An 85,444-nucleotide genomic window follows, 5' to 3' on the forward strand; every position below is an offset into this window, starting at 1 on the left:
CGTTGTTCAGTTTTCAAAGATCAATTTCTTTCGCTCACTGCCGTGTTACCGAAGCAGCGAGAAGTAATATACCATGTCGAAATTTGATTTGCAAGCTTTTTTTTAATTTCTTTTTTCGACATGTTTCTGAGAGCTATTAACCTGTCTTTGAACGACAGATTAGGAATATACCATGGTTCCCGATGGATTACAACCTCTAAATGGACTTTCACGCCAACGAAAAAAAGAACAACGCTGTATGTCTACAACATTGTTCTTCTCGTCTATAGCTATTTCAATAAAAGCGCCTGCCGTTCAATACCAACTTGTAAATACGGAAGAAGTCCCATAAGCCAAAGGAAATGCGGCTCCAACCATCAGGACAGGTCCCCACCAAGTGAAGAAGGAGATTCCCATACATAGGCTAATCAGAATCAACGCAGGCAGCACAAGAATAGGTGTCGATAATTGGAGAGCTTGATGCTTCTCTGTATCCTGGATAGGAAAAAGGGTTAAAAAGGGTGTCCTGAGCTCGTCTTTACAAAATGATTTTCTCCAAAATACCAACGCGCACGCGGCAATAATCCAGACCGTAATTTTCAGAGGCCCCGGCATGATAAACATAGCCGCACTAATCAGTGCAGCAAACTGTATCGTTTGCTTCCACTGCGTGCCATTTCTAAAGAAAGATTTTACTAACAAATCAGCGATCCCGTTGCCAGCGCCTTTCCCTTTAAACAAGCGTTGCGAATTTTTGAATAAAAGGGGACGCTTTCGCTTCGGTTTTCTTTTTCGCTCGGTAACACGAATTAACATGAAAGAAACAATCCGCATCCGGGAGTCGCGCTCTCTGGCGATATCTGCGAAGAAGGCTCCTTTTTCTTGCAAACGTATTTTACTCAAGAACACAGCCAGTACGAGTAGAAGCAGATGAACCGCCCAAATGTAAAGCGCGTTCTGACTGATCGCAGCAACCAGCTTTTGATGTACAAAGAAAAGCCCTGCAAAAGCAACGATCCGTAGTATCCAATGCAGAAAACCTTGCATTCGTAAGGCTGCCAATTGACGAAGCAAGCCTAAATTAATTTTTAGCAGATAGGTACTCAACCACAAGGAAATCAGCTGAGGCACACGAAAGCCATAGACCTGAACGAGCAAAGGAAGAAACACAAACATCAAAAGAAGCGTTGTAATCCCCTGCAGCACAAGAGAATATCGATGTCCGAGTCGCATGAGATGCTGAAACCACCGCCGGTTCTGCCGAAGGAATAGCTGATCGCCTTCCTCAACAAAGTATCGAATGGTCCCCAGCCAAGTAAACACATAGAATACCGTACCAACCATAAACAAAGATATCCAACTAAACCACGAAGGCTGAGTCGCCCACCAAGAGTAGTATTGATAACCAGCCACAATAATCAGCGGAATGACAAAATAGATCGCAATAACCCAATCCACGGCCATCCGCAACGCTTTATATTGAAAAAACCAATCCGAACGAACGCGACGCGCAAAAAGCTGAAAGCTGCTGTTCAAAGTACGGTCCTCCTTTCTAGAGTAGGGAATGGAAACAATCGAATAATGGCGCGTCCGGCATGCCGCATTGTTCTTGAATGTCCTTCAAGGACCCGTTAGCCACTAATCTCCCACCTGACAAAAGCACAAACGAGGTGCATATCCGTTCTGCCGTGTCCAGCACATGGGTACTCATCAAAATACCGGCGCCCCGCTTACGCTCCTCATCCAACATCCCTATGAAATCTTTGATCGCCTTCGGATCAAGTCCAATGAACGGCTCATCCACAATGTACACGTCCGGTTTATTCAAAAAGCCCAGGATCAGCATGATTTTCTGCTGCATCCCTTTGGAGAATTTGCCTGGCAATTGATGCTTCTCGTCCAACAACCGAAACCTGTGCAAGAGATCATCCGCGCGTTCCAGGAATACGGTTCGGTCCAGTTCATAAACGGAAGCAGCAAATTCCATATGCTCCCACAACGTCAACTCATCATACAAAATAGGATGCTCAGGTATATAAGCGTAGCTTTTTCGCTCACCCATAAAAGAAATTTTCCCTTTAAAATCCTTCAACAAACCCAGGATGCTCTTCATCGTCGTGCTTTTGCCGGCTCCATTGGGACCTAACAGACCTACAAGTTCACCTTGCCGAACCTCAAAATGAATGTTTTTGATAGTATCCGGAACCTCGTCATAACCAGCCTGATCAATATGTACTTCTAATACGGCTAACCGTTCTTCTGACATTACGATCACATTCCCTTCTACCCTCATCCTATATAACGCATCTTTGCATTTCTACCGCTTTTTTTCAAGCTATCAATCCCAGATGTATATAATTCTATGATTTGGTCAAATCTAGTATCTATTACTCTATCAATTCTTCTACTAACAAAAAGGAGGTGCTGCATATGAAAACTGACATGAAAAAGAGCGTCCTGCTCAATCGCTACCATTTTCTGATGTGGGCAAAAACAGGCGACATGATGTATCTGAAATTAATCGGAAACGCCCTGTCTCATTAATCGAACTCATACCTAACAGCTGAAGCCGTCAAGGGACTTGTCCCTTCGGCTTTTTGTATTTACAGGTCTTATTCCTCTCTCCCTATCATAAGATGTTAAGTGAATCACTGAACCATCCTTACGCGAGGGGGTGTGGATCATGTCCGGGCAGAACGAGCATGGATCGGCTTATTTTGAAAAAATGCTGAATATCATTGATGTCGGTGTTCATCTCATTGACCGTGAGGGAATTACTATTTTCTATAATGATAAAATGGCGGAAACGGATGGGCTGAAGCGTGAGCAGGTTGTCGGGAAAAATTTTTTTGAGCTGTTCCCTTCTCTAACCAATGAAACAAGCACCTTCATGAAGGTTTTGCAGACCGGTATCGAAATTCGCGAGAAAATCCAAACGTACGTCAGCGTCACTGGCAAAAGAATCACCACAATCAACAGCACGTACCCGCTCCTGGAAAATGGAGACATCATCGGCGCTCTGGAAGTGGCCAAAGATATTACAAGCATCGTGCATCTCCACGATCAAATTCTGGACCTTCGGCATCAAATTTACGAGTCCCCCTCCAAAGATAAGAAGCACACAAGCTCCGCCCGCTACCATTTCAGCGATTTAATCGGCAATAATGAAAATTTCCTTCGTACGATTTCTTTTGCCAAAAAAGCATCGCGTACAAGCTCGCCGGTTCTAATATGCGGCCCAACCGGCACGGGCAAAGAATTAGTAGCCCAGAGCATCCATAATGCCGGGGCCCGCAGAAGCCGTCTTTTTATCGCGCAAAATTGCGCAGCGGTACCCAACGAGCTCATGGAAGGCATCATGTTTGGAACGGCAAGGGGCGCCTTTACCGGGGCCATTGATCGTGCCGGCTTATTTGAGCAGGCGAATGGCGGAACGCTTTTTCTGGATGAACTGAACAGCTTGGATTTAATTCTGCAGGCCAAACTGCTGCGCGTGCTGCAGGACGGGCTTGTTCGCCGGGTTGGAGGCACACAGGAGCAGCAGGTGGATGTCCGCATCATTACCGCCATGAATATGGATCCAAAAGAGGCGCTGGATAAGGGGCTTTTGCGCAGCGATCTTTTTTACAGGCTGAATGTCGTGAATCTGACGCTTCCTCCGCTCGCTGGGCGCAAAGAGGATATTCCGATTTTGACGAACCATTTTATCGATACCTTTAATGACTTGTTTGGTATGAAAATTACGGGGATAGCGCCGGCGGCCATGCAGCGTTTGCTCGACTATCACTGGCCGGGAAATATTCGCGAACTGAGCCATGCAATCGAATCGACCTACAATATGATGGAGCTGGAATGCGAAATTATTGAAGAGGAGCACCTCCCCGCTTCGATCATGGGGATACACCCACTGCGATATGAAAAGCATGAAGCAGCAATCTCAACCGGCTTAACCGATAAAGTGAAACAGCTGGAAAAAGAAGCGATTGTGAACGCGCTCACCCTCCATCAGTACAATATCACTCTCACCGCTCAAGCTCTCGGCATCAAGCGTCAAGCCCTGCAATATAAACTGAATCGCTACGGTATCGTAAGAAAACCTTAGTCTGTGAGACTCCGCAAGGAGTCTTTTTTGCGTTTTCAAGTGTCAGGAGGAAATGTTGGCATGCTTTTTGCATCTTCTATTACTGAGCAAACATCATTACTGGAGGTGCCAAGATGGAACGACGTCACTGGAAGCAAGTTGCGCTATGGAAAAACGTCACGGATGAGCAATGGAATGATTGGCTTTGGCAGCTGACACATACCATTCGTTCCTTGGATGATTTGAAAAAAGTAGTGAATCTGACCCCTGAAGAAGAAGAGGGCGTTCGCATCTCGACGCAAACGATCCCTTTGAATATTACCCCCTACTATGCATCTCTGATGAATCCTGATGATCCGAGATGCCCGATTCGTATGCAATCCGTCCCTGTTTCCGCTGAATTGCTAAAAACAAAATATGATCTGGAGGACCCTCTGCACGAGGATGAAGATTCTCCTACGCCTGGTTTAACGCATCGTTATCCGGATCGGGTGCTTTTCCTGGTTACCAATCAATGTTCCATGTACTGCCGTTACTGTACGCGCCGCCGTTTCTCCGGTCAAGTGGGTATGGGTGTTCCCAAAAAACAATTAGATGATGCCATTGCGTACATTCGGAATACGCCTGAGGTGCGCGACGTTCTCCTGTCCGGCGGGGATGGGCTGCTGATTAATGACAATATTTTGGAGTATATACTGAAAAATTTGCGGGCAATCCCCCACGTTGAAATTATCCGGATCGGTACGAGGGCACCGGTTGTTTTTCCGCAGCGGATTACGGAGCATTTGTGCACCATCATCAAAAAATATCATCCCGTCTGGCTCAATACGCATTTCAACCACCCTTTGGAAATGACGGAAGAAGCGAAAAAATCATGCGCCATGCTCGCCGATGCGGGTGTTCCGCTTGGCAATCAGTCTGTGATTCTAGCGGGCATCAACGACAGTACTTACATTATGAAAAAGCTCATGCATGACCTTGTCAAAATGCGTGTGCGCCCTTATTACATTTATCAATGTGATTTGTCCGAAGGCATCGGCCATTTCCGGGCTCCGGTGTCCAAGGGCCTCGAAATTATTGAAGCGCTGCGCGGGCATACGTCTGGTTATGCTGTGCCGACCTTTGTTGTTGACGCACCCGGAGGCGGAGGAAAAATCGCGCTCCAGCCGAACTATTTAATCTCGCAGAGCCAAGATAAAGTGATTTTGCGTAACTACGAAGGCGTCATCGTCGGGTACCCAGAGCCCAAAAATTATGTGCCTGGCCGGGCGGATGAATATTTCAACGAAATCTACGGTGTGGAGAAGCAGCCTGAAAGCACAGGGATTATCGCGCTGATGAAAGATGAAAAATTCAACTTGGTGCCAGAAAATTTGCGCCGAATTGGCAGAAGAAAAGCCTACTCGGAAGCGCCTGAGCATGCCTCTTTGAAGGACCGGCGTACCAAGCGGGATGAAATGAAGGATAAGCTGATGAAGGCGCAGCAGAAGGAGAGTAAAGCTGGCGCTGCGGAAGGCAGCCCGTCCTCGGAAGGGCCTGGCGAGGGTACGGAGTCTAGTGCGGAGAGCTGAGGGCGGAGAGCTGAGCTGAAAGCGAGTGCGGTGCGTGAGGGGCGGAGTGCGAGGGGCGAAAGGCCACGGGCAAGTACGAGAGGCAGAGAGTGAGGCCACGGGCGGAAGGGCGAGGAACTGAGGGCAGAGTGCGAGGTCACGGGCGGAAAGCCAAGGGCGGAAGGGAATTACAGGGCGCTATTCTGCGGGAAAGCGGCCATATGACGCGACGGAGGGAACTACGGGACGCTATTTTGCCATTGCCTGCTCAAATGCAAGCATTTGCGGCCAAATAAAGGCCTGTAGTTCCTCTCAGGTCCAGAATTCGGCGGATCGCGCTCGAATAGAGCCCTGGGGTTCCCCTGCATGCGCAAGAGTTGCTGCATTGCGCCAGAATAAACAAAGAAGGGGATGCCCTCGGGCTCCCCTTCAACATTTATGGCGACGGACAGGCCAGCGGAGCAGCCCACGCCTACTTTTTAAAACAGACCAGCTTCAGCTCCGTCAGCTCCTCCACGGCGTATTTCACGCCTTCGCGTCCTGTGCCGCTCTCCTTGACGCCGCCGTACGGCATGTGGTCCACGCGGAAGGTGGGAATGTCATTAATCATGACGCCCCCCACCTCTAACGCTTCGGCAGCGGCGAACGCTGTACGGATATTTTGCGTGTAGATGCCTGCTTGCAGGCCGTACCGGGAGTCGTTCACCAGTCCAATCCCCTCCTCGACGGAGACGATCTTATTGATCATCACGACAGGAGCAAACGCCTCCCGGCAGGAGATGCTGCTAGCCGCAGCAACATGAAGCAGGACCGTCGGATGCACGACATTCCCCTTCTTCTTATTGCCGGTTGCGACAACAGCGCCGGCGCGCTCAGCATCTGCGATCCATTCCAACGCCCGCAAAGCGTCACGCGGAGCGATGACAGCTGACACATCCGTCTGGGGATCAAGCGGGTCTCCTAATCGAAGCATCTCCGTCTGCTTGACGAACTTTCCGACAAATTCGTCAAACAGCCCCTCATGCACGTAAATCCGTTGAATGGAAATGCATACCTGGCCTGCATAGGAGAAAGCCCCCGTGACGGCCCGCGCGATCATGCTGTCCACATCCGTTCCTTGATCCACAATGAGCGCAGAGTTGGAGCCTAATTCTAGGATTACTTTCTTCAGACCCGCCTTACTCCGTATGGCAATCCCGACCTCCGGGCTTCCCGTGAAGGTGACCGCCTTCACTCTTGCATCCGTCACCAGGATGTCGCCGATGGCGCCCCCGCTGCCGGTTACAACGTTCAGCGCCCCTGCGGGAAGCCCCGCCTGCTGCAAGAGCTCCGCCAAAAACAACGCAGACAGCGGCGTTTGTCCTGCTGGTTTCAAAACGATCGTGTTGCCCGCAGCGAGCGCAGGACCCACCTTATGCGCAACCAAATTCATCGGAAAGTTAAAAGGTGTTATCGCCGCAATAACCCCCAACGGTTGGCGAATCGTATACGCTACGCGATCCTCCCCGCCAGGCGCTGCATCCATCGGAATCGTTTCGCCGTGAATCCGCTTCGCCTCTTCAGCAGCGAACTTGTACGTTGCGATGGTCCGCTCCACTTCAAGCCTTGCCGTCTTCAGCGGCTTCGCTGCTTCAAGGGCGATAATCCGAGAGCACTCATCCGCATTATCGCGAATCAAGACAGCGAGCCGCTCTAATATTGCGGCGCGTTCATGTGCCGGCATACGCGCCATCAAAGGTCTGGCCCGTTCAGCCGCCTCCAGTGCGTGCTGCACCTCAGCCGCTCCTGCGTAGGCAATTTCGGCAATTTGTTCGCCGCTGTATGGCGAGAATAAGGGCCGATATTCGCCGGCTTCTACCCACCGGCCCTCAATGAATAAATGCTTTTTCATGCTGTTTCCCCTTTTCTAACCGCCGCAAGCCCTGAACGCCGCCTCCAGCACATCAAGGCTCTCAGCGAGCTGTTCGTCTGTGATCACTAGCGGGCATAGGATACGAATCACATTTCCGTAAATGCCTGCGCTCATAATGATGACCCCATGCTGATGCGCCTCCTGCAAAATCCGGGCCGTCAACTCCTTATCCGGCGCTCGGCTCACAGGATTTTGAACAATCTCAATAGCACTCATGGCACCCAATGTGCGCACATCCCCGATGAAGCCGAGTTCCTGCTGCAGCCGACCAAAACGCTCCATGACGGCTGCACCGATCGTGGCAGCCCGTTCAAGCAGCCGCTCAGCCTCCAACATCTCAATGACTTGCAGCGCTGCAGCACAACCAAGCGGACTGCCGCCATACGTACCCCCGATTTCTCCGACCCCCGGGGCATCCATGATTTCTGCTCTGCCGGTCACGGCGCTGATCGGAAGACCTGCTGCAATCGATTTGGACATCGTCATGATATCCGGTATAACTCCGTGGTGCTCCATCGCAAACATTTTACCCGTACGCCCGAAACCTGTCTGAACTTCATCAGCGATAAGCAAAATCCCATATTTCTGGCATACGGCTTTGACGCCTTGAATGAAACGCGTGGAAGGGATGACAAAACCCCCTTCGCCTTGGACCGGCTCCAGAATCACGGCAGCGACGTCCTCGCCCGGAACCTCCGACAAGAAAAAATCATCAAACTTCTGCAAGATGTAAGCATCGAGCTCATCTGCAGACATGCCGTTAGGGGCACGGTAATAGTAGGGGTAAGGCATTTTATAGGTGTCGGGCGCAAAAGGGCCGAAGCCATTTTTATAAGGCTTCACTTTACTCGTGAGCGACATCGCCATGTAAGTTCTCCCGTGAAAGCCGCGCTCAAAGGAAATAATCGCTTTACGGCCCGTAAACTTGCGGGCGATTTTCACGGCATTCTCGACAGCCTCCGCTCCGCTGTTCAAAAAAAACGTTTTTTTCGCATGATCACCTGGCGTCAATTCGTTTAATTTCTCAGCAAGAGCGACATAGGGCTCATACATCATCACATGAAAGCACGGATGCAAATAATTGTCCAGCTGCGCCTTCAGAGCTTCCACCACTTGAGGCGGACAGTGGCCGACATTCAAAGAGCCGATTGCTCCAGCCAAGTCGATAAAGGTATTCCCGTCGACATCCGTAAGCAAGGCTCCTTCCCCTTTTGCCGCAAAAGTAGGCACGGTATTGAACGGCCCCCGTGGGATGCTCGCCATACGCCGCTCCAGCAGCCTCTGAGCTTCCGGTCCCGGCAGAGAGGTCTTCATGTCAATGTACTTGCTCCTTCTCTCCTTCACATCCATCCCCTATGCCTCCATTCTGTCAAAACCGCACCAGTCGATCAAGGTTAGCGCGATAATCTCAGCAGCCTTGAACACATCCTCCAGCACGATATGCTCGTTCGGGTAATGCGCCACTTCCGTAATCCCTGGGCCAAAAACAATGCAAGGCGTATCGCCCAGCTGCGTGAGCAAGCCGCCATCCGTGCCCCAAGGCGATGCTTCGATGATGGGCTCCTCCTGCTTAACCGCGCGAAACTGCTGCATAAGCACTTGCATCAAAGGATGCTCCGGGTCAACGCTGCCCGGCACCCATTGCGCCCCATACCACTCCAGTTCTGGCGGATGCTCGGCAAACCAAGGATCAACTTCCTGTAATCGCTCCAACCACCTCAGCATTTCCTCCTTGGCATCTTGCAGCATCTCCTCAGGGGCTACCCCCATGCGCCCCTCCAGTTTTACGGTATCTGGGACAGACGAAGGCCAATTCCCGCCTTGAATTACGCCCAGATTTATAGGAATCGGAATCGGGTTGTTAGCGTACAACGGATCTGTGATCCGTGAATTCCTCTCCCTCTCCAGCTCCAAGATATGCTGAATGACTTTTACGCTTTTCTCGATCGCGCTCACGCCTTCATACCTTGTTCCGCCATGCGCCGAACGCCCTTTCACTTCAATGCGGAACCACATCGAGCCTTGCTGTTTGGGAAAAATGCGGAAATTCGTAGGTTCCGGAATCAGAGCCGCATCGGCCCGGTAACCTCTTAGAATAGCCGCCAGCGTCCCGGCCCCGCCGCTTTCTTCCTCCACAACGCTTTGAAAAATAACGTCGCCTTTCAATTTCAGCCCCACACCCTGAATAGCCCCGAGGGCTAGCAATAGCGCTGTATTTCCGCCTTTCATATCCGTTGATCCACGTCCATACAGCTTGCCGTCAACCACTTCGCCGCTGTAAGGATCGTGCGTCCACTGATTCCGCTGGCCTTCCGGCACAACGTCTACGTGGCCGTTCAGCAGGATGGAACGTCCGCCTCCTGTCCCCTTCATAACCCCCACAACATTGGGACTGCCTGCAAAACGGCTCCGTGGCGAACAAAAATACGGATGATCCGCAAGCTCCTCTCCGTCCGGCTCCCATATATCCACATCCATTCTCATGCTCCGCAGCTGATCGGCAACGAGCAGTTGAACTTCCTTCTCGTTGCCTTGTGTGCTTGCAATTCGAACCATTTGCTGCAGCAGTGCGGTCCCTGCGTCACGATGAAGCGTAATCCACGCATGAATTCGCTCCGGCAGTTCAGCCTTCGGATTCGGCATCTGATTCGGCAATGGAATCCCCTCCTTCTGGTTCGCTTACCACTATGGAATATAGGTAATCTGCTCAGGAATGATCAAAGCCGCTTCGGTATGGCGAACGACGTCATCAACCGTATAAGGAGACATAATCTCCTTCAAAAGCAACCCATTTTCCGCCACTTCCATCACGGCCATTTCCGTAATTATCAGCTTCACGCAAGCCCTGGCCGTCAGCGGCAATTCGCACTGCTTCTTCACTTTGGACTCTCCCTGCCGATTGACATGGTTCATGAGCACGATGACTTTTTTTGCTTTCTGCGCAAGTTCCATCGCCCCGCCGATGCCGGCAACCCGCTTCCCTGGCACGATCCAATTCGCCAAATCGCCCCGTTCGCTAACCTCCAGCGCTCCAAGGATCGTAATATCAATGCAGCCCCTGCGGATCATGGCAAAAGCAATGGAGCTGTCACAGTAGGAGGCTCCGTCGACAATCGTGACCGGATACCCGCCCGCGTTGCAGAGGAACGCATCTTCCTCCCCCGGGTTCGGGGCTCCGCCAGCATACAAGATGCCGTTTTCCGCATGAAAAACGATCTGCACACCCTCCGGCACGTAATCCGCAACCTGGGTAGGGATGCCAATGCCTAAATTGACGGCCATGCCGTTCTTTAATTCCTGAGCGGCCCGTCTCGCTATTCGGTCACGGTTTTCTTTTCCCATACCCATTGCCAGTTCACTCCTTTGCTGAGGATGACCATGTCGACAAAAATGCCCGGGGTAACAATGCTTTCAGGGTCAAGCGCGCCAAGAGGCACAATTTCATCCACCTCGGCAATGGTAAATGTCCCAGCCATCGCCACGAGCGGATTATAATTTCTGCCGCTTTTATCATAAACAAGATTGCCGTAGGGGTCCGCCTTCAAAGCATGAACAATCGCCACATCGGCCGTCAAAGCCGGCTCCACCAAATACGTTCGCTCGTCGATCGAAACCGTCTCCCTGCCTTCTCCCATCATCGTCCCGACGCCGACGTCCACCAGAATGCCTCCGAGGCCGACGCCGCCTGCCCGGATCTTCTCCGACAGCGTACCTTGCGGGTAAAAAACGACCTCCATGGTGCCATCTTCCATCATTTGACCAGCGTTAGGATTGGAGCCGATATGGGAAGCAATCACCTTTTTCACCCGTCCGGCGGTCACTAAACGGCCAATGCCGATATGAGGAAAACCAGTATCGTTGCCGATAATCGTTAAGTCTTTGACCCCTTTGCTTAAAATGCCATCGATCAGCGTCGGTGGTGTACCGATACCGCCAAACCCGCCGTACATCAGCGTACATCCGTCGTCAATCGCATGAAGCGCTTCTTCCAAGCTTTTCACTTTGCTCAGCTCAGATTTCTCCATCTTTGCCACCTCCCGCCGACTCCCTGGACAACTCATCCGCAACTTCCCGAATCGCTTCCTCCAAAAGCTGTACGAGTTGATCAACTTCCGCTTCCGTAATGACCAGAGGCGGCGCCACAATAATAGCGTCCCCAGAACCATCCACTGCGCCGGCTGCGGGATAAACGAGCAAGCCTTTCTGAAAGGCTTTATCTATGATTCGGGAAGTGATGCCCGCTGCAGGTGGAAACATCGTTTTATCGTCTCGATCCCGCACGAACTCCAGTCCCAAAAGAAGACCTCTCCCCCTAACATCGCCAATGATCTCGATGCCATCCGCCATTTGACGGAGCTTATCTAGCAGATATGCTCCCATGCTTCGCGCTGACTGAGCCAGTTGATGCTTCAGGGCGTAGTCCAGCACCGCTAGCGAAATGGCGGCCGACAGTGGGTTGGCACTGTACGTATGGCCGGCCATTATGCTCTTGGAGCCTTGCAGAATAGGCCCCATCACATGATCTTTAACCAGCGTTGCAGCCATCGGTGTGTAACCGGCGCTCAAGCCTTTCCCCAGCGCGATCAGATCGGGCTCAACGCCTTCGTGCTGCATGCCGAACATTTCGCCCGTACGAGCAATGCCGGTCATCACTTCGTCGGCGATAAATAAGATCTCATAGCGCTCACAAATCTCTTTGATTTTTTTAAAATAACCCGCAGGCGGTACAATCGCCCCTCCGGCAGCCCCTACGATCGGCTCCGCAATGAAGGCGGCGATATGCTCGGCGCCGATTCGTTTAATCGCTGTTTCCAGATCGCTTGCGCACGCCAGCTGGCAGGAAGCTTCGTTCAATGGACACCGGTAGCAAAAAGCAGGAGCAACCACCGGGAAATCCTCTAAGAGCGGTGTAAACCGCCTTCGTCTAAGTACGTGGCCGGACATCGAAAGCGCGCCCATGGTGATGCCGTGATAGCTCATTCTGCGGGATATCACTTTGTTTTTCCCGAATCGGCCCTTCTCCTGCCAATGCTGAATGGCAATCTTCATCGCCGTCTCCGTCGCTTCGGAGCCGCTGTTCACGAAGAAGGCCCAATAGTCGCCCCCTGGCGCCAAATCGCTCAGCTTCTTCGCCAGTTTCTCTGCCGGTTCACTCGTGAACTGTGAACGGTACACAAAAGATACCTTACTCGCCTGCTCCATCATGGCATCGATTATGTCTTGCACGCCGTGCCCGATGCCGGCCGTCACGGCCCCTGATGAGGCATCCAGATACGCCTTGCCCTGCTCGTCGTAGAGGAACACCCCTTTGCCATATTGAATCGTGGGATAAGGATGATCCAGAACCGGCTTGATTAAATGCTCCCGCCCCATAAGGCACCCCCGTTAATCAGCCATCACTATCGTTGTTGATTTTATTTCAAGAACATATTTTTGACCCGAGGAGCTTTCATTAAATCTTCATAGTGAAAGGAGCTTCCGAGCGCAGAAACATCATGCCAATACAGCATCTCTTCGATCAGCTGGGCAGTGCCTTCCAGCACATATGTTCGGCAGTTCGCGCACTCGATCGCGGGTACGTTCAAAATCTGTACAGCCATCCTCCCGTCCGGCATGATCCAGTAGCAATCTTTTACCCCTTCACGGACATCTTCCGTTTCACACCACATGCACTGCATAAGCGCTCATCCTCCTTCATGAGATATGGTTTGAGTTACTGCTGCTACTGCCTAATAACGAAGCAAAATACATGCCAACTTTGGACCGAAACCCGCAACTATTGCAAGGCTAATCTAACGGATCGAAGCATATAACCATGGTAAGAAGAAGGAGGGGACTGCCAGATGCCTAATCAAATGCCAAATGATCGGCCAACATCCCGTTTGGAAGTTGAAAGCGGCAGTGATTATACGGTAAGCTTTTACCTCGATTTCATGAACAAAAGACTGCGGGTAGACGACTATCAAGGCAATGTCGATGCCATCTACGAACGAATAGCCGACACAGCCAAAAGCCATGCGCTGACCAAGGTTTTTATCAAATCGCGAGCGCAGGATTGGCAGATCTTCTTAGGAAAAGGCTGCATGCTGGAGGGCATTTACAAAGGATATTTTCATGGCATGGACGCTTACTGCATGGCGTTTTATTACGATTTGGGGCGGCGGAGCAGCGATTATTGGATGGAGGAGGATTGCATTTTGCATCAAGTGCTAGCGCTTTCTCGTAAGCCTGCAAGGCCCGTCATACCGGAACCTTTTAGCCTGCGTTTAGCCTTGCTCAAGGATGCGGAGCAGCTGTCGCAGTTGTACAGCCAGATTTTCCAGACCTACCCGACACCTATGAACGATCCGCTCTATGTTGCAAAAACGATGCAGGCGGGGACGATTTATTATCTCGTCGAATCGCAAAATGAGCTGATTAGCGCCGCTTCCGCTGAAATCAATGCGACATATGCCAATGCAGAAATGACCGATTGCGCCACTCTGCCGGCATTCCGCAACAAAGGGCTCATGAGGCTCTTGATGCATGCTTTGGAGGATGAATTGATCGCTCGCCAGATTACCTGCGCCTACTCGTTGTCCAGAGCTCTTTCCTTCGGCATGAATGCCGTTTTCCATCAAATGGGCTATGGATATTACGGCAGGCTGACGAAAAACTGCGATATCTACGATAAATATGAGGATATGAATTTATGGGCCAAAACCTTAATCAAGCCATAACCCTTTAGGTTAACTATATGCGTTTCCTTCTCAAGGAAGAAGAAATGCCGAGCTCTTCCCGATATTTCGTCACCGTGCGTCGCGAGATCTGGATGCCTTCCTGTTTCAGAAGCACGGTCAGCTTTTGGTCCGAGTATGGCTTAGCAGGGTTCTCGCCACGAATCCACTCCTTTAATCTGGCTTTGACACGCTCGGAGGACGCTGCCTCTCCGCAGTCTTTGGGCAAGCTTGACGGAAAAAAGTGCTTGAGCTCGAAGATGCCCCGAGGCGTTTGAGCATATTTGCCGGCTGTTGCGCGGCTGACTGTCGATTCATGCATGCCGAGCTTATCGGCAATGTGTTTCAAGGTCATCGGCTTGAGATTGGCCGTCCCCTTCCAAAAAAACTCGCTTTGCTCCTCGGCGATGGCCTGAGCCACACGAAAAATCGTCTTGCGGCGCTGCTCCAGGCACCTTAAGAAAAACATCGCCGATTGGAACTTTCCGGTTAAAAAGCGAGAGGCTTCGTTCGCATCTTTTCCCTCCTTCACAAGTCGCTCATAATAACCATTCATCGATAGACGGGGCAGCGCTGCCTGATGCGTGAACACGACAAGCCTCTCGCCTGACTTTTCAATAATCACCTCCGGTAGGATATAGTGAATGGCTTCCGTATGAAAGGCAGCCCCTGGCCTGGGATTCAGGCCTTTGATGACGGCCACGGCTGCCTGAATTTCTTGCGGCGAAGCTTGCAGATGCTGCGATAGTTTATGAATGTGATAATCAGCAACATCCTTCAAATGATTGCGAATGAGTATGGCGACGAGCGGAAAGCTTTCCGCCAAAGACCTTACCTGCAAAAGCAGGCACTCGCGCAAATTCCTCGCCCCCACACCGGCAGGCTCAAAACTTTGCAGAATCGTAAGGGCTTGCTCCACCAGCTCACGCTCCATTTTCAAAACATCCGAAATTTCACTGATCGAAGCGGTCAGATAGCCATTGCCATCCACATTTCCAATCATAAAAATGACAATGCGGCGCACGGCTTGCGGCACTTTTTTCATGAAGAATAACTGCTCCTTCAAATGCCTTTCCAGCGACACCTCATTCGAGGCTGCATGGTGCAGCGGATCGTAAGGAGTTTCGCCATCCCTCGTGCGGGTAGGACGAGCGGGAGTATCGACTGTCCGCTCATTAGCGGAGGTGAACTCCAATACCGGATTCTCATGCATCTCCTGCTGAACAACCTCCAGCAATTCAGGTAGCGAGAGCTGCAGAATCGATATGGCTTTGCGCAGCTGCGGCGTGAGCCGCATTTTCGCCGACTGTTGTTGAAACATTCCGTATCCTGGGCGCATGAACATCATTCCTTTAGGTTGTTGCTATAGTGTATTCACGTGAGGACGAACGTTTGCCAATCTGTCTGTAAACAGCAAAAAAGCCCATAAAGAGACCATCTTGCGGGCTTTAATCTAGTAAATTTTCATAGAATACGTATAGAAAAATATAAATTTGACGAGTCTAGTAGCTATAACTCTATTAACTTTTTTGAGGAGGAGCTATGATGTTTCTAAGAATTTTGTTTACGACTCTGACAATTCCTTTGTTAGTAAGTTTATGGCTTACTGGTAAAGCCTATTCCTATCCAAGCAGCGACGAGTTCACGGATCTACCGCAATCTTACAGTCTTGTAGCAAATACCTCATCTGCTGTTGTTCCAGAAACCACTACCACCGCTACCGTGCCGCCAACAACGCAGTATCAGGTTAACCGGGGAGATACCTTGTTCAAAATCGCTCGTGACTTTGAAGTGGATGTGAACGACCTGATGGCAGCCAACGGAATTAGTGATCCGCGCGGGCTGACCATTGGACAAACCCTGAATGTTCCTTCAAGTGGAACAGGGGCTGTCACGAAAACACAACCAAAAATCATTAAAAAAGTAATCAACACCACATTGACAGCCTATACAGCGGGTTTCGAATCGACCGGTAAAAAAGCTTCCCATCCCATGTACGGCATTACCTTCAGCGGGTTAAAAGCCAAAGAGGGACGGACGATCGCCGTCGATCCAGCCGTCATTCCATTAGGCTCCACCGTATTCATTGAGGGGATCGGCATTCGCAAAGCTGAAGATATCGGCTCGGCGATTCGCGGTTCGAGAATTGATGTGTTCATGAACGATTTGAGTCAAGCGCAGGAATTCGGCGTGAAGAAAAACGTGAAAGTTTATGTGCTGAACCGGGAGAATATCTAGTTTGCTGGAGAGGCGAGCAATAAACCCCGACGGAGCTTACTCCGTCAGGGTTTTTATGCGTCTACGAAAACGATGCAAGCTTATGAAAGACAACGTTCATCTCACGCAGTCCCTCATGCAGCGCATCGATGGATACATCGCGAATGACGCAGGTTTCGTCCAAAGCGATGGAAGCAGCAATTCCCGCGGCTTGCCCCAACGCGTAGCAAGTAGGCTGCACACGCATGGACGACATCGCTACATGCGTAGCGGATATGGAACGGCCGGCGACAAGCAGATTGTCCACCTCTTCAGGCACCATGCAGCGATATGGAATGTCGTAGCCGCTGACTTTGCGCTCGTCGGTGGTCTTTTTGCCATCGGGGCTGTGGATGTCGATCTCGTAGTTCGTCTGGGCGACCACGTCTTGGAAGCGGCAGCCCTCCACCACATCCTGCTCCGTCAGTGTGTACAACCCCTGAATCTGGTTCGTTTCCCGCACGCCAACCTGATTGGCCACGTGGGAAAGCGCATAAGTCTCAAAACCATTCCGCTGCAAGTAATGCACGATGGAAAATACCTGTCTCAGCGCCTCCGTTTCCGCGTAGTTGATGTCCTTGATGTTCGCGCCGTTGCCTTTGACCCGCGTCATGTTCACCAAGAGCTGGCCGTCCTTGTTGCGTTCCCAGTAAAGATGGCGGCCCTGCGGCAGATCGGACACTTTTTCATAATAATAGCAGCCTTCCGGCAGAATCGGAGTTACGGTCTTGCCTGTGTTCTGCATCATAAACATCAGCGTCATCGGCTGAGTCAGCCCATCCCCGTCTCTTCCCGACGTGTGAGGCACCCCGGCATCCAAAGCGACTCTGGCATCCCCGGTGCAGTCTATGAATTGCTTAGCCTCAAAAGCTTTCAGCCCTTCGCGCGTAGACGCAATTACAGCTTCCAGGCGAGTTCCGTCCTTGACCGCCCCAACGAATTCGGTATGGTAGATGACCTCTACGCCTTCCTTTTTCATTTTCTCATTTAAATAATGCCTTAGCTCAAAAGGAGAATATTGCGGGGCAATGGACGTATCATGATGCTCCGGCAAATATTCGGCCAGCACATCGGCAATCATCTCACGGTAAATGCCCGTCACGTTCCCAATCGGCATAAAAATGCTCACATTCCCCAAGGTGCCCATACCGCCAAGCTGCCCTGATTTTTCAAGCAAAATGACTTTCTTGCCTCTTCTTGCCGCCGAAATAGCTGCTGCCGTTCCCGCAGGTCCTCCTCCGATAACAACGATATCAGCGCGATCATAAGTCTCTATCTGTCTTTGAAAATCATACGTTCGTTTGTCACTCATTTTCCGCCTTCGCTCCCTTCTATTTTGGCCCTTGTTTCAAAAAGTTTCTTGTGTTCTGCCATGCCAAAATCCGCAATCTGCCGCGGCACTATGACTTCATTATAGGGAGCGCTGAACCGTCTGGCTTTGTCAAAATGCATAGAAAATGTATCAAAACGTCTTTTTTATGAATGGCGTCTAATTTGACTTGGCGGGTATCCGAAGCGAAGCTTATACATCTTGGAAAAATGGTGAACGCTCGAAAATCCGCAGCTGTCCGCAATATCCTGAAGCGGAAGATCCGTGCCACGGAGCAGGTCGGTCGCGTAATCAAGACGCAGCTTGAGCAGAAATTGGTGAGGGGACACTCCGAATTGCGAGCGAAAATGCAAGGAGAAATAAGAGCGGGACATGAGCGCCTTATGTGCCATTTCCTCCACAGTCAGCGGTTCCGACAACCGGTACTGCATGTAGGCCGGCACCCAACTAAGCGATGTAGAGCGGCTATGCTCGGAGGTATCGCGAGTTGTGTATTCTTTTAACAATTCCAGAACAATCTCTGTGGCGTGGACTTGTGCTTGAAGAAGGTCGATTGCGTTTTTGCGGCCCCAATGCGCAATTGCTTGCTGCAGAGTGTCCAACATCCATTCGTGCCTCGAAAGTTTCAATAGATAAGGAATGGAGATATCCGCAAATTTTTTCAGACTTGGCTGCAGCGAAACTGTATCCGGGTTATAGCCGTGATCAATAGGCACAATCATTTCGGGGCGAGCTTCGATTAAGGAGGGGAACAGCTCCATGTGCAATGACATCAGAGTCAGCGGCGCTTCGGATTCCATCTGATGCACAATATCCGGCTGCACGAAGATGAACTGCCCCTGATTCACCTCATAGAGAGCCCCTTCTGCCTGAAGGCTAAAAGAACCTTCCTGCACGTAAAGCAGCATGTAGTCGGTGATAATTCTGGGCGGCGTTTTCCATTGTTGAAAATGCAACAGGTCCGCATAGCGAATGTACGGCTGCAGCTCTTGATTTAAAATCGATTCGGCGGACATGCGTATTCTCCGTTCTTCAAAGTTTTCCCGATGATTCTATTGTAAAAGAATAACATAGTGTTGCCTACTTCAACCGGTCCACGATAGACTAAAGTAGAGTAAAATCGAGGATCAAGGGGGATATCGATGTTATGCTGCAAACCGTGAAAGGGCTTATCCACGAAAAAGAAGCCGGAACGATTCTCGTCCACGAGCATGTTCTCGTTGGATTTGTCGAAGATGGCAAGTTAACGCCGAACGATTATGACCGCGATGAGGTCGTGGCCTCCATCTTGCCGCTCCTGCTGCAGTTGAAGGAGGCTGGCTGCTCAACCTTCGTAGATTGTGCGCCGGAGTATTTGGGGCGTGACCCCTATGTTTTAAAAGAGCTGTCTGCCCAGTCCGGCCTGCATCTTGTGACGAACACCGGCTTTTATAAGGCGCCTTATTTGCCGCCTTTCGTTTATCAAGCCACGGAGCGCGAGCTGTCCGATCTATGGATTCGCGAGGCGCAAAACGGCATTGCAGATAGCGGTGTCTACCCTGGCTATATCAAAATCGCTTTAAACGACGGAACGTCGATCAATGAGACGCAGCAAAAAATATTGCGGGCCGCTATTCGCACCTCCTTTGAAACCGGATTAGCGATTCAATGTCATACCATCGGCGGGGATACCGCCCTGCATGCGGGCGAAATCATGAGAGAAGCAAGCTTCGACCCGGAACGCTTCATCTGGGTGCATGCCCAAACCGGCAAGGATCTGACCGTCCATCAACGGTTGGCGGATGAGGGCATGTGGATTTCGATTGATTCCATTCTGCCAGGCACCTATGACAAGCATGTAGAACTGCTGCAGCAGCTCCGGAATCATGGCATAAGCAGCGAGCAAATCCTGCTTTCTCAAGACACAGGTTGGTACACGATTGGCGAGGAGAAAGGCGGTAATCTTCGGCCTTATCACCACTTGCTGACCGATTTCATCCCCTACGCGGCTCAGCAAGGTTTGGATATGAATTGGCTTACACAGTGCGTTACCCGGAATGCTTATCAGGCGATGCGTATTCGGAACTAGAATGCTCAAAAACCAGCAGCCCTTGCCTCGGGTTTGCTGGTTTTGTGTTAAGGGAGCATGAGTCCGCTATTTGAGCAGAATCCGTGTAATTCTCCGTTCCAAGAGAACTACAAGGTCTTATTTAGACGATCTGCTCGACTTTCAGCTGATATATCACCAATTAGCGCCCTACAGTTCCCTTCCAGTGATCCAATCTCTACTTTCAGCGCGAATAGTGCCCTGTAGTTCCGCTAACCCTGAAGTTCAGTTAAACCCTGCCTAATATGCCAAGATGAGAGGAGCAAGGAGCTCAAACCAAACCTACCCCAACACCCAAACATCCAAGCTCTCGAGATGAGCTTCGCCCTTCTCGGCAAACAGCTTGATACCCACGCTAGTCGCCGCAGGGTAAATACGATTCGTGACGGTTTTCACTCCGTCATTGGCGAAGAGCTCGACCGACGAGCGGTCGAGGAACAGATGCAGCCTCACGCGGCCGTCCGCCATCGGCGCTAACGGAGCTTCACTCACGCCCGCTTCGCCAACGCCGGAATGCGTGCGATCCACGCTGAGCTTGCGCTCAGCGGCAGAATAAACCACCTTCGTATACTCGGAACCGTCCTCGGAGCAGCGAAGCAGCAAGCCGAATTCCGCTGCGCCGCCGGCTTTAGCCACATCAAAAACGCCGATTAACTCAAGCGTATCGCCATGAACCCCTGGCAGCGCCAACTCCGTATCTGCGCCTATAGTCAGACCATTAACGCGTTGATGAGCCCCGCGCAAAGCCTGCAGCTCCGCCACGGGTTCCATCCGCAGCGTACCATCCGCGTTAAGCTTCAACTCGCGCGGCAAGGTAAAGGCGCCCATCCAGCCCCGCTCCTGCTCGGGCATCTTGGCACCCCAAATGTTCATCCAGCCTTGGAGGATGCGCCGGCCCTGCCCGTCCATGAACGTCTGCGGGGCGTAGAAGTCAAACCCGTAATCCAGCCGCTCCTTATAGCCATAGCTGAATTGACCGGTTTCATAGTTCAATTTGCCGGTTAGGTACATCGTCTTCGTCGTTCCCATATTCATCGGGGAAATAATCAGCGCATGATCGTCCCCGCTCCCTAACGGGAAGAGATCCGGACATTCCCACATATCCCCCATCGTTCCGTCGCTCTCCGCAGCTACTCCGAGGTAACCCCACTCCCGTAAATTCTCAGACGTATACAATTGCACTTTACCCAAGCCGTCTTTCCCATATCCGACCACCATGTACCAAGTCCCTGCATGCCGCCACACCTTCGGGTCCCGGAACCCGATACCGCCTTCCTCCGGAGCCCCCGCAATGACCGGGTTACCAGCCTCTTTTCGGAAGTTCAATCCGTCCGTGCTAGTCGCGAGACATTGCACCTCTACGGGGGTTCGCCCGTCAACATGCCCTGTATAAATTAACGTGAGATTACCGTTATCGTCCACAGCGCTGCCCGACCAGCAGCCATGGCCGTTATTTTCTCCTGTGTCATAAACTTCCGAAGGCGCTAACGCAATCGGGAGATGTTCCCAGTTTACCAAATCTTTACTTTTGGCGTGTCCCCAGTGCATGGGTCCCCATTTGGCCTCGTACGGATAATGCTGATAAAACGCATGGTACTCATCTTTATAAAAGATAAGGCCATTGGGATCATTCATCCAGCCTGCAGGAGGCATCAAATGATAGCTGAGCCTGTAACTATCTTCCTCAAGCCCATCCACTTTTTGCTTCAAAAATGCATTCGCTTGCTCCACTCGTTCCTCGTGCGCCTTATTTCGCTCTACCGCTTCCTGATCCATGTTTTCTCCTCCTGCCACGCATGTGCCAAATGTCTAACATTTCATTTCATCTCACAAATTCTCCATTACCCCCAAGCTAACCTTTATGTGTAAAACAAAAAACCGCCCCATCCAATTAAGGTAGGGCGGCCGCAGCCTGTCGCTGCCAAGCAAGCTTTTTATTTTGCACTCTTCACCAGCATATCCGTAATCAAATCCGCTTGTCCCAGAATGGAGATTGGATCGTAGTGCAGGAATGTTTTGTAGTCCAGCATATGGACTTTGTTATTTTTCACGGCAGGAAGTGTCTTCCAGATCGGGCTCTCTAGAATCTCTTTTACCTGTGCTTCTGTTGTGCCTTCGTTCATGCAGATAAAAATGTGATCGACATTCGCATACTGAGGCAGCATCTCCATGGAAAATTCAACAAGCTGCTTGCCGCTGTCAATCGCTTCTTTCTGAACGAAATCCGGCGCTTTCATCTTCAGCATATTATAGATGACTTCTCCGCCACGGCCATAGTTATCGCCAAGGAAGGAAATCTTTTTCTCCCGAACGTTGATGATAACGGCTGTTTCGCCCTCTTTCACCGCACCTTTGATTTTCTCACGGCTTTCTTTGGCCTTCTGCTCATACTTGGCGAGCCATTGTTCCGCTTCCTTCTGTCTACCGAAGGTATCGCCAAGCAGTTTCACTTCTTCTCTCACATTTTTATAAGCATTATAAGGAATAAAGACAGTTGGAGCGATTTTGGACAGCTTATCGTTGTTCTCTTCGGCAAAACCGTTAATCACGATGAGATCCGGGTTCATGGAAGCAACCTTCTCTACGGAGGCGGGCGAACCGATATCCTCCATTTTAGCCTCCTGATCCTTCAAAAATGGGCTTCCCATCCACCACTCCTTACTTGCGCCGATCGGATTCATGCCTAACGCCGCCAATGTGCCGTGATAGTAAGCAGCAACGACACGCTTAGGCTCTGTCGGAATGGTGACATCTCCTTTCGCCGTTTTGGCGACGATCGTCTTCGCTGCTGCCGGAGCTGCGGACGCCGCCGGGGCTGTTGTTGGCGCTGCTGTCGGCGCCGCCGTACTGCCGCATGCACTCAAAATATACAACATCGCAGTCACCCCTGCGGATAACCATGGTTTCATTGCTAACATAATAGGATCGACCTCTCCCTTTGATAATGAAAATTATTCTCAGTTAGATCATATCAATCAGCCTGGGAAGCCGTCCATACACATTCATGACGAGAATTGCCTACGATTGTGATGAGAGACGCTTAACAATTTCCTGTATTTGGAGCTCCAGCGATAAAGGGTCAAAACCGTAGAAGATCCCCCGGTCGACCTCGTACACCTGGTTTTTCCTGACAGCGGTGAACTTTTTCCAGTTGGGGTGCCTTTTAAACGATTCAGCAGCTTCCAGCCAATTAGACTCGTAGTTGATCAGAAAAACATGATCAGCATCGTACTCGCTTAACTTCTCAAGAGGAACCAGACGGTTTAATATCCGCTGATCAATAATCTGCTCCTGCACGATGCGCGGAGGGCGCAGCTGCAAACCTTGGTAAATCATCGGACCGCCCATGCTTCGCAGGTCGCCATAGACATAGATTTTACCTGAAACTACTTTCATGATGATAAAAGTGTCCTGCGGGTTCAACCTACGTGCCAGCTTCCGTCCAGCTTCAGCCATTTCACTGTCAAAAGCGTGCAGCCACGCCTCAGCCTCCTGCTGTTTGCCGACCACATCCGCGATAAAACGCAGCTGCTCACGCCAGTCCATTTTCTCTAAATCCACGACAGCGACTGGGCCCAGCTTGCGTACTTTATTCACATCCTGCTTATGAATATTGCAGAAAATCAGGTCTGGCTGCAGCTCTCCCAATGCCTGCGTGCTTTGCTCGTCCAAGCCTTCAATCAGCTTAAATTCGGCTTGACTGAGCAGGCTTTGATAATGTGCCGGCATCCACGGATCCAGAACGCCAATACGCGGCACAACGCCGAGCTTCAGCAAACTCGAAGTCATGCAGGAGTTCAGCGAGACATACTTCTTAGGCTGATGCACATAAGCGCTCGGCGATACTCCAACCAGCTGCTTGAATTTTCGGCTAAAATAATACTGGCTCTGAAAGCCCACCTCCTGGGCAACCTCATGTACGTTCGATTTGGAAAGCAAGAGCAGCTCACGCGATTTCTCAATACGCAGATGGAGCAGGTAGTCGATGAAGCTCATCCCCTTCTCCTTTTTGAACAATCTCGAGAAATGCTCCGGGCTCACGCCTAACTGCTCCGCTAATTGGTCACGCGTCAAATCGTTGCGATAATGTTGATGAATAAGCACTACGGCTTGCTCAATGACGTTCCCCGTTTCTGTGGGCCGCTCTTCCCCGATATTCCGGCAAATCATATCCATAATCGTATAAAACAGCAGCTGCCTCCGAAACATCTCCTGCGTTTCTCCGCTCAGCTGTACGGCATCGAGCTCTTTGGTTAGTTTTAACACGCGATAAGGGGTTTGCAGTTGAATCGGCTCTTGGAAGACCGCCGGCATCTTTCCTTGCCGGTACGCGCCTCGCTCTGCAGGCCGTTCGGCTTTCTTCAGCACCTCAAAAGCAATCCGATCGAGATGAAGATCACGGCCGCTCGTATTTACCACATGCATGCCGCTGCCGGAAGGGGCATAGATGACCAAGCCATAATGCAGCGCCACTTTCCTGCCGTTCATGAACAGCTCTCCTGTCCCCTCCCGAACAATGAGGAGCATATCAACGTCCGTTACGTTCCATTCCTTTTGGGCGTAAGGTTCGTAGGTCAAAAGCTGCGCGTCCAACACGACGAAAAGCGGAGTCTCCTGCGGCACAGCCGCTATTCTCACAGCATCGCTTTCGAGAGCTTCTGTCTTTTCAACCTGCAGCTTCCCTTGCTCCTTCAAAACCTGCCGGACATTCTCGGCTTCTTCGTCAGAAAGCTTGCCCAAATGCTTGACCACTTTGTGCCGGTTACGGCCCGCCTCATCTTTGTAGGTGCTGACGATTTTATAGTACGTATAGGGCTTGCCATTTCTCGTGAACTGGCTTTTCTTTAGAAACATGAAGCGTCCACCGCCTTAATTTGGTGACTACGTTGGGTACTTTCTTTTATTATAAAATACATTCGACAATTCGTGTCAAATTCCACCCGTTTACAACGTTACGAGGTTTCCTCATAATTGGGAGTGGGTTACCATTCATTTCCAAGGAGTGATACGATGTCAAAGAAAATCTTAATTCTTACCGGTGATGCTGCAGAGGTTTTAGAGGTATATTATCCGAAGATTGTATAGACTTTTTTTTACGGGATTAATTATTTTATTTATTATCATTGATTTGTAGTAATTAATCCCAAACTTTTCGGGAGTAATACACTAAAATAATAATATGGGCCTAGGGGTTCCTAAATTATAATGAGAAAATCCTCCGTTGGACTTTCTCATTTCTTTTTGCAAATTATTTTTTTAGGTCATGGAGGAAAATTTAAGTGCGAACATTTGAAGCACATGTTGATGAATCGGGAAATACAGGGTTAGACTTGTTCGGAGATATTAAACAACCTTTTTTTTGGACAGGGGTAATCGTAGTTGAGGAATCAGTAAAGTACCCCTATGAATTACAGCACCTTGCTGAATCCGTTGGAGAATATGAACCACATGGAAATAAACTGGGTATTGGGAAAATTGATCAGCTAGGAGATAAACTAATTGAGATAATTAGTAGTATTGATGCTCAATTTAATTTTACTAGGACAGAAAAAAAACACATTCAAACTATGAGGTTCGTGGATGCTATTTAGATAACGTCAATAACCCGGCAGTAGGTCAACTGCATTATCAGATTACAATGATGCGCAAAATGCTGGCTACTAAAATTGATATGTTTTTTGAAGAACAAGATAAAATTGAATTTTAGGAGATTCATCTAACAGGAAATGTGGATAAATTTAAAAATTTCTTGAGGAAATTTCGTTTGAAAATCAGTAAATAAATATCCTCTTTCTGATCGACGAGGTAAATTTTAAATTCTTGATGCACTAGAATGGGGGATCAGACATCCAGCAGAATTGCTAACTGAACGCGTTTCTAGACCAGAAGGGGTACAAGACTTTAGAAATGTACAATATGAGTCCCCTAATTTAGTCTCGGTTTCTATGCTACTTTCTGGACTCCACAACATTGGAGATAAGCATGAAAGGAAAGTATCAAGAATTGTTCATGATGAACAAAGTGAGTTTGGGCAATACTTGCAACAAATGTATCAATACTTCAAAGGTGTAAAGATACAAGATCCGCTTAATTTGTACCCTATAGTAGAGAAATCTGACATGTTCCCTGATAAATTGGAGTTCTCAACTTCATCTTCTTCGCCTCACCTTCAATTAGTTGATGTATGTATGTGGCTCCTGAAACAAAAGATTGATAACAATAAAGTAATACACGGAGTAGCTGTTAGACTTTTTAAAAACATTATCATTAGATCAACAATTTTTCATTTTAGCAGTGCTTTCCTCAGAGCTGAAGTAAATCACTATATGCAGCAATTAATGTCTATGCCAATCACTGAGAAAACCCTAAACCAAACAAGAACAGTAACTATAGAATTTGATGATGAAAGGAAAAAGAAACTAAACGATAATTGGTAATAAGGTCTCCGAGAAAGGCTAGCATGTCCATTTATAAGAACCCGTATTAGAATAATGGTATGGGATCAGTTTAGGGATTATTATGAAATCAGACGAGTTTTATAAAGTAATGCCAGTCTTAACAGACATGTTTAGCATTGAATGTTGAACAAGCTCAAATAAGCTTAATCTGTCAAAATGACTGATGGGGCTTATTTGAGCTAAAGATTATTTAACTTTCATCGAGAATATTTCTTTTAGTATGTTATTCACACTTTTTATTTCTTCACGACTCTTGTCATAAAGCATGATTTGTATCTTTTCTAAATCATCTCTTTGTTCATATTTACCATTTTCAGATTCAAATAATTGTATTGGATTTATATCCAAAGCAATTGATATTTTATCAATCGTTTCTAATGTAATATTAACGTTTCCTCTTTCAATTCTTACAAGATGCGCTTGCTCAATCGGTATAAGTTCTGCCAATTGCTCTTGAGTAAGATTCTTTGCCTTGCGATAAAATTTTATTTTTTTACCTACTTGCTGAAAAAGACTGGACATTAAACCACCTCTTTAACAGAGTAGGCTTGTCCACTATAGTTATGAAGATCACCATACTACATAATACCATTTGATTTTATGTGTTATAATACATAAAATTATTGTATATACTAAAAGTGGGGTGGCAGGACATGAACACATTACTTAAACAGCATGTTATTGAAAATGTCCTTCAATATAAAATGCGTGGAAAAGTTGCTTATCTAGGACATGTAGCAGCAACTGATGCTTTACAAATAACTTATGTAAAGCCATATGATCTTTCTTCTGGCAAGGGCTATCAACGTCCTGTAGATTCAAAGAGAGCAAACGATTTTGCTCTATATTTATCTAGAGGGGATAACTCATTGTTCACACCAATTCTTCTAAATGCAGAAGCAAAGTGGGATTTTGTGCCTTATGACAAATATAGACCTTCTTATGGAAGATTGCTTTGTAAAGAAAAAGCATCTTTAATGGATGGACAGCACCGTTTAGGAGGTATAAAGAGATATATCCAAGAAACGAATTCAGAAATAAGCATTCCTTTTCTTGCATTACATTATCTAGATGAAGATGAAGAGATAAGACTATTTGATACAATTAACACAAAAGCTAAGGGAATTGGAGTTTCACTTAGTCGATATTTAAGAAGGCACTCTGATGATCTTAGCTGGGTAGCAACAGAACTAATTTTAAGAAGCGATAGCCCTTTCTATAATATTGGGACTATTACAGGAAAAAGAAATGCTGGTCGTCATGTAACCTTACAAAACTTATATAGAATTCTGGAATTGCTTACGAGAGATGTTCGCGTCTCTAGTTTGACTAAAGAAGAAAAATTGATGCTTTGCTTATTTTATTTTAATGCTCTTAAAGAGAATTTCAATCAAGAGTGGATGGATTATAAGGAATATCGTATTACACATATAGTATGTCTAAATGCGCTTGCTATTGCAGGGTCCGAAATATTTTCTAAAGTTGTCTTCGAAGACAGAAAGCAAATTGATTACAATCGCATTATAAAATATGTGAAGAAATTGAGAAAATTTGATTGGTCTTCTACAGGAATGCTTAAATATATTAAAGGTTTAAGTGGTTCAAAGGCATTAGCTTCAGATTTAATGGCGTATATGGTTCCAGAATAAATAATAAAACTTACGCGTAGCCTTTTTTTATGTATATTAAAGAAGCATCAAAAAGAAGCCTCGCTGAGAATGCATCCCGCGGGGCTTTGTAGTTTCACGTAGTTTTAAATTCGAACGCACGTACAAAAGAAAATTAAATACGGTATATACAAACTGGCTAGGAAATTATTCGTAAAATGGGTCATCCTTTTCTTCTCTAATCGCTTCATTTTCATATGATGACGCAAGTTGTCGAAGAGTACCAGCTAGTCTATGATAGCCTCGGATTTCAATATCATCGGCCTGTTGTTTATACCTTGCAGCTAGTTGTCGTTCTTCCTTACCTCCACTACTGGAATAGACACCTCGTGAGTTGAACAATTCAATTTGGAAACCCTCACGCATTTTTTTTGAGTCCTTATCATTAAGCAGCATTGCAGCAGATTCGTGTATCCAAAGACCATTTGGATCGGCAGGCGTGTATACTAATACCTTTCCAACCATGGAGTAAGCAACCTCAAGGTGTCCAGACTCAGTCGCAAGCTGTTTTACTTCTTCGGCCCATTTTACTAAAACGTCACCATGAAACAATCCTTGCTGATCCATTCCAGGTGGTGTCTTCCAAGTTTGCAGTAATCGGTATGCATTTGTAGCTATATTACTCTTCTCTTCGGAGACTTCTTCCTTACATTGTCCTTCGTACTTGGATCGGAAAACTATGCTAATTACTTGGCAATAAAAGGCGGGGTCGTTTGCCAACTGACGTTCAAGTTGTTTAGGTGAAGCTTGATTGTAACGATCAAGCACAGGAAGAAAACTCCACTCAATTTGAGCTAATTCATTTTTATCGCAGTTTTCGTCAGCCTGTAATACTTTGATAATCTCTACAATATGATAAACATCAAGCGATTGTGAACTGTCTTTGTTTTGCAAGACTGACTTCAATACACGGAAAGCTTGCGAACTATTTATGGTAACATTCTCATGTAGCAACTTATCTAAACATCTTATAGCTGAAGAAGGTCTGTTAAATTCAATTAAACGATCAATTGCCCACTCTAAATTTGTTTCCGCTTCGTAGGGGTTTACATTGGCCTTTAACCAATACTTCTCTTGATAATTACCTAGAAGTTTATTTACCCTTTCCCATGTCTCAGCGTGGAACGGGAGGTAGGCCAATAATTGACTAATTTGAGTTAATGTCCACTCTGTCATATTAAGTTGGTCTACCCAAGGCCATCCATTAGCACGAAATGCCCCCCATACATATCCAGCAACAAATTGAGAATATGCTTTATCGTCGGACTCAATCAACAGCGGAATTACTTTAGATTGAATGTCGCCTTCCATGATTAAACCAGAACTAATTCCAACGAATAAAGGTTGTTCAACTGATTTGGCAAATTCCAAAATTGAATCTACGCCACCGTACGAATATATTTCTATAATCGCAGTTTTTCGATTCTCCTCGATTTTCTTTCGTTGTTCTTCATAGTTTCCTACCTCTTCAAAAAGATTAGATTCATAATCATTGAAAAGCCTCTGATACAAATGAGTTGGTGCAATAGGTGCAACTCTTTTAGATATCATAACAAGTTTGTTTAATATATCATGGCTTAACGCCCACTGCGCTTCGGCATACTTTCTATGTTTAGTAATAAGTTGAGTAAGTTCATTCCATACCTTTAATCGATCAACCTCAGTTAAACCAAGCAATTCATCTGAATTTAGGTACTCTAATAACTGGTCAGCTGTTGGTTTAGGCAAGTCAGCAAGCCGTCCTATAAAGACTGTTAACTTAGAAATATCGCTTAAAGCTACTCTGAGTGTCAGCTCAGCGTATGTCTCAACTTGAAGCATATACTCATGAAAAGTAGTTTTGCTAGACCAATCATCAGGTATCCATTTTCGCCAAGATGGTTTGTGACTACCTGAAGATGTTTGCTGTCCACTTGGTAGTAAATCAAGCAGTAGATACCATGCAACCTTTGGAACTTCCCGTAGGAGTGTTTCAAGTGCCGTTCTTCTCACTCTCATACTTGCCGTTGTTTGTGGAAACCATGGCAAGAGTATTGTTGACAGTGAGCTAGAAGGACGATTGGACCAGGTTCCCCCAGGGTCCCGAATACTAAGCTCTCCCAAGACCACAATTACTCGTGTCAAGTATCTCTCATCCCATGCTAAAGTTTCCAAAGCCCAAAGTAATCCACTCATATAGTTCCAGCCTGTTAGTCCCTTTCCTTCTTGTAAGAACAATTTATCAAAGGGGTTGGTGGGGCTTGTAATAGAATGTTCAACGGCTTCCAGAAACTCGTCAGGGGCTGCTTCAGCTAGAAGTGGTAGTAGATCTTTAAGACTCGCCCAGAGTAACCAATTGGCATCTGCAAGAATTTCACGGACTGAATTTCTTGCTATTGATTCTGCCAAACCAGTCTTGCAAGATACTAAAGCTTCTGGATAACTTCCTAATAATGCTAGAGTCTCTGCAATCCCTTTACGAAGCAATTCAGAATTTTTCAAAGTCTTATTATAGATGGCAGAAATATGCCGAAGCTCTTCATCTAGCTCAAATTTAGGATCGATTTCAGTTAAAACCTCGATCGCAACATCTTTAAAGTGTTTTAAATGCTCTTCAAAAATCCGCGGGCCAAGTGCAAACCATCCTTCATAACGCATTACTACTTTCCAATTTCCTTCTCGAGTAATTAGGGGACTGCCCGGACGAAGTGAAATATCACGGATAACTCCGACCCAATCCCCGTAGGAGTTTCCCAGTATTTTTTCAATAGCTGCCTTATCTTCTTCACACTGCTCGGACCATGAGCCTAACATTTCTGCTATTGCTAGTTCAGCTGCCTCAGTTCCCTGAGCCCACTCAGGCATTAATGAAAGATGTTGGACGCATCTAAGCATAGAACTCAGGTTTCCATCACTTCTTTGCGCTATGTTGCGAGCTCGTTCCTCGTTATATCCTGCTTTTTCTAATGCATCTTTTATTTGATAACTTTTAGGATTAGGAATAGTAACTCTGTTAGGATGAGGTATCCCCCCAGGTCTACCACTGAATATAACAGAGTGTCTTCCTCTTTTAGCTCGTTCTAACAGCTTTGTTCCAACCTCTGTATCGTCAAGATCAAAATTAGCAACAAGAATATGTGCATTTCGAAGGGTTGTCATTACATTCCAAGCATCCGTATTTGAAATAACAAGACATTTACCAGAGATATCTAGCTTCGCATCTTCCTCTAATGACGCTATATATGCGGTAACAAAATCAGCTACTTGATCTGGGAGCAAAGTGTCGACCTTAAGTTGTGTCATATTCCCGGCAAAAAGTTCGTCTAATTTTTTACATGCCTCGCCTCTATTAAGTAAGAAAACCTCAGGTGTAAGAGGAGGGGGGTCACCGATAGTTCTGAGATCATTCCAGTGTTGCTCAGAGGTTTGTATGTATAAAGATGGAATGTTCATTTGCTCAGCAAGCCACGACTCTACAGCGGGGAAGTGGCGTAACCAATCAATAAGCTTAGTCCCATCTATAACTCGAACATCTGCCCATTCATTAGCTGCCCTTCGAGATTGAATCCAACTTGCCTGTGCCTCAAGCTTCCAAGTATGCTGCCAATCCCTTCTTCCTGAAAGTGGTGTAACAAAAACAAAAGTTGCTTGTTTTCGAACTTCTTGAGGAATAGCTGCCGTCAATTCTGTAAAGTCCAAAGTAGCCTTAGCACCGGCATGGTTACCAGTTCCTATTTCCCAATATGAAAGTCCCTCCGGAACAAACGGTTCGAAACTATATTCAGTGATCAAATACCCATCCGGCCCAGGTTGTCCAATGCTGTCCTCAAGTGGAAATCTACGCTCCTTAGGATATGGGGTTGAAACTGCAACTAAGCGCCAAATAAGTTCTACAATTTTTCCTTGTGCTATACGACTGTTCCCTCTAACCCACTCATCTAATTGGTTTTCATCAACTAGTACACCATGCATCCAATAGCCCCCTTTAATTTTTGAATGCTACTAAAAGGTCATTAAAAATAACAAAATGGCTCGTGCAAACATAGCACAGAGCCTAGCATGAATTAGTTGCTGAAATGATACAAATATACCATATTACGACAATCACCGTCTAATATAAATAACGTCTAGTTACTGATTTTCAAACGAAATTTCCTCAAGAAATTTTTAAATTTATCCACATTTCCAGTTAGTTGAATCTCCCAAAATTCAGTTTTATCTTGTTCTTCAAAAAACATATCAATTTTAGCAGCCAGCATTTTGCGCATCATTGTGATCTGATAATGCAGTTGACCTACTGCCGGGTTATTGACGTTATCTAAAATAGCATCCACGAACCTCATAGTTGGAATGTGTTTTTTTTTCTGTCCTAGTAAAATGAAATTGAGCATCAATACTATTAATTATCTCAATTAGTTTATCTCCTAGCTGATCAATTTTCCCAATACCCAGTTTATTTCCATGTAGTTCATGTTCTCCAACGGATTCAGCAAGGTGCTGTAATTCATAGGGGTACTTTATTGATTCCTCAATTACGATTACCCCTGTCCAAAAAAAGAGAGAATATTTTGCGGCGGAGCTTCAGACGTCGAAGACACGGTTAAAAACGAAAACGTTGAGGTTATTGTCGATTTACGTGGTGAGGCTACGGAGAGTGCCTATCCTACAAATGGCGTAGAATGGCTTCAGATACCGCTTGGTGACAATGCGGAAGGTCAACAAGATGAGCTATTTCAACAAGCTATAAATCACGTTGTAGAGGCTTATAAGAGCGGTAAAAAGGTTGGATTCCATTGTGGCGGTGGAAAAGGCTGTACTGGCGCTGTAGCAATTGGCACTTTGATTACTTTAGGTAAGAGCGAGAACATTGAGGATGCTGAAAGTTTGGCGAAAAGCATTCGCCCAGTTATTAATATTAGGCAACCTCAACGTGAGGCGCTTGAGAAGTTATTTAACAATTGATCTATTTGGCCCCTAGCAATATTTTTGCTAATAGGGTCTATATTATTTTTATGAATTAAAAAAATGCGTCCTTTTGTAAATTCAAACGCCCCTGTAATAAAACGATTCTGGAGGTAAAGTATGAATACCGAAGAAGTATGGAGATCATTCTACAGTCCTTTGCGCAATTTTATTATCAAACGCGTAAAAAATGACCATGATGCTGATGACATTCTACATGTCAGCTGAAAATAAAGTTTTAGACCGTGAAATAAAGTTTATAGACTGGCCGCAGCCGTTAAGCTCCCTCGGTATGATCTGATTTCCTCACGCAAGCTCGTCTATTCGCAGGATTTCATCCTTTAGATATCGATGATGAATGAAAGATAGTGAGATATATTTAGGGTGTTTAGGGTGTTTCGTTAAAAGGGCATGCGGGAATAGAGGTGGAGTTGAATCACCCAGTTCATTCCAATTACTGCACGTATTCTCCACGGTGCCCTTAGCGATTTTCACTCCCATGTCTCGACGGGTCAATAGCCCCTTCATTCCTTCGTCACATCTATCTAAGGGGTGGAGGTCGGTCTTTCTAACGGAATGGGTCGGAGCCCTTTTGTTTAACGTATCCCGATACTCCGTGCTTTCTTTGTCTCCTGCGAATACGCCAACTTGCGTGAGTTAAGGTCTATCTTAAGCTGCTAATGCAAAGATTTTTTCGGGGTTGTAAGCTTCATCACTACGAGCCATTCCTACTAAGAGTCGAGCTAGTTTTCCACATAGCTTCATGATAGACTTCATCTTTTTAAGCTTTTTCACCTGAACATTGTAGTGATGTAAGGCTTTAAATTCTTGGTTACTCATGACCATGCACATCGTAATTAAATAGAGAAAGTGACGCAGACGTGGACGACCTCGCTTACTGAGCTTCAGTTGTCCCTTCCATTTACCCGAGCTTGCTTCGGTCACATTGAGGCCTGCGTGACGAAGTAGAGCATTCCCGTGCGCATAACCTCGAAGATCTCCTGCCTCTCCTAAAATACCAGCTAGAGCAATGGCACTTATTCCAGTAATGGCAAGGATCGGATCTTACCTGAATAGGGGATACGTTCAACAACGCCTTTGGCCTCTTCTTCAATCCTCTGCAGTTGTTTGCATGCTAAGTCGTGCTCCTCAAGGAGCTGCTCTAAATGGAGTTTGTAAGCATGCGTTGCCTGCTTAGATCCAACAGTTTTCTTGGCAAGATCGATGAGTAGATGAGCTCTACGTACACCAGAATGCCTCTTCATGGATTTCTGCCATTCTTTAATGACATCTTCGGGACTTAATTTACATAGCTCAGTCGGGAGCGGAAAAAGCCGAAGGGTTAACAATGCACCCTTGCAGGTTAAGATTTTAAAGACTTGTCTCAGTTCAGGGAAGACAATGTCAACCCAGCGGTGGATCTGGTTAACGGCACTTACGAGTCGTTTAACGACCGTTTCTCGGTTAGCCATAAGCACTCGCAGCTCCTCGTACTCGGAAGAGTGGAAGCGGACAGGGGAGTAGTAGCCGTTTTTCACCATGTCGGCAATAACTAATGCATCTTTTTTGTCGCTTTTAGAGCGTGTATTGTCGCGGTTTTCTTTATTCTTTTTAACTAGATGAGGATTAACAAGTACGGCTTCAATAGCTTTGTTTTTGAGCCACCCGGCAAGGCTTAGCCAGTAATGGCCAGTCGGTTCCATACCAACGATAACTTGAGATAATTTAAATGAAGCTAGCAAGTCGCGAATCCAACGGTCGAGGGACTTGAAACCATCCTCGTCGTTACTAAACACTAAAGGATTACCAAGAGCAACACCTCGAAAGTTAACGCCCTGGCAACATGAGTCTCTTGAGCAATATCTACACCAACAACAATATGATGAAAGGTAATGTTTTCAATGAGTTGATTTTGCTTTTCTTGTGATTTAAACTTCATAGTAGAGCGTCATCCTGGATGATGGAATTAAAGGGCTTTTGACCCGTTGCGTACTTCCATCGTACAGAGGCGCTCGTTTTTTTACAAAGCTGAAATTTATCCATCTACAGGAATCTAACGGGAGTTTACGTTAATAACCCGTTGAAAGAAGAAGGTTTGTTTTTAAAGAGCATTGAATAAGAAAATGGAGCATTACAAATACATTCTATACTCGTGTGAGGTGAGCAAGCTGCCAATTGAGAGTAAAATTAAAGCCTTGCCTTGCTTAAGAAAGTAAGCTGTAATTTCAAATTCAATTTAAAGGACTCCTCTTTTCTATATTCGAAAAATAACCATGATCAAAGCAGCTAAAATTGCAATGACACTACTAGTACTGAAAGCCACCATAGGATCAAATGTCTGCCACAGGAACCCTGCTAGGACACTCGCTGGTAATGCTGCAATTCCAATCATTGCATTATAAGTGCCCATTGCTGTTCCACGCTGCCCTTCAGGTACGATATCGGCAATGTATGCTTTTTGTATACCTTCCGTAAACGCATAATAAAGTCCATATAATATGAACAATACCCAGATCCACACGACACTCTTCGCCATCCCGAAACCAAAATAAATCAATGCAAATATAATAAATCCAGAAATTAATACGGGTCGACGACCGATACGGTCCGATAACATTCCTATCGGCATGGAAAAGATGCTGCTGCTCAAATTTAATGCAAAAAAGGCTAAAGGAATGAGTGCGGGAAGCATGCCTACATCCTGTGCTCGTAGAGCCAAAAAGGCATCAGAAAAGTTCCCAACTGCAAATAAAGTAGATACTAGAGAGAAGAAAATAAAGCGGCGGTTTAAATTACGAAATCCTATCTTCGGAAGCGAAGTTTTCTTTGAATTTTTATCATGCCTTTTCTCTTTTAAGAAGAATACAATAAGAGCAACTGCAACGAGTCCTGGTATTACCGACAGCCAAAATACCAGGCGATAATTATCTGTATACATAGCAAGTACACCGAAAGCAACTAAAGGTCCAAGAGCGGCTCCGAATGCATCCATCGTGCGGCGAAACCCAAATGCTTTTCCACGTTCTTCTTTAGATGTAGAATCTGCGACCAATGCATCACGCGGCGAAGTGCGTATCCCTTTTCCAAAGCGATCGGAAAACCGAATCACAAGTACTTGAGCCCATGTACCACTAAGCGCGAAAAACGGCTTGGTAATATTGGATAAACCGTATCCAATAATCATTAAAAGCTTGTGTTTACCTATTCGATCAGTAATCCATCCAGAAAACAGTTTCAAGATGCTTGCGGTACTTTCGGCGATACCCTCAATGATGCCAATTGAGCTAAATTGAACATGCAGCACTGTTGTTAGATACAGAGGTAAAATGGGTACAATCATATTACTAGATAGATCGGTAAAAAAACTCACTAGCCCAAGAACAACAATAACCGGATTCATTCCGAATATTCCTCTTCTTTTTGATTCATATTCTGGCTCCATTTTGTCCCCCCAATGTTTTGGTCTTCATTTCCCCTTAGATCATAATCAAATTTCCAATATTAGTATAATCTTTCTTTCTCATAATCATTATAAACAGAACTAATGGCGTCCACTTTTTAAAATCAGTTTCGACATGCTAGTCTTTTCCTAAGTATGCATGTAAACAATGTAGCCCAGAGCATCGCTCTGGGCTGTTGCAACATTTCGTATTCATGATTTCATTTTAACTAGTGTATTTTCTTTTTATTTTTTCTAAAACCCACATTCCCATCATTCCTAAGGAGAAAACCAAGATGCCTAAAAATAGAATTTCTCCAATAAAGGGTACATTCATAAAGGAAACTAATACAGTTGAACCCACTAACGCAATCAGCCAATCTGCTCGACCAAACAATCCTTGAATTTTTTCTCCAACTATGATGGCAATTGCAGTTAATCCAACTATAAATGCCAGCAACATAACTAGTACAAGGAGTAATACAATGGGAATCCCAATGAGTGTTATAACCAATAACACCGAAAATGCGATGAGAATGAGACTGCTAAAAAAACCGACGTACAGCAGCTGACCTGGATTTTGTCGTGCACGATCTGAGAACGAATACATACGACCTTTACTAAGAAACACCGTCAGGACAGGAAGAATAACAAGCAATACACTTACCGCGAGCTGCAACAGCCAGGATCCGACAACCATACCTCCGCCGATCAGTAAGCTGTTTTTAGTTGCATTATCTAATGAGAAGTTAATGATTTCATCTGTAACAACTGCTCCATGCTCCTGCGTTATATTACCTCCGATTACTAAAATAAAACCCTTAATTTTTGCAGATGCTTTCAAATCCAGGTTTCCATTAATAAGAATAACCGAATCGTTTACCGTGCCTAAGATGGTCGCATTTCCCCCAACTACCACCACATCATCGACAATTTGATTTGCGGGAACGTTTGTGTCCTGATGTTCGAATAGTCCTTTGGCCATTGCGTTTGTCGGTAAAATGAAAAAAAGACCAGCAAGAAGCAGCACAAGATAAAACTTTATTTTCAAATCTAAATCCCCCTATGTTGCTTTCGTTTTTAACAACAGTTTTAAAGAAACACTAGAGCCAATGATGATGAGTAGTAAAAGAAAGGTTAGGCCTGTTAACATATAAGGATCAGATCCCAAAAAACCTCCAAATGCATAAATCAAATTAACCATGATCTTAACTCCAATGGAAGTCATTTTGAAAACAACTGTACCCATGAGTGCAAAAGCGACGACAATAAGAAGCAATGGAGTAAGAAGCGGAACTAAAAACCAATATCGACTCCTGGACGTTCCCGAGGAAGCTGATAAACTTATCGACTGTAAAACTTTGTCTTCCAACAAATCCGACACTTCGATGGCATGAAAGGCTGAAAATACTAGCTGTTTCATATCCATCAAATCACTTAATATTGCAGCACAATTCGTGCATTGATTGATGTGTTTTTCCACTTGTTCTCTTTCAATTTCACTTAATTCGTTATCTATAAATGCAGAAAGCAAGTCCTCTACATGATCTGTCACTTTACTCACCCATCTCCCGTTTCATTTCTTTGCGCAAAAGAAGTCTTCCCGCATTAATACGGGATTTTACTGTTCCAAGCGGAATTTTTAATATTTCTGCAATTTCGTCATACGTATAGCCATCCACATCGCGAAGTAATATAACTTCTCTGTGCTCTGGGCTTAGTGTTTTCAACGCTTCCTCGAGGGTCATTTGCCAATCTGTTCGATCTAAATTATTATTATTTGAAATATTGATTTCGATAAGGTCACTTGACACGGTATTCTCTTTTTTTCGCTTTTGAATCCGATCGTAGCATAGATTGGAGACAATACGAGTTAGCCAAGACGAAAAGGCATAGGCATGATCTAACTTTGACAACGCATAGAAGGCTTTAATAAATGCTTCTTGTGTAACATCCTCCGCCTCCATACGGTCTGAAAGCATACCATACGCAAAACGAAACACCTTTTCTTTATATTTCTTTACCAACAAAGCAAATGCGTCTTTATCACCGCTCTTTGCTTCGCCGATTAATTTATTTAATTCTAGATCCACACATAATCTTCCCCCCGTAATGCCCTCAATAAAAGACCTCTAAATTAATAAATCAAAAGTTCAACTTATTATTTTTAAAAAGCCGAAAAATTTCTAATAGCACAATATTTAAACTTACCCAAACACCACCAAATACGTATCCGGCTACCACATCGCTTGGATATTGAATGTCAAAATAAATACGACTGATGCCCACAAGAAACAAAACAGCTAGCACAATCAATAATGCGCTTGTTCTAATCCATGAGATGTGTACATGCCGAACAAAAAGGTACGCCGCGAATCCTAAGAACGTAATTGTAATTAATGTCTGCTCGCTTGGGAACGTATTGATAAGATTCTGAGGTCCTGTTCGATGAAACAACCTCCGCAGTCCTTCATCCCAAAGCTCACCACCCATCAACACAAACAATAGGAAGGACACTTCCAGTAAGCGGTCTTTTCCCTTTATCGTAATCCAGAGTATCGCCAGGGCGACAATTGTTAACAGCACCTCAAACGATGCTAAATACGCGAAGCGATTCATCCACACTGTCCAGTTTTCATCAAAAATGGCGTGTAAGATATATGAAGTAACCGCGTCAAAATCAGCAAACTCATTAGCTAAAAAGTCTTGAATTAAGCCTGCCATCACAATGAAGAGCGTAAGAAACACACCAAATGAAATTAAAACTAGAAACCTGACTTTTCCTAGCGAATGGAATGTTTGAACCCCTTTGTTAAGTCCTGCAATGGTCACATCGAACATTTGACTTCTATATCGCTTATACATATAAATCACGATGAAAATCACAACTGCGATAATCCCCGCAATTATTAAGTATTTGGTGATCGTGTGATGAAATTCTTCCCATTTAGGACCCAGGATTTTCCCCAGCGAAATAAATGTACCCGTCCATAAAAAAGCACCTGTACAAGCATAAAGCATATACGTTCGAAACGGCATACGGGTAACTCCCGAAAAATACCCTGTGAAATGACGGATTCCGGGGATATAGAAGGCAATGATTAGAAGTTTGTTTCCATATCGCTCAAACCACTCCGATGTTTTCTTAATCTTATCCGGCCCCAAATGAATCTTTGAGCCGTATTTTTCAAAAAAAGGGGTACCCAGCTTACAACCAATCCAATAGGATATCATCATTCCGAGGGAGGCACCAACGCCAGCCGTTAAGATACTTAAGCCCCAATTCAAATGCCCCTGAAAAATCATAAGACCTGTATAAGTCATTAGAACTTCCCCGGGCAATGGCAACGCAAGGAGTTCAAACAATAGGGCAATACCTAACACGTAGTACCCATATTGATCCATTAAATGTTGGATGAATTGAGTCATTTAAACCTCCATTACTGCTTTCGTTCTTCAAAGGACTTATTATTTTCGAAAAAGTTCAGATCACGCTTGTTAGTCTTTGCTTCCTTTAGAAAAAATACCCTTGAGTCTTATATGCCCAAGGGTAAGGTATTTAAGATTGCGGATTGGTTCGTACAACAGAGTTCTTCTTAGCAAGCCATTCGTAAAACATTGGAATCACAAGAAAGCTGTTAAAGGTTGACGTAATCATACCACCGATCACAACGATACCAAGGGTTTGAGAAATAACCGTTTCATTGCTGTGCGTTAACGCTAATGGCAATAAGGTCAGTACTGTCGTTCCTGCGGTCATAAAGATTGGACGCACTCTGGATAGGCTGCCTTGCATAATGGCTTCTTTTAGTGCCATACCATTCATTCGGTTACGTTCAATTTTATCGACCAACACAATACCGTTTGTTACGACAATACCCGTTAGCATCAGCACGCCAATCAGCGCCGCTAAGTTCCATTCGCCTCCAAACAGCAACAGCGATAGGACAACACCGCTCAATGCAAGTGGAATGCTCAATAACACCGAAAATGGTGCTCTCCAACCTTTAAAGACTGCGCTAGTTATGATCGTGATTAGTAAGATTGAGAAAGCAACTGCGATGGATATATCGGTAATCATTTGATTGACTTGTTCAGAAATACCACCAGTGGAATAAGTCACGCCATTTGGCAACGAAATACTTTTTAACTGTTGCTCAACATCGTTCGACACTTTACTAATATCTTTCGAGGTAATTTGCGCAATAACAGTAGAGAACGGCAGGCCATCCCGATCCTGAATAGAGGAAGGCGCTTGGTCAGGTGCAAAAGTTGCGATTTGGTCAATGCGAATTTTTTGACCATCTTTCCCTGTAACTGTCTCAGCAGAAAGCGCGGCAAGCAAATCGGTTGGTGTAGCATTGTCTTTAGTTACACGATACACATACATATCAGCTGGGACTAACTTATGATCTACCTGAACATTAAAGTCCTTCCCGCCGGTCATGTACTGCCCAATAATTTTCGTAACATCATTTACATTTGCTCCAGCTTGTTCAATCTTATTTTGATCAAGCGTAATTGCATACTTCGGCGTACCGTTTGTTAAATCGGTCGCCCCTTGCACACTAAGACCCTGAATATCTACGAGCTTGCTTCTCACAAGCTGCGCCGCGCTTTCCAGCGTTTTCTGATCGGATCCTGTCAGCATGATTTTCATCTGCGAATCATCGCCAGATGTATTTTGATTAGTAACTGTGTATACAACTTGCTTATTTAATGCGGGCAGCGTTTTTTGTAAATCTACAATAACAGTATCTAAATTGTTCTTATCTTTCACTGCAACCGACATATTTGCTACGTTTGGCTGCTGAATATAACCGCCACCTTCATCGAACACATCATCGGAAGTTGGAGTTCCTGATGAACCGAAATTTGCTGAATAAGAAGCAACATTTGTATTGGTCTTCAGCACATTTTCTACTTTTTGAACTTCCGCATCAACTTGTGGAATGGAACTTCCCTTTGGTAATTCAATTTGAATGGCCACTCCTCCTGATTGAGCGGACGGTAGAAAGTTCACTGGTAATGTACTTGCAAAGATAGCCGCGACAATAAAGATAATCAACGATATTGAAGCAATCCATTTTTTATGAGTAAAAGCAAATCGAAGTACCGGTTTCATCATCGGCTCAAGCGTGACAGATTTATTGACTTCATTTCTCCAGCCCATATAAGCAAATGCCGGAACAACAAGCATGGCAACAAAGAAAGATACAACAAGAGCTATAACAACGGACCATGCAAATCCGGAGAAGGATGCACTGATGATACCTCCAACCATGGCAATCGGTACATAAACAGCAACTGTTGTTGCGGTCGAAGCAAAAATAGCTGGAAGCATTTCATGAACAGCAGATACCAATGAATGAAGAGTTGATTCGTTTTGTTTCTTTTCCTGATACTTTCGATACATGTTGTCAAGAATAACAATGGAGTCATCCACAATTCTTCCCATGGCGACAATAAGACCAGAAACAGTCAAAATGTTAAGCGTAATGCCCATGGCTTTTAGAATTGCAGTTGTACCAAGCAATGAAATCGGCAACGATACAGCAATAAGCAACGTAGAGCGTACATTACGAAAAAAGAAAAATACGCATAGCATCGAGAAGACACAGCCTAGTAGCCCTTCACGAACAAGTCCAAGGAGAGATGTATTTAACTCATGTTCACGATCCAGCATCGTTGTGAGCGAAACATCACCATTTTTAATAGACGTTATTTGCTGAACACGATCTTTTACGTGCTTTGCCACGTCAGTGATATTTGCCGATGGCGTTTTTAGAACATCAAAGAGAATACTTGCTTGTCCGTTTGTACGAGATACTGTTTTTACATCTGTAAGTGAATGGGTTAAATCGGCTATGCTAGAAAGCGGAACACTTATGCCCTGTTTACTTTTTACCGGGATGTTCTTTAATTCTTGATCCGACAGGTTCCAACCATTAACCGTCAGCTGAAATGAATCTTTACCATTCGATACTTTACCGGATGACCAATTGGGTAACGCGGCAGAGAGTGATTGGTTAAGATCATCCATTGTTAAGCCACTCTTCGTCAAATCCTGGAACCTAACGTTTAGAACGTAACCATTATTGGCTGCACCCGTCACATGTACATCTGCGACGCCTGGAACTGATTTTAATTGTTTCGAGATATCTGTTGCGACCGTTGAACGAAGCTGCGTATCATCAATTTTGGAATTGTTAGATGCTAGGCTATAGCTGAGAATAGGAAAAGAGCTCGTTGTTACACGTGTTACGACCGGAGCTCCAACATCTGACGGTAAATCTACACTGGTTAGAGCTTGTTTGATTTGGCTTTCTGCCTGTTTCATGTCAAAATCCATCGGATAATACAAATTCATTAAAAGCCCGCCGTCATACGAATTCGTCTCGATATCTAATAAACCGTCAGATGAGTGAATCGCATCTTCGACGAGAGGCGTGACATTTTGTTTAATTCGATCTGCTTGGTAGCTTGAAGCGCGAACTGAAACAAGAAGTGTCGTATTATTAATGCCTGGCAGATAATCTCGCTGCATTTGGAAAGCGGATATGCCTCCCCAAGCTAGAATAAGAAACATACAAACAATAACCAGAATAGCTCTTTGCATTGAACCTTCAATTAATTTCTTCACTTGAAACATCTCCTTCTTTATTTTTGTCATTTATAGATTGAAGGATGGAAATACCACTAAAACACAATACGGCGGATCCCAATTCACACAATAGTATTTTTTCAAATACCGGTTGATTGTTTTGGATTGTCAAAATGTATATAAGAATACCTAAGCTGACTAGCGAAAGATTCAATAGTATTTTTTGCATTTTGATCTCCGCCTCTCTTTCTTAATTATTTTTAAGTGAAAAGACAGGTTACTTATTTAAAAAGTTCATTAGTTATAAATAAATTTCAATCTATACTTTTTTGACTCCTTTGCTGTTTCCCCACACTTTTTGCTCTACTTTCTCATAAATACCTATGCCATAATTCAGACACTTCTGAGCCAGAAGTGAGCGGGCAAATAGACGATGAACCAGTATCGCAGTTGTAAAGCCTATAAATGCTCCCGCGACAACATCGGACGGATAATGCACACCTGTCCAAACCCTGGATAAAGTAATAAATGAAGCAATAATTAGCCAAGCGATTCCTTCTCTACGTCGGAATAACCAAATCGAAGTCGCAATCACAAATGCTCCTGTTGCGTGGTCACTCGGAAAAGAAGCGTTCGCCGCATGCTGGACTAATTGAATGACATGATGAGTAACAAATGGACGATCCCGATAAAAGAATGTTGATAGAATCCCCCCAACACCTAAGGCAGTACATGCTGAAATTAAAGCTTGTACAACCATCCTCCGATTTTGATTTGTCCTTGTGAACCAATAGATAATCATGGCAAGGTAAAAAAGATACTCTGCGTCTTGAGCCAAGAAACGCATAAATGGATTTAAAATTGTTATGGATGCCGCCAAATTATTAATGAATTGAAAACCTTCAAGATCGATTTGAAATATGCTCAAATTGAATACCTTCTTTCTTTTGTTCTAAATACAAAATTAAAGGACTGGACTATATTAAGAAAAGTTCATCGAGTTCTTAAAATATTAATTAATATTTTCACGAAAAAAAAGCCGGTCGGATTACCCGACTGACTATAACAATTCGTGGAAAATAAAGTTTTAAACTGCAGTTAGCGTTAAGCTAACGGGAGATTACGTTAATAGCTTCAAGTAAAAGTAGGATAACGTAGAATTATCATTAATATGAAATGTACTAATAATCGTGGATTTGGAAATGAGGGGATGTCATGTAGTTTAGAGGGACAATTACCGAGCAGGCGTATAGAAGAGAATTACAAGCTTCAAGAAATCGTCTTTTCGATGATGTATCCGTGCTAAGGTTTTTGGACATTATCAGAAATATCTTTCCATCAATGAAGACAGCATACATTTTATATTGGACACCCGACAGGGGGAAAATAAACAAGCGAAGAGATTATTGATGGTGAAATTATACGTTTACTTCAACAATAGGGGATGTATACCCGATTCTCCCTCCTCACAGGGCATATCTATTGCCTATTATCTGCTAGGTTTCCATTATTGAATGGGAACTAGCATTAGTAGTTCCTATCCTCTGTTCACTTCTTATCAATCCAAGTCAATCAGATGTCCTAAAGTCCAACACTTGAAAAGTAAGTATTAAACAATGAAATTTGTTATTACATATCATTCCATATTAATCGTTTAATGCACTAAGACTAAAATGTCACTTTGTAGTTACTATGTAACTACAAAGTAAGTACTTTTTTTATACTAACTTTTGACTCATAATGGCTCTTGTGGCTGGTGCTGATCTTACTGTTTTGGTTAGCATCTGAACGAGCAAGTATAATTACGGCTTCCGACTATGTGATTGATGGCGGAGTCATAAAAAATCGTAAATGAAAAATTAATTTTTTTACAAATAAAAGGAGATGTAATGATATGGGGATTTTTGATGGTAAAGTAGCAGTTGTAACTGGAGGGACTAGCGGAATCGGTCTAGGTGCAGCACAGATGTACGTTAACGAAGGAGCTCATGTCTTCATAACAGGACGGAGACAAGCAGAACTCGATGAGGCATTGAAACTGCTCGGGAAAAATGCAACGGGCGTTCAAGGTGATATTTCCAAATCAGAAGACATCGACAAACTGTTTGATACCGTTAAACGTGAGAAAGGTAAGGTGGATTTTCTTTTAGCAAATGCAGGCTTAGGCTCACTCGTTCCGCTTCTAGAAGTTACAGAGGAACATTACTACAAAACATTTGATGTCAACGTAAAGGGAACCCTGTTCACAGTTAAGAAGGCATTACCTCTGTTCCCAAATCAAACGGGTTCTATTATGGTTGTAGGTTCTTTGGCGGCATCTCCAGCTTTCAGTGTGTACGGGGGGACAAAAGCAGCTATCAGACAAATGGTGCGTAGCTGGATTCAAGAATTAAAAGGCACGCAAATTAGAATAAACGTAATTCAACCAGGATTTATTAATACACCTGCATATGAGCAGCTGTTCGGAAAAGAGGCATTACCTTTAGTTTTAGAAGGAATGGCAGAAAAGACACCACTTGGCAGAGTAGGAACATCGGAAGATATCGCTAAAGCTGTTAAATTTCTTTCCTCCGATGACAGTGCATATATTAACGGAATTGATTTGACTATAGACGGCGGAGCCAACCAATTTTAAAAGAATCGGAAATTCGGGTAACCCGAAAAACAAGGTTAGCCTTACTATACATTTGCTCATGAAGTTTTTTCATCTTGGACAAATTCATGCCATTAAGCTGCTGTTGCAGCGGAGTATGCAGTAAATAAGTGAACTAGAACGACAGCAAGAAACATGCCTTATAAGAAGTTAAGTATCTAGCCGACTTCGTTGTAATAGCCAGCCCCGTTGTACCTGGTAGTATCATTCGGGTGGACGATGAGTTAGCTTTATTTCTAATCAAAGAGAAGCCCAATTAAGAAAAAACCTTCATATTATTTGCGGATTTTTTAACTTATTTTATATTGGGGACGAAAATTGCTTATATAGTGTATGACACTATATATAAAACTACTAAAAAACAATTGAAGCGGCGTTGTCTTTACCTTTTCTATCACAGAAAGAACCAAATCCTTATCCAAAGTGGCAAAGTATTTGAAGGAAGACAAGACATATAACTTTAGTTGAAAACAATCATGGAGCAGTTAGCCGGGGACGGCGCTGCTCCTACTGCCATTATGTTATGAACGGATAGGATAGCTCAATGAACTCTACAGAATGCCGCGGGGATTGAGTAATTTTAAAGATTACAAAACGGACGACCAATACCAATAGAGAAGGATAGACGTGAGAAAGAGATCCACAGAGTGCGTGTCAATGACAATAGAAGTAAAACATACCAAGGAACACTTGTTTAATTGTATTTGTGACGAAGCCGCATTTAGTGCGGGGCGTACACCCTTATTGTATTGTTGGATTCTTGACACGGGGACATTTTATTCTCTAAAGTCTTCGGCTAAAATCAAAAAACGCGCCTGAACCATAGTAGTTTAGCGCGTTTTTTTGGGAAGAATACGGTGTCAGGACGGAATATTCATAGCGGTCTGAATATTTTTCAGATCGAGCTGAATTTGCTCAGGAACATGGTAAGGATGGTATAGCCCCCGCTGCATCATGTAGTTCGTTATCTTTTCATGGGAGTCTATAGCTTCGTCGAGCTGTTTCATCAAAATTTGCTTGATTTCGGGGGTGGCACATTCCGTTACGGCCATGGCGTAGTTTCTGACTCCGCTCTTGGCATTCATCAAAAAATCCATTGCGATAACCTCGTCGGTTAGCGTATGAAGCCCTGTCATGTGTTCTACTATTGTGTTCATGTTTTATCTCCTATAGGGTCACTTTAGACAGCACTCCGCCGAGCTCCTGAAGCTGCTGCTGTGATAATTGCACGTCTTGCTGCAAAATTTGTATGAGCTCCGGGTCGGTTACCAGAGCTTGCATGGTTTTAGATTTGGTCATGCAAACGGTCTTGAACGCAGTTATTTCATGAACCTCCAGCATCTCATGCAAGGTGTAATTGGAATTCATTTGGAATGTCCTCCCATTTATTCATCCATATTCAAGGTTTTAAGACGACTTTGATACAATCGTCCGTTTTCGTATCGAACACTTCATAGCCGCGCTTGGCCTCGCTGAGCGGAATGACGTGCGTAACAACGTCTCCAGGGTCCACTTTCCCCGACGTAACCAACTCGTACATATACGGCATATAATGAATGACCGGAGCTTGTCCGGAACGGATATTCACGTTGCGCTGCATGATGTCGCCGAACGGGAATCCGTTATAGCGTCCGCCGTATACCCCAGTGACTTGGATGGTGCCGCCTTTGCGTACAGCCTGAGACGCAATGATAAAGGCGCTCATGGTGCCGCCTTGCAGTTTCAAACCGCTGGCTAGAAATTCGAGATCGCTCATCTTGCCGTCCATTCCTACCGCATCAATCACGACATCGGCGCCGCCTTTGGTCATTTCCTTGAGATTGTTGCCGATATTCTTATCCTGCTCGAAGTTTACGATTTCAACATGGTTCGTTCGCTTCGCATGCTGTAAGCGGTAATCCACATAGTCAACGGCGATGACCCGCTTTGCTCCCTTCAGCCAGCAGAACTTCTGGGCCAGAAGTCCGATCGGACCGCAGCCGAGCACGATGACTGTATCTCCATTCTTGACACCGGCATTATCTACGCTCCAGAACGCCGTCGTCATGGTATCAGCGATCAAGCTTAGCTTTTCATCCGGTTGCTCGCAGTTTTCAGGAATCTTGAAGTGGGTGAAATTAGCGAACGGAACTCGTAAATACTCGGCTTGCCCCCCAGGATAACCACCGGTCGTTCCGGAGTAGCCGAAATATGCGCCCATATCCCCGTGTTCGTTTGAGTTGTCGCATTGGCTTTCCAACTGATTCTTACAATAAAAGCATTCTCCGCATGCAATGTTGAAAGGGATGATCACCCGGTCGCCTTTCTTTACCTTGGTCACTCCAGGGCCTACTTCTTCTACGATCCCCATCGGTTCATGCCCAATGACATAGTTCTCCTGAAGGTTAGGGATCATGCCGTGAATCAGGTGAAGGTCCGACCCGCAAATGGCGGAACTGGTGACTCTTACAATCATATCGTCCGGTTTCTCAATCTTCGGATCTGGCACCTCTTTGACCACGACATTTTTAATCCCTTGATACGTTACCGCCTTCATGCTTTATGTCCTCCAATATGTTCATCTGGGGTCCGATCAAACATCCCTTTACGCGACGTATCACCTGGGAACAAATTCATCTGCCCGATCATCACCGTATTTTTCGCCGAAAGCTGGTCGAGTTGGTACTGTTCGTTCAGTTCGTAAGGATGGAACCATTTTTTGCGAATCATGAGCTCCGTGATTTCTTGGTGCATTGCAATCCCTTGCTTAAGATGATTGCGTAGCAGCGCTCTTACATCCGGAGAAGCCGTTTCCGTAAGGGCGATGGACAAATTTCGCACACCCTCCTTGGCACGAAGAAGGAAGTCCATTGCAAAAGTCATATCTGCCATTTCCGGCATATTTAATGAATTGATCGGGTCTAAATAATCCGTATTCATTTTTGTCCCCTTTAATGTGTAATAGGTGTAGGGCTATTCGGAACAGGCGCTTGGAAAGGAGCTCTTGCGTAGATAACTTGCAGCTCGGCGATCTGTTGTGTGGTTTGAATTACGTCTTTCTGCATTAACGCTTTTAGCTCTTGGTCAAAGACCAAGCCTTGCATAAGTTTTGACTTAGCGAGGCAGAGCGTTTTAAAGTTTAACGCTTCATGCAGTTCCATCGATTCGTGCGGCGCTAGCGTTGGCGTATTCATTAAGAAATTATCCCCTCCTTTTTTCATCAAAGTTAGAATTACCTACGCATCGGATCTTATACTAAAACGGAAATGTGGGGTCCGAATATTCCCATGTAGTCGTAAGAATATAAACAAAATCTCAACCGTATACTTATTTCTGTTTAAGTTATTAATCTTTGCTCAAGGAAGGAGGACTTACCTTGCCCAACGAAAAAAAAATTGATCTAGAAACCGAAAATGCAAGAAAACCGGCGGAAGGTGCACTTCACTCGAGCGGCAATACGCTTGAGCAGCATGCATCTAACGCGGTTTCAGAGGCGCAAACGGCTTTAAATCAGGCCATAAGCTCGATAAGTGAATCTAATGCGGCAACAAATTCACAAGCTTTGGAAACGGCTCGGCAGCAATTGACCCGAGCTGAGGAATTTTTAGATCAAGCACAAACTTCAGCAAACGCATTACGTCTGCCGGATCAGCACAGCGAATCATAAGAAGCGAAAGGGAGGCCCTTAAGGGGACTCCCTCTTTCTTTTGTTTCCTATTATTACGGGTTGGTTGTTCAAATGCCGACATTCTTCGGCACCACGCGTGGCGGCAGCAGGAGCACGGCCAGCGCAAACTGGGCGACGTCTTCGGGGCATAGCCCCACATATAGGAACGTGTCGTACTGGCTGCGCGTTCTTTTGTTTTGACGTTTCCACTCGTGTCATGGTTCCGAAGTAGATCACGCAGAACGCTCGAGTCATCAGGAATGTGAGGAAAATAGTTGCCCACGACCAAAACCAGTTCCAACGAACATACCGAATCAGATCTGTATATTGTACGAGCAGCACCTCAACTATCGTCAGTACAGTAGCGAATAATACGTAATAGCCGAATTGAATCCAGCCACTCCGATGGCTCGGATAATACGCGTTAAACACCGCGCAAGTCATCGGGTAGGCCATATATTCGTAGGTGAAGCTCGTCCGGCTAACATCGGCAAGCTCCCTTACGGGATAGGCGAGAAGTTGAAGTTCGACCACGGCATGACCAAAAAAACACGTAATATACTGTTTGAACAAAAAAGCGATCATCGCTAATCGACGTTTCTGCCGCGGGATAATGAGAATCAATAACAATGAAAGGATCCACACTGAAACGATAATGCCGTATTGCAGCAGCAAACTCATCGCTCGCTCGCCTCCTTCCTGAAAACTATGCGGTTTCTAAAGAACCAGCTCGCTAGGCCGTGGACGGATAGGAATATAATCGATAACACGATCGCCATCAAACTCCAGTGAAAACGTACATAATCCACCAAGTCGGTATATGCGGCTAGCAACCCGTCAATTAAGGTGAGCAGTGAAATCCAGGCGGCAAAGTAAAAACACTTCGTCAACTTATTCGAACGAGGTCTGAAGATATAATAAAGTCCGCTCGCAACAGGCGTCCACACCACTTTGAACGTGATATTCAAATCCGAAGCTTTGGGAAATTCACGCAACGGGTAGGCCACCAAATCAAAGTGAACGAGCAGCATCTCAACCGCCCATACCATAGCCTGACACGCAAGAAAGCACAACACAAATTCATGAGCTTTTGCTCTTGGAACAAGAAAATAGATGGTGGTTATACAAACAAACCAGACTAGCAGCAATAAACTTCGTTCGATGTTCATGGCCATAGCTTGTACAAGGAAGGAGACTCCTATGTAAGTGTACTTCTTTTTATTCATACTTTCGTGGGCGGTGATACTTAGGCAAAAAATACAACACCGTTTACTCGTTGTCCGTCATAGATTAGAACTTGCGTGGTTCCCGTAAAATTATTTTATTATCCAGGCAATTGAGCCACATTTAGTCATATAAATAGGGGAAAGCAGTTCGAAACTCTTGAGGAGGATTTATACAAATGATGTTACCGAGTGAAAAGTATTTCGGTATGTTTGAGGCGGTTTTTTTATTTTACGGAGCCATGCCTACAGGCGTTACTGTTTCTGAAACCGGGCGTATTTTCATTTGCTTTCCCAAATGGGGAGACGACGTTAAATTTACGGTGGCTGAAATCGTACACGATACATTACAGCCTTATCCTAGTTTAGACGCTAATGTGGTAAGCCCATCGAATATCACAACGTCCCTCATTAGTGTCCAAAGTGTCGTTGCTGATGGAAATGGTACGCTTTGGGTATTGGATACAGGAGCTCCTAATTTCTCAGAACCCATCAAAGGGGGGGCGAAGTTAGTTGCTGTTGATTTAAATTCAAATACTATAAAAAGGGTATATACATTTACGGAAGATGTTATCCTGCCAACCACGTATCTGAATGATGTCCGAGTTGACTTTCGTGTTGGTAAAGCAGGATATGCTTATATAACGGATTCGTCTTCTCGAGGACCAGGAGCCATTATTGTCGTTGATTTAGAAACCGGTTATGCCTGGAGACGGTTAAATGGGGCAAGTTCAACTTCGCCCGATCTCTATCTCTTACCGAAAGTTGAAGGTAAAATCCTGATGAATCGAAACCAAGACGGATCTACTTCACCCTTTAGATTGGCATCCGATGGTATAGCGATTTCCCCGGACGGCAAGATGTTGTATTTTTGTCCTCTCTCCAGTCGTCATCTGTACTCGATTTCAACGGAAGCCCTAAGAGACCGAACAATCCCGGATATGAAATTACAGTATCACGTGAAGTATTGGGGAGAAAAAGGTGCTTCAGATGGAATGATCACCGATGCAAAAGGAAACGTTTACGCTGGAGACTATGAAAACAATAGTATTCGTAAGATATTGCCGAATGGATTAATGGAAACCATCGCACATGATCCGAGAATTTTATGGCCGGATACTTTTTCAATTGGTGCAGATCAATACTTATATTTCATCGTGAACCAATTACATCGGCAGGCAAGATTTCATTATGGAAATGACCTGCGGCAGAAGCCTTATAGTTTACTCCGTATGAAAATAGACGAGCCACCTGCTCCTACCTTTTAGTAAATATTTCGCTTTACAAAGTTGACTCTAATTGCACTGAAAATGTATTTATGACTAGCTTCTGTAAGTCCCCTCCAAATGCTAAAAGGGTAGCCGTGACAGGGACGGAAACACAGACCGATCGAAAGAGGTCCGAACAGCGGATCTCTGGAATATCTTCACAATTAACTCGTCCACTTCATCAATGATTTGGCATACCTTTTCATATTCTTCTATCAGGAGTCTCAGTTCCCATTTGGCTTCCTCAGGGCAATAGTATCCCCGACTTTATGTCTGGCGAGTGATAGAAGATTTTCAGCCTTATTCCTGCCTCAGAAACCACTCGGTCTAACATGTGCTCCCCCGAATGAACAAGATCAACCAATACCGTAAAAAATATGCATTAGATCCAGTTTAACATATCCCAAATCAATGAGTAATGAGGAAGTTATGATTTAGTAAATTCAGTTAGATGGACAGCGGAGTGCTTGGAAATTGGCACGCTCCGTGCGGAGCAGGGGAAAAGCTGGAGATAACATCAAATGCTTACCTATTGCAAACCGATAGCTTCATAACAAAGATCAAACAGGCTGCCTGTGATAAACTCGGTGGCCTGTTGTGCTAAAGGGAGGTTACATTAATGATACAGTGATGGAATTTATTTATTTATTTGGATATTCAACATTAATCTATTGGACATGTGTTATTATGAATACAGGTCCGGGGAAATATTGCCCTAGACTTTTTTATTTGTATCTCTATTTTTACTTGGTCAGCTCCATTAAGATAAAGGACAGTTTTCTTCAAAATGTTATGTTGAATTTGGTGAATGCACAAATACAGTACGCTATTAAGTCACTTCTTTAAATTTATTTCTTCTGCTGGAGTAATGAGCAAGTAAATAAATGATGAATTGAATTGGGACTGAGTAGCTAAATTTCCAAATTTGCGGTTCATAAATCTTAAGCCATGTGATAAATGGTTCTGCAACGTACGAAGTAAGAAGTGCAAAAAGTATTGCTTTAAGGTAAGGATTAGTTTTAGGTTTTATTTGTATAAGAAACATTACCGAAACTGGCATTAGAGTTATATCCCATGGAAAATAAGTTGGAAGTAATGGAATAACATTAAATCTATAATGCCAAAATCCTAACTGATCCCCAAGAATGTCGAGAATAAGTGAGATAACTATGACGAAATATCCAATGTATAGAATTCGGTCAGTACTATGTTTATCACGTAAGAAAATCCAAAGTATCCAAGGAAAAATGGATAAGAATACGCCGAACCACCATAAACCTGAATAGAGAACGTATGTTTGCCAAATTTGGACTCTTTCATGAATCAATGTTTGAACTTGATTAACATTAGCGTCAATAAGTTCAATAATTTGTTTTTTTTCCATTAACTAACACTCCTTTACGGAGTTATTATTTTCAGAGTAAGGATATTGTTATACACAATGTATAATTAAACCAAAATTAAATTCTTTCTTGGGATTAAGCTAAAGGGGAACGTTTGTTCAATAAACACACCAGTGGGAGGCTGCCAGCAATCGGCAGCCTTCATTACGTTAACGGGCAGCATGAGAAACGATGCATGGTTTTTTATGTATTGAGGGAAAATACCACTAAAGGAATATAACGAAAAACAAAGGAGAATTATGATGAAAGAGGAACATCAAGTCGGATTATCATCAACTGAAATTGCATGGTTATGGTCAACTTATATCAGTGATAGTATGTCCATTTGCTTCACAAAGCATTTTCTGAAGTACGTGGAACGCGACAGGATAGATGTAAAAATGCTTCTCGAAAAAACGCATGCAGTATCCGAGAAACAAATGGAGGAAATAAGAAACATCTTCAGCAGAGAGAATTTCCCTATCCCAATGGGTTTCTCCGATCAAGATGTAAACTTATCAGCACCTTCCTTATTTTTTGATTTATTCTCGGTAAGTTATGTTTACGGAATGACTCGAATAGGTTTGGTGAACTATGGAAAAATTATTTCAAACGTGGTGCGTAAAGATATTCGACTATTTTTCTCCCATTGTCTGGAATCCACAAACGAACTGTATAACACAGCGATTGAGCTCATGTTAGAGAAAGGAATCTATGATCGCCCACCTATGATTCCATATCCAGACCATATAGAATTTATTCATAAGAAAGAATTTTTCATTTCCAAGTGGTTGGAAAAAAAGCGTCCCCTAAATGTAATAGAAATATCAGAAATGTTTTTCAATATTGAACGAAATTATTTTGGATTAATTTTACTAACAGGATTCATCCAAGTCGTCAAAGATGAAAAAATTAAGAAGCACTTAATCAATGGGAAACAATTAGCCCAAATGCAAATTGAATTTTTAAATAAGACTTTTATGAATGATGATCTCCTCGGGACTATTATGGTTAATTCCGAAATATCTACTTCCACAATTTCGCCGTTTTCCGATAAGCTGATAATGTTCCTAATTACAACGCTAAATACACAAGGTATAGCGTACATTGGACATGCTTTATCAACTTCTTCGAGGATCGATCTTGTAAAAGAGTATTCTAAAATTATCCCTGAGATACTGCAATATGGAAAAGACTCGCTTGATATCATGATTGAGAATGGATGGCTTGAAGAGGTTCCGCATACGCCTGATCGAAAGGGACTAGCAACTCAACTATAGGAACCCCATTGAGTTAACGGGACACGATAGTTAAACGGAACACGGAGCCGCTAAGCTCTACACATTATTTTTTAGATTTTAAATAACGGAGAATTTCCTTGGCGGCTAGATGGGCAACCAACTCATTCTCCGAATTGAGTTTCGCCTCTAACTCTTTACAAACTTTCTCGGAAAGTTCATTATTATCTACCGGGATTGATATTTGAAGTATGGAGTCATTCGATTTTAACTCCAAAGACTTTAATTGATACCTCGGTTTGCTAATATTATGAAGAACTGTCATCCAAAACACCCTTTCTAATTTCTAAAGCACAAGCTATATAGTTTTTCGTTGGAATTTGTGAAATTGAGTCCTTTTGGGTGTTTGAGATTCTGATTGAGGAGATTAGGTAAGTTCTCTAACATTATTATGATTTATTTGGATAATGTCATTGTTAGTATTTCTTGGTCAACCTTTCTGTACTGTGCAATCCTTCTATGGATCAAACCTGCAGGAATACTTCAGTTCCTGATCAATTTCTGCCACAATTATTTTTAAAATTCCAAGCGGAAGTCATGTTATATGTGGAAGATGGCGCAATTCTCATGATTGACAACGGATGGTTGGAAAAACCACCAGAAACAGTTGACCGTAGTAAATTCTTAAAGAAATAAGTTCTAAACCTGAGAATCGTGTTCGCTCGACGGGCACGATATTTCACAGTAAGGGAGCAGAATGCCGCGGGCTGGCAGCTGTTCCTTTTTGATTTAAGTATGGACAGGAGCTGCTGCCCCAATTCTTTATTGGAGTTGAACAAGCCGTCATCTATATCTTCAACGGGAGCTACGAGTACCACCCGAAACTGCGTAGCAATCGTTATTACGACAGCTATTTTGGAGCTTTAACATCAATTTAATCTCGATACCATCCCTCGCTCTGATCCTTTCGTTATTTCAACTAGGTTGGTATTGGATAGTTGGGTTTATCACTCTACTAGCAGGGATCGAGTTGCTTTTCGTCGAACTGCAGATCTATACGCAATATTGGTGGCGGATAGGATATATTCATGGGGTCTTCTGTTTTACTTCCCGTTGATAAAAAAGATGCTCAAGTCCTGGACCGTCCAGTTCTTACCGTTTAGGCGAGAGGAGAATCCCCTAGATTGTGACTCTACGTCTCCAGTTCTGAAACAGGTAGCCTCAGATGTAACAAACTCAGAGATACAGCTGCGTGGATAACCGTATCTCAAATGTGGACAAATTTTTAGCCTGTTTATGCTTTGATCTATATTTATTAGACCACGGGATCTTACTCTATTTCAACTTGGAGGATACTTGCACTATATGAGTAGATACGAAAAACATTTCTATACAAAGCCTGATAATAATTTTTTTGAAATGAATTCACTCCTTAGTTCGATTATAACCCCCATATTTGCATTTGTTTGGGTGAAGTTAAATCCAGAATTACCAGAACAACTTAAATGGGGTTTTATGGTATTTCCGTTACTATTCATTTCTTTTTACTGCTTAAAATACTTAAGTCAATTTTTCAGACGTAATCTGGAATATTTCCTACAGGCGGCATATTTCCTTGTTAGCTCTTTTGTTGTTTACCTTGCCTATTTTTTTAATTATTCACAATCATATTCCATTCTTCTTTCGATGGTCGTATTTTATATTGCCTTAACCTTTAATAAAATGAGCACGTTAATATACTATCTAGTGATAATCTTAGCTTTAGTGGGATTATCAATTTATTATGAAAGGGATTCCAAAAGTGGCTTGATTGTTGGCATGTGTTTATTTGTCTTCTTTGTCATTGCCATCTATAATCTATACATTCGAAACCGGGATCAGAGAGCACTTAAAGTACTGGCTCTATACGACGATGTAACGAGACTTCCCAATAGGCACTTTCTAGCTAAATTTCTCAAAACCAGCTTAGACTCTAAGCCACTAGCGCTGCTGTTTATTGATTTAGACAAATTTAAAATCATTAACGATACAATGGGACATAACTTTGGTGATTCTGTCCTGCAGAAGATTTCTAAGGAGTTAAAAGAATGTTTGCTTGAAAATGATTTTATTGCTCGGTATGGAGGCGATGAATTTATTATTGTTCTTGAGAATGCAGGGTATGACCGAGCAGAACAAACTGTACAGCAAATTATGAAACGGTTTTCCAATCCAATAAGTGTTGCAGGACAAATCATTGAGAGTACGGCCAGTATTGGAATCAGCTTATATCCAGTAGATTCTTTCGACGTCGATTCATTGATACAATATGCTGATATTGCCATGTATCATACAAAAACTCGCGGAAGAAATAATTATTCTTTCTATATGCCCGAGATGAGCAAAGTGATTTTCAGAAAGCAACAGTTGGAGAATGGGCTCAAGCGCGCGCTCCAAAATGGTGAATTTATCGTTCATTATCAACCGAAAATCGATTTAACAACCAGTGGAATTTCGGGTGCCGAAGCTTTATTACGATGGGTTCATCCCGAATTTGGGTTGGTATCCCCAAATGAATTTATTCCAATTGCAGAGGAATCCGGTATGATTATACCCATTGGAGAATGGGTTCTAGAGACGGTATGCAAACAGAGCAAGATATGGCAAAATTCCGGTTTGCCAACTATCAATATCGCTCTAAATGTCTCGCCACTGCAAGTAAAACATAATGGTTTTATCCGTTCCATTCAAGAAGCACTCAATGAAAGCGAATTGAACCCCAAATATCTTGAACTAGAAATTACCGAGAGTGTGTTAAGAGATGCTGGGGAATTAAAAATGGTATTAGATGCACTAAAGCCAATTGGTATAAAATTGGCGATTGATGATTTTGGTGTTGGATACTCTTCATTAAGTATGCTTCAGCATGTGGTGATCAATAATTTGAAAATAGATATGTCATTAATCAAAGACATACCTGAAAGTTCAAAGGCAGGAGCAATCGCAAAAACCATTATTGAAATGGGAAAAAATCTGAACTGCAATATCACTGCTGAAGGAGTAGAAACAAAGGAGCAATTCGATTTCTTGAGGAAAAATGGCTGCCATTTTGGACAAGGTTTTCTTTTTAGCCGTCCATTGGATGGAGCTGAATTTGAAAAATTACTAAGAAGTTGGAAATGACGGATTTAATCATCATCCCGTATTAAGTCGCGTATATCGCGGCTTTTTTAATATTATGACATCAAGTTCTTGCCATCCTAACGGGCAGTAGAGAGTGATAGTTCAACAAATATGAATATCAGCTGAAGCTTTGAACTCAACAGATGGGATACGCTAATTCATACCAAACACCACAGCAGCCATCAAAATGATCGGCAGCCTCATTAAGCTATCGGGCAGCGTAACAAAGATTAACCTTTTAACTAGATTACTGATAGGCGATTTGAAATAAAAGAAGCGACAGCCTTGAATCTTAAATACCCCTGGCAACCGCTGTTTAATTATGTTTCCTAGTCTTATCCCTAAATGTTATCAGATGCTTAATTTTCTCGTAGACAAAAATAGACCATCTTGGTGCTATCTTCTGAAAATCATTACCATCCTTTTCGACTTTTGGTATTGCGCCACGTAATGAATACAAAACGTAACCTTCTCTCAATTTCCTAAAAGTTATCCTTTGAATCTCCTTTCTTGTCTTGCCAGTGACATCTACGTATAAAGCATCATCTGTCATTCTTCATCACCTCAAACAACATTATCAGAGATAGGTCAAGGAATGTCACATTAAGTTTAGATTAAAAACAAATTCATACTTTTACTTCGATACATTTTTTACAGTTAAGCTAAAGGGACATGATAGTTTCATAACAAAGACCAAACAGGCTGCCTGTGATAAACTCGGTGGCCTGTGGTGCTAACGGGCAGAATAGTGATTTAATACATCTTCCAATGTACAATTTACGCATGTATATAAGCTCATATGTTGGATAAATTAAACATAAAAAGAAACCTATAAAGATCGTGCACGAATGGTAATGTAGATTAATCCTGAAATTAAGCAGGTTAAATAAATCAACATCAAATAACCACTCGATGGGTCATTTAAAGAAATCAACGAAAGACTCATTAAGGCAAGAATTACTATGGTTACAAGCGGAATGCTTACAGGGAGAAATATTGTTAGGAGGCATTAAAATGGATTTTAAACAATATTGGAATCAAATCCATGAGAAACAGGAAGAGGTAAATTCGCAGATAAGTTCTTATTGGAGTAGTTTTTCGGATATGGGTGATTGGCAATTTTGGGTAGTTACTTCCTTGTTGGTGGTACCCCTTCTATTGCTTTTCTTTATAGTAGATCGAAAAAGAATTTTTGAAATATTTTTCTTTGGATATACAGTACATATGATCTGGACGTACATCGATATTGCACTTGGAAGAACCGGTTACTTCACTCACAAATACTTTTTAACTCCTGTATTACCGAATGCATTAAATATCACCGCCTCGGTACTTCCAGTTGGTTTTTTGCTTTTGTATCAATATTGTACCAATAAGAATAAAAATTTCTATTTATACACCTTGTTGTTAAGTGCAGCTTTTGCATTTGGTTTCGCAACAATTGAAAAGTATATAGGGTTTGTTGAATTTAGAAAAGGAATGAACCAATTTCACCTATTTATTATCGACGTTGGAATAGCATATATTGCGTACTGGTTTACTAAGTTACTTCTAAAAGTAAGAGATAAGAATAATAATTGGAACCGTGAATTAAACTTTAACAATCCTTTTAAAAAGAAGGCACGATAAAAAGTGCATCAAGGTCGCCCTTACGGAACAAAACTTGAACTAACGGTGAACTATAGTTAAGGAGTTTGCTCGCTGCAACTCCTTTTTTTGTTTTTTATTAGCTGGCAGAAAAACCAATTACCATTTATTACTAAATCCATCGTCAGGAGTGACTTGTTGTAATGAACGATAGTTGAACAAATACAGCGGCAGTCTAAGACTTTATTTTTCAAGTCTTGATCTGCCGCTGTTTCATTTTTATAGTCAGTCTAATACTTATTTTTCGAAGTCTGACGATTTTCAATCCTCATAACCCCCGTTAGATCAAGTCTTTCAGTCTAGAACTTTATATTCACTGGATACTACAGAATGTTTTTATGAAGATACATGCCAATTTAGATACTTTAAAAGACGATCAGAAATTGCAATCTATCAGATTACTCGAAATAGTATTGTCGACTATTTTAGGAAAGAACAACTTCAATTGAAAACTGATCTGCCCGAATTGTCCATAGGGCAAGATGAAGAAATGAATGAAGCTGTAAAAGAGTTATCTGCATGTCTCCGCCCCATGATCCAGGGACTAACAGAAAAGTATAGGCAAGCACTTGAACTCACTGAATTAGGCGATTTCACACAAAAAGAATTAAGCGATCAGTTGGTATCTCTATCTCTGGTGCAAAGTCTAGAGTGCAGCGCGGCAGAGAGAAGATAAAAGAGCTCTTGCTTAATTGCTGTACTTTCGAGCTTGGCCGATTAGGTAATATTATTTACTACACTTCCCGTGGGACTTCAAATACAAAGTGCAGTTCATCAGATTGTTGTTAATTAAGTTTGATTTGCGTCCTTTTTTATTAACGTGCGTCTCCAAAGATGTAACACACTTTAATGATTAAGGGAGGAAGAAGAAATGAATAATCAAGTTAATGAAGATCAAGGAAAATGTTGTGAGGGAGCACCTAGCGAGGCAAACGAGTGTTGTGTAGAAGATTCTAATAAAAAAAATAATGAGCTGGGTTGTTGCAATCGTGATTTGAGTCCCGTTCTAAATAAGACTACTTCAAGCTCCTGCTGCTAGTAACTTATCTTAACGAAAGGCCGTAAATAATTTCATTTCACGGCCTCTCGATTAATTCAGAAGGTACGGAGTTAGTTAAGAAAATCCCTATTTTTAAAAGAAAGGTACTACTGCCGACCGTCTTCTTTAAAAGAATGGGGGAAAAGAACATGGCAACAGAATGGATATATCTTGAGTTTTTGGTACAATCCAAATAATCACTCATCCCATTTAAGATCATCATATGCTGTTTTCTTTTTAGTAGCATTCACTCTATAATTAGCTAATGAAATAGTATTTCCGTAATTAGTACTATCTAAAATAGCTTCTTGTTTCTTATCTATTTTTTCGTCAAACCAGTTATATAAATAAAGTGGGTCGGAAAACAATGTATCTAATGATCTTTTAACAATGTCATTATGCTTGAAATCTTTATTATTAACATTCAAAACATCCACTAGTTTGTTCTGATCGTTAGCACTGTATCTAAGTAGCCTAAATAATGCGTCCTCGTAATTTTTGCAACGATTTATCAAATCTTCTTGATTGATCTTTTTTTGATTTAATTCATCAGTCAGTTGATCATTTTTATTTTTCAATGCTTTTTCTCTTTGAAGGCTCTTCTCTAAAGCTGTTTGTAACGGTAATAAATGCTTTATCAAGTCCTCTTCTTTTTTGTATGTATCAACAATGTAATAAACATTAGCTATAGGTACATTTTGATCCAAATCAGCAACGTGATTATTTGCGAATAGTTTATTATTTTCATCGATCAATTTTCTTCCAAGAAAGTCACTTTTTCTCCAGAAATCCTCTTTAAAAAATTCATTAAATTTACCCTCTGTATATAACTCATGATTAAAACGGAACATTTCCATATAACGTATTTTCCCAGCAATACCATGTTCCTCACGGTATTTTGTAATCATGTCTTTTAGTTCCCTTATTTCAGAGTCTGAAAATACTCGAGCTTTTCTTGCCATGTAACATTACCTCTCTAACAAAACAGCACTTTTATATTTCGCTATTTGGAATAGTAGATCATGGATTTCGTTTGATGTTGTTTTTAAGCTTTGCATAATTTTGGGGTTGAACTCAGATATATCTTCAACAAGTGTTTCCTTATGTAAGTTAATCAAGAAAGCAGCTAACTCTACAACCTTATCTCGTTTAGACTTTATTATATTTAGAATCATAAATTGCACCTCTTTAGCAACTAACTCTTCAGGTTCAATCCACCATTTTGAACACAGTACATGTTCTGATGCTTCACATGCCATATTCTCATCTGTACAATAACCAATCTTCAGAGGTGATCGAAAATCTGAAAACGGTCCAGACCAAATACGTTTTTTTATATCCTCAAACTCAATTAACGATTGAGCCTCCTGTTCATCCTCAGAGAAGCTTTTTTCAAAACTTCTCATAAGTGTATCAATTTGTGAATCTATAAAGTATTCAACATGATTCACATAGTGGTATTGAGCTTGGATCGTAGAGTGCCCTCCCAAACGAGCAATTTCGATTGGAGAAACGCCTTGCATCATTAATGAAATAAAAGCAAAATGACGTGTATCATTTGGTCTTACCCTATCTGCTTTCTTAAAGTATACTTGATATTGACCATATAATATTTCATCATAAAACAATTCAATTAATTTGCTCAAATTTGAGTTTGTGAATACGTTCTTAAATATTTTTCTATAGTATCCACCAAATTTCCCACTCTTTTGTTTTTTCTTCATTTCAGCTAAATGCTCGTATGAAATGAATGTAGTGGTTGTATTATCATAATTACTAGTAGCTAGTTTATAACCATTTAAAAAATTGTACATTTCTTTTGTCAATGCGATAGTATCAGTTACGACGCTTTTACCTGCTCGTTTTTTCAATTTGGTTTTGACTTTTTTTCTAGGAAGTTTTATGTAATAGTTATTATCTGATGGATGAAGACAATCTCGGTCCATCAAACAAAACTCCGAAGGTCTCATCGGAATAATATTTGTAAGTTTCCACCAAGCATAGATTGGGAAAAAGTAATCGTTATAAATATTTTCTCCATTCTCGCTTATTTCCTTAAAATACCTTTCGAGATATGATGAAAATTTAAGAGCTTGTTTTGAAGACGGTAAACTTCTTACTTCATTCTCGAGATTTAGGTTTCGAAGAACGGGAAGCAATTTTTTATTGTAATGTTCTTCCTCCTCAGCATCAACATAACTAAGAAAGCTTAGTATAGCTTTAATAAAAATATATTTTGTTTTATCAGTTACATTTAATTTTAACAATTCCTCTTGTAGTCTTTCTGAATGTTCCTTTACAAATCCACTGGTTAATTTCAATGTCGCTAGGAGGTAAGAAAATAATGTTCTTACTGAAGCCGGTATTTGATAGGTTAAATTTTCAGCAAACCAACACTTCACCATAAGTTTGCAATCAGTTGAATTAAAATAATTATTAATAAAAATATAAGTATCAATTTCTTCGAACGAAACATATATTCGAGTATATTGATTTTCATTTAAAAATACCCAAACATCATCTTCAAATTCACCTTTTAAAAGTACATTATTTGCTCTTAAATCTTCTAAGATTTCCTGAGCCATTAACATACTACTATTTAAATCAAAAATTTCATCAATTATTTCGTAATCTTCAATATTACTCAAATCAAATTCCGCCGACATAATTTTGCCCCTAAATATTTAAGTTATGGTTTTTAAATGGTCAATTGATTCAATTTCTTTGAGAATATCTTTGTAGTCCTCAAATGCCATACCTAAAAAATTAAATACTACCTCTTTACCGAATCGTTTACACGCTTCTTTTAGTAATAGATTTCGCGAATAAAAGATGTTTGCGAGTCTCGCTTTTTCAGCAGGATACACTTGATGTTTTAATTTCTCTGAAAAGTTTTGAAGAATTTCTAGTACACTTAGTGCCAATGTTGATAAAGCATAATAGTTTGGGATTGAATACTGACAATCTAGACAACTAGTATTGGTCCCAATTTTTAAACAGTTCGGAGAAACTAAACACTGAACATGTTCTTCCTTACTGGGAAGTTCCTCGTTATATAATTTCTGAGTCAAACTTAAAATTTCATCAAAACTCATTTCAAAAAGTTTCTCCCTAATTGACTTCCTTTCTTGCTGTAGTTGATTTAAAAAGCCAGCAGTAGCTTGAATTTTGTGAATATCCCCGAATCGGTCTAAAATTGTTTTTATTTCCCTGGTACGCATATCTTTTTCTACTTTAATCATTGAACGATTAGAACGATTTACTAGCTCCATTAAATCACTATGAGAATTCTCTGACCTTCCAGTTAGTAATTCACTTAGAAGACTTGGTATATAACCAAAATAGTCTCTTGAAAATAGTTGTCTGGTAAGAAAATCAAGTTGTTCTTGTTCTAAATGGATATAATATCTTTGGGTGGTTTCTTTGTCTACATGTACTCGTAGAAATTGAGATAATTCTAAAGAAACGCCACCATCGCCATTATTTATTGCTATATAATTTAGGAAACTAAGTACTGTACGATTCATTTTCCTTGAACCAAATTTAATGTCACTATCAAAGCCCTTAAAAAAAGCATTTCTGGATCCAGTGGAAAACTTTCCATTCTTGGTGTTAAAATGAATTATCACTTTAGATCGATTGTCATTTTTATCTTTAGATTTAATTGAAGAACTATAAAACATCCTTGTTGCTAATTCACAAATTACTGCAGCTGTGGCGAAAGACTTTGCGAGATCCTTTGAATAAAAAAATTGATTAAACACTCTTTTAGTTTTGATTTTTGAAACCACATAAGATCCAGTAAACCCCGATTGAACAATTCTATCTAGAATTTTTATCGCTAATTCATCACTAAGCTCATTTTCTTCAAGCCATTCAAGACAATCTACAGAGGTACCCCTTAAGTCGATTCTCGGAAAGTTACGAACGTCACTATCTCTCCATCCATTTGTCAAATGAACTAATATGTAAAGCCAACTTGATGCATAACATTTAGATCCTCCACCTAATTTGAGATCATCAATTGCGTTTTTCTTATGAAATTCAGTTTTTCCAACATACTTGTGAATGTGTAAGTATTCATCAAAAGTATAAATTGAATTATTAACTTCTGGTTTCCCATTCTGCATTCGCTTGGGATTGATAATATCAGTTAATTTAAATATTTTAGTTCCATTTTTTTCTCGGATTTGATCATATAATTGAACTATAAAATAGTAGATAAATGCTCCATACATGTTGGGAATTTTTCCAAAGAACAAATTAATATCATTAGCATAAAAATTATAAATTTCCTTTTCCTGCGTGAAGTTAATAAGCTCCTCAGTGATTCCAACTAAAATATTGACATAAGTATCGATATCTGATCTGTTTCTTGTTTTTAAATCTACGCGAACATAATCGTCCCAGAGGTTTCCAGTATTCGTAGCCTCTTCAGAAAATGATAGCATTTTAAATTTGATTCTATGGGCATAAGTCTCATAGGGTTCTTCAAATGAGGCTAAATAAATTATTTTATCTTGATATTCTTTAATAATATTATTTACTTCCGAACGTTTATAAAGATACATGGAAAAAGGAACGTGACCATTAACTAAAGTTGGAGTATCGATTCGCTTTTCTTTATCCATCAATCTCATAAGATTATCAAATGTAATAATTCCATTCGCTTCGCGTTCACAAAACTCAAGTAATTGCTGGTTAGAGAAATAATTTTGTAATATATCATCTTGCTTTATTTTGAGTCTATGGATATCACTTTTCAAAAAATAAAATGTTCTTTTTATTTTAATTCTTTTTAATTCCTCTTCTTTTATTATTTGATTAAATAATTCTCTATACCTCTCATTGACATTTAGGATTTCCTTCGCTTCTTCCGTTGTATAATACATACTTATACTTTCTTTTTCTTCAATGACTTCATTGATTAGAAGATCTACAGCGGTTTTACTATATAAAGTTGAATTTATTCTGCATAGAGACGAAACTATAGCAGGGGCAGATATAGTCGTTATTCTCTTGTCTTTTCTAACTTTACGGATGAAAGTATCATCATTTAGAAAATCACTCAGTTTTTTATTGAAAACTTCTTTCAATTGCGAGGATGAGTAATAATTCTTAGAAATGTATTCTTGTTTCTTCTTTATTTGAAAAATATCTTCTTTTGCAAAATACTTTGTACCATACTTTTCAACAAATTTTGGTTCCAAATCTTCTTGTTGTTGAATGATGCCCCAAATATGCATACTGATGATACCGAGGCATTCCCATACTTCCATTAAAGAAAAGTAATTCTCAAATCGGTTCTCCCCTAATCGGGTTTTAAGTTGTTCGATTTCTTCCCTAAGAAAGAAATTTTCTTTTTTTCCAAATAAATTTATTTTTCCTATTTTCTCTTTTTTTTTGATTTTTCTCCAAGTAGATTCTGACAAGTTTAATATTTCCAAAACTTTTTCTTGTGTGTAATAATTATCAGTACACATTCTTGCTTTTAGATTAAGAATTTCTTCTTTATAAAAAAAAATATGTTTCGAACCATCTACTCTCTTAAACCTAACGATATTTTTTTTTTGCAATATTTGTAGATACGACCTTGAAATACAGAGTTCTTTCATTACTTCTTTTGCTGTAAAGGAATCATTTATTCCCATTGGATACATTATCTCTAAACCTCTCTATATTTTTGATTTCTCCAAGTGAATCTTGCTCTAATTTTGCAAATTCATTTATATAACCTCTGATTTTTTCTATAGTATGTTTTTCATCTACATATGAGAGAGCCGACATGATATTTCTATCGCCTCTTGCTAAAGCAATTTGTGTGACTGACAAATGCATATCTATTAAAAAGTTTGTATATATACCTCGACCAATGTGGGTAGACCATCTGTAGTTTTGTAACAATAAATAATCTTCATATCTATTATTTGAAAGAAGTTTCTCAAGAAAGTAATTCTTAGCCTTTGTAAACCGTGAGTAATAATCATCTTTTGATAAAGGTAGAAAATCTGAATTAACAAACAGTGCATATTTATTTTTATGTTTACTAACATGGCTTTCATTTCTTTTCAAATGCTGCTCGTAAACTGCCTTAACTAGGCTACTTGGTAAGATTTGTTGATTACGCGGTCTTTTTACTTGCAGCCCTTGATGTGATGCTAAATGAGGAAATAAGGTATTCTGCCGATCCTTTATCTTAACATGTAAAATTCCATCACTTTGTTGTTCAACTGAACCTTTTATTAAATTAAGGACCTCGCCAAGTCTTAATCCACCATAGATTTGCAAACATACCGCTAATGCAATGTCTGGACAACTTTCCCTTACAGCATTTATAAACTCCGGAACTAAATGCTTTCTATTTCTTCCGAAATCTTTTAATTTATTTAATGGTTCATAATCCTTTTTCGGAAACTTTGTATTTAAATGAGGGGAATTAAAAATAGGTAATCTTTTTATTTGTTTGTTCCTTCCGACAATATATTTGATTTCGTATTTCTCATCTATTAATTTTTGTTCTTGTAAAAACTCATAAAAAGTTTCTAAATAAGTTTTATCATAAGAAACTGTTGAGTATTTAAGTTTTAAGGACGTTCTATACGTAATATACGAACTGAAATGCTTTCGTTGTAATCCCTTCAATCCAAGATCTTTTAAGCTATTGAACCGATGGTTATTATTGTCTATTTCTAAATTAATATAGTTAAGAAATCTCACAACTGCATATGCAGCATTTTTTTGATGAGATTGACTGTATCCTTCGTTATCATATTTAGCAATAACATAACTAGTAAGAGGGTGCGGCAAAGTAATTTTTCTGACAGTATCCTTAACAGCTATAAAAATTGCTTTATTTTTTGAAATTCTAAGTTCTCCATTCCTCCATTCGAATTCTTCAATTGTCTTTTCTCGAACCACAAATTTATAATTGCATACCATATGAATTAATCGAAGCTCCTATTCCGTATGTTTTAAACATTAATTTAAATAATATTATCAAATTAATCCCAAAAAAAATAGATTCGGGATTTATATTAAACCCCATAATAGCGCAATTAAACTGGGTATATGGATGTTTCTTTACTTAAATTATTATTAATCCCATTATACCCAACACAACTTATTTCCGTGTACTGGAAGAAGGATATGAGGCTGTTATTGCTTCACCGACGAAAAAAGTGCTTCATACCGTCGTCCATGATTTTATCGATGGCTGGGAGACCTACACAGAGAAGCCGGGGCATTTGCTGCCGTCACACATCGCTTTTGCTGATGTAGATCCAAGCCAGTATGATGGGCTTATCATTCCTGGGGGCAGAGCGCCGGAGTACATTCGGTCCAATGAGCATGTTCCGCGCATTCTTCGCCATTTTCTTGAAGCTGACAAGCCGCTTGGCGCTATCTGCCATGCTGCGCAAGTATTCTCCGCGTTGAAAGATAACCATTACTTTGAAGGCCGTACGATGACAGCCTATACGGCCTGCCGATTGGATGTCGAGCAACTTGGAGCTACGTATGCGGCGGAAACGCTGCATGTGGATGGGAAATTAGTCTCGGGCCATGCTTGGCCAGATTTGCCCGGTTTCATGCGTGAGTTTTTGAAATTAATCGCAAAATAATTTACATAAAAGAGGGAGGATCGCAGCCGTAAAGGTTGGGGGGCTCCTGAACGATAAAAGACCAGTCCAAACACGTAGGTGTTAGACTGGTCTTTTTCGAACTACTTAGAGGAACTACGATCCTCTATTTCGCAGCAAATCGGCATCATGCCTACAGCGAGGGAACCACGATCCTCTATTTGGCCAGCTTCAACTCAAATATAGCCATTTGGCGGAGATAAGACCCTGTAGTTCCGCTCATACACCAAAAGCACCGAATTCCGCTCGAATAGCGCCCTACAGTTCCCCTACAAGGCGAATTCCAATCGCCCGCTCCCTCCCCACGAAGCAAAAGAGCTGCTACCCAAGTAACAGCCCCACATGCGCCAACTACTCAATGAGCAGCAGGCATTGATAACCACCGAACGAAATATCCTCCATATTCGCAGCCTGCGCATATCTGATTTCCGAGAGAAGCACGTTCTCGCGCAAAACATGATCAAAGCGCTCAATCGCAGCTTGGAGAGGAGCATCAACATGCAGCGTCAGAATGACGCGTTTTTCAATCGGCAAATCCAGTTTCTTGCGATAATCCTGAATGCCGCGGATGACCTCACGAACAAGACCTTCCTGTTCCAGCTCCTCCGTTAGGTTCGTATTCAACGCGACGTTGATTTGGTACCCTGTTGCAGAGGCAAATCCTGCTTTGCCTTGCTTTTCCACAAGCAGCTCATCCAGCGTAAGATGAATGGCTTCGCCGTCTATGTTGACGTCCACATAACCGCTGTCGACGGCCTGTTTAGCTTCAGAAGCAGAAAGCTGTTTCAAAGCATTTTGCAGAGGACCGACGAATTTGCCATATTTCTTACCTGCCGCTTTCAAATTCAATTTCAAATAATAATCGACGAAGGTGCTTTCACTCGTCTCCAACCGAATCTGTTTCACGTTAATTTCATCTCGGATGATGTCTACGAACCGGCTCAGATTAAATTCACGGTCCAGTGAAACGATCAGCTCCGACAAAGGTTGGCGTATTTTGATTCCGACCTCGTTGCGTGTTTTGTGCGCCAGCTCAACGATTTGCCGAGCCGTGGCCATATCGCTTTCAAGTGTCGCATCGATTGCGGCTTCGTTCACTTTCGGGTAATCAGCCAAATGAACGCTTCCTTCACCGCCAAGGTTACCGAAAATATCCTCCGCGATAAGCGGGATATAAGGGGCAACCATCTGTGCTAAGGTGACTAGAACTTCGTGCAGCGTTTGGTAGGCGGCGATTTTATCTTCGGTCATTTCACTGCCCCAGAAACGGTCGCGAGAACGGCGAATGTACCAATTGCTCAGCTCATCCACAAAAGCTTCCATCTGCTTGGCCGGGTTCATAAAATCGTAATCCTCCAGCCCCTTCACAACGTTCTGAAGGGTTGTGTTCAATCTGGAGAGTATCCACCGATCTAACTCGTTCTTTGAAGCTTCCTGCGGATGGTCTTCGGCATTGTATTGATCAATGATGGCATACAACGAGTAAAAAGCATGTGTATTATTGATCGTATCTACGACTTTAGACTTCGCTTCGGCTACAATTTGCTTCGAGAACCGCTTGCTGTTCCACGGTGCACTGTCTGCAAGCAGAGACCAGCGGAAGGCATCCGCACCGAATTCTTCAATGATTTCCCAAGGGTCAATCACATTCCCTTTGCTCTTGGACATTTTCAAACCATTCTCATCTAATACATGACCGGTTGAAATTACCCCTTTGTAAGGCAGCTTTCCATTATACAAGGTAGAGACGGCCATCAAGCTGAAAAACCAACCGCGCGTTTGGTCAATCCCCTCGCAGATCATATCGGCAGGATACTGATCCGCGAATTGTTTCTCGTCACCGAACGGATGATGATACTGGGCGAATGGCATCGAGCCGCTGTCGAACCACACATCGATCACTTCCGGCGTCCTTTCCATCGTTCCGCCGCAGGAGCAGCGCAATTTTACAGCATCTACATAGGGCTTATGGAGCTCCAGACTGTCATCGATCGGCGTGATGGATTTCTCATACAGGTCTTTTCTGCTGCCTGGCGCATATTCTGCGCCGCAATCCTGACAAAGCCAGAGGTTGAGCGGAGTGCCCCAATACCGGTTTCGACTGATATTCCAATCGACAAGCTCCTCAAGGAATTTCCCGAAACGGCCTTCGCGGATATGGGACGGGTACCAGTTGACTTGGCTGTTGTTCGCCAGGAGTTGGTCCTTCACAGCCGTTGTTTTGATAAACCAGCTTTCCATCGCATAGTAGAGAAGAGGAGTTTTGCAACGCCAGCAGAAAGGATAGCTATGTTCATAACGTTCTTTGGCAAACAATAGACCGCGTTCCGACAAGCTTTTGACAATATCCACATCGCAATCCTTCACAAAACGTCCGGCAAAGTCGACGACCTCATCCGTATACCGTCCGGCAAGATTCACCACATTTACGAAATCCAGGTTATGCTGGCGGCATGTGCGGTAGTCATCCTCCCCGTGTGCAGGCGCAATATGAACGATACCGGTACCACTTGAGTCACTGACGTAATCGGCATCGACAACGATATGCCCTCGGGTCACCGTGATATAGCCAAAAGGCGGCTCATAGGAGGTCCCGACGAATTCCGCCCCTTTGTGCGTAGATAAGATCTCATAGTCCTCTTTCAATACTTTTTCGGCAAGATTTTTGGCAATGACGTAGACCTTGCCGTTCTTTTTGGCTTTCACATAATCAATGTTCTTGTTTACTGCAAGTGCAACATTCGCTGGAAGTGTCCACGGAGTCGTCGTCCAGGCAAGGAATATTTCCGGCCCTTTCGTGCTGCGAAACTCGACGGTCGCGCTCAAATCTTTGACATCCTCATAACCTTGAGCCACCTCGTGCGAGCTGAGCGTCGTCTGGCAGTCTGGACAATAGGGGCTGACCCGGTGTCCCTTGTAGAGGAGTTCTTTTTTATGAATTTCGGATAAAATGTGCCAGACGGTCTCGATATAATCATTCGTTAAAGTCACATAGGGATGATCCATGTCTGTCCAGTAGGCGATTGCTTCTGTCAATTCGCGCCACTGCTTCTCGTATTCGAAGACGCTGACTTTGCACTTCTCAACAAATTCGGCTATGCCGTACTTCTCGATTTCCTGTTTTCCCGAGATGCCCAACTGCTTCTCCACGCCAAGCTCAACGGGAAGGCCATGTGTATCCCAGCCGGCTTTTCGCACGACACGGTAACCTGACATGGTTTTGTACCGGCCGATAAAATCCTTAATGACACGTCCGAGCACGTGGCCGATATGCGGCTTTCCGTTGGCTGTAGGCGGACCTTCATAGAAGACGAAGTTCGGTTTATCACTCCGATGATCGATCGATGCGCGGAATGTTTCGTTTTGTTGCCATTGATTCAGGATGCGCAGCTCGCGGGCCCTTGCTTTTTCTTTTACATCTACTTTTCTCATACAGATCATCCTCTCCAATTTTAAAATAAAAACAAAAAAATCCCGTCCCATAAGGGACGAGATTGTATCTCGCTATACCACCCTTGTTCCGATTGATCCCTAACTCGATCCTCGGCACCTCCGCCAACGTACCATCATACGCGCCCCATATAACGGCAGGACCCCGGGTCAGCTTACTTAAGTAGCTTCAGCTTTCCTTCTCGGAGAGGATTTTGGGCTAAGTCTTGAACGTTGGCTTTCAGCACAGGGCCAACTCTCTGGGGAACAAGGGATTAGCTTACTCGATCTCGTCAATGAATTTACTCAGAACTTTCAATTAATTCATTTCTACACCTTTTTCGGTAAATTGTCAAATGAATCAGGAAAAAAGGGCATGCATCCGAATCTTTATTTATATCCAGACTTTACCAAGAATTTCCTCTTCCCGGATGGGATAATGGCTATATCAGTTAACTTAAATGAGATGGAGGTCATCCAACGTGTCAAAGTATACGATTTACCCGATGCGTCAACCGGACGATTATGCGGCTGTAGCACCCTTGCTGAATTTGATTTGGTCAGAGCCGACAACAGCTGAACGGCTGCAGCGAGATGAGGAAAGCATTCCCCCAGGCAAGCTGCACTACAATGAGGACGGCGAACTGATGGGATGGGACCGTCCCAAATGGGTTGCGGAAGACGAACACGGGCAAGTGGTCGGTTACGCGATGGCCTGGCGAGCGCCTTGGACGGAGCCCGGAGCCTTAAGTCATACGCTTGTCGTTCACCCGAAACATCGCGGGGTTGGGATCGGAGCAGCCTTATTCAATACGCTCCATCAATGGGCTGCCGAGGTCAGGGCATCACGATTAATTGACTACATGAGAGAAACGGACGAGAGATCGCTTGCTTTTGCGGAACGCCGAGGCTACGTCAAGGAGCGCCACACGTTTGAGTCCGTGCTGAACTTGGCATCGTTTGATGGCGGCTCACTGCATGATGCGATATACCAAGCGCAGCAGACGGGGATTCGCTTCGTTACGTTAGCGGATGAGCCAGGGGATGTTAGCGAGAACAAGCTTTATGAGTTGTACAAAACCACCCATCCGGATATACCCGGCTACTCCGGCAGCTTTCCATGGTTCGAAGAATGGAAAAAGTGGACCATCACGCAATCCGGTGTACGCCCGGAGTGGATACATATCGCCAAGGACGGCGATCGTTACGTTGGCGTTGTCACCCTCCAGCAGAACGAACAAACACGGGCGATGTATCACGAGTTTACAGGCGTGCTGTCGGAATACCGGGGCCGCCGCATCGCACTTGCTTTGAAGTTGCTCGGCATACAAACGGCGACGGCATGCGGTGTTCCTTATTTAAGAACACACAACGATTCCATGAACGCCCCCATGCTGCGAATCAACCGTGATCTGCTTGGTTTCCGTGCGGAAGCCGGGAGTTATAAGATGGTGTGCGAGCTCAAGTGAGAGACCACGCTACTTCATGCTGCCACTCAAACAAAAAGCGCATTCATCCCATAAAGTGAATGCGCTTTACGTTTATATGATCACCCATGAACCCTTAACTTCTTCTTGATTTTTGCTGCGAGCAATTCAAGCAAGATAGCGAATGCCAGGATGAGATACGTGATAGCTCCGATTTCCCTCACATCATAATAAAAGGAACTGGCCATGAACATATCAAATCCGATGCCCCCCGCTCCAGCTGCTGCTCCCATCGCCAGAGCGACGGCGAAGTTGATCTCAAATCGCATAAACGTCCATGAGATCAAGTAGGAGACGGACGATGGCAGCACAGCCTGAAACACGATTTGCCACCAATTGGCGCCGCTCGCTTTCAACGCTTCAATGACCCCTTTGTCCAGTTCCTCGAACGATTCCGAGTACGCTTTAACGAGATAGCTGATGGAGTGGAAAGTCATTCCGATGACAGCCGCGACACTTCCGAGTCCAGCTGCAACAGCAAAAATTAAAACCCATAGAACGGTTGGAACCGCGCGAATAAAAGCGACTCCGGCTTTAATGACGATAGATAGTTTAGGATTGGATAAATTGCGAGCTGCCAACAAGCCGAGGAACAGGGCGATGATCGAGCCGAACAACGTCGTCAAGAATGCAAGCCCCAATGTAATGGTCAACTGTTTAATAGCCTCAAAGAAGGTAATATGTTGAAAAAGCGGTTGAAAAAACATGGTTTTAACCGTTTGAGCCGTTAAAGAGGCGGCTTCTACCAGGTTAATATCCTTATAGTCAAAAGTAACAAATGCAAAAACTGTCAATAGAGCCAGAGCAGCTAATGTCAGCCGGATCACAAAAGACTGTTTGTTAAAGGGTTTCTTGGGACTCACACTCTTGATGTCATTCCAGCTGGTGTCTTTGTTAGAGACAGCTTTCAACGATTCTTGAAGGTCCATTTTACAAAATCACCCTCCTAACATACGTAGAAACCGATTCGATGGCAAAAATCGCAAGGACGATAACGATAACGACCAGGGAGGCAGAGCTGTAATTAAGACCTTTGTAATAGAGGCTGAAAAGAAAACCTATGCCGGTCCCCGTCAAGATGCCGATTAATGTGGCCTGACGAATGTTGGTTTCCACCATGAAGAGAACCCAGCTGAGCAATTGCGGAATACTGGCAGGAATGACGGATTGAAAAATGATGGGAAAATAACCCGCCCCCGTCGACCTTAAAGCTTCGACTGAGCTGTTGCTTACTTCATCGATGGATTCCATGAATGCTCTTGTTAGAAATCCGAATGAGCCGAAAAAGAGTGCGAAATATCCGGTAAGTACATTTTGCCCGAAAGAAATTAACAAAATCATGGACCAAGCAGCCACATCAATGTTACGAAACAGCGTTGCGATTGAACGGCTTACAAAGCTGAAAAATCCGCCGACGCCTGTCGTATGGGAACCCGCAATGGCGAACAACAAGGCAAATACGGCTGCAACGGCGGTTGATGCTATAGACACTAGAATGGTCTCCGATAAACTGCTAATGATGGCGGGAAGCCGCTTCATCGCTTTGTCATTGGGATAAAAATTGGCGGCCGCCCACTCGGCTGCTTTCGGTATAGAAGTAAAACCTTTGATGACGTTATAGTCTGTAACTAGGATCGCGAGTAGCGTGATTACCAACAGAAAAGCACAGAAGAGCAGCGTGTTCATGCGCTTTTTCGCAAAAAAGTTATCCCGCATATTTACCCTCCAGCTCCTCGGCATGCTCTTCAAGCTCCGAGCCGTAAATCAGGGAAAGCTGATCGCGTTTAATCTGTTTCGGTGAACCATTGTAGACGATAGCTCCCTTGTTCACACCAAGGATTCGATCCGAATACTTCAGCGCTACATCCACCTGATGCAAGTTAACAATGACCGTGATGCCCATTTTGGTAGAGATCGTACGCAAGTAATCCATAATGACTTTCGAGGCATTCGGATCCAAGGAAGCAATCGGCTCGTCGCACAACAGCATCTTAGGATTTTGCACGAGCGCGCGGGCAATGCCAACTCTTTGCTTTTGTCCACCGCTTAACTGGTCACAACGCTTGTACACCTGATCTTCCAACCCGAGAATACTCAGAATGTCAAAAGCCTGCTTTTTCTCTTCCTTGGAATAAAGCCCCAGAACTCCCTCTAACGTTGACTTGTAGCCAAGACGTCCGTGCAGGACGTTCTCGACTACGGTCAGCCTGTTCACCAAATTGTAATGCTGGAACACCATACCCATTTGCGTTCTCAGCCGTTTTAATTCGTGCTTCTTGAAATTCATAATGTTCGCGCCATCAAAAATGATTTCTCCGCTGCTTGCGTCAATCATCCGATTAATACAGCGAAGGAGAGTTGACTTGCCTGCTCCGGAAGGTCCGATAATGGAAAGGAACTCCCCTTCCTTCACAGTGAAATTAACATCTGATAACGCTCTTGTATCCGCACCGTACTGTTTAGAGACCTGCTTGAATTCCAGTAACGTTGTCATGGTTGCTCCCTTAATCCATTAGTTGATTCGTGATAACATTAGTTGTTGGACAGCATTCTAACCGGACCGAAAAAGGCATCATCTACAGGCAGGAATTTCTCTTTGCCTGATTTTTGTTTGAATACGCCGGCATCTTTGGAGTCTTTAGGCAAGAAGATTTTCGGGTTTTTCGTTACAGCATCCGATGTTAAAGCATCTTTCAATTTTTTCACATCATCCGCGCTGACCGTGCTTGTGTTAATAGCAAGCGGGGAGTTCAATACCGGCGTAACGGATATGAGACTAAATTCTTTACCAACTTGTGTGTTAAAAGGTTCCGCTGCTCCTTGTTTCACTTTGTATACCGCTCCTGGCGTATTGGCCGTTCCTGAGCTCACTTCCACATAGTTAGCCACGCAAGTATCACAGAAAGCAGCTACGTCAGCTTTACCTGTTAACAAATTGACCGCCGCTCCTTGATGAGTGCCTCCGAAAAGAACTTCACTAAAAAACTTGTCTTTGCCACCTTGAAGCAGATCATCAACCGTTAACTTCTTATACTGGTCTTGTTTACTGAAATAGTTAACGATATTGGCAGATGGTACTTTAAATCCGGATGTAGAAGAGTTCGATACGAATGAGAACTTTTTGCCGGCAATTTTATCGATAGCAAATGCATTGCCATTTTTATAAGCACTTTCTTCACCTTTACGTACGCCTAACCAGCTATAGTAAACAGCGTCTTCCAATGTGCCCGACTCACCGCTTGGAACAACCAGAGGCTGAACCTTGTTATTTTTTGCATTGGCTTCAACGTAACCTTGCGGCCCCATATACGCTAAATCCGCACCACCGCTAGCAATAGCTTCAATCGCGATGATGTAATCCGTCGTTGTCTTGTGCTCGACTTTTTTACCCGTTGCTGCTGCAACAGCTTTTCCTATTTCTTCACGTGCATCTTTCAACTCGGCACCGGATTCATTGGGATACCAAGCAATTGTGATGGTGTCTTTTGTTTTGACAGGCGCTGCTGCACCCTTGGAATCTCCTGCTGCTTTTGTACCGCAACCTGCTGCCACGGCAACTAAAGATAAAGAAATGATGAGTGTTAATATTTTTTTCATTTGAAAAAATCCTCCTATTATTCCTATTTTATCCTAGGTTACCACACAATTGTTTTCAGAATATTCTGTCTAATTTAAGAGATTGTAAACTTGTCCTTCTTCTCTGCTGTGTAAAATCGGCCATCCCTGATCTGATACTCCCGGTCACACAGATTGTCCATGAATTCCAGGTCATGAAAAATACCAAGCATCGTAGTGCCTTGCTTCATCAACTGCTCGATCAATTGTTTCACTTTCAGTTTGGAACCGTGATCAAGGCTCGCCGTCGGCTCATCGAGCAGAAGCAATCTCGGGCGCTTAACCATCGCTCTCGCAATATTTAACCGCAGCTTCTCGCCTCCGGAAAAAGTGGCGGGATAGCTGTCCCACAGGCTGCGGTCAAGCTCGAAATGCTCCAGCATCTTGATCGTCTCCGCCTCCGCATACTGGGCGTCATCGCCCATCTCCACAATGGCATTATGGACCAGCTCCCGAGCTGTCGTACGCGGCATGACGCTAAGAAATTGCGACACATAGCCAATTTCGTGTTTGCGCAACTCGATGATTGTCCGTTCGGGAGCGGCAGCCAGATCAATGCGGCCGAAACTCTCCGAGTTGTACCAAATATGTCCCGCATGAGGCAGGTAGGTACGGTAGATGCATTTCAGAACGGTGGATTTCCCACTTCCGCTTTTCCCGGTAATCCCTATGAATTCGCCTTCTTTCAGAAACAAGCTCACATCTTCAATCGCAGAAATTTGTTTGTTTAAATTATGCAGGGTAAAAGATTTGGACAACTGTTCTATCGACAGCAAATTTCCCATGCCATCACCTCCTGTTAGATCCTGTAGTTCGTTTTCTGAATCAGCTTTCCGTCTACCAAGACGGTGGTCACAACTGGAAAATCATCCGGCTCCAATCGCTCGATGATCAGCAGATCTGCCTTTTTTCCTTCCCGGACGGAACCATATTCCGCATCAATGTTAACGGCCTGCGCCGGATGAAGGGTCACGAGTTTGAACATTTCGACCAGGTTCTGCCTGTTCGGTCCTGCCAGTTGGAACACAGCGTGAAGCATTGCTGCCGGGTAATAGTCGCTGCATAGAATATCGATGCAGCCATCATCAATAGCTTCAGCTGCAGATAAGTTGCCGCTATGCGAGCCGCCAAGAATGACATTGGGAGCGCCGGCTACGGTATGCAAACCTTTCTCTTTCGCTTTGCGGGCGATGTCGAGCGTGATTGGGAATTCGCTGATGGCGGTGCCAAAGCTTTTCACCAAATCCAATTTCTCTACCGAATCATCATCGTGCGAGGCAATGGCGATGTTGTGCGCTCTGGCCATCTCGGCGATATCCCGAATGGCGTCTACCGTCATTTTCTCTTTGGTCTGATGGTTGGCGATCAACACGGCGATATTCTCATCGGACATTGTGTCGTAACCGAGAACCGTCTTTTTGTACACTTCGAGATCCCTGTATTGCCCTTGTCCAGGCGTGTGATCCATGAAAGAGACCAAGTGGACCTTCTCTTCCTCAATGTAGCTCTTCAAGTTATCGATCTGATCCAGATTATCGATTTCGAATCTGGCATGAAAGCGATGGCGAATCAAATGCTTGCTGTTATGCGTGCTATCGATCAAATCGATGAGCTTCCGTACATTTTCAGGCTCCCGAATCGGACGGTACTTGTAATCAACGGATTTGAAAATGGACAAAGAGTGGTACATCGTCGTAATGCCATGAGAAATAAGCTCTTTCTCTGTTTCGCGCAAACCAATTTTAAAATCGATAAGTGAAGTTGGCCTAGGTGCCGTCATATGCTCAATGTAATCGGAGTGAATGTCAATCATCCCCGGAGTCACGTAACCTCCGCCAGCATCGATGACTTCTATGCCACTCACTTCCGCAATTTCACCTTTGGGGGCAATTCTAGCGATTCGCCCGTCTTGGACCAATAAATCATACCCCTCCAAAAGCTCTTCTTCCGTAATAATGATGCCGTTCGTTAGTAGATACATCATAAAGACCTCCACTCAGGGGATTCGTTATAACAGGGAATGAACCAACTGTTGTGTATACGCATGTTGTGGATCTTCCAGGATTTGGTCCGTCAGGCCCTGCTCAACGACACGGCCGTCCAGCATCACCATCGTCCGATCTGCCAGCATTCGGATCACGCCAAGATCATGCGAGACTAGCAGCATGCTAATCTTCAGCTCTCTTTGCAGGTGCTTGATTAAATCCAACACATTGGCCTGTACGGATAAATCAAGTCCGGTTGTCACTTCGTCCAGCAATAAAATCGGTGGGTTATTCGACAAAGCTTTGGCAATTTGAACGCGCTGCTGCATACCGCCGGAGAAGTTTTTCGGTGCTTCCTTCATCCGGTAAACCGGAATATGAACCTGCTCCAGCAGCTCGCTTCCCCGGGACTCCATCGCGCTGACCGAACGATTTCCTGCTGCAATCATTTTTTCCGCAATATTACCGATCGAGGAGAAGTTCATCCGCAAGCCCATAACGGGATTTTGATACACCTTGCCCATGAGATGATTGCGTATGTGTTTCTTTTGCTGGGATGATTCCTGAAAAAGGTTGTTCTCTCCATCTTTGTAAGGCTGAAGGAAAGCCTCGCCTCCGGACACTTCCTGATCGAAGTACAGACATCTCATCAGTGTCGATTTACCGCTGCCGCTTTCGCCTACAATTCCAAGAACTTCGCCGGGGTATAGATCGAAAGTGATGTCCTGGCACGAATAGACGGTACCGCAAGCCCGGCAATAATTTCTCTCCAGCTGTCTGGTCTCCGGGTTGCTGCATACTTCACAGCCTGAACCGAATTGTTTATTTAAATGATTAACACTCAAAATAGGGGTTGCAATTGCTCCCATCCTCATGTCACCTCTTCCTCTTTAGAGCGATTATGGATTCATTCGTTCTAAGCAATAACTTGTATCATTACATTGATAAAAAGTTTCATCTGTTTCGGCGTCATAGAGCTCATCCATAAAGACATCTTGAGCTCCGCATTGACGGCAGCTTTGACCTGGAAATGACTCCGGTTCGAAAGGAACATCGTCAAATGCCAAGGAAACCACTTGCGTGTACGGTGGAACGGCATAGATTTTTTTCTCGCGTCCCGCACCCAGCAAAATTAAAGCTTCGGAGTAGTTCATCTTCGGATTGTCGAACTTCGGAATCGGGCTTGGCGCCATGACATAGCGGTCATGCACCATCACCGGATGATCCGCACCTGTGGATACACTGCCGTATTTCATAATTTGCTCGAATAACATCAACCAAGCTCCGCTATAATCTTTTTCCCCGTGCAGGCGTTTGGTTTCCAATTCACTGGATTCGTACATCCGGAGAGGCTCCGGCATCGGAACTTGCAGCACGAGGATTTGCCCTGCATCCAGCGGGATTTCCGGAATACGGTGCCTGGATTGGATTAGCGTAGCATCCTGCGTTGCGTCTACCGTAGGAACACCCGTTGTTTTGTCAATCAACTTCTTGATGCTGACGGCATTCACCGATTCATCCGATCCTTGATCGATCACTTTCAGTACGTCGCTTTTCCCAATTAAGGACAACGTCAGCTGTAAACCCCCGGTTCCCCAACCACGTCCGATTGGCAGTTCACGGGAAGCGAAGGGGACCTGATAACCCGGAATCGCTATCGCTTTCAGCGTAGCCCGGCGGATCTCTCTCTTGGACCCTTCATCCAAAAACGCAAAGTTATATTGGATTCGCATCTGCCTTACACCTCCTGGCCTTTGCCCACTGGGGTTTTTCTCGTCTTACGAACATCGTTAAGCTTCGCTTGGAACGTAACATAGTGCGGCATTTTCAAGTGAGAAATGAAACCTGTTGATTCGACAGAATCGATATGGAAAAGGACAAACTCCTCGTTTTGCGTAGGGATCGACTTATCGCCTTTTTCGAGGCTTTTATCCAAAATGCTCATGGCAATGGCTTTCGTTTCATTTTGTCCGTAACAGAGACCGTATCCGAATTCAAGCTGCAGCTCTTTCCGGCCATTTTCCTTTTCGACCGTTACTGGCACGAGCATTTCTACCTCAGTTACCTTGATATCACCGATAAAATAAGCTTCATCCTCTTCACCGGACTTCGTGAGCGGACTGTCGATATATACGGGAAGCTCTCCGACGCGCAGCTCTCCGACTGTAGGATGGACCATGCCATATCCACGAATGACTGCATAGGCCAGTGAAGTAACGGCTCCCGTCTGTCCTCGTGTCAAAACTTGCAGCTTCTCACTCCGTGTTGCAGGAAACGTAAGACTAGTCCGGGTAACATCATCCGGTTCTGTTGGATCCATTGGACATTCGGCAATAAGCCCTTCTTTCCTCAAGTAATTGAGCACTTTGGGAAATCGCCCGTCATTCGTATCAGTCATCTCTTGAGCCGTGATTTGTTCCGCTTTGCGATATTCTTCCAACCATTGCGCCACAGTTTCTTCTGTCTCATCGACCAGGTCGAAGTCCAAAAGCCTATGGGAATAATCCATGGAAGCACCTAGTATTTGCCCGCCGGGAATATCCTTGAACGAAGCGGAAATCCGTCTTTCCACCCGCATCTCCTCCGAGTGCACAGTTCTAGAATAATGCTTCCGAGGCAGCGTAGAACGATAGGCACGGAGCAGGAAAACCGCTTCCTCCGGGTTACCTTCCGCTTGCTTAATCGCCAGGGCCGCAAGTTGTTCGCTGTACATGCTGCTTTCTGACATAACCTGATCAACGAGCCCTCTCATTCCGGCTTCAATCGCAGGCACATCCAGCACCTTGCCCTGCCTCAACCGTTCATATTGGATTCGTTGCAAAGATTGTTCAATTGCGCGTGTTCCACCTTTTACCGCTACATAACCCATCGTTTAGACTTCCTCCTTCATAACCTGAGTTGTCCTAGGCAATGCCAGCATACCGTGGGAAGCATCTGTAAAAATCAGATCCAGCCCAAGTGGAAACTCAACATTTCGTTCAGCGCGAATGTCCATCCACTCGTCTGCTACTTGCATCTCAGCTCTAACGGTCATCCGAATCCCGGGACCGCTCAAAAGCAGCTTCGTCCCTCCGGATAAACCTTCCGTTTCAATAATGATCGTCGCTGAGTTGTGCGGGTCCTGAAGCTCTCCGATTTTGGCCGTTTCCAACACTCGAAGCCATTCCGATGGCTCAGTATCGCTAAGGACGAAGATGAAATCCGCTTCCTCTAGCTCAACCTCTTTGGCATACGTAGATTGACTAAGCGCTTGGGCCATCTCCTTCTCCCGCTTAGACACGACCTTGAAAGTCACTTCCGTATCAAGCAGCATTCGCGCTGCTATATACGTTGCAGGCAGATAACCTTGTAGATGTTCCAGCTTTCCTGCTTCTTCCGAAAGGTCTGAAATTGTCCCCGGCCTTGACATCGAGTCAATCAACTTTCTATACGCGGTTTGGATGTCGTGCACCATATCCAGCATCATCGATCAAACTCCTTTCAATCTATATCCATCGTTTCAAAATCTACCTTCGTTCGTAAAACACTCTTATGCTGCAATTGTCGTTTTGCCGCTAATTGTTCGCCTTCCGACTGCAGTAGAGCTGTCCAAGCCTCTGTCTCCTTCAAACCGGCTCCATACGCCGCATCGATGACAGCCAGTTCGTATGCTTTCTTCGGCTCGTCACCTTTCAATAGGCCAATCCCCACTGTGCCTTCAACGCGTACTTTACATTCGGTTACCAGCACCTCGCCCAAGTAAAACAAGCTTTTTTGTGCAGTCTCCCGTACCTTCACCATAACAAGTCCATGATTCGGCTCTTCGATTAAAGCAACCGGATAGCGGCTTTCAATCTCATTAGCCAAAGCGGCAGCGAGCTGGGGCGAACCGTTAATCAGCATTTCCGTTCTTTGCTTCCGATTCATGTCTAAGCCTCCTTCTTCCCTATGCAAACCTCACATCACACACAATGGGCAGTCCAACTTCACATCACATACAATAGGCAAACCAACCTCACATCACACACAATATCTTGTTGCCAGGTTGGCAGCTGTTAAGTTTGTGTAAAAAACACTTCTAAATAACATAAGTGAACAAATCGCCACGATACATCGTTTTGCTGTATTCCAAAGTTCGGCCTGACTCGCTGTCCTTGCACTCGCATTCTAGAACCAGCAATGGAATCAAGCTGGAACAGGCCAGAAGCTCCCTATCATATTTGGAAGGATGAGTTAACCGAAGTGTTGACTCTGTAGATTGAAAGTTCTTGTAACCATGATCTTTGTAATAGCTAAACATCGAAGTAATATCCTTACCCGAGCTTTCTATATCAGGGAAAACAGATTGAGTAACATATGAAATATGCAGCGCAATCGGTCTGCCGTCGATGATGCGAAGGCGCCCAATTCTATAGACACGATCCGTTTCCTCAACGCCAAGTGTCTCGTAAATTTTGTGATTGAATTCGATGGGCTCGCAAAAAATATTTTTCGACTCGTATTTATACCCGAGCTCAATCATTTTCTGGCTGAAACTTTTATTGGCGGAAAGCACCAGGGGAATTCGCAGGTTTCTATCCTGCACAAAACTTCCTTTTCCCTGTTTGGAGTAAATGTAGCCGAGCTCTTGAAGCCGTTCGTAGGCTTTACGAGCCGTGATACGTGGCACCTTGAACCAATCTGCGATTTCATTCTCGGATGGCAGTTTATCGTCAGGCTCATACTTCCCCGATTGAATCATCTGAATAAGATGGTCCATGATATCCATTTCTTCAAACATGCTTGCCGCCTCCCTCTCCAATTACGCGTATTTCTTGACGAAACTCGTGATATCGTTCAACTCATAGAACCTTTCTTGGATGAGTTCACGGGGCCAATCCCACCAAGCAATTTGAAACAACGCATCAATGATCTCCTGTGAAAATCTTTGCTTGATCGGTCTTGCAGGCACTCCCACTACGACTGTATATGGAGCAACATCCTTGGTAACAATAGCGCCTGAACCGACAACAGCTCCTGTACCAATGTGGACACCTTTCATAACCGTTGCTCCATGTCCGATCCAGACATCATGTCCGATCGTGACACGATTGCCTCTGCGCCAGTTAAAAATCCCCTCGTCATTCGTCTCACTGAGTCCGTAAGAAGCTCCCCGGTACGTCATATGATGCTGCGTCACCCGATCCATGGGGTGATCCACGGGATTGATACAAACGTGCGAGGCAATGGACGTAAATTTGCCTACCTCGGTATAATTGATCGTCACATCATCCATCGTATAGGTATAATCACCGATTCGGGACTCGATAATATGATTCGTTGGACCAATGGAAGTCCATTCTCCAGCAAAACTGTTTATAACATGACTGCTTGCGTGAACCCTTGGCTCGGACGATAATGGAAGGCTAGTATGAGGTTGATGGATCGGCTTCATATCAAATCATCTCCTTGTTGGACAGTGCTTGTTTGCGTTCACGCAGCTCGTTCATTACATGCAAGCCGGGGGATTTACTTCCCAGTTGCACGTCTTTTTCGCCATAAAATCCATGAAAATCAGAGCCACCGGTCATCACTAGGTTAAACTGCAAGGCATACTCATGAGCTTTTCGCTCATCCTCCTGATCGTGCAGCGGATGCCACACCTCGATGCCTTGAAGACCTGCTTCCACCAGATCCGGAACCAATTCAAAGCTTCTATATTGCCCCGGATGTGCCAACACTGGTACTCCGCCTGCCTGTAAAATAACCCTAACGGCTTCACAAGCATCTACATATTCCGTCGGGATGTAGGCAATACCCGACTGTTCACCGCTTTGACCACGAGAAAACAGCTTTTTATATAAATCGCCATAGATGGTTGTTGTGTAACCCTGCTCTATCAAAGCATGCATAATATGCTGCTTGTAGATACCCGTTCCGCCTTCCGCATGCTTCATCACATCATCCAAAGTAATTGAGTATCCAGCCTTGATCAGCCTATCAATCGCTGTAAGGCAGCCTTGGTGACGTCTTTCCAGCAGCGGACTGCATAACGCCTTAATCGCTGCGTTTCCTGGCTCAATGAAGTACCCAAGAATATGAACCCTTCTCTTTCTTGTAAAATCATAACCTGAAATTTCTATGCCAGGAATGATCTCTACGCCTCTCTCCTGCCCAGTAAGGACCATTTGCTGAAGATCACGGGTTGTATCATGATTCGTGACCGCCAAATGACCGATACCTTCTTGAATAGCCATATCCAATATTTCATCAAATGTGAAAGAACCATCTGATAGTCTTGTATGGCAATGCAATTCTACTTTCATAGAATCATCCTCCTTAAAAAACTATGTGCAAATCGTTGCTAATCCCGTGTATTTTCTTGTTTTTATTTTGTTCTATAAATCAATTCTAACTTGATGCCAAGTTCTTAGGGTCAATGCTGTGTAATCGCCAGGTTAAGAAATTGTAAGGAGATAAAAAAAGGACCTAGCCGGGGGCTAGATCCTTTTCGATAATTCGAAGTTTAAAATACCTTGTGGGAACGAGACTATGCACTCGCTCAAGGGAACTGACGTCCGCTATTCGGAGAAAAATGACTAGCTTTCCTTTTGAGCGGAACTACAGGCTCTTATTTGTCCTCACTAGTGTGTTTTTCCGCTGATATCGATAATATAGAGGATCGTAGTTCCCCTTGCCTGTGTAAAACATGCCTTTTCAGAGAAATAGCGGCCTGTAGTTCCTCAAGGACTTGCAAGCATATATGCGCTTGGCAAGTTTACCGTAAAATGTGCAGCAATTGGGGTGGATTGATCCTTTTTGAGGCATTTCTTGTGGATTTACCTGTAGGAAATGCAGGTAATGGGTGAAAAAGGCCTGAGGCAGTTGATTTTGATGTACTATCTGCAGATGGGTGATGGATGAACGAATATAAACAAAAAAGCCTTTCTGAGATCTCTCTCAAAAAGGCTTTTTCTTCTGTGCTTGGCAACGTTCTACTCTCCCAGAACCCTGCGGTTCAAGTACCATCGACGCTGGAGGGCTTAACGGTCGTGT

General features: G+C 43.7%; 72 protein-coding genes, 2 pseudogenes and 1 other annotated feature. Of the genes and pseudogenes, 20 read left to right on the plus strand and 54 right to left on the minus strand.

Annotated elements, in window-relative coordinates:
• Nucleotides 1–294: 294 nt before the first annotated feature.
• Both AC3WTJ_RS34705 and AC3WTJ_RS34710 read right to left on the minus strand, forming a co-directional pair.
• A complete protein-coding gene (locus AC3WTJ_RS34705) occupies nucleotides 295–1,515 on the minus strand; it encodes an ABC transporter permease (RefSeq protein ID WP_492526041.1) in 1,221 nt (406 codons plus the stop codon).
• A 16-nt stretch (nucleotides 1,516–1,531) separates the two neighbouring features.
• Complete coding sequence (locus AC3WTJ_RS34710) at nucleotides 1,532–2,245, minus strand: ABC transporter ATP-binding protein (RefSeq protein WP_157323800.1); 714 nt, start codon at nucleotides 2,243–2,245, stop codon at nucleotides 1,532–1,534.
• 417 nt (nucleotides 2,246–2,662) lie between these two features.
• On the opposite strand from AC3WTJ_RS34710, the gene AC3WTJ_RS34715 reads away from it, so the two are divergent.
• On the plus strand, nucleotides 2,663–4,081 hold the full coding sequence (locus AC3WTJ_RS34715; protein WP_492526043.1) for a sigma-54 interaction domain-containing protein: 1,419 nt from the start codon (nucleotides 2,663–2,665) through the stop codon (nucleotides 4,079–4,081).
• 113 nt (nucleotides 4,082–4,194) lie between these two features.
• Nucleotides 4,195–5,631 (plus strand): lysine 2,3-aminomutase, encoded by a 1,437-nt coding sequence (gene kamA / locus AC3WTJ_RS34720; protein ID WP_492526045.1) that lies wholly within the window; start codon nucleotides 4,195–4,197, stop codon nucleotides 5,629–5,631.
• Nucleotides 5,632–6,082: 451 nt separating this feature from the next.
• Here the strand turns inward: kamA and AC3WTJ_RS34725 are convergent, their stop codons facing one another.
• From AC3WTJ_RS34725 to AC3WTJ_RS34755, 7 genes are read right to left on the minus strand one after another with little or no spacing between them, the layout of a single operon-like run.
• Nucleotides 6,083–7,501: an aldehyde dehydrogenase family protein gene (locus tag AC3WTJ_RS34725; RefSeq protein ID WP_492526047.1), complete on the minus strand. Its 1,419-nt coding sequence runs from the start codon at nucleotides 7,499–7,501 to the stop codon at nucleotides 6,083–6,085.
• Nucleotides 7,502–7,516: 15 nt separating this feature from the next.
• Nucleotides 7,517–8,872 (minus strand): 4-aminobutyrate--2-oxoglutarate transaminase, encoded by a 1,356-nt coding sequence (gabT, locus tag AC3WTJ_RS34730; RefSeq protein WP_492526049.1) that lies wholly within the window; start codon nucleotides 8,870–8,872, stop codon nucleotides 7,517–7,519.
• A gap of 3 nt (nucleotides 8,873–8,875) precedes the next feature.
• Nucleotides 8,876–10,165, minus strand: coding sequence for a peptidase (locus tag AC3WTJ_RS34735; protein ID WP_492526173.1), 1,290 nt, complete (start codon nucleotides 10,163–10,165; stop codon nucleotides 8,876–8,878).
• Between the two features lie 42 nt (nucleotides 10,166–10,207).
• Nucleotides 10,208–10,870: a 3-oxoacid CoA-transferase subunit B gene (locus tag AC3WTJ_RS34740; protein WP_492526051.1), complete on the minus strand. Its 663-nt coding sequence runs from the start codon at nucleotides 10,868–10,870 to the stop codon at nucleotides 10,208–10,210.
• Complete coding sequence (locus tag AC3WTJ_RS34745; protein ID WP_492526053.1) at nucleotides 10,837–11,547, minus strand: CoA transferase subunit A; 711 nt, start codon at nucleotides 11,545–11,547, stop codon at nucleotides 10,837–10,839. Before AC3WTJ_RS34745 ends, AC3WTJ_RS34740 begins: the two co-directional genes overlap by 34 nt.
• Nucleotides 11,534–12,895 (minus strand): aspartate aminotransferase family protein, encoded by a 1,362-nt coding sequence (locus tag AC3WTJ_RS34750; protein WP_492526055.1) that lies wholly within the window; start codon nucleotides 12,893–12,895, stop codon nucleotides 11,534–11,536. Before AC3WTJ_RS34750 ends, AC3WTJ_RS34745 begins: the two co-directional genes overlap by 14 nt.
• A gap of 41 nt (nucleotides 12,896–12,936) precedes the next feature.
• On the minus strand, nucleotides 12,937–13,200 hold the full coding sequence (locus tag AC3WTJ_RS34755; protein ID WP_492526057.1) for a YokU family protein: 264 nt from the start codon (nucleotides 13,198–13,200) through the stop codon (nucleotides 12,937–12,939).
• Nucleotides 13,201–13,365: 165 nt separating this feature from the next.
• Here AC3WTJ_RS34755 and ablB point away from each other — a divergent pair, with 165 nt between their 5' ends.
• Entirely contained in the window at nucleotides 13,366–14,241 is an 876-nt protein-coding gene (gene ablB / locus AC3WTJ_RS34760; RefSeq protein ID WP_492526059.1) for a putative beta-lysine N-acetyltransferase, read from the plus strand.
• A gap of 13 nt (nucleotides 14,242–14,254) precedes the next feature.
• On the opposite strand, the gene rpoN is transcribed toward ablB, so the two are convergent.
• Entirely contained in the window at nucleotides 14,255–15,559 is a 1,305-nt protein-coding gene (gene rpoN / locus AC3WTJ_RS34765) for an RNA polymerase factor sigma-54 (protein WP_492526061.1), read from the minus strand.
• A 221-nt stretch (nucleotides 15,560–15,780) separates the two neighbouring features.
• Between rpoN and AC3WTJ_RS34770 the strand changes: the two genes are divergently transcribed.
• The gene (locus AC3WTJ_RS34770) at nucleotides 15,781–16,476 is read left to right on the plus strand and encodes a 3D domain-containing protein (protein WP_492526063.1); all 696 of its coding nucleotides are present in this window, start codon (nucleotides 15,781–15,783) and stop codon (nucleotides 16,474–16,476) included.
• Between the two features lie 61 nt (nucleotides 16,477–16,537).
• Here the strand turns inward: AC3WTJ_RS34770 and AC3WTJ_RS34775 are convergent, their stop codons facing one another.
• Both AC3WTJ_RS34775 and AC3WTJ_RS34780 read right to left on the minus strand, forming a co-directional pair.
• Nucleotides 16,538–17,806, minus strand: a complete 1,269-nt coding sequence (locus AC3WTJ_RS34775; RefSeq protein WP_492526065.1) for an FAD-dependent oxidoreductase — start codon at nucleotides 17,804–17,806, stop codon at nucleotides 16,538–16,540.
• 164 nt (nucleotides 17,807–17,970) lie between these two features.
• Entirely contained in the window at nucleotides 17,971–18,840 is an 870-nt protein-coding gene (locus AC3WTJ_RS34780; protein ID WP_492526067.1) for a helix-turn-helix domain-containing protein, read from the minus strand.
• Nucleotides 18,841–18,971: 131 nt separating this feature from the next.
• Here AC3WTJ_RS34780 and AC3WTJ_RS34785 point away from each other — a divergent pair, with 131 nt between their 5' ends.
• Nucleotides 18,972–19,892, plus strand: a complete 921-nt coding sequence (locus AC3WTJ_RS34785; protein ID WP_492526069.1) for a phosphotriesterase family protein — start codon at nucleotides 18,972–18,974, stop codon at nucleotides 19,890–19,892.
• Between the two features lie 300 nt (nucleotides 19,893–20,192).
• Here the strand turns inward: AC3WTJ_RS34785 and AC3WTJ_RS34790 are convergent, their stop codons facing one another.
• The 3 genes from AC3WTJ_RS34790 to AC3WTJ_RS34800 form a co-directional block, all read right to left on the minus strand.
• Nucleotides 20,193–21,686, minus strand: a complete 1,494-nt coding sequence (locus AC3WTJ_RS34790) for a glycoside hydrolase family 32 protein (RefSeq protein ID WP_492526071.1) — start codon at nucleotides 21,684–21,686, stop codon at nucleotides 20,193–20,195.
• 158 nt (nucleotides 21,687–21,844) lie between these two features.
• Nucleotides 21,845–22,828 (minus strand): ABC transporter substrate-binding protein, encoded by a 984-nt coding sequence (locus AC3WTJ_RS34795; RefSeq protein WP_492526073.1) that lies wholly within the window; start codon nucleotides 22,826–22,828, stop codon nucleotides 21,845–21,847.
• A 100-nt stretch (nucleotides 22,829–22,928) separates the two neighbouring features.
• Nucleotides 22,929–24,764: a helix-turn-helix domain-containing protein gene (locus tag AC3WTJ_RS34800; protein ID WP_492526075.1), complete on the minus strand. Its 1,836-nt coding sequence runs from the start codon at nucleotides 24,762–24,764 to the stop codon at nucleotides 22,929–22,931.
• A gap of 425 nt (nucleotides 24,765–25,189) precedes the next feature.
• On the opposite strand from AC3WTJ_RS34800, the gene AC3WTJ_RS34805 reads away from it, so the two are divergent.
• Together AC3WTJ_RS34805 and AC3WTJ_RS34810 are read left to right on the plus strand one after the other, a co-directional pair.
• Entirely contained in the window at nucleotides 25,190–25,501 is a 312-nt protein-coding gene (locus AC3WTJ_RS34805) for a hypothetical protein (protein WP_492526077.1), read from the plus strand.
• 267 nt (nucleotides 25,502–25,768) lie between these two features.
• Complete coding sequence (locus AC3WTJ_RS34810) at nucleotides 25,769–26,347, plus strand: hypothetical protein (RefSeq protein ID WP_492526079.1); 579 nt, start codon at nucleotides 25,769–25,771, stop codon at nucleotides 26,345–26,347.
• Between the two features lie 207 nt (nucleotides 26,348–26,554).
• Here AC3WTJ_RS34810 and AC3WTJ_RS34815 read toward each other — a convergent pair whose 3' ends face one another.
• Nucleotides 26,555–26,890 (minus strand): helix-turn-helix domain-containing protein, encoded by a 336-nt coding sequence (locus AC3WTJ_RS34815; RefSeq protein WP_492526081.1) that lies wholly within the window; start codon nucleotides 26,888–26,890, stop codon nucleotides 26,555–26,557.
• Nucleotides 26,891–27,021: 131 nt separating this feature from the next.
• Here AC3WTJ_RS34815 and AC3WTJ_RS34820 point away from each other — a divergent pair, with 131 nt between their 5' ends.
• On the plus strand, nucleotides 27,022–28,017 hold the full coding sequence (locus AC3WTJ_RS34820) for a DGQHR domain-containing protein (protein ID WP_492526083.1): 996 nt from the start codon (nucleotides 27,022–27,024) through the stop codon (nucleotides 28,015–28,017).
• 165 nt (nucleotides 28,018–28,182) lie between these two features.
• Here the strand turns inward: AC3WTJ_RS34820 and AC3WTJ_RS34825 are convergent, their stop codons facing one another.
• Entirely contained in the window at nucleotides 28,183–31,986 is a 3,804-nt protein-coding gene (locus AC3WTJ_RS34825; protein WP_492526085.1) for a hypothetical protein, read from the minus strand.
• A gap of 155 nt (nucleotides 31,987–32,141) precedes the next feature.
• Nucleotides 32,142–32,348: a hypothetical protein gene (locus AC3WTJ_RS34830; protein ID WP_492526087.1), complete on the minus strand. Its 207-nt coding sequence runs from the start codon at nucleotides 32,346–32,348 to the stop codon at nucleotides 32,142–32,144.
• 229 nt (nucleotides 32,349–32,577) lie between these two features.
• Between AC3WTJ_RS34830 and AC3WTJ_RS34835 the strand changes: the two genes are divergently transcribed.
• Complete coding sequence (locus AC3WTJ_RS34835) at nucleotides 32,578–32,976, plus strand: protein-tyrosine phosphatase family protein (protein WP_492526175.1); 399 nt, start codon at nucleotides 32,578–32,580, stop codon at nucleotides 32,974–32,976.
• A gap of 669 nt (nucleotides 32,977–33,645) precedes the next feature.
• Here the strand turns inward: AC3WTJ_RS34835 and AC3WTJ_RS34840 are convergent.
• The 9 genes and pseudogenes from AC3WTJ_RS34840 to AC3WTJ_RS34880 all read right to left on the minus strand — a co-directional run bounded on the left by AC3WTJ_RS34840 (nucleotide 33,646) and on the right by AC3WTJ_RS34880 (nucleotide 43,947).
• Nucleotides 33,646–34,915 (minus strand): annotated as a pseudogene (locus AC3WTJ_RS34840) (IS110 family RNA-guided transposase).
• A 315-nt stretch (nucleotides 34,916–35,230) separates the two neighbouring features.
• Nucleotides 35,231–36,418, minus strand: coding sequence for an MFS transporter (locus AC3WTJ_RS34845; protein WP_492526089.1), 1,188 nt, complete (start codon nucleotides 36,416–36,418; stop codon nucleotides 35,231–35,233).
• 223 nt (nucleotides 36,419–36,641) lie between these two features.
• The gene (locus AC3WTJ_RS34850) at nucleotides 36,642–37,466 is read right to left on the minus strand and encodes a hypothetical protein (protein WP_492526091.1); all 825 of its coding nucleotides are present in this window, start codon (nucleotides 37,464–37,466) and stop codon (nucleotides 36,642–36,644) included.
• Nucleotides 37,467–37,478: 12 nt separating this feature from the next.
• Nucleotides 37,479–37,970: an anti-sigma factor family protein gene (locus AC3WTJ_RS34855; RefSeq protein WP_492526093.1), complete on the minus strand. Its 492-nt coding sequence runs from the start codon at nucleotides 37,968–37,970 to the stop codon at nucleotides 37,479–37,481.
• A gap of 1 nt (nucleotide 37,971) precedes the next feature.
• On the minus strand, nucleotides 37,972–38,508 hold the full coding sequence (locus AC3WTJ_RS34860; protein ID WP_492526095.1) for an RNA polymerase sigma factor: 537 nt from the start codon (nucleotides 38,506–38,508) through the stop codon (nucleotides 37,972–37,974).
• Nucleotides 38,509–38,560: 52 nt separating this feature from the next.
• Nucleotides 38,561–39,844 (minus strand): VTT domain-containing protein, encoded by a 1,284-nt coding sequence (locus AC3WTJ_RS34865; protein WP_492526097.1) that lies wholly within the window; start codon nucleotides 39,842–39,844, stop codon nucleotides 38,561–38,563.
• A 130-nt stretch (nucleotides 39,845–39,974) separates the two neighbouring features.
• Nucleotides 39,975–43,058, minus strand: a complete 3,084-nt coding sequence (locus tag AC3WTJ_RS34870) for an efflux RND transporter permease subunit (RefSeq protein WP_492526099.1) — start codon at nucleotides 43,056–43,058, stop codon at nucleotides 39,975–39,977.
• Entirely contained in the window at nucleotides 43,042–43,248 is a 207-nt protein-coding gene (locus AC3WTJ_RS34875; RefSeq protein WP_492526101.1) for a hypothetical protein, read from the minus strand. Before AC3WTJ_RS34875 ends, AC3WTJ_RS34870 begins: the two co-directional genes overlap by 17 nt.
• 90 nt (nucleotides 43,249–43,338) lie before the next feature.
• Nucleotides 43,339–43,947 (minus strand): undecaprenyl-diphosphatase, encoded by a 609-nt coding sequence (locus AC3WTJ_RS34880; protein WP_492526103.1) that lies wholly within the window; start codon nucleotides 43,945–43,947, stop codon nucleotides 43,339–43,341.
• A gap of 966 nt (nucleotides 43,948–44,913) precedes the next feature.
• Here AC3WTJ_RS34880 and AC3WTJ_RS34885 point away from each other — a divergent pair.
• Nucleotides 44,914–45,654, plus strand: coding sequence for an SDR family NAD(P)-dependent oxidoreductase (locus AC3WTJ_RS34885; protein WP_492526105.1), 741 nt, complete (start codon nucleotides 44,914–44,916; stop codon nucleotides 45,652–45,654).
• A gap of 878 nt (nucleotides 45,655–46,532) precedes the next feature.
• Here the strand turns inward: AC3WTJ_RS34885 and AC3WTJ_RS34890 are convergent.
• The 5 genes from AC3WTJ_RS34890 to AC3WTJ_RS34910 are packed head-to-tail and all read right to left on the minus strand — an operon-like array spanning nucleotide 46,533 to nucleotide 48,845.
• Nucleotides 46,533–46,829 carry a spore coat protein gene (locus AC3WTJ_RS34890; RefSeq protein ID WP_492526107.1) on the minus strand — a complete coding sequence of 99 codons (297 nt, stop codon included), beginning with the start codon at nucleotides 46,827–46,829 and terminating at the stop codon, nucleotides 46,533–46,535.
• A gap of 10 nt (nucleotides 46,830–46,839) precedes the next feature.
• Complete coding sequence (locus AC3WTJ_RS34895) at nucleotides 46,840–47,040, minus strand: hypothetical protein (RefSeq protein WP_492526109.1); 201 nt, start codon at nucleotides 47,038–47,040, stop codon at nucleotides 46,840–46,842.
• A 31-nt stretch (nucleotides 47,041–47,071) separates the two neighbouring features.
• Nucleotides 47,072–48,208: a zinc-dependent alcohol dehydrogenase gene (locus AC3WTJ_RS34900; RefSeq protein WP_492526111.1), complete on the minus strand. Its 1,137-nt coding sequence runs from the start codon at nucleotides 48,206–48,208 to the stop codon at nucleotides 47,072–47,074.
• Nucleotides 48,205–48,591 carry a spore coat protein gene (locus tag AC3WTJ_RS34905; protein ID WP_053376866.1) on the minus strand — a complete coding sequence of 129 codons (387 nt, stop codon included), beginning with the start codon at nucleotides 48,589–48,591 and terminating at the stop codon, nucleotides 48,205–48,207. Before AC3WTJ_RS34905 ends, AC3WTJ_RS34900 begins: the two co-directional genes overlap by 4 nt.
• A gap of 11 nt (nucleotides 48,592–48,602) precedes the next feature.
• Nucleotides 48,603–48,845: a spore gernimation protein GerQ gene (locus AC3WTJ_RS34910; RefSeq protein ID WP_492526113.1), complete on the minus strand. Its 243-nt coding sequence runs from the start codon at nucleotides 48,843–48,845 to the stop codon at nucleotides 48,603–48,605.
• A 182-nt stretch (nucleotides 48,846–49,027) separates the two neighbouring features.
• On the opposite strand from AC3WTJ_RS34910, the gene AC3WTJ_RS34915 reads away from it, so the two are divergent.
• Complete coding sequence (locus tag AC3WTJ_RS34915) at nucleotides 49,028–49,318, plus strand: hypothetical protein (protein WP_492526115.1); 291 nt, start codon at nucleotides 49,028–49,030, stop codon at nucleotides 49,316–49,318.
• Nucleotides 49,319–49,336: 18 nt separating this feature from the next.
• Here the strand turns inward: AC3WTJ_RS34915 and AC3WTJ_RS34920 are convergent, their stop codons facing one another.
• Both AC3WTJ_RS34920 and AC3WTJ_RS34925 read right to left on the minus strand, forming a co-directional pair.
• On the minus strand, nucleotides 49,337–49,999 hold the full coding sequence (locus AC3WTJ_RS34920; protein WP_492526117.1) for a CBO0543 family protein: 663 nt from the start codon (nucleotides 49,997–49,999) through the stop codon (nucleotides 49,337–49,339).
• Complete coding sequence (locus AC3WTJ_RS34925; RefSeq protein ID WP_492526119.1) at nucleotides 49,996–50,487, minus strand: CBO0543 family protein; 492 nt, start codon at nucleotides 50,485–50,487, stop codon at nucleotides 49,996–49,998. The genes AC3WTJ_RS34920 and AC3WTJ_RS34925 overlap by 4 nt, the downstream gene beginning before the upstream one ends.
• Before the next feature lie 227 nt (nucleotides 50,488–50,714).
• Here AC3WTJ_RS34925 and AC3WTJ_RS34930 point away from each other — a divergent pair, with 227 nt between their 5' ends.
• Nucleotides 50,715–51,809 carry an L-dopachrome tautomerase-related protein gene (locus AC3WTJ_RS34930; RefSeq protein ID WP_492526177.1) on the plus strand — a complete coding sequence of 365 codons (1,095 nt, stop codon included), beginning with the start codon at nucleotides 50,715–50,717 and terminating at the stop codon, nucleotides 51,807–51,809.
• Nucleotides 51,810–52,638: 829 nt separating this feature from the next.
• Here the strand turns inward: AC3WTJ_RS34930 and AC3WTJ_RS34935 are convergent.
• Nucleotides 52,639–53,193 (minus strand): CBO0543 family protein, encoded by a 555-nt coding sequence (locus AC3WTJ_RS34935; RefSeq protein WP_492526121.1) that lies wholly within the window; start codon nucleotides 53,191–53,193, stop codon nucleotides 52,639–52,641.
• Nucleotides 53,194–53,454: 261 nt separating this feature from the next.
• On the opposite strand from AC3WTJ_RS34935, the gene AC3WTJ_RS34940 reads away from it, so the two are divergent.
• From AC3WTJ_RS34940 to AC3WTJ_RS34965, 6 genes are all read left to right on the plus strand, one after another.
• Nucleotides 53,455–54,471, plus strand: a complete 1,017-nt coding sequence (locus tag AC3WTJ_RS34940; RefSeq protein ID WP_492526123.1) for a DUF3231 family protein — start codon at nucleotides 53,455–53,457, stop codon at nucleotides 54,469–54,471.
• A 477-nt stretch (nucleotides 54,472–54,948) separates the two neighbouring features.
• The gene (locus AC3WTJ_RS34945; RefSeq protein WP_492526125.1) at nucleotides 54,949–55,125 is read left to right on the plus strand and encodes a DUF3231 family protein; all 177 of its coding nucleotides are present in this window, start codon (nucleotides 54,949–54,951) and stop codon (nucleotides 55,123–55,125) included.
• 669 nt (nucleotides 55,126–55,794) lie between these two features.
• Nucleotides 55,795–57,591, plus strand: coding sequence for a putative bifunctional diguanylate cyclase/phosphodiesterase (locus AC3WTJ_RS34950; protein WP_492526127.1), 1,797 nt, complete (start codon nucleotides 55,795–55,797; stop codon nucleotides 57,589–57,591).
• A gap of 1,014 nt (nucleotides 57,592–58,605) precedes the next feature.
• A complete protein-coding gene (locus AC3WTJ_RS34955) occupies nucleotides 58,606–59,220 on the plus strand; it encodes a hypothetical protein (RefSeq protein WP_492526129.1) in 615 nt (204 codons plus the stop codon).
• 463 nt (nucleotides 59,221–59,683) lie between these two features.
• On the plus strand, nucleotides 59,684–59,914 hold the full coding sequence (locus AC3WTJ_RS34960) for a sigma factor-like helix-turn-helix DNA-binding protein (RefSeq protein WP_492526131.1): 231 nt from the start codon (nucleotides 59,684–59,686) through the stop codon (nucleotides 59,912–59,914).
• Nucleotides 59,915–60,109: 195 nt separating this feature from the next.
• Entirely contained in the window at nucleotides 60,110–60,277 is a 168-nt protein-coding gene (locus AC3WTJ_RS34965) for a hypothetical protein (RefSeq protein ID WP_492526133.1), read from the plus strand.
• 197 nt (nucleotides 60,278–60,474) lie between these two features.
• On the opposite strand, the gene AC3WTJ_RS34970 is transcribed toward AC3WTJ_RS34965, so the two are convergent.
• From AC3WTJ_RS34970 to AC3WTJ_RS34985, 4 genes are read right to left on the minus strand one after another with little or no spacing between them, the layout of a single operon-like run.
• Nucleotides 60,475–61,239, minus strand: a complete 765-nt coding sequence (locus tag AC3WTJ_RS34970) for a hypothetical protein (RefSeq protein ID WP_492526135.1) — start codon at nucleotides 61,237–61,239, stop codon at nucleotides 60,475–60,477.
• Between the two features lie 6 nt (nucleotides 61,240–61,245).
• Nucleotides 61,246–62,943, minus strand: coding sequence for a hypothetical protein (locus AC3WTJ_RS34975; RefSeq protein ID WP_492526137.1), 1,698 nt, complete (start codon nucleotides 62,941–62,943; stop codon nucleotides 61,246–61,248).
• Nucleotides 62,944–62,961: 18 nt separating this feature from the next.
• On the minus strand, nucleotides 62,962–65,937 hold the full coding sequence (locus AC3WTJ_RS34980) for a helix-turn-helix domain-containing protein (RefSeq protein ID WP_492526139.1): 2,976 nt from the start codon (nucleotides 65,935–65,937) through the stop codon (nucleotides 62,962–62,964).
• A complete protein-coding gene (locus AC3WTJ_RS34985) occupies nucleotides 65,915–67,216 on the minus strand; it encodes a site-specific integrase (RefSeq protein WP_492526141.1) in 1,302 nt (433 codons plus the stop codon). Before AC3WTJ_RS34985 ends, AC3WTJ_RS34980 begins: the two co-directional genes overlap by 23 nt.
• 182 nt (nucleotides 67,217–67,398) lie before the next feature.
• On the opposite strand from AC3WTJ_RS34985, the pseudogene AC3WTJ_RS34990 reads away from it, so the two are divergent.
• Nucleotides 67,399–67,896, plus strand: a pseudogene (locus AC3WTJ_RS34990) (DJ-1/PfpI family protein); the annotation flags it as partial.
• Between the two features lie 369 nt (nucleotides 67,897–68,265).
• Here AC3WTJ_RS34990 and ileS read toward each other — a convergent pair.
• Nucleotides 68,266–71,346 (minus strand): isoleucine--tRNA ligase, encoded by a 3,081-nt coding sequence (gene ileS / locus AC3WTJ_RS34995; protein WP_492526143.1) that lies wholly within the window; start codon nucleotides 71,344–71,346, stop codon nucleotides 68,266–68,268.
• Between the two features lie 49 nt (nucleotides 71,347–71,395).
• Nucleotides 71,396–71,649: a binding site (T-box leader), on the minus strand.
• Nucleotides 71,650–71,825: 176 nt separating this feature from the next.
• Between ileS and AC3WTJ_RS35000 the strand changes: the two genes are divergently transcribed.
• Nucleotides 71,826–72,812, plus strand: a complete 987-nt coding sequence (locus AC3WTJ_RS35000; protein ID WP_492526145.1) for a GNAT family N-acetyltransferase — start codon at nucleotides 71,826–71,828, stop codon at nucleotides 72,810–72,812.
• Between the two features lie 80 nt (nucleotides 72,813–72,892).
• Here AC3WTJ_RS35000 and AC3WTJ_RS35005 read toward each other — a convergent pair whose 3' ends face one another.
• From AC3WTJ_RS35005 to AC3WTJ_RS35070, 14 genes are all read right to left on the minus strand, one after another.
• Complete coding sequence (locus AC3WTJ_RS35005) at nucleotides 72,893–73,759, minus strand: PhnE/PtxC family ABC transporter permease (protein WP_492526147.1); 867 nt, start codon at nucleotides 73,757–73,759, stop codon at nucleotides 72,893–72,895.
• Nucleotide 73,760: 1 nt separating this feature from the next.
• Nucleotides 73,761–74,546: a PhnE/PtxC family ABC transporter permease gene (locus AC3WTJ_RS35010; RefSeq protein ID WP_492526149.1), complete on the minus strand. Its 786-nt coding sequence runs from the start codon at nucleotides 74,544–74,546 to the stop codon at nucleotides 73,761–73,763.
• Nucleotides 74,536–75,324: a phosphonate ABC transporter ATP-binding protein gene (gene phnC, locus AC3WTJ_RS35015; RefSeq protein WP_492526151.1), complete on the minus strand. Its 789-nt coding sequence runs from the start codon at nucleotides 75,322–75,324 to the stop codon at nucleotides 74,536–74,538. The genes AC3WTJ_RS35010 and phnC overlap by 11 nt, the downstream gene beginning before the upstream one ends.
• 38 nt (nucleotides 75,325–75,362) lie before the next feature.
• Nucleotides 75,363–76,427, minus strand: coding sequence for a phosphate/phosphite/phosphonate ABC transporter substrate-binding protein (locus AC3WTJ_RS35020; RefSeq protein ID WP_492526153.1), 1,065 nt, complete (start codon nucleotides 76,425–76,427; stop codon nucleotides 75,363–75,365).
• A 74-nt stretch (nucleotides 76,428–76,501) separates the two neighbouring features.
• Nucleotides 76,502–77,230 (minus strand): phosphonate C-P lyase system protein PhnL, encoded by a 729-nt coding sequence (locus tag AC3WTJ_RS35025; protein WP_492526155.1) that lies wholly within the window; start codon nucleotides 77,228–77,230, stop codon nucleotides 76,502–76,504.
• A gap of 14 nt (nucleotides 77,231–77,244) precedes the next feature.
• Entirely contained in the window at nucleotides 77,245–78,426 is a 1,182-nt protein-coding gene (phnM, locus tag AC3WTJ_RS35030; RefSeq protein WP_492526179.1) for a phosphonate metabolism protein PhnM, read from the minus strand.
• A 27-nt stretch (nucleotides 78,427–78,453) separates the two neighbouring features.
• A complete protein-coding gene (locus AC3WTJ_RS35035) occupies nucleotides 78,454–79,299 on the minus strand; it encodes an ATP-binding cassette domain-containing protein (protein WP_492526157.1) in 846 nt (281 codons plus the stop codon).
• A gap of 30 nt (nucleotides 79,300–79,329) precedes the next feature.
• Nucleotides 79,330–80,163: an alpha-D-ribose 1-methylphosphonate 5-phosphate C-P-lyase PhnJ gene (locus AC3WTJ_RS35040; RefSeq protein ID WP_492526159.1), complete on the minus strand. Its 834-nt coding sequence runs from the start codon at nucleotides 80,161–80,163 to the stop codon at nucleotides 79,330–79,332.
• Between the two features lie 5 nt (nucleotides 80,164–80,168).
• A complete protein-coding gene (locus tag AC3WTJ_RS35045; RefSeq protein WP_492526161.1) occupies nucleotides 80,169–81,299 on the minus strand; it encodes a carbon-phosphorus lyase complex subunit PhnI in 1,131 nt (376 codons plus the stop codon).
• A 3-nt stretch (nucleotides 81,300–81,302) separates the two neighbouring features.
• A complete protein-coding gene (gene phnH / locus AC3WTJ_RS35050) occupies nucleotides 81,303–81,896 on the minus strand; it encodes a phosphonate C-P lyase system protein PhnH (RefSeq protein ID WP_492526163.1) in 594 nt (197 codons plus the stop codon).
• A 14-nt stretch (nucleotides 81,897–81,910) separates the two neighbouring features.
• Nucleotides 81,911–82,336 (minus strand): phosphonate C-P lyase system protein PhnG, encoded by a 426-nt coding sequence (gene phnG, locus AC3WTJ_RS35055; protein WP_492526165.1) that lies wholly within the window; start codon nucleotides 82,334–82,336, stop codon nucleotides 81,911–81,913.
• A 151-nt stretch (nucleotides 82,337–82,487) separates the two neighbouring features.
• A complete protein-coding gene (locus AC3WTJ_RS35060; RefSeq protein WP_492526167.1) occupies nucleotides 82,488–83,189 on the minus strand; it encodes a GntR family transcriptional regulator in 702 nt (233 codons plus the stop codon).
• Nucleotides 83,190–83,210: 21 nt separating this feature from the next.
• Entirely contained in the window at nucleotides 83,211–83,843 is a 633-nt protein-coding gene (locus tag AC3WTJ_RS35065) for a DapH/DapD/GlmU-related protein (RefSeq protein ID WP_492526169.1), read from the minus strand.
• Nucleotide 83,844: 1 nt separating this feature from the next.
• Nucleotides 83,845–84,714, minus strand: a complete 870-nt coding sequence (locus AC3WTJ_RS35070; RefSeq protein WP_492526171.1) for a PHP domain-containing protein — start codon at nucleotides 84,712–84,714, stop codon at nucleotides 83,845–83,847.
• Between the last annotated feature and the right edge of the window lie 730 nt (nucleotides 84,715–85,444).

Source organism: Paenibacillus sp. FW101-FHT12H11 (assembly GCF_058790355.1).

Coding starts and splice junctions, on each gene's coding strand:
- AC3WTJ_RS34710 (WP_157323800.1), bottom strand. CDS start 2,245: ATGTCAGAAGAACGGTTAGCCGTATTAGAAGTACATATTGATCAGGCT.
- AC3WTJ_RS34715 (WP_492526043.1), top strand. CDS start 2,663: ATGTCCGGGCAGAACGAGCATGGATCGGCTTATTTTGAAAAAATGCTG.
- kamA (WP_492526045.1), top strand. CDS start 4,195: ATGGAACGACGTCACTGGAAGCAAGTTGCGCTATGGAAAAACGTCACG.
- AC3WTJ_RS34725 (WP_492526047.1), bottom strand. CDS start 7,501: ATGAAAAAGCATTTATTCATTGAGGGCCGGTGGGTAGAAGCCGGCGAA.
- gabT (WP_492526049.1), bottom strand. CDS start 8,872: ATGGATGTGAAGGAGAGAAGGAGCAAGTACATTGACATGAAGACCTCT.
- AC3WTJ_RS34735 (WP_492526173.1), bottom strand. CDS start 10,165: ATGCCGAATCCGAAGGCTGAACTGCCGGAGCGAATTCATGCGTGGATT.
- AC3WTJ_RS34740 (WP_492526051.1), bottom strand. CDS start 10,870: ATGGGTATGGGAAAAGAAAACCGTGACCGAATAGCGAGACGGGCCGCT.
- AC3WTJ_RS34745 (WP_492526053.1), bottom strand. CDS start 11,547: ATGGAGAAATCTGAGCTGAGCAAAGTGAAAAGCTTGGAAGAAGCGCTT.
- AC3WTJ_RS34750 (WP_492526055.1), bottom strand. CDS start 12,895: ATGGGGCGGGAGCATTTAATCAAGCCGGTTCTGGATCATCCTTATCCC.
- AC3WTJ_RS34755 (WP_492526057.1), bottom strand. CDS start 13,200: ATGCAGTGCATGTGGTGTGAAACGGAAGATGTCCGTGAAGGGGTAAAA.
- ablB (WP_492526059.1), top strand. CDS start 13,366: ATGCCTAATCAAATGCCAAATGATCGGCCAACATCCCGTTTGGAAGTT.
- rpoN (WP_492526061.1), bottom strand. CDS start 15,559: ATGTTTCAACAACAGTCGGCGAAAATGCGGCTCACGCCGCAGCTGCGC.
- AC3WTJ_RS34770 (WP_492526063.1), top strand. CDS start 15,781: ATGATGTTTCTAAGAATTTTGTTTACGACTCTGACAATTCCTTTGTTA.
- AC3WTJ_RS34775 (WP_492526065.1), bottom strand. CDS start 17,806: ATGAGTGACAAACGAACGTATGATTTTCAAAGACAGATAGAGACTTAT.
- AC3WTJ_RS34780 (WP_492526067.1), bottom strand. CDS start 18,840: ATGTCCGCCGAATCGATTTTAAATCAAGAGCTGCAGCCGTACATTCGC.
- AC3WTJ_RS34785 (WP_492526069.1), top strand. CDS start 18,972: ATGCTGCAAACCGTGAAAGGGCTTATCCACGAAAAAGAAGCCGGAACG.
- AC3WTJ_RS34790 (WP_492526071.1), bottom strand. CDS start 21,686: ATGGATCAGGAAGCGGTAGAGCGAAATAAGGCGCACGAGGAACGAGTG.
- AC3WTJ_RS34795 (WP_492526073.1), bottom strand. CDS start 22,828: ATGTTAGCAATGAAACCATGGTTATCCGCAGGGGTGACTGCGATGTTG.
- AC3WTJ_RS34800 (WP_492526075.1), bottom strand. CDS start 24,764: ATGTTTCTAAAGAAAAGCCAGTTCACGAGAAATGGCAAGCCCTATACG.
- AC3WTJ_RS34815 (WP_492526081.1), bottom strand. CDS start 26,890: ATGTCCAGTCTTTTTCAGCAAGTAGGTAAAAAAATAAAATTTTATCGC.
- AC3WTJ_RS34820 (WP_492526083.1), top strand. CDS start 27,022: ATGAACACATTACTTAAACAGCATGTTATTGAAAATGTCCTTCAATAT.
- AC3WTJ_RS34825 (WP_492526085.1), bottom strand. CDS start 31,986: ATGCATGGTGTACTAGTTGATGAAAACCAATTAGATGAGTGGGTTAGA.
- AC3WTJ_RS34845 (WP_492526089.1), bottom strand. CDS start 36,418: ATGGAGCCAGAATATGAATCAAAAAGAAGAGGAATATTCGGAATGAAT.
- AC3WTJ_RS34865 (WP_492526097.1), bottom strand. CDS start 39,844: ATGACTCAATTCATCCAACATTTAATGGATCAATATGGGTACTACGTG.
- AC3WTJ_RS34875 (WP_492526101.1), bottom strand. CDS start 43,248: ATGCAAAAAATACTATTGAATCTTTCGCTAGTCAGCTTAGGTATTCTT.
- AC3WTJ_RS34885 (WP_492526105.1), top strand. CDS start 44,914: ATGGGGATTTTTGATGGTAAAGTAGCAGTTGTAACTGGAGGGACTAGC.
- AC3WTJ_RS34890 (WP_492526107.1), bottom strand. CDS start 46,829: ATGAACACAATAGTAGAACACATGACAGGGCTTCATACGCTAACCGAC.
- AC3WTJ_RS34895 (WP_492526109.1), bottom strand. CDS start 47,040: ATGAATTCCAATTACACCTTGCATGAGATGCTGGAGGTTCATGAAATA.
- AC3WTJ_RS34900 (WP_492526111.1), bottom strand. CDS start 48,208: ATGAAGGCGGTAACGTATCAAGGGATTAAAAATGTCGTGGTCAAAGAG.
- AC3WTJ_RS34905 (WP_053376866.1), bottom strand. CDS start 48,591: ATGAATACGGATTATTTAGACCCGATCAATTCATTAAATATGCCGGAA.
- AC3WTJ_RS34910 (WP_492526113.1), bottom strand. CDS start 48,845: ATGAATACGCCAACGCTAGCGCCGCACGAATCGATGGAACTGCATGAA.
- AC3WTJ_RS34920 (WP_492526117.1), bottom strand. CDS start 49,999: ATGAGTTTGCTGCTGCAATACGGCATTATCGTTTCAGTGTGGATCCTT.
- AC3WTJ_RS34925 (WP_492526119.1), bottom strand. CDS start 50,487: ATGAACATCGAACGAAGTTTATTGCTGCTAGTCTGGTTTGTTTGTATA.
- AC3WTJ_RS34935 (WP_492526121.1), bottom strand. CDS start 53,193: ATGGAAAAAAAACAAATTATTGAACTTATTGACGCTAATGTTAATCAA.
- AC3WTJ_RS34940 (WP_492526123.1), top strand. CDS start 53,455: ATGAAAGAGGAACATCAAGTCGGATTATCATCAACTGAAATTGCATGG.
- AC3WTJ_RS34945 (WP_492526125.1), top strand. CDS start 54,949: ATGGATCAAACCTGCAGGAATACTTCAGTTCCTGATCAATTTCTGCCA.
- AC3WTJ_RS34950 (WP_492526127.1), top strand. CDS start 55,795: ATGAGTAGATACGAAAAACATTTCTATACAAAGCCTGATAATAATTTT.
- AC3WTJ_RS34955 (WP_492526129.1), top strand. CDS start 58,606: ATGGATTTTAAACAATATTGGAATCAAATCCATGAGAAACAGGAAGAG.
- AC3WTJ_RS34965 (WP_492526133.1), top strand. CDS start 60,110: ATGAATAATCAAGTTAATGAAGATCAAGGAAAATGTTGTGAGGGAGCA.
- AC3WTJ_RS34970 (WP_492526135.1), bottom strand. CDS start 61,239: ATGGCAAGAAAAGCTCGAGTATTTTCAGACTCTGAAATAAGGGAACTA.
- AC3WTJ_RS34975 (WP_492526137.1), bottom strand. CDS start 62,943: ATGTCGGCGGAATTTGATTTGAGTAATATTGAAGATTACGAAATAATT.
- AC3WTJ_RS34980 (WP_492526139.1), bottom strand. CDS start 65,937: ATGTATCCAATGGGAATAAATGATTCCTTTACAGCAAAAGAAGTAATG.
- AC3WTJ_RS34985 (WP_492526141.1), bottom strand. CDS start 67,216: ATGGTATGCAATTATAAATTTGTGGTTCGAGAAAAGACAATTGAAGAA.
- ileS (WP_492526143.1), bottom strand. CDS start 71,346: ATGAGAAAAGTAGATGTAAAAGAAAAAGCAAGGGCCCGCGAGCTGCGC.
- AC3WTJ_RS35005 (WP_492526147.1), bottom strand. CDS start 73,759: ATGGACCTTCAAGAATCGTTGAAAGCTGTCTCTAACAAAGACACCAGC.
- AC3WTJ_RS35010 (WP_492526149.1), bottom strand. CDS start 74,546: ATGCGGGATAACTTTTTTGCGAAAAAGCGCATGAACACGCTGCTCTTC.
- phnC (WP_492526151.1), bottom strand. CDS start 75,324: ATGACAACGTTACTGGAATTCAAGCAGGTCTCTAAACAGTACGGTGCG.
- AC3WTJ_RS35020 (WP_492526153.1), bottom strand. CDS start 76,427: ATGAAAAAAATATTAACACTCATCATTTCTTTATCTTTAGTTGCCGTG.
- AC3WTJ_RS35025 (WP_492526155.1), bottom strand. CDS start 77,230: ATGGGAAATTTGCTGTCGATAGAACAGTTGTCCAAATCTTTTACCCTG.
- phnM (WP_492526179.1), bottom strand. CDS start 78,426: ATGTATCTACTAACGAACGGCATCATTATTACGGAAGAAGAGCTTTTG.
- AC3WTJ_RS35035 (WP_492526157.1), bottom strand. CDS start 79,299: ATGGGAGCAATTGCAACCCCTATTTTGAGTGTTAATCATTTAAATAAA.
- AC3WTJ_RS35040 (WP_492526159.1), bottom strand. CDS start 80,163: ATGCGAATCCAATATAACTTTGCGTTTTTGGATGAAGGGTCCAAGAGA.
- AC3WTJ_RS35045 (WP_492526161.1), bottom strand. CDS start 81,299: ATGGGTTATGTAGCGGTAAAAGGTGGAACACGCGCAATTGAACAATCT.
- phnH (WP_492526163.1), bottom strand. CDS start 81,896: ATGATGCTGGATATGGTGCACGACATCCAAACCGCGTATAGAAAGTTG.
- phnG (WP_492526165.1), bottom strand. CDS start 82,336: ATGAATCGGAAGCAAAGAACGGAAATGCTGATTAACGGTTCGCCCCAG.
- AC3WTJ_RS35060 (WP_492526167.1), bottom strand. CDS start 83,189: ATGTTTGAAGAAATGGATATCATGGACCATCTTATTCAGATGATTCAA.
- AC3WTJ_RS35065 (WP_492526169.1), bottom strand. CDS start 83,843: ATGAAGCCGATCCATCAACCTCATACTAGCCTTCCATTATCGTCCGAG.
- AC3WTJ_RS35070 (WP_492526171.1), bottom strand. CDS start 84,714: ATGAAAGTAGAATTGCATTGCCATACAAGACTATCAGATGGTTCTTTC.